Origin of the sequence: Actinoallomurus spadix, assembly GCF_024055725.1 — a bacterium.
GTDB lineage: Bacteria > Actinomycetota > Actinomycetes > Streptosporangiales > Streptosporangiaceae > Actinoallomurus > Actinoallomurus spadix.
Window position 1 is genome coordinate 230687 of the sequence record NZ_JAMXMX010000003.1, and the last position, 113259, is coordinate 343945.

108 protein-coding genes, 1 pseudogene and 2 riboswitches (2 of these 111 only partly in view) are annotated in these 113259 nt (G+C 73.0%); of the genes and pseudogenes, 29 read left to right on the forward strand and 80 right to left on the reverse strand.

Going from position 1 to position 113259, the window contains the following annotated elements:
- Positions 1–2262, reverse strand: the 5' portion of a protein-coding gene (dnaE, locus tag NE235_RS05225; RefSeq protein WP_252799782.1) for a DNA polymerase III subunit alpha. Its footprint begins 1263 nt before the window's first position; the window shows 2262 of its 3525 coding nt (coding positions 1–2262); the start codon lies at positions 2260–2262; its stop codon lies off the left edge, out of view.
- A gap of 386 nt (positions 2263–2648) precedes the next feature.
- On the opposite strand from dnaE, the gene NE235_RS05230 reads away from it, so the two are divergent.
- Positions 2649–4049 carry an amino acid permease gene (locus tag NE235_RS05230; RefSeq protein WP_252799783.1) on the forward strand — a complete coding sequence of 467 codons (1401 nt, stop codon included), beginning with the start codon at positions 2649–2651 and terminating at the stop codon, positions 4047–4049.
- A gap of 41 nt (positions 4050–4090) precedes the next feature.
- Here NE235_RS05230 and NE235_RS05235 read toward each other — a convergent pair whose 3' ends face one another.
- The gene (locus tag NE235_RS05235) at positions 4091–4369 is read right to left on the reverse strand and encodes a chorismate mutase (protein WP_252799945.1); all 279 of its coding nucleotides are present in this window, start codon (positions 4367–4369) and stop codon (positions 4091–4093) included.
- Positions 4370–4751: 382 nt separating this feature from the next.
- Here NE235_RS05235 and NE235_RS05240 point away from each other — a divergent pair, with 382 nt between their 5' ends.
- The 4 genes from NE235_RS05240 (at position 4752) to NE235_RS05255 (ending at position 7892) form a co-directional block, all read left to right on the forward strand.
- Positions 4752–5828, forward strand: coding sequence for a sigma-70 family RNA polymerase sigma factor (locus NE235_RS05240; protein ID WP_308206023.1), 1077 nt, complete (start codon positions 4752–4754; stop codon positions 5826–5828).
- Positions 5825–6643, forward strand: coding sequence for an AraC family transcriptional regulator (locus tag NE235_RS05245; protein WP_252799785.1), 819 nt, complete (start codon positions 5825–5827; stop codon positions 6641–6643). The genes NE235_RS05240 and NE235_RS05245 overlap by 4 nt, the downstream gene beginning before the upstream one ends.
- 224 nt (positions 6644–6867) lie before the next feature.
- Positions 6868–7584: an AzlC family ABC transporter permease gene (locus tag NE235_RS05250; RefSeq protein WP_252799786.1), complete on the forward strand. Its 717-nt coding sequence runs from the start codon at positions 6868–6870 to the stop codon at positions 7582–7584.
- On the forward strand, positions 7581–7892 hold the full coding sequence (locus NE235_RS05255; protein ID WP_252799787.1) for an AzlD domain-containing protein: 312 nt from the start codon (positions 7581–7583) through the stop codon (positions 7890–7892). Before NE235_RS05250 ends, NE235_RS05255 begins: the two co-directional genes overlap by 4 nt.
- Positions 7893–8129: 237 nt before the next feature.
- Here the strand turns inward: NE235_RS05255 and dhaL are convergent, their stop codons facing one another.
- Positions 8130–8741, reverse strand: coding sequence for a dihydroxyacetone kinase subunit DhaL (gene dhaL, locus NE235_RS05260; RefSeq protein ID WP_252799788.1), 612 nt, complete (start codon positions 8739–8741; stop codon positions 8130–8132).
- 17 nt (positions 8742–8758) lie between these two features.
- Positions 8759–9760: a dihydroxyacetone kinase subunit DhaK gene (locus NE235_RS05265; protein WP_252799789.1), complete on the reverse strand. Its 1002-nt coding sequence runs from the start codon at positions 9758–9760 to the stop codon at positions 8759–8761.
- 162 nt (positions 9761–9922) lie between these two features.
- Here NE235_RS05265 and NE235_RS38840 point away from each other — a divergent pair, with 162 nt between their 5' ends.
- Entirely contained in the window at positions 9923–10684 is a 762-nt protein-coding gene (locus NE235_RS38840) for an IclR family transcriptional regulator (RefSeq protein ID WP_425542345.1), read from the forward strand.
- 318 nt (positions 10685–11002) lie between these two features.
- On the forward strand, positions 11003–14503 hold the full coding sequence (locus NE235_RS05280) for a bifunctional glycosyltransferase/CDP-glycerol:glycerophosphate glycerophosphotransferase (RefSeq protein WP_252799790.1): 3501 nt from the start codon (positions 11003–11005) through the stop codon (positions 14501–14503).
- A gap of 51 nt (positions 14504–14554) precedes the next feature.
- Here NE235_RS05280 and NE235_RS05285 read toward each other — a convergent pair whose 3' ends face one another.
- The 3 genes from NE235_RS05285 to NE235_RS05295 are packed head-to-tail and all read right to left on the reverse strand — an operon-like array spanning position 14555 to position 16694.
- A complete protein-coding gene (locus NE235_RS05285) occupies positions 14555–15484 on the reverse strand; it encodes an RluA family pseudouridine synthase (RefSeq protein WP_252799791.1) in 930 nt (309 codons plus the stop codon).
- Positions 15484–16275, reverse strand: a complete 792-nt coding sequence (gene lspA, locus NE235_RS05290; RefSeq protein WP_252799792.1) for a signal peptidase II — start codon at positions 16273–16275, stop codon at positions 15484–15486. Before lspA ends, NE235_RS05285 begins: the two co-directional genes overlap by 1 nt.
- An 8-nt stretch (positions 16276–16283) precedes the next feature.
- Positions 16284–16694: a TraR/DksA family transcriptional regulator gene (locus NE235_RS05295; protein WP_252799947.1), complete on the reverse strand. Its 411-nt coding sequence runs from the start codon at positions 16692–16694 to the stop codon at positions 16284–16286.
- Between the two features lie 611 nt (positions 16695–17305).
- Between NE235_RS05295 and ileS the strand changes: the two genes are divergently transcribed.
- Together ileS and NE235_RS05305 are read left to right on the forward strand one after the other, a co-directional pair.
- A complete protein-coding gene (gene ileS / locus NE235_RS05300) occupies positions 17306–20497 on the forward strand; it encodes an isoleucine--tRNA ligase (protein WP_252799793.1) in 3192 nt (1063 codons plus the stop codon).
- Positions 20498–20917: 420 nt separating this feature from the next.
- The gene (locus tag NE235_RS05305; protein ID WP_308206024.1) at positions 20918–21673 is read left to right on the forward strand and encodes a DUF1707 SHOCT-like domain-containing protein; all 756 of its coding nucleotides are present in this window, start codon (positions 20918–20920) and stop codon (positions 21671–21673) included.
- A 376-nt stretch (positions 21674–22049) separates the two neighbouring features.
- On the opposite strand, the gene NE235_RS05310 is transcribed toward NE235_RS05305, so the two are convergent.
- The 18 genes from NE235_RS05310 to mraZ all read right to left on the reverse strand — a co-directional run bounded on the left by NE235_RS05310 (position 22050) and on the right by mraZ (position 43572).
- The gene (locus NE235_RS05310) at positions 22050–23897 is read right to left on the reverse strand and encodes a hypothetical protein (protein WP_252799794.1); all 1848 of its coding nucleotides are present in this window, start codon (positions 23895–23897) and stop codon (positions 22050–22052) included.
- A gap of 146 nt (positions 23898–24043) precedes the next feature.
- On the reverse strand, positions 24044–24985 hold the full coding sequence (locus NE235_RS05315; protein WP_252799795.1) for a DivIVA domain-containing protein: 942 nt from the start codon (positions 24983–24985) through the stop codon (positions 24044–24046).
- Between the two features lie 50 nt (positions 24986–25035).
- Positions 25036–25317, reverse strand: coding sequence for a YggT family protein (locus NE235_RS05320; protein WP_252783080.1), 282 nt, complete (start codon positions 25315–25317; stop codon positions 25036–25038).
- Positions 25318–25338: 21 nt separating this feature from the next.
- Positions 25339–25860 carry a cell division protein SepF gene (locus NE235_RS05325; protein WP_252799796.1) on the reverse strand — a complete coding sequence of 174 codons (522 nt, stop codon included), beginning with the start codon at positions 25858–25860 and terminating at the stop codon, positions 25339–25341.
- A gap of 101 nt (positions 25861–25961) precedes the next feature.
- Complete coding sequence (locus NE235_RS05330) at positions 25962–26660, reverse strand: YggS family pyridoxal phosphate-dependent enzyme (RefSeq protein WP_252799797.1); 699 nt, start codon at positions 26658–26660, stop codon at positions 25962–25964.
- A gap of 30 nt (positions 26661–26690) precedes the next feature.
- Positions 26691–28115, reverse strand: a complete 1425-nt coding sequence (ftsZ, locus tag NE235_RS05335; protein ID WP_252799798.1) for a cell division protein FtsZ — start codon at positions 28113–28115, stop codon at positions 26691–26693.
- 390 nt (positions 28116–28505) lie between these two features.
- Positions 28506–29270 (reverse strand): cell division protein FtsQ/DivIB, encoded by a 765-nt coding sequence (locus NE235_RS05340; RefSeq protein ID WP_252799948.1) that lies wholly within the window; start codon positions 29268–29270, stop codon positions 28506–28508.
- 73 nt (positions 29271–29343) lie between these two features.
- Positions 29344–30741: a UDP-N-acetylmuramate--L-alanine ligase gene (murC, locus tag NE235_RS05345; RefSeq protein WP_252799799.1), complete on the reverse strand. Its 1398-nt coding sequence runs from the start codon at positions 30739–30741 to the stop codon at positions 29344–29346.
- On the reverse strand, positions 30738–31829 hold the full coding sequence (gene murG, locus NE235_RS05350; protein WP_252799800.1) for an undecaprenyldiphospho-muramoylpentapeptide beta-N-acetylglucosaminyltransferase: 1092 nt from the start codon (positions 31827–31829) through the stop codon (positions 30738–30740). The genes murC and murG overlap by 4 nt, the downstream gene beginning before the upstream one ends.
- Before the next feature lie 49 nt (positions 31830–31878).
- Entirely contained in the window at positions 31879–33129 is a 1251-nt protein-coding gene (gene ftsW, locus NE235_RS05355) for a putative lipid II flippase FtsW (protein WP_252799949.1), read from the reverse strand.
- 48 nt (positions 33130–33177) lie between these two features.
- The gene (murD, locus tag NE235_RS05360; RefSeq protein ID WP_252799801.1) at positions 33178–34584 is read right to left on the reverse strand and encodes a UDP-N-acetylmuramoyl-L-alanine--D-glutamate ligase; all 1407 of its coding nucleotides are present in this window, start codon (positions 34582–34584) and stop codon (positions 33178–33180) included.
- Positions 34569–35627, reverse strand: coding sequence for a phospho-N-acetylmuramoyl-pentapeptide-transferase (gene mraY, locus NE235_RS05365; RefSeq protein WP_252799802.1), 1059 nt, complete (start codon positions 35625–35627; stop codon positions 34569–34571). Before mraY ends, murD begins: the two co-directional genes overlap by 16 nt.
- On the reverse strand, positions 35624–37021 hold the full coding sequence (locus tag NE235_RS05370) for a UDP-N-acetylmuramoyl-tripeptide--D-alanyl-D-alanine ligase (protein ID WP_252799803.1): 1398 nt from the start codon (positions 37019–37021) through the stop codon (positions 35624–35626). The genes mraY and NE235_RS05370 overlap by 4 nt, the downstream gene beginning before the upstream one ends.
- A 63-nt stretch (positions 37022–37084) precedes the next feature.
- Positions 37085–38617, reverse strand: coding sequence for a UDP-N-acetylmuramoyl-L-alanyl-D-glutamate--2,6-diaminopimelate ligase (locus tag NE235_RS05375; protein ID WP_252799950.1), 1533 nt, complete (start codon positions 38615–38617; stop codon positions 37085–37087).
- A gap of 47 nt (positions 38618–38664) precedes the next feature.
- Positions 38665–40428: a peptidoglycan D,D-transpeptidase FtsI family protein gene (locus NE235_RS05380; protein WP_454464574.1), complete on the reverse strand. Its 1764-nt coding sequence runs from the start codon at positions 40426–40428 to the stop codon at positions 38665–38667.
- Between the two features lie 251 nt (positions 40429–40679).
- Positions 40680–41756 (reverse strand): hypothetical protein, encoded by a 1077-nt coding sequence (locus tag NE235_RS05385; RefSeq protein WP_252799805.1) that lies wholly within the window; start codon positions 41754–41756, stop codon positions 40680–40682.
- Positions 41753–42820, reverse strand: coding sequence for a 16S rRNA (cytosine(1402)-N(4))-methyltransferase RsmH (gene rsmH / locus NE235_RS05390; protein ID WP_252799806.1), 1068 nt, complete (start codon positions 42818–42820; stop codon positions 41753–41755). Before rsmH ends, NE235_RS05385 begins: the two co-directional genes overlap by 4 nt.
- Positions 42821–43140: 320 nt before the next feature.
- Positions 43141–43572 (reverse strand): division/cell wall cluster transcriptional repressor MraZ, encoded by a 432-nt coding sequence (gene mraZ, locus NE235_RS05395; RefSeq protein ID WP_252799807.1) that lies wholly within the window; start codon positions 43570–43572, stop codon positions 43141–43143.
- A 472-nt stretch (positions 43573–44044) separates the two neighbouring features.
- On the opposite strand from mraZ, the gene NE235_RS05400 reads away from it, so the two are divergent.
- The 3 genes from NE235_RS05400 to NE235_RS05410 are packed head-to-tail and all read left to right on the forward strand — an operon-like array spanning position 44045 to position 48649.
- Positions 44045–45025, forward strand: a complete 981-nt coding sequence (locus tag NE235_RS05400; RefSeq protein ID WP_406567540.1) for an AAA family ATPase — start codon at positions 44045–44047, stop codon at positions 45023–45025.
- 1 nt (position 45026) lies between these two features.
- Positions 45027–46259, forward strand: coding sequence for a DUF58 domain-containing protein (locus NE235_RS05405; RefSeq protein ID WP_252799808.1), 1233 nt, complete (start codon positions 45027–45029; stop codon positions 46257–46259).
- The gene (locus NE235_RS05410) at positions 46256–48649 is read left to right on the forward strand and encodes a transglutaminase TgpA family protein (RefSeq protein ID WP_252799809.1); all 2394 of its coding nucleotides are present in this window, start codon (positions 46256–46258) and stop codon (positions 48647–48649) included. The genes NE235_RS05405 and NE235_RS05410 overlap by 4 nt, the downstream gene beginning before the upstream one ends.
- A 182-nt stretch (positions 48650–48831) precedes the next feature.
- Here NE235_RS05410 and NE235_RS05415 read toward each other — a convergent pair whose 3' ends face one another.
- The 16 genes from NE235_RS05415 to NE235_RS05490 all read right to left on the reverse strand — a co-directional run bounded on the left by NE235_RS05415 (position 48832) and on the right by NE235_RS05490 (position 62046).
- Positions 48832–49203, reverse strand: a complete 372-nt coding sequence (locus NE235_RS05415) for a DUF3040 domain-containing protein (protein ID WP_252799810.1) — start codon at positions 49201–49203, stop codon at positions 48832–48834.
- A 210-nt stretch (positions 49204–49413) separates the two neighbouring features.
- A complete protein-coding gene (locus NE235_RS05420; RefSeq protein WP_252799811.1) occupies positions 49414–50685 on the reverse strand; it encodes a DNA polymerase IV in 1272 nt (423 codons plus the stop codon).
- 7 nt (positions 50686–50692) lie between these two features.
- Positions 50693–51439 carry a methyltransferase domain-containing protein gene (locus NE235_RS05425; protein WP_252799812.1) on the reverse strand — a complete coding sequence of 249 codons (747 nt, stop codon included), beginning with the start codon at positions 51437–51439 and terminating at the stop codon, positions 50693–50695.
- A 76-nt stretch (positions 51440–51515) separates the two neighbouring features.
- Positions 51516–52079, reverse strand: coding sequence for a hemerythrin domain-containing protein (locus NE235_RS05430; RefSeq protein WP_252799813.1), 564 nt, complete (start codon positions 52077–52079; stop codon positions 51516–51518).
- A gap of 161 nt (positions 52080–52240) precedes the next feature.
- Entirely contained in the window at positions 52241–52657 is a 417-nt protein-coding gene (nusB, locus tag NE235_RS05435; protein WP_252799814.1) for a transcription antitermination factor NusB, read from the reverse strand.
- Between the two features lie 3 nt (positions 52658–52660).
- Positions 52661–53218, reverse strand: coding sequence for an elongation factor P (gene efp, locus NE235_RS05440; protein ID WP_252799815.1), 558 nt, complete (start codon positions 53216–53218; stop codon positions 52661–52663).
- Positions 53219–53254: 36 nt separating this feature from the next.
- Complete coding sequence (locus NE235_RS05445) at positions 53255–54322, reverse strand: M24 family metallopeptidase (protein WP_252799816.1); 1068 nt, start codon at positions 54320–54322, stop codon at positions 53255–53257.
- 24 nt (positions 54323–54346) lie between these two features.
- Positions 54347–55393, reverse strand: coding sequence for an LLM class F420-dependent oxidoreductase (locus NE235_RS05450; RefSeq protein WP_252799817.1), 1047 nt, complete (start codon positions 55391–55393; stop codon positions 54347–54349).
- Positions 55394–55482: 89 nt separating this feature from the next.
- On the reverse strand, positions 55483–55929 hold the full coding sequence (gene aroQ / locus NE235_RS05455) for a type II 3-dehydroquinate dehydratase (RefSeq protein ID WP_252799818.1): 447 nt from the start codon (positions 55927–55929) through the stop codon (positions 55483–55485).
- Between the two features lie 31 nt (positions 55930–55960).
- Positions 55961–57028 (reverse strand): 3-dehydroquinate synthase, encoded by a 1068-nt coding sequence (gene aroB, locus NE235_RS05460; RefSeq protein ID WP_252799819.1) that lies wholly within the window; start codon positions 57026–57028, stop codon positions 55961–55963.
- Positions 57025–57525, reverse strand: a complete 501-nt coding sequence (locus NE235_RS05465) for a shikimate kinase (RefSeq protein WP_252799820.1) — start codon at positions 57523–57525, stop codon at positions 57025–57027. The genes aroB and NE235_RS05465 overlap by 4 nt, the downstream gene beginning before the upstream one ends.
- Positions 57522–58700 (reverse strand): chorismate synthase, encoded by a 1179-nt coding sequence (gene aroC / locus NE235_RS05470; RefSeq protein ID WP_252799821.1) that lies wholly within the window; start codon positions 58698–58700, stop codon positions 57522–57524. Before aroC ends, NE235_RS05465 begins: the two co-directional genes overlap by 4 nt.
- Before the next feature lie 76 nt (positions 58701–58776).
- Entirely contained in the window at positions 58777–59442 is a 666-nt protein-coding gene (locus NE235_RS05475) for a hypothetical protein (RefSeq protein ID WP_252799822.1), read from the reverse strand.
- 139 nt (positions 59443–59581) lie between these two features.
- Positions 59582–60145: a prepilin peptidase gene (locus NE235_RS05480; protein ID WP_252799823.1), complete on the reverse strand. Its 564-nt coding sequence runs from the start codon at positions 60143–60145 to the stop codon at positions 59582–59584.
- A gap of 9 nt (positions 60146–60154) precedes the next feature.
- A complete protein-coding gene (locus NE235_RS05485; protein ID WP_252799824.1) occupies positions 60155–60841 on the reverse strand; it encodes an SseB family protein in 687 nt (228 codons plus the stop codon).
- A 35-nt stretch (positions 60842–60876) separates the two neighbouring features.
- Positions 60877–62046 carry a pyridoxal phosphate-dependent aminotransferase gene (locus tag NE235_RS05490; RefSeq protein WP_308206026.1) on the reverse strand — a complete coding sequence of 390 codons (1170 nt, stop codon included), beginning with the start codon at positions 62044–62046 and terminating at the stop codon, positions 60877–60879.
- Between the two features lie 77 nt (positions 62047–62123).
- Between NE235_RS05490 and NE235_RS05495 the strand changes: the two genes are divergently transcribed.
- Positions 62124–62915 (forward strand): carbon-nitrogen hydrolase family protein, encoded by a 792-nt coding sequence (locus NE235_RS05495; RefSeq protein ID WP_252799825.1) that lies wholly within the window; start codon positions 62124–62126, stop codon positions 62913–62915.
- Here the strand turns inward: NE235_RS05495 and NE235_RS05500 are convergent.
- Positions 62851–64224 (reverse strand): APC family permease, encoded by a 1374-nt coding sequence (locus NE235_RS05500; RefSeq protein WP_252799826.1) that lies wholly within the window; start codon positions 64222–64224, stop codon positions 62851–62853. The two genes, NE235_RS05495 and NE235_RS05500, sit on opposite strands and share 65 nt — an antisense overlap.
- Before the next feature lie 250 nt (positions 64225–64474).
- On the reverse strand, positions 64475–65104 hold the full coding sequence (locus NE235_RS05505) for a DsbA family oxidoreductase (protein WP_252799827.1): 630 nt from the start codon (positions 65102–65104) through the stop codon (positions 64475–64477).
- Between the two features lie 94 nt (positions 65105–65198).
- Between NE235_RS05505 and NE235_RS05510 the strand changes: the two genes are divergently transcribed.
- Positions 65199–65573, forward strand: coding sequence for an FKBP-type peptidyl-prolyl cis-trans isomerase (locus NE235_RS05510; protein ID WP_252799828.1), 375 nt, complete (start codon positions 65199–65201; stop codon positions 65571–65573).
- A 72-nt stretch (positions 65574–65645) separates the two neighbouring features.
- Here NE235_RS05510 and NE235_RS05515 read toward each other — a convergent pair whose 3' ends face one another.
- Positions 65646–66281, reverse strand: coding sequence for an NAD(P)-dependent oxidoreductase (locus NE235_RS05515; RefSeq protein ID WP_252799829.1), 636 nt, complete (start codon positions 66279–66281; stop codon positions 65646–65648).
- Positions 66282–66311: 30 nt separating this feature from the next.
- Here NE235_RS05515 and NE235_RS37180 point away from each other — a divergent pair, with 30 nt between their 5' ends.
- From NE235_RS37180 to NE235_RS05530, 4 genes are all read left to right on the forward strand, one after another.
- The gene (locus tag NE235_RS37180; protein WP_289848197.1) at positions 66312–66437 is read left to right on the forward strand and encodes a hypothetical protein; all 126 of its coding nucleotides are present in this window, start codon (positions 66312–66314) and stop codon (positions 66435–66437) included.
- 173 nt (positions 66438–66610) lie between these two features.
- Complete coding sequence (locus NE235_RS05520) at positions 66611–67441, forward strand: polysaccharide deacetylase family protein (RefSeq protein ID WP_252799830.1); 831 nt, start codon at positions 66611–66613, stop codon at positions 67439–67441.
- 97 nt (positions 67442–67538) lie between these two features.
- Positions 67539–68414 (forward strand): polysaccharide deacetylase family protein, encoded by an 876-nt coding sequence (locus NE235_RS05525; RefSeq protein ID WP_252799831.1) that lies wholly within the window; start codon positions 67539–67541, stop codon positions 68412–68414.
- A gap of 82 nt (positions 68415–68496) precedes the next feature.
- Positions 68497–69060 carry a PadR family transcriptional regulator gene (locus tag NE235_RS05530; RefSeq protein ID WP_252799832.1) on the forward strand — a complete coding sequence of 188 codons (564 nt, stop codon included), beginning with the start codon at positions 68497–68499 and terminating at the stop codon, positions 69058–69060.
- A 146-nt stretch (positions 69061–69206) separates the two neighbouring features.
- Here NE235_RS05530 and NE235_RS05535 read toward each other — a convergent pair whose 3' ends face one another.
- From NE235_RS05535 to NE235_RS05555, 5 genes are all read right to left on the reverse strand, one after another.
- Positions 69207–70061: an aldehyde dehydrogenase family protein gene (locus NE235_RS05535; RefSeq protein ID WP_252799833.1), complete on the reverse strand. Its 855-nt coding sequence runs from the start codon at positions 70059–70061 to the stop codon at positions 69207–69209.
- Positions 70058–71482, reverse strand: coding sequence for an aldehyde dehydrogenase family protein (locus NE235_RS05540; RefSeq protein WP_252799834.1), 1425 nt, complete (start codon positions 71480–71482; stop codon positions 70058–70060). The genes NE235_RS05535 and NE235_RS05540 overlap by 4 nt, the downstream gene beginning before the upstream one ends.
- Positions 71483–71486: 4 nt before the next feature.
- Entirely contained in the window at positions 71487–72422 is a 936-nt protein-coding gene (gene deoC / locus NE235_RS05545; protein WP_289848257.1) for a deoxyribose-phosphate aldolase, read from the reverse strand.
- Between the two features lie 139 nt (positions 72423–72561).
- Complete coding sequence (locus tag NE235_RS05550) at positions 72562–73152, reverse strand: DUF4126 domain-containing protein (RefSeq protein ID WP_252799836.1); 591 nt, start codon at positions 73150–73152, stop codon at positions 72562–72564.
- A gap of 64 nt (positions 73153–73216) precedes the next feature.
- Complete coding sequence (locus NE235_RS05555) at positions 73217–74095, reverse strand: bifunctional 5,10-methylenetetrahydrofolate dehydrogenase/5,10-methenyltetrahydrofolate cyclohydrolase (protein WP_252799837.1); 879 nt, start codon at positions 74093–74095, stop codon at positions 73217–73219.
- A gap of 22 nt (positions 74096–74117) precedes the next feature.
- A riboswitch (ZMP/ZTP riboswitch) is annotated at positions 74118–74202 on the reverse strand.
- A 187-nt stretch (positions 74203–74389) separates the two neighbouring features.
- On the opposite strand from NE235_RS05555, the gene NE235_RS05560 reads away from it, so the two are divergent.
- The gene (locus tag NE235_RS05560) at positions 74390–75130 is read left to right on the forward strand and encodes a TSUP family transporter (RefSeq protein WP_252799838.1); all 741 of its coding nucleotides are present in this window, start codon (positions 74390–74392) and stop codon (positions 75128–75130) included.
- Positions 75131–75146: 16 nt separating this feature from the next.
- On the opposite strand, the gene NE235_RS05565 is transcribed toward NE235_RS05560, so the two are convergent.
- Together NE235_RS05565 and NE235_RS05570 are read right to left on the reverse strand one after the other, a co-directional pair.
- Entirely contained in the window at positions 75147–76553 is a 1407-nt protein-coding gene (locus NE235_RS05565; protein WP_252799839.1) for a uracil-xanthine permease family protein, read from the reverse strand.
- Positions 76554–76649: 96 nt separating this feature from the next.
- Complete coding sequence (locus NE235_RS05570) at positions 76650–78398, reverse strand: PucR family transcriptional regulator (protein ID WP_252799840.1); 1749 nt, start codon at positions 78396–78398, stop codon at positions 76650–76652.
- Between the two features lie 225 nt (positions 78399–78623).
- Between NE235_RS05570 and NE235_RS05575 the strand changes: the two genes are divergently transcribed.
- From NE235_RS05575 to NE235_RS05585, 3 genes are all read left to right on the forward strand, one after another.
- Positions 78624–79532, forward strand: a complete 909-nt coding sequence (locus tag NE235_RS05575) for an oxamate carbamoyltransferase subunit AllH family protein (RefSeq protein WP_252799841.1) — start codon at positions 78624–78626, stop codon at positions 79530–79532.
- A gap of 66 nt (positions 79533–79598) precedes the next feature.
- Entirely contained in the window at positions 79599–80504 is a 906-nt protein-coding gene (locus NE235_RS05580; protein ID WP_252799842.1) for an aldose 1-epimerase family protein, read from the forward strand.
- A gap of 152 nt (positions 80505–80656) precedes the next feature.
- Positions 80657–81853, forward strand: coding sequence for a DUF6986 family protein (locus NE235_RS05585; RefSeq protein ID WP_252799843.1), 1197 nt, complete (start codon positions 80657–80659; stop codon positions 81851–81853).
- 16 nt (positions 81854–81869) lie between these two features.
- Here NE235_RS05585 and NE235_RS05590 read toward each other — a convergent pair whose 3' ends face one another.
- The 7 genes and pseudogenes from NE235_RS05590 to NE235_RS05620 form a co-directional block, all read right to left on the reverse strand.
- Positions 81870–82193, reverse strand: a complete 324-nt coding sequence (locus NE235_RS05590) for a hypothetical protein (protein ID WP_252799844.1) — start codon at positions 82191–82193, stop codon at positions 81870–81872.
- Between the two features lie 143 nt (positions 82194–82336).
- Positions 82337–82921 (reverse strand): nucleotidyltransferase family protein, encoded by a 585-nt coding sequence (locus NE235_RS05595; RefSeq protein ID WP_252799845.1) that lies wholly within the window; start codon positions 82919–82921, stop codon positions 82337–82339.
- Positions 82922–82949: 28 nt separating this feature from the next.
- Positions 82950–83090, reverse strand: a complete 141-nt coding sequence (locus NE235_RS05600) for a hypothetical protein (protein ID WP_252799846.1) — start codon at positions 83088–83090, stop codon at positions 82950–82952.
- A 130-nt stretch (positions 83091–83220) separates the two neighbouring features.
- Positions 83221–84318, reverse strand: coding sequence for an XdhC family protein (locus tag NE235_RS05605; protein ID WP_252799953.1), 1098 nt, complete (start codon positions 84316–84318; stop codon positions 83221–83223).
- Positions 84311–84910: pseudogene (locus NE235_RS38085) on the reverse strand (vWA domain-containing protein); the annotation flags it as partial. The pseudogene NE235_RS38085 and the gene NE235_RS05605, both read right to left, overlap by 8 nt.
- Positions 84911–85423: 513 nt before the next feature.
- On the reverse strand, positions 85424–86335 hold the full coding sequence (locus NE235_RS05615) for an AAA family ATPase (RefSeq protein ID WP_252799847.1): 912 nt from the start codon (positions 86333–86335) through the stop codon (positions 85424–85426).
- Between the two features lie 62 nt (positions 86336–86397).
- On the reverse strand, positions 86398–86745 hold the full coding sequence (locus NE235_RS05620; RefSeq protein WP_252799848.1) for a winged helix-turn-helix transcriptional regulator: 348 nt from the start codon (positions 86743–86745) through the stop codon (positions 86398–86400).
- Positions 86746–86810: 65 nt separating this feature from the next.
- Between NE235_RS05620 and NE235_RS05625 the strand changes: the two genes are divergently transcribed.
- Complete coding sequence (locus NE235_RS05625; RefSeq protein ID WP_252799849.1) at positions 86811–87437, forward strand: NADPH-dependent F420 reductase; 627 nt, start codon at positions 86811–86813, stop codon at positions 87435–87437.
- On the opposite strand, the gene NE235_RS05630 is transcribed toward NE235_RS05625, so the two are convergent.
- Positions 87434–88318 carry a LysR family transcriptional regulator gene (locus NE235_RS05630; protein ID WP_252799850.1) on the reverse strand — a complete coding sequence of 295 codons (885 nt, stop codon included), beginning with the start codon at positions 88316–88318 and terminating at the stop codon, positions 87434–87436. The genes NE235_RS05625 and NE235_RS05630 overlap by 4 nt on opposite strands.
- Positions 88319–88402: 84 nt before the next feature.
- Here NE235_RS05630 and NE235_RS05635 point away from each other — a divergent pair, with 84 nt between their 5' ends.
- Positions 88403–88957, forward strand: a complete 555-nt coding sequence (locus NE235_RS05635; RefSeq protein WP_252799851.1) for a NuoB/complex I 20 kDa subunit family protein — start codon at positions 88403–88405, stop codon at positions 88955–88957.
- 36 nt (positions 88958–88993) lie between these two features.
- On the opposite strand, the gene NE235_RS05640 is transcribed toward NE235_RS05635, so the two are convergent.
- Both NE235_RS05640 and NE235_RS05645 read right to left on the reverse strand, forming a co-directional pair.
- Positions 88994–90178: a hypothetical protein gene (locus tag NE235_RS05640; protein ID WP_252799852.1), complete on the reverse strand. Its 1185-nt coding sequence runs from the start codon at positions 90176–90178 to the stop codon at positions 88994–88996.
- Positions 90179–90482: 304 nt separating this feature from the next.
- A complete protein-coding gene (locus NE235_RS05645) occupies positions 90483–91505 on the reverse strand; it encodes an aldo/keto reductase (RefSeq protein ID WP_252799853.1) in 1023 nt (340 codons plus the stop codon).
- Positions 91506–91751: 246 nt separating this feature from the next.
- On the opposite strand from NE235_RS05645, the gene NE235_RS05650 reads away from it, so the two are divergent.
- On the forward strand, positions 91752–92594 hold the full coding sequence (locus tag NE235_RS05650; RefSeq protein ID WP_252799854.1) for a helix-turn-helix transcriptional regulator: 843 nt from the start codon (positions 91752–91754) through the stop codon (positions 92592–92594).
- A 107-nt stretch (positions 92595–92701) separates the two neighbouring features.
- Here the strand turns inward: NE235_RS05650 and NE235_RS05655 are convergent, their stop codons facing one another.
- The 3 genes from NE235_RS05655 to NE235_RS05665 all read right to left on the reverse strand — a co-directional run bounded on the left by NE235_RS05655 (position 92702) and on the right by NE235_RS05665 (position 94216).
- Entirely contained in the window at positions 92702–92866 is a 165-nt protein-coding gene (locus NE235_RS05655; RefSeq protein ID WP_252799855.1) for a DUF397 domain-containing protein, read from the reverse strand.
- On the reverse strand, positions 92854–93666 hold the full coding sequence (locus tag NE235_RS05660; protein WP_252799856.1) for a helix-turn-helix domain-containing protein: 813 nt from the start codon (positions 93664–93666) through the stop codon (positions 92854–92856). The genes NE235_RS05655 and NE235_RS05660 overlap by 13 nt, the downstream gene beginning before the upstream one ends.
- A gap of 91 nt (positions 93667–93757) precedes the next feature.
- The gene (locus NE235_RS05665) at positions 93758–94216 is read right to left on the reverse strand and encodes an Nramp family divalent metal transporter (RefSeq protein ID WP_252799857.1); all 459 of its coding nucleotides are present in this window, start codon (positions 94214–94216) and stop codon (positions 93758–93760) included.
- Here NE235_RS05665 and NE235_RS38845 point away from each other — a divergent pair.
- A complete protein-coding gene (locus NE235_RS38845) occupies positions 94215–94976 on the forward strand; it encodes an AfsR/SARP family transcriptional regulator (protein WP_252799858.1) in 762 nt (253 codons plus the stop codon). The two genes, NE235_RS05665 and NE235_RS38845, sit on opposite strands and share 2 nt — an antisense overlap.
- A 53-nt stretch (positions 94977–95029) precedes the next feature.
- Here NE235_RS38845 and NE235_RS05675 read toward each other — a convergent pair whose 3' ends face one another.
- Genes NE235_RS05675 through ribD form a run of 7 tightly spaced genes read right to left on the reverse strand, consistent with a single transcriptional unit; the run spans position 95030 to position 100524 of the window.
- Complete coding sequence (locus NE235_RS05675; protein WP_252799859.1) at positions 95030–95458, reverse strand: PH domain-containing protein; 429 nt, start codon at positions 95456–95458, stop codon at positions 95030–95032.
- A 17-nt stretch (positions 95459–95475) separates the two neighbouring features.
- Positions 95476–96351: an ATP phosphoribosyltransferase gene (hisG, locus tag NE235_RS05680; protein ID WP_252799860.1), complete on the reverse strand. Its 876-nt coding sequence runs from the start codon at positions 96349–96351 to the stop codon at positions 95476–95478.
- Positions 96352–96403: 52 nt separating this feature from the next.
- Positions 96404–96916 (reverse strand): 6,7-dimethyl-8-ribityllumazine synthase, encoded by a 513-nt coding sequence (gene ribH, locus NE235_RS05685; RefSeq protein WP_252799861.1) that lies wholly within the window; start codon positions 96914–96916, stop codon positions 96404–96406.
- A gap of 16 nt (positions 96917–96932) precedes the next feature.
- Positions 96933–98141, reverse strand: coding sequence for a bifunctional 3,4-dihydroxy-2-butanone-4-phosphate synthase/GTP cyclohydrolase II (locus NE235_RS05690; protein ID WP_252799862.1), 1209 nt, complete (start codon positions 98139–98141; stop codon positions 96933–96935).
- Entirely contained in the window at positions 98138–98785 is a 648-nt protein-coding gene (locus tag NE235_RS05695; RefSeq protein ID WP_252799863.1) for a nicotinamide mononucleotide transporter family protein, read from the reverse strand. The genes NE235_RS05690 and NE235_RS05695 overlap by 4 nt, the downstream gene beginning before the upstream one ends.
- Complete coding sequence (locus NE235_RS05700; protein ID WP_252799864.1) at positions 98782–99381, reverse strand: riboflavin synthase; 600 nt, start codon at positions 99379–99381, stop codon at positions 98782–98784. The genes NE235_RS05695 and NE235_RS05700 overlap by 4 nt, the downstream gene beginning before the upstream one ends.
- Positions 99382–100524, reverse strand: a complete 1143-nt coding sequence (gene ribD, locus NE235_RS05705; protein ID WP_252799865.1) for a bifunctional diaminohydroxyphosphoribosylaminopyrimidine deaminase/5-amino-6-(5-phosphoribosylamino)uracil reductase RibD — start codon at positions 100522–100524, stop codon at positions 99382–99384.
- Positions 100525–100593: 69 nt separating this feature from the next.
- A riboswitch (FMN riboswitch) is annotated at positions 100594–100724 on the reverse strand.
- Between the two features lie 187 nt (positions 100725–100911).
- Between ribD and NE235_RS05710 the strand changes: the two genes are divergently transcribed.
- Positions 100912–101937 carry an MBL fold metallo-hydrolase gene (locus NE235_RS05710; RefSeq protein ID WP_252799866.1) on the forward strand — a complete coding sequence of 342 codons (1026 nt, stop codon included), beginning with the start codon at positions 100912–100914 and terminating at the stop codon, positions 101935–101937.
- A gap of 55 nt (positions 101938–101992) precedes the next feature.
- Here the strand turns inward: NE235_RS05710 and rpe are convergent, their stop codons facing one another.
- Both rpe and NE235_RS05720 read right to left on the reverse strand, forming a co-directional pair.
- Positions 101993–102658: a ribulose-phosphate 3-epimerase gene (gene rpe, locus NE235_RS05715; protein WP_252782959.1), complete on the reverse strand. Its 666-nt coding sequence runs from the start codon at positions 102656–102658 to the stop codon at positions 101993–101995.
- A gap of 13 nt (positions 102659–102671) precedes the next feature.
- Positions 102672–103598, reverse strand: a complete 927-nt coding sequence (locus NE235_RS05720) for a LysR family transcriptional regulator (protein ID WP_252799867.1) — start codon at positions 103596–103598, stop codon at positions 102672–102674.
- A gap of 128 nt (positions 103599–103726) precedes the next feature.
- Here NE235_RS05720 and NE235_RS05725 point away from each other — a divergent pair, with 128 nt between their 5' ends.
- The gene (locus NE235_RS05725; RefSeq protein WP_252799868.1) at positions 103727–105010 is read left to right on the forward strand and encodes a pyridoxal phosphate-dependent aminotransferase; all 1284 of its coding nucleotides are present in this window, start codon (positions 103727–103729) and stop codon (positions 105008–105010) included.
- A gap of 448 nt (positions 105011–105458) precedes the next feature.
- Positions 105459–106067, forward strand: coding sequence for a hypothetical protein (locus NE235_RS05730; RefSeq protein WP_252799869.1), 609 nt, complete (start codon positions 105459–105461; stop codon positions 106065–106067).
- Between the two features lie 322 nt (positions 106068–106389).
- On the opposite strand, the gene NE235_RS05735 is transcribed toward NE235_RS05730, so the two are convergent.
- The 7 genes from NE235_RS05735 to NE235_RS05765 all read right to left on the reverse strand — a co-directional run.
- On the reverse strand, positions 106390–107775 hold the full coding sequence (locus tag NE235_RS05735) for an RsmB/NOP family class I SAM-dependent RNA methyltransferase (protein WP_252799870.1): 1386 nt from the start codon (positions 107773–107775) through the stop codon (positions 106390–106392).
- Positions 107775–108701: a methionyl-tRNA formyltransferase gene (gene fmt / locus NE235_RS05740; RefSeq protein ID WP_252799871.1), complete on the reverse strand. Its 927-nt coding sequence runs from the start codon at positions 108699–108701 to the stop codon at positions 107775–107777. The genes NE235_RS05735 and fmt overlap by 1 nt, the downstream gene beginning before the upstream one ends.
- Before the next feature lie 19 nt (positions 108702–108720).
- On the reverse strand, positions 108721–109266 hold the full coding sequence (gene def, locus NE235_RS05745) for a peptide deformylase (protein ID WP_252799872.1): 546 nt from the start codon (positions 109264–109266) through the stop codon (positions 108721–108723).
- A gap of 67 nt (positions 109267–109333) precedes the next feature.
- Positions 109334–111736 carry a primosomal protein N' family DNA-binding protein gene (locus NE235_RS05750; protein WP_406567542.1) on the reverse strand — a complete coding sequence of 801 codons (2403 nt, stop codon included), beginning with the start codon at positions 111734–111736 and terminating at the stop codon, positions 109334–109336.
- 55 nt (positions 111737–111791) lie between these two features.
- Positions 111792–112133, reverse strand: a complete 342-nt coding sequence (locus NE235_RS05755; protein WP_252799873.1) for an MmcQ/YjbR family DNA-binding protein — start codon at positions 112131–112133, stop codon at positions 111792–111794.
- 67 nt (positions 112134–112200) lie between these two features.
- Positions 112201–112398: a hypothetical protein gene (locus NE235_RS05760; RefSeq protein ID WP_252799874.1), complete on the reverse strand. Its 198-nt coding sequence runs from the start codon at positions 112396–112398 to the stop codon at positions 112201–112203.
- Between the two features lie 122 nt (positions 112399–112520).
- Positions 112521–113259, reverse strand: partial view of a cytochrome P450 family protein gene (locus NE235_RS05765; protein ID WP_252799875.1) — the 3' portion only. The gene runs 569 nt beyond the window's last position; only the last 739 of its 1308 coding nucleotides appear in the window; the start codon falls outside the window, past its right edge; the stop codon is at positions 112521–112523.

Consider the following 113259-nt stretch of genomic DNA (forward strand, 5'->3'; position numbering starts at 1 on the left):
CTTCTCCTGCATGCCGGACTCGAAGGTGGCGTACTGCTTGTCCAGCTCCGCCTTCTTCTTCTTGCCCATCGCGCGGCGGAGCAGGTCCGCCTGTCCGAGGCTGTACCCCGCGACCTTCTGCGCGATGGCCATGACCTGCTCCTGATAGACGATCAGGCCGTAGGTCGTGCTGAGGATCTCCTCGAGCGGCTCTTCCAGCTCCGGGTGGATCGGCGTGATCGGCTGCTGGCCGTTCTTGCGCAACGCGTAGTTGGTGTGGGAGTTCGCGCCCATGGGGCCGGGGCGGTACAGCGCGAGGGCCGCGGAGATGTCCTCGAAGTTGTCGGGGCGCATCAGCCGCAGCAGCGAGCGCATGCCGCCGCCGTCCAGCTGGAAGATGCCGAGCGTGTCGCCGCGCGCCAGCAGCTCGTACGCCTTCTTGTTGTCGAGCGGCAGCTTCAGCAGGTCCAGCTCGACGCCCTTGTTGGCCTTGATGGCCTTGACCGCGTCCTGCATGATCGTCAGGTTGCGCAGGCCCAGGAAGTCCATCTTCAGCAGGCCGAGCGTCTCGCAGGTCGGGTAGTCGAACTGCGTGATGATGACGCCGTCCGAGTCGCGGCGCATGATCGGGATGTGGTCGGTCAGCGGCTCCGCCGACATGATCACACCGGCGGCGTGCACGCCGGTCTGGCGGATCAGGCCCTCCAGGCCCTGCGCCAGATCCATGATCTGCTTGACGTCGGCTTCTTCCTCGTACAGCTTGCGCAGCTCGCCGGCCTCGCCGTACCTCGGGTGCTTCTCGTCGAAGATGCCCGACAGCGGGATGTCCTTGCCCATGACGGCGGGCGGGAACGCCTTGGAGATGCGGTCGCCGAGGGCGTACGGGTAGCCGAGGACGCGGCCCGCGTCCTTGATCGCGGCCTTCGCCTTGATGGTGCCGAAGGTGGCGATCATGGAGACCTTGTCGGCGCCCCACTTCTCGGTGACGTAGCGGATCGCGTCGGCGCGCCCACGCTCGTCGAAGTCGACGTCGATATCGGGCATGGACACGCGGTCGGGGTTGAGGAACCGCTCGAAGATCAGACCGTGCGGGAGCGGGTCGAGGTCGGTGATGCCCATCGCGTACGCGACGAGCGAGCCGGCGGCCGAGCCACGGCCCGGTCCGACCGCGATCCCGTTGTTCTTGGACCACATGATGAAGTCGGCGACGACGAGGAAGTAGGAGGGGAACCCCATCTGGCAGATGACGTCCATCTCGTACTCGGCCTGCTTGCGGTGCTCCTCGTCGATCCCCTCGGGGAAGCGCCGCTCCATGCCCCGCCAGACCTCTTTGCGGAACCACGACTCCTCGGTCTCACCCTCCGGCACCGGGAACCGCGGCATGAGGTTGCGGTACTCGAACATGCCGGTGGAGTCGACGCGCTCGGCGACGAGGAGGGTGTTGCGGCAGCCCTCGGCCCAGATATCGGACGTGTCGAGCGCCCGCATCTCGTCGGCGGTCTTGAGGTAGTAGCCGGACCCGTCGAACTTGAAGCGGCCCGGGTCGGACAGCTGCTTGCCGGTCTGGATGCACAGCAGCGCGTCGTGCGCGGACGCCTCGGACTCGCGCGTGTAGTGGGAGTCGTTGGTGACGACCGGCGGGATGCCCAGCCTCTTGCTGATCTCGATCAGGCCGTCGCGGACCCGGCGCTCGATGTCGAGACCGTGGTCCATCAGCTCCAGGAAGTAGTTCTCCTTGCCGAAGAGCTCCTGGTACCTGGCGGCGGCCTCCAGGGCCTTGTCGAAGTGGCCGAGGCGAAGCCGGGTCTGGACCTCCCCGGAGGGACAGCCGGTGGTGGCCATGAGGCCGGCCGAGTGCTCGGCCAGCAGCTCGAAGTCCATCCGGGCCCACTTGCGGACGAACCCCTCGGTGTAGGCCCGGCTGGTCAGCTTGAACAGGTTGTGCAGGCCCTCGGCGTTGCGCGCCCAGATCGTCTTGTGGGTGTAGTGGCCGCCACCGGAGACGTCGTCGCCCTTCTGGCTGGGCTCTCCCCAGCGCACCGGCTCCTTGTGGAACCGGGACGCCGGCGCGACGTACGCCTCGATGCCGACGATGGGGGTCACCCCGGCCGCGGTGGCCTGCTTGTAGAAGTCGTAGGCGCCGTGGGTGTTGCCGTGGTCGGTCATCGCGATGGCCGGCATCTTCTGCCGCTCGACCTCGGCGAACATCTCCTTGAGACGGGCCGCCCCGTCCAGCATGGAGTACTCGGTGTGCACATGCAGATGCACGAACGAGTCACTCATGCGGCTGCGCCTCCTTCAGGCATGCGACGCCACGCGTGCCCGGAGCACGCGCCGCGTCGGAAGTCGTCGTCTGGGGTGAGAGACCGGCCGGGGACCGGGTCCCCTGAGCCTAACGGTGCCACAGTGATCGCCGGGGCTCGACACTCCGGATGCCCGGTTTAAACCTGTTTTCGGTCGGCCATACCTCTCCTCCAGGCGAGGCGTCTCCGGTCGTGGCCGGCGGTCCGGACGGTGGCGCCCACCTCACCTACCAGGGTGTACCGCATCTCGGCCGGCGGATCGACCGTACGCGCGTCGCGGATCGATCACACTCCGCTGTCTTGTAAGGTCAGTGACCGTATAGCGGTTTTCGGGGGGAGCGAAAACCCGTCGAAATCGGAGGCTGCGTGTCCACAGCACTGGAACACCAGGGCACCGCGCCCGGCAACGAAGACGCCGGTTACGCCCAGTCCCTCGGCAACCGCCAGGTACGGATGATCGCCATCGGCGGGGCGATCGGCGTCGGGCTGTTCCTCGGAGCCGGCGGGAGGCTGGCGGCGGCCGGACCCGGCCTCGTCCTCTCGTACGCCGTCTGCGGCATCGCTGCGTTCTTCGTCATGCGGGCGCTCGGCGAGCTGGTCCTGCACCGGCCCAGCGCGGGCAGCTTCGTCACCTACGCCCGTGAGTTCATCGGCCCGTGGGCCGGCTTCGCCAGCGGCTGGCTGTACTGGCTGAACTGGGCGATGACCGGGGTGGCCGAGACCACCGCCGCCGGCATCTACGTGCACAAGTGGCTACCGCAGGTACCCCAGTGGGTCACGGCCCTGGTCGCCCTCGCCGTGCTCCTGGCCGTGAACCTCCTGTCGGTACGGCTCTTCGGCGAGCTGGAGTTCTGGTTCGCCGTGATCAAGGTGCTGGCCATCGTCGTCTTCCTCTTCGTGGGCCTGGGGCTGGTCCTCACCGGCGCCGGCATCGGCCACGACGGCCACGCGGGCGTCTCCAACCTCACCTCGCACGGCGGCTTCCTGCCGCACGGCGTGCCCATCGCCCTGATGAGCCTGCAGGCGGTCGTGTTCGCCTACTCGGGCATCGAGATGGTCGGCATCGCCGCCGGCGAGACCGAGAACCCTCGCAAGGTGCTGCCCGGCGCGATCGGCAGCGTCATCTGGCGGATCGGCATCTTCTACGTCGGCTCGGTCCTGCTGCTGACCATGATCCTGCCCTGGACGGTCTACAGCGCGGGCGAGAGCCCGTTCGTCACGGTGTTCTCCCGGCTCGGCGTCCCCGGCGCCGGCGACATCATGAACGCGGTCGTGCTCACCGCCGCCCTGTCGTCCTGCAACTCCGGCCTGTACTCCACCGGCCGCGTCATGCGGGCCCTGGCCGTCAAGGGCGAGGCGCCTGCCTTCGTGGGGCGGATGAGCGGGCGGCACGTGCCGTACGGCGGGATCCTGTTCACCTCGATCGTGCTGCTCCTCGGCGTGGTCCTGAACTACGTCGTGCCGAAGATGGCCTTCGACATCGCCACCTCGATCGCCTCCCTCGGCGTCGTCGCCGTGTGGGCGACCCTGATCTACTGCCAGCTCCGGCTCCGCGCCCGCGCGAACAGCGGCGAGATCGAGCGCCCGCCCTTCCGCATGCCGTGGGCGCCGGCGTCGAACTGGGTCACGCTCGGCTTCCTCGTCCTGGTCGTCGTCCTGATGGCCTTCGCGGACACCGCCAACAAGATCGCCTTCTGGTGCATCCCCGGCGTGGCCGTCGTGCTGTTCGCCGGCTGGCGCGTCATCCGCGACCGCCGAAACCCCTGACGACGCGAAGGCCGTCACCCGGGGTCCCGGCGCCCCGGCCGTCACGCCGAGGACAGGTCGTGCTCCTCGGAGGCCTCCAGGCCGGTCTCGATGACGGCCGTCATGATGCGGGCGAGCCGGTCGGCGCCCAGCCGCGGCGCGCGCGAGGCCATCGCCTCGACGATCTCGCGTTCGCGCCCGGGATCCCGGCCGGCGAAGCCGCCGACCGGCTTGAGCCGCTGCACGGTGGCCGCCAGTTCCGCACGGCGTTCCAGCAGCGTCGCCAGCGCCGCGTCGATCCGGTCGATCGCCGCCCGGGCACCGGGAATCGTCTCCGGCATGTCGTCGTCCGTCAGGGCCGCGAGAAGCGCCGCCTTGGCCTGCGGGTCCATCGGAATCTCCTTCCGGGGCGGGCCCGGAGCCGAGCCGCCCACGCGCGGTGGAAAAGCGAAAGGCAGAGCCCACGGGGCTCTGCCTTCGGCCGGCTCGGGGTCGTCGCTCAGGTCGCGTCGACCGGCTCACCCGGAGCCGGCTGCATAAACCCGAAATAACGACGATCCACGCGCCCAGGGTAGCCGTGGCGGCCGGAGGATCGCCACCCAGCGGAATCCTCGTCTCGGTCGATGAGACGAAGAGCCTTCCGGGAAAGGTCATCTCCGGGTGAACCGATGCCCTTCCCGCGGCCGGCGCCGTTCTGTCGCAGTGCGGGCGTATACAGGGACGGTGGTCCACGGTGCCCGCCACGGCGGTCGCCGGTCACCGGAGCGACGGACTCGAAGGGTCACCATGAGCACGGACAAGGCGGTCAAGGACGACTTCCTGCGGCAGGCGGCTCCCTACCGGCGCGAGCTGCTGGCGCACTGCTATCGGATGCTCGGTTCGGTGCACGACGCGGAGGACCAGGTCCAGGAGACCTACCTGCGCGCGTGGCGCTCCTATGACGGCTTCGAGGGCCGGTCCTCGCTGCGGACGTGGCTGCACCGGATCGCCACCCGGACCTGTCTCACCGCCCTGGAGAGCCGTGGCCGCCGGCCCCTGCCGACCGGTCTCGGCGAGCCGAGCGCCGACCCGTACGACGCGCTGGTCGAGGGGTCCGAGGTGCCCTGGCTGGAGCCGATCCCCGACGCGATGGCCGGCGCCGAGCACGCCGACCCCGCCGCGATCGTGACCTCGCGGGAGAGCATCCGGCTCGCGCTGATCGCCGCCCTGCAGCACCTGCCGCCGCGGCACCGCGCGGTGCTCATCCTCCGCGACGTGCTGAAGTGGCGGGCGGCCGAGGTGGCCGAGATCCTGGACACGACCACCACCGCGGTGAACAGCGTCCTGCAGCGCGCCCGCGCCCGGCTCGACGAGGTGACGCCGTCGCAGGCGGACCTGGCCGAGCCGACGTCGGCGGAGGAGCGCGCGCTGCTCGCCCGTTACGTCCGGGCGTTCGAGGAGTACGACGTCGCCGCCATCGTCGAGCTGCTCACCGCCGACGCCGTCTGGGAGATGCCGCCCTACACCGGCTGGTACCAAGGGGCGGAGAAGATCGGCCGGCTCATCGGCGCGCAGTGCCCCGCCGACGGCCCGGGCGCGATGCGGCTGGTGCCGGTCCGGGCGAACGGCCGGCCCGCCTTCGCCGTCTACCTGCGCGCCGCGGACGGCGCGCACCACGCCTTCGCGCTGCAGGTGCTCACGCCCACGCCCACCCGGGTCGCGCACGTCGCCATGTTCTTCGACCTGCGCCTCTTCACCACGTTCGGGCTGCCCGCCGTGCTGCCGGCCACGCCGGCACGGCCGATAGCATCGGTGCCATGAGCCCGGAGGTCGCGCACTACCGGCGGCACCCGGCCGAGCCGGGCGTCGACCTGCTGAGCGCCCGCTACGTCACCCACCGCTACACCAGGCACGCCCACGCCACCTACACCGTCGGGCTGATCGAGTCCGGGGTGGAGGAGTTCGAGCACGCCGGGTCGTTGCTACGGGCGGCCACCGGCCAGGTCGCGCTCCTCAACCCGGAGGTCGTCCACACCGGTCACGCGGGCGTCCCCGAGGGCTGGCGCTACCGCGTGCTCTACCCCTCCGTGGACGTCGTGGCGCAGGTCGCGGCCGAGCTGGGCGCCCCGCACGGCACGCCCTACTTCCCGCAGACGGTCGTGGACGACCCGGAGGCGGCGCGGCTGATCCGCGCCGTGCACCACAGCGCCGAGAGCGGCGACGCCCTGACCGCGTCCTCCACCCTGCACCGGGCGCTCGCCGGGCTCCTGGGCCGCCACGCCGTGCGGCCGCCCCGGTCCGTCCCGCCCGGCGCGCCGCCACGGGCGGTCCGCGCGGCCCGCGACATCCTGCACGAACACCTGTCCGACCCGCCGTCCCTGGACGACCTGGCCGCCATGGTCGGCACCGGCCGGTTCGCCCTGCTGCGCGCGTTCCGGGCCGCGTACGGGCTGCCGCCGCACGCCTACCTGACCAACCTGCGGGTCCAGCGCGCCCGCGCCCTCCTGGACGCCGGCGTCCGTCCCGCCGAGGTCGCGGCCGGCCTCGGGTTCACCGACCAGGCGCACCTCACGCGGCATTTCAAGCGGATCGTCGGAGTGCCGCCGGGCGCCTACCTGCTCGGCCGCCCCGCCTGACTCCGCGCCGCCCACCCGTCCGCCTCTCCGCCCGCCTGTCGCCTCTCCGCCCGGCCGCCCGCCTATCCGCCCGGCCGCCCGCCTGTCGCCTCTCGACCCGCCGCCCGGCCGTCCGCCTTGGCCGGGAGCGGGCCTGATCCGGCGCCGCCGGAAGCGGGAAGCCTCGGGCTGGAGCTGCAATTTCGTGCAAGACCGGGACGAGTCCGGCCGCCTAACCTGCGGGCATGGATTCGCAGAGACGCGCCGCCGTCCGCGACGGGCTGGGCGTCGGCCTGGCCGTCGGCCTGTCCGGGCTGGCGTTCGGCGCGGCGGCGGTCGCGGCCGGGCTCGGAGTCGCGCAGGCCTGCGCGCTGAGCATCGTGGCGTTCACGGGAGCGTCGCAGTTCGCGCTGGTCGGAGTGGTCGCCGGGGGCGGCAGCCTGATCGCCGGGGCCCTCGGGGCGATCCTGCTGGGCGGCCGCAACGCCCTGTACGGCCTGCGGCTCGCGCCGCTGCTCGGCGCGCGCGGGTGGCGCCGCCTGCCGACCGCTCACCTCGTCATCGACGAGACGACCGCGGTGGCCACGGCGCAGCCCGGCCCCCGATCGGCCCGGGCGGGGTTCTGGGCGACCGCGATCAGCCTCTACCTCACCTGGAACCTCGCCACCCTGTTCGGCGCGCTCGGCGCGGCCCGGCTGGGGAACCCGGAGACGTACGGCCTCGACGTCGTCGGCCCGGCGGCGTTCCTCGCCCTGCTGTGGCCCCGCCTCGCCTCCGGTGGCACCGAGCGGCTCGTGGCACTGCTCGCGATGGCCGTCGCGGTCGTGACGACTCCGCTGCTGCCTCCCGGCGTGCCGGTCATGGTGGCGGCCGTCGCCGCGCTGGCCGGGATCGCACGCCGCCGCACTCCCCCGGTACGCCGGGCCGGAGAGCTCTCCGGAGTCTCGATGGGAGAGTCATGACCGTCTGGGTCGCCGTGATCGCCACCGGGATCGGGTGCTACGCGCTCAAGCTCGCCGGGCTCGTCGCGCCCCAGCGCCTGCTGGACGATGACCGGGTGCGGCGGTTCACCGCGCTCGTGCCGGTCGCGCTGCTGACCGCGCTCGTCGCCGTGCAGACCCTCGCGCACGGGCGCGCCCTCGAACTGAACGGCCCCCGCCTGGCCGGTCTGGGCGCCACCGTCGTCGCGCTGCTCCTGCGAGCGCCGTTCCTGGTCGTGCTGGTGGTCGCGGCCGCCGTCGCCGCCGGTCTCCGCGTCCTCGGCGCGTAGGCCGCGGCGCGTAGGGCGCACGGCGCACGGAGCGCACGGCGCGACGCTCAAGGCGCTCGGCGCACGGAGCGCACGGCGCGACGCTCAAGGCGCTCGGCGCGGGACTCAGGGCGCTCGGGGTGCTCGGCACGGCGCACGGGGCGCACGGGCGCTCGGCACGGCGTACGGGGCGCTCGGCGCGGGGCTCAGGACGTTCGGTGCGCGTCCCGGCCGGCCCCCGCCGGCCGGGACGCCGGTTCACGTGGTCGCCGCGTCGAAGAACCAGGCGACGGTGAGTGCCCCGGGGTCGACGACGCCGCGGGCGTGCTCGCCGACGTAGCTGGCCCTGCCGCGCCGGGCGAGCAGGTCCTCTGTGGACGCGGCGCCCTCCTGGGCGGCGGCCGCCGCCGCGCGCAGGGCCGTCGTGGCGTCGGCGTCCCGTTCCGCCGCCTCGGCCAGCGCCCGGGCCGCGGGGACCATCGCGTCGACCATGGTCTTGTGCCCGACCTCGGCCTTGCCGAGCCGCTGCACGACCGCCGCGGCATTGGTCGCTGCCTCGCTCAGCGCCTTGGCCGTGATCTTCGCTCCGAGGGCCTTGGCGAACTCACGGAACCACATGCCGAACAGCGGGCCGCTGGTGCCGCCCGTGTTGAGGAAGGCGTTCGACACGGCGGTGAAGACCGCCTCCGGCGTGTCCGCGCCGGAGGCCTCGAGGCCCGCGGTGGCCCGGCGCACGGCGGAGGTGAGGTTCGTTCCGTAGTCGCCGTCCCCCGCCCGGCGGTCCAGCTCGGTGAGTTCGGCGCCGCGGCGCTCGACCTCGGCGATGAACCGCTCGATCCAGGCCCGCGCGTCGATGGTGGTGGTGTCCATGCCCGTGCTCCCGTCTCTCACCAGGTCAGCGCCGGGGTGCGGACCGGCGCGTCCCACAGCTCGACCAGTTCGTCGTCGGCGCGCAGCAGCGTGATCGAGCAGCCGCGCATGTCCAGTGAGGTCACATAGGAGCCGACGAGCGACCGGGCCACGTCGACGCCCAGGTCGTCCAGGATCGCGGTCAGTTCGCCGTGGACGGCGGCGAGTTCCAGGTCGTGCGTCGATCCGAGGCCGTTGACGATCGCGATCACGGAGTCGCCGTGCCCGAGCTCCAGGGCCTTGACGATCGGCCGGGTGAGCTCGCCGACGAGGTCGCGGACCGGGCCGTACGGCCGGCGCCCGACGCCCCGCTCGCCGTGGATGCCCACGCCGAACTCGATCTCGTCGTCGGCCAGCTCGAACGACGGCCGGTCCTGACCCGGCTGGGTGCAGGACGCCAGCGCGAGGGCCAGGGTCCGGGCCGAACGGGCCACGCGCCCGCCCAGCGCCACCAGGTCGTCCAGGGACGCTCCGCGTTCGGCGGCGGCACCGCAGATCTTCTCGACCGCGACGACCGCGGCCGTGCCCCGGCGTCCGGGGCCGCCCTCGTCCTGCCCGTCCGTGGCCAGGTCGTCGTCCACGAGCACGGTGCGGGTCTCGATGCCGTCGTCGGCGGCCAGTTCGGCGGCGATCTGGAAGTTCAGGACGTCACCGGTGTAGTTCTTGACGATCAGAAGCACGCCCTGACCGCGGTCGGCGGCCTCGATCGCCGCCTTGATCTGGTACGCGGTCGGGCTGGCGAAGACCGCGCCCGGCACCGCCGCGTCGAGCATGCCCGCTCCGACGAAGCCCACGTGCAGGGGTTCGTGGCCGGAGCCGCCGCCCGAGACGAGGGCGACCTTGTCCCCCTCGCGCCGGGCACGGATCACGAAGGCCGGGTCCTCATGGTGGCGGATCAGCGTGGGATGGGCGCGCGCGAACCCCCGCAGCGCCTCCGGCACGAGGTCGGCCGGATCGTTCACCAGCTGTCGTACGGGCATGACTCCTCCTTCACACATGAGGGCAGCCGGGAGACACCCGAAGTCTTCGACATCACCGCATAGCATTCGATAATGCCGAATGGCCCGAATCTAGGACGTCGGCCCGCTGTTGTAAAGTGCGGTCGGCAGGCGGGGCCTGGTGGCGACCGGAAGAGGGCGTGGATGATCCAGTCCGTCGATCGGGCGATCAGGGTCCTGGGCGTGCTGCAGGCCGAGCGCCACCTGAGCCTGTCCGAGATCGCCGCCCGGCTCGAGCTCGCGCCGTCCACCGTCCACGGCATCATCAAGACCCTGCAGGCGCACGGCCTGGTGCTCCAGGAGCAGGGGTCGGCGCGCTACCGGCTCGGTCCGGCGGTGCTCAAGCTCGGCAACGTCTACCTCGACACGCTCGAACTCCGCTCCCGGAGTCTCACCTGGGCCGGCGAGCTCGCGCGGACCACCGGTCACGCCGTCCGCGCCGGGGTGCTGCTGACGGACGAGGTCATGATCGTCCACCACGAGCCGCGGCCGGACGGATCCCGGCAGATGCCGGAGGTCGGCATCGTCATCCCCGCCCACGCCAGCGCGCTCGGCAAGGCCATCCTGGCCTACGCCCCCGATCGGGCCCGGTCGCTGGAGGCCGCCGGCCCGCTGCGCAGCATGACGCGGGACACGGTGACCGACCCGGTCGAGTTCCGCGCGGAGCTCGACCGGGTCCGCGCCGACGCCCTCGCCGAGGAGCGGGAGGAGGCCGTCATCGGCGAGTGCGGTCTGGCGGCGCCCATCTTCGACGGCTCCCGTACGGTCGTCGGCGCGATCGGCGTGGTCGTCCCGAAGCTCGAGTGGCCCGCGCCCGGCACGGCCGCCGGCACCGTACGGGAGGCGGCCCGCGCCATCTCCCGCGAGCTCGGCGCACCGGGCTGGCCCATGACGCCCTCGGAATGATCGCTCCCGGCCGCGGACCTCCTGGCCAAAGCATCATATGACCTCGGGTTATGATCTCGCTACGGCCGAATCCGCAGGTGATCGCGGTGGATGATCATTTCGGCGGCCGGATCGACCCGAGCGACCGACATACACGACGATTCATCCTTTACGCCAGGTAAAAGTTGATCTCCGTCATTCACGTCATGTCGCCCTTAGGTGACTACGTCGGTAAGATCGGTCCGCTTAGGTCAAACTCAGCGTGAATAACGAGATGCACCGCCGTCCCCGCTTACGGCACCGAGCATCGCCGGCCACCGAGTCAAGAGGTTCCTGCTGGTGTCACCCAAACTCAGCGTCGTCGTCCCTTTCTACAATGTCGAGCCGTACATCGAAGCGTGCCTGGAATCACTCGCCCGCCAGACGATGCGCGACCTCGAAGTCATCATGGTCGACGACGGGTCTCTGGATGACAGCACTGTGATCGCCAAGGCGTTCTCGGTGCGGGACCCTCGCTTCAAACTCGTCCAGCAGGAGAACCAGGGCCTCGGGCCCGCCCGCAACACCGGCACCGCCCACGCGACCGGTGAGTACATCGCCTTCGTCGACAGTGACGACATCGTCGCCCGCTCGGCGTACGAACTGCTCGTCGGGTCGCTCGACGAGACCGGCTCGGACCTGGCGGCCGGCAACGTCATGCGGTTCAACTCCGGCCGCGTCTGGCAGGGCTGGGCGCACGCCGAGCCGTTCCGCAAGACGAAGCAGAAGACCCACGTCACGTCCCAGACCAACCTCATGCAGGACCGGATGGTCTGGAACAAGGTCTTCCGGCGGTCCTTCTGGGACGCCAAGGACCTGCGCTTCCCCGGGATGCTCTACGAGGACTCCCCCGTGATGGTCCGTGCGCACGTCCTCGCGTCCTCGGTCGACGTGCTCAGCCCGCACGTGTACTACTGGCGGCAGCGTGACTCCGGCGAGCTGTCGATCACCCAGCGCAAGGCCGAGCTGGCCAACCTCGAGGACCGCATGCGTTCCGTGCAGCAGGTCCACGACTTCCTGCGCGAGCAGGCTCCGCAGCTGAAGGCCATCTACGACGGCTACGCCCTGGAGGTGGACCTGCGCGTCCTCGTCGAGGCGCTGCTGACCGCCCCGGAGGGCGACCAGAAGCGCATCCTCGAGCTCGGCCAGGAGTTCCTGCGGGACGTGGACCCGGCGATCCTCGACGATCTCAAGGTCTCGCACCGGCTGGGCTACCACCTCCTGGGCCGGGGAATGCTCCCGCAGCTCATCGAGGTCCTGAAGTTCGACCGGACCGAGAAGTGGCGGATGGAGGTCGTCCGCCGCGGCCGCCTGCGCCCCCACTACTACGCGAAGTACCCCTTCTTCGAGGACCCCTCCCTCAACCTGCCCGCGAACCTCTACGACATCGGCGAAGAGCTCGAGCTGCAGGCCGGCATCGACGACGTCACCCATCAGGACGGCCGGCTGCGCATCGAGGGGCACGCCTACATCCGGCACCTGCCGATGACGCAGGACAGCCGGCTCAGCGTCTGGCTGGAGCACACCAGGTCCAAGCGGAAGGTCGACCTCTCGGTCACGCGCGTACGGCGGCCCGACGTCACCGCCGACTCCGGGCAGGGCGCCGTCAGCTACGACGACTCCGGCTTCCGCGTCGACATCCCCCTCAACGACCTGCGGATCGACTCCTCCTGGAAGGCCGCCGACTGGCGCGTCCACGTCGCCGTCAAGACCGGGGGGCTCCGCCGTACCGGAACGATCACCAAGCAGGCCCCGGGCCGCGCCACCTGGACCCCCCTCATCGAGGTCGGTGACGGCGCCCGGGTCCAGGTGACCCACCCGAGCGCCGACCCCATCGTCATCCGCGTCAAACGGCCTGCCGTGATCGTCACCGGTCTGCGGCTCGACGGCGACACCGCCGAGCTCACCGGCTGGATCGACGGAACCCCGGAGACCTGCGAACTCCGGCTCACCCGCCGGCAGGGCGTCCGGGCCATCGACCTCCCCGCGCGGACCGAGCCGGCGGCCCCGGCCGGCGGCACCTCTTTCACCGCGCGGATACCGCTGGAGCAGCTCGCCGAGGACATCGACCTCGTCGACCGCGTCGTCAACGTCGCCCAGGTCGGCGAGGGCGTCCAGTGGGACCTCTCCCTGCTGGTGGACGGCAAGGCGCGCAAGCTCGCGATGAACGACGACGTCGAGGCGGTCCGGTACGCCTTCGGGGGCCGCGAGGTCACCGTCACCCGCACCCGGTACGGCAACCTGACCGCCGTCGAGCGCTCCACCCGCCCCGTCGTCGACCGGACCGAATGGCTCCCCGACGGCCGGCTCCGGCTGTCCGGAACCTCCGCCGAACGCCCCGCCGCGCTGATCCTGCGGCACCGGCGCGTCAGCCACGAGCACCGGTTCCCGCTGTCGTGGAACGGCGACCGCTTCACCGTCGAGTTCACCCCCGGCAAGATCGCCAAGCTGGCCGGTGAGCTGCCGCTCGCCAGCGGCAACTGGGCGTTCCTGGTCACCTCATCCACCGGCGACCTTCCCGTCGTCATCGACCGGCTCCGTCTCGCCGACCTCACCACGCCGCACGTCATCGGGAGCCACGAGTTCCGGCTCGCGTCGTACCAGACCGACGCCCTGCAGCTGAAGGTCCGCGCGGCGCTCGGCGACGACGAACGCGGGCGCTACGCGCAGCGGATCATCCAGGAGAGGGACTATCCGGCGTTCCGGCAGGAGCCGCTCCGGGACCTCGTCGTGTTCGACTGCTACGAGGGCGCCCAGTACTCCTGCAGCCCGCGGGCCGTCTACGAGGAACTCGAACGCCGCGGCGCCCCCTTCGAGTACGTCTGGGTGACCAAGGACGGGCAGTTCGAGGTGCCGGGCAGCGCCCGCAGCGTCCTGGTCGGCAGCCGCGAGCACTACCGCGCGCTCGCACAGGCGCGCTTCGTGTTCGGCAACTACGGCCAGTTCCCGTGGTTCGACAAGCGCGAGGGCCAGGTGTACGTCCAGACCTGGCACGGCACGCCGCTGAAGAAGCTGGCGTACGACCTCAAGGAGATGCCCTACCAGCGCACCGAGACCCTCGACTGGATGGAGCGCGAGGTCCCCCGCTGGGACGTACTGCTGTCCCCGAACCCCTTCACCACGCCGATCATGCGGCGTGCCTTCGGGTACGAAGGGGAGATCCTCGAGTCCGGGTACCCGCGCAACGACCTTCTCAAGAGCCCCCGCCGCGACGAGGTCGCCGCGTCGGTCCGCCGGCGCCTGAACATCCCCGAGGGGAAGACCGTCGTGCTGTACGCCCCGACGTGGCGCGACGATTACCACATCGCGGCCGGCAAGCGCGGATTCTCCCTGCAGCTCGACATCGAACGGGCCCGCGCCGCCCTCTCGGAGGACCACGTCCTGCTCGTCCGGACGCACTACCTGATCAGCGACCGGACGTGGTCCCAGATGGACGACTTCGTGATCGACGTGTCGTCCTACCCGGACATCACGGACCTGTACCTGGTGGCCGACGTCCTCATCACCGACTACTCCTCGGCGATGTTCGACTTCGCCGGCACCGGCAAGCCCATCCTCTACTTCACCTACGACCTGGAGCGGTACCGCGACCACGTCCGCGGGTTCTACTTCGACCTCGCGGCCGAGGCCCCCGGGCCGCTGCTGCAGACCTCCGACGAGGTGATCGAGGCCCTGTTCAACCTGCCCTCCGTGCACCAGCGGTACGCCGACGCCTACGACGCCTGGGTCCAGAAGTTCTGCCCGTGGGACGACGGCCACGCCGCCGCCCGCGTCATCGAGCACGTCATCGAGCGTTCCTGAACGCCGCCGGCCCGGCGCCCGCCCACCGCGCGCGCCGGGCCGGATCCCGCCTCAGGACTCCGCTCTGACCACGTCGAGGGCGTGCGCGAGGTCCGCCGGGTAGGGGCTCTCGAACTCCACCCAGTGGCCCTGTGCGGGGTGTTCGAAGCCGAGGCGGACCGCGTGCAGCCACTGGCGGGTGAGGCCGAGCCGGGCGGCGAGCGTCGGATCGGCGCCGTACAGGAAGTCTCCGGCGCACGGGTGGCGTACGGCGGACATGTGCACGCGGATCTGGTGGGTACGCCCGGTCTCGAGCTTGATGTCAAGCAGGCTCGCGGCCCGGAACGCCTCGATCGTGTCGTAGTGGGTGACCGAGGGACGGCCCCCCGCCACCACGGCGAACCGGCCGTCACCGGAGGGGTGCCGGTCGATCGGCGCGTCGATCGTGCCGCGCAGCGGATCGGGATGGCCCTGAACCAGCGCGTGGTACCGCTTGTCGACGGTCCGCTCCTTGAACGCGCGCTTCAGGCGGGAGTAGGCGACCTCGCTCTTGGCGACGACCATCGCCCCGGTGGTGTTGGCGTCGAGACGGTGGACGATGCCCTGGCGCTCGGCGGCGCCGCTGGTGGCCACCGTGTGCCCGGCGCCGAGGAGGCCGCCCAGCACGGTGGGCCCCGTCCAGCCGGTCGTGGGGTGGGCGGCGACGCCGATCGGCTTGCTGACCACGACGATGTCGGCGTCCTCGTACAGGATGGTCATGCCCGGGACCGGCTCGGGCTCGGGCATCGGCGCGGACGGCGGCGCGGGCAGCGTCACCTCGAGCCAGGTGCCGGCCTGCATTCGGTCGGACTTGGCGGCGGTCCGGCCGTCGACCAGGACGTCACCGGCCGCGATGACCTCGGCCGCGCGGGTACGTGACAGGCCGAACAACCGGGCGAGGGCGGCGTCGAGCCGCTCCCCCTCCAGACCGTCGGGCACGGGCAGGCTGCGGTGCTCGCCCATCAGTGCTTCGCATCCGGGACGGACGATCCCTCGCCGGCCGGACCGCCGCCGTCCGGCGTACCGCCGGCCTCAGGGGGCGGCCCGTCCTTGGGACGCGGACCGTCCTCGGCCGCCGGCCCGCCCGTGGCGGCCGGCCTCCCCCCGGGAGCGGGCTCAGCCGCGGAGGCGGGCCCGTCCTCGGTGGCCGTCCCGTCCTCGGTCGCCGTGCCGCCTCCGGCGCCGGATGCGGCCGGGGCGGCGGACTCGCTCCCGGGCCGGGCGGCGTCCTCCTTGCCGTCCCCGTCGCGGTAGACGGTGCCGTCCACCTGCAGTCCGCGGGAGGCCAGCACCACGGCCAGTGCCCCCCCGCAGACGATCGCCGAGTCGGCCAGGTTGAACACGGGCCAGTGCGGCAGCTCGATCCAGTCCACGACGTGGCCGCGCAGCGGCCCGGGTGACCGCAGCATCCGATCGGCGAGGTTGCCCAGCGCCCCGCCGAGCAGGAGGCCGAGGGTGATGGCCCAGGGCAGGCTGCGCAGCCGCCGGGCGTACCGCAGGATCGCCACGACCACCCCGGTGGCGATCACGGTGAAGACGTAGGTCATGCCGTTGCCGATGTTGAAGGCCGCGCCGCTGTTCCGGATCACCCGCAGGGTCAGCAGCCCGCCGAGCAGCTTGATCGGCGCGTGGTCCTGCAGGAGCGCCACGACGATGACCTTGCTGATCATGTCGATGGCGAGGGCGGCCGCCGCGACGGCGACGAGCACGCTGACGCGCCGCGGCGGCGCCGCGGCTTCTTCTTCTGGGTTCATGGCGTCGCTCAGCGACGCTCCTCGCGCTGTTTGCATCTCACACATAGGGTCGCACGCGGAAAAGCCTGCAAGCGCGCCTTGCCGATCGCCTGCCCGCAGGACTCGCACACACCATACGTGCCCTGGTCGATCCGGACGATCGCGCGTTCGTTCTGGGCGAGCAGGTCACGGGCGTTGTAGGTGAGCGCCATCGCCTGTTCCCGCTCGAACGTCTTCGCCCCCGCGTCCGCCTGATCGTCACCCGCGCCCTCGGCGGCATCATGGATACGCTCGGCGATCTGCGACTCGGCCGTCGCGATCTCGGCCGTCAACTCCCCCATCTCCGTCTGCAACCGATCGCGGACCTCGGACAGCTCGGTGCTGGTCCACAGGTCCTCCCCCTCGCGGACCGGAAGCCGTTCCGCGGTGGCCGTGGAGATCCTCTGGGCCTTGGCGGACCGGCGTCGCGTCCCGGTGCGCGGTGTAAGGGGCGCCTCGGCTGTGCGATTCTTATCTTCCGCACCAGTGGTACCGTCCATGTGGGCCCCCTCGCGCTGATCTTGTTTTCCGGCAGTGCGGGCAGCATAGGTCGCGGTTCGCCGGACGGCAAATGACCAGCGGTTGTCACACTCCGCATATCACCCATTACACCCTCGGAGCGTCGTTCGGCCCTGGCGTGTCATTACCCGCGCTTGACCTCGCCGGGTCGTCCGCAACCCCCTCCTGCCCGCCTCCGCTCCGTATTCGGGAAGAAGACACCCGCCTCCGTGCGTTATCGTCGCTATCGGCAAGGCGTTGATGGGGACACCTGCCGCCGTACGCAGTCATGAGCGACCCGGAGACGGTGCGAGTCCGGGGGCGAGCGCGGTGGTCTGATCACCCCTGAGCCGCCGGCAGAACGGCCCCACGGCCAAGTAGACCCGGCAGCCGACCGTAATGAGCGGGTCGTTCCCCCATCCCCGGAGCGGCCAAGGAGGGTGGTACCGCGGGGCTCGCCGCCTCGTCCCTCCGGTCCACGTGCTGATTTCGTGAACGCCGGAGGTGCACCCGAATGCCCGACGAGCCGCAGGTCACGCCCGAGAGCGGGCGCGGCAGGCTGCGTACCCTTCCCGCGCAGGTCGACCTTCCCGCCCTGGAGCGCGAGGTCCTTGCCCGGTGGCGGCAGGGCAAGGTCTTCCAGCGGTCCCTGGAACAGACCGAGACCGGCCCGCAGTGGGTCTTCTACGAAGGACCGCCGACCGCGAACGGCATGCCCGGCGTGCACCACGTCGAGGCACGCGTGTTCAAGGACCTGTTCCCGCGCTTCAAGACGATGAAGGGCTACAGCGTCCGCCGCAAGGCCGGCTGGGACTGCCACGGCCTGCCCGTCGAGGTGGCCGTGGAGAAAGAGCTCGGCATCTCCGGCAAGCGCGACATCGAGTCGTACGGCGTCGCGGAGTTCAACGCCCGCTGCCGCGAGTCCGTGCTACGCCACGTCGACGCCTTCGAGGCGATGACCGAGCGCATGGGCTACTGGGTCGACCTCGCCCAGGCGTACCGCACGATGGACCCCGAATACGTCGAGGCGGTCTGGTGGTCCCTCAAGACCGTCTTCGACAAGGGCCTGCTCGTCCGCGACCACCGCATCAGCCCGTACTGCCCGCGCTGTGGCACCCCGCTGTCCGACCACGAGCTGGGCCAGCCGGGCGGGTACGAAACGGTCACCGACCCGTCGGTCACGGTGCGGTTCCCGATCACCGAGGGGCCGCTCGAGGGCGCCGACCTCCTCATCTGGACCACGACCCCCTGGACGCTGGTGTCCAACACCGCCGTCGCCGTGCACCCGGACGTGACGTACGTCGTCGCCGCCCGGTCCGGCGAGCCGGGCCGTGTCGTGGTCGCCGAGCCGCTGTTCGCCCGCGTCCTCGGCGAGGGCTGGCACATCCTGTCCCGCCTCCAGGGCTCCGAGCTCGTCGGCACGCCGTACCGCCGCCCGTTCGACCTCGTCGAGATCCCGAACGCGCACCGGGTGCTGGGCGCCGAGTTCGTCACCACCGAGGACGGCACCGGCCTCGTGCACATGGCCCCCGCGTTCGGCGCCGACGACTTCGCGACCTGCCGGGCGGCCGGCATGCCCATCGTCAACCCCGTCAACCCGGACGGCCGGTTCGACCTGCCGGTGCCGCTCGTCGGCGGCACGTTCTTCAAGGACGCCGACGCGCGCCTCGTCGAGGACCTGCGCGAGCGCGGCCTGCTCTTCCGCGTCGAACGGTACGAGCACAGCTACCCGCACTGCTGGCGGTGCCACACGCCGCTGCTGTACTACGCGCTGCCCGCCTGGTACATCAAGACCACCGCGATCAAGGACCGGCTCCTCGCGGAGAACGAGCGCACCAACTGGTTCCCGGCCACGATCAAGGAGGGCCGGTACGGCGAGTGGCTGCGGAACAACGTCGACTGGTCCCTGTCGCGCAGCCGCTACTGGGGCACCCCGCTGCCGATCTGGCTGTGCGAGGACGACCACGCGGCCTGCGTCGGCTCCCTCAAGGAACTCGGTGAGCTCGCCGGGCAGGACCTCAGCGCGCTCGACCCGCACCGCCCGTACGTCGACGACGTCACCTTCGCCTGCCCCGAGTGCGGCAAGGAGGCCCGCCGCGTCCCGGACGTCATCGACGCCTGGTACGACTCCGGGTCCATGCCGTTCGCCCAGTGGGGCGCGCCGCACCGGCGCAAGGAGATCTTCGAGGCGTCCTACCCGGCGCAGTACATCTGCGAGGCCATCGACCAGACCCGCGGCTGGTTCTACTCGCTGATGGCCGTCGGCGCGCTCGTCTTCGACCGCTCGTCGTACGAGAACGTCGTCTGCCTCGGCCACATCCTCGCCGAGGACGGCCGGAAGATGAGCAAGCACCTCGGCAACGTCCTCGAGCCGATCCCGCTCATGGACAAGCACGGCGCCGACGCACTGCGCTGGTACATGGCCGCCGCCGGCCAGCCGTGGGCGGCCCGCCGGGTCGGGGACGCGGCACTCGAGGAGATCGTCCGCAAGATCCTCCTCACCTACTGGAACACCGCGTCGTTCTTCGCGCTGTACGCCAACGCCGCGGGCTGGACCCCGGACACGCCGGCCCCCGCGTACGCCGACCGGCCGCTGCTCGACCGGTGGGTGCTGGCCGAACTGCACCGTACGGTCCGCGAGGTGGACACCGCGCTGGAGGGCTTCGACACGGCCGCCGCCGGGCGTCGCCTCGCGGAGTTCATCGACGACCTGTCCAACTGGTACGTCCGCCGCTCCCGGCGCCGGTTCTGGGAGGGACCGGAGCAGGACGGCACCGGAGAGAACGCCGCGGCCTTCGCCACCCTCTACGAATGCCTGGAGACGCTGACGCGGCTCATGGCGCCGATCGCCCCGTTCGTCACCGACTACGTGTGGGACGTCCTGCGGCGTGACGGTGACGCGGACTCGGTGCACCTGGCCTCCTGGCCGGAGGTGGACGAGACGCTCCTCGACCCGGAGCTGTCCGCCCGGATGGCGCTCGTCCGGCGCCTCGTCGAGCTCGGCCGGTCCGCGCGGGCCGCCTCGGGCGTCCGCACCCGCCAGCCGCTCGGCCGCGCGCTCGTCGGCGCCGCGGGCTGGGCGTCGCTCCCCGACGAGCTGCGCGCCCAGATCGCCGACGAGCTCAACGTCCAGGGCTTCGACACGCTCGCCTCCATCGGCGGCGAACTCGTCGAGTACCAGGTCAAGCCGAACTTCCGCGAGCTGGGCAAGCGCTTCGCCAAGCAGACGCCGAAGGTCGCGGCGGCCGTCACCTCGGCCGACCCGGCCGGGCTCGTCCACGCCCTGCGCGACTCCGGCACGGCGACCGTCGACGCCGCCGAAGTCGGGAAGGTCGACCTGACGCCCGACGACGTCATCGTCACCGAACGGCCGCGCAGCGGCTGGGCGGTGGAGAGCGCCGCCGGGGAGACCGTCGCGCTGGACCTGACCGTCACACCGGAGCTCCGCCGCGCCGGTCTCGCCCGCGAGGTCATCCGGCTCGTCCAGGACGCCCGTAAGAACAGCGGCCTGGACATCTCCGACCGGATCGACCTGTGGTGGCGGACCAGCGACGCCGAGCTCGCCGACGCGCTGCGCGGGCACGGTGACGAAGTGGCCGGCGAGGTGCTCGCGGACACCTGGCAGGACGGCGAGCCCGACGCGGACCTGCCGGCCTTCCGGGACGAGGAACTGCGCCTGACCTTCTGGCTGCGCCGCTCCGCCTGACCGGACTCCCCGGCCTCCCCTGCGGGACCGCCTGCCCGTCTCCGCCACTCGGCGGGACGGCCGGCGGTCCCGCAGGCGTCCGCGCCACCGCCCCGTACCCGAGCCGACGCGTCCGCGGCCGCTCCCGACGGAGCCGAGCCGCGCCTGACAGGACCGAACGAACCCCGAGCCAGACGGAGCAAGCCGAGTTCAGGCCGGGCCACGCTGGACTGAGTCGAGCCGGCCGGATTGGACCGAGCGTCCCACGCCCAGTCGGCTCAGCGCCGTGGCCGTGGCCGAGGCCGGGGTCGGGGCCGGGGTCGGGGCCGGGGCCGGGACTGGAACGAACCCGGGCAGGGACGGAGCGGACCGGGTGGTCGGGGCAGGGCCGAAGGCGGGCCACGGCTGGTCACGGCCCGGTCGGTGCGGAATGATGCTCGCGTGGACCTTCCCGACAAGCCCGCGGCGGTTGACCCGGAGCTGATGCGCGCTTCCGACGCCGACCGTGACCGGATCGCCGACCAGCTGCGCGAGGCGCTCGCCGAAGGCCGGCTCACGGCGGAGGAGCACGCCGAACGCCTCGACACGGTGTACCAGGCCAAGACGTACGCCGAGCTCGCACCGGTCGTCGCGGATCTCCCGGGCGCCGGTGGTACGCCCGCGGCGCCGCGGATGGCGCGCGACGACCTGCCGGCCCCCTCGGCCGGCTCGCCGAACCTGGTGGCGATCCTGAGCGGCGCCGAGCGCAAGGGCCGCTGGCTGGTCGAGCCGCACACCAACGTCGTCACCGTGCTCGGCGGTGTAGAGCTCGATCTCCGCCAGGCCGTGCTGGCTCAGCGCGAGGTCACCATCAACATCACCGCAGTCCTCGGCGGTGTCTCGATCACCATTCCGCCGGGCGTGCGCGTGCTGAACTCCGTGACCTCCGTGATGGGTGGCTGCTCGCTGCCGTCCGATGACACGGTAGGTCCGGACGCGCCGGTGATCCGGCTGACGGGGATGACGTTGCTCGGCGGGATCGACGTCAAACGGCTGAGCGCGGATTCGACCACGGATACGGCGGCGGTGGCCGGCGGCCGCGATTTTCACGCGCGGCAGCGGAGCCTGCACCGCGAATTCCGGGACAAGCAGCGCGCGGTGCACCGAGAGTTCCGTGACCAGCAGCGGGAGCTGCGCCGGCAACGGCGCGCCCGCTGAACGGCCGCCCCAGGACTTCGCCGTCTCCAGCCGCCCCGCCCCGCGAACACTGTCGCGAACCGCGCGACGAGTCTCTGACCGGGCCGCCGCGGTGGTCACTTGGCCGTCGGCGTTGACGGGTCGATGACCGGTTCGCCATCTCTGGTACGTCAACGCCGACGCCAAGGCGGCTAAGGCCTGTCGGATGGGCGAGAAGGCGCGGAGCCCGGGCGGCACGACCATGTGGCCAGGTGCCTCAGGGGGCTTCCCGCAGCCGCGTCGTTGGCGTGGATGGGGTGGCGTCGGACGGGCGGCCGCCACCCACGGGGTCGTCGGTCCCCGCGAGAAGGGCCCGGCCGCCGGTGGCCGGGCCCCGTGACGCGCGGTACGGCGCGTGTCAGTCGTCGTCGGGCTGGCAGACCAGGCAGGGGGTGCAGCCGCGCTCCCGTGCCGCCTCGCGCGACAGGCTCTCCAGGTCGTCGGCGTCGTCGGCGATGTCCTCGATCAGCGCGCAGTCGGACCGGTGGTACCGCTTGGTCCCGCTCAGGATGCGCACCGTCGGGCCGCCGGCGGCCTCGACGCCGTCGGATTCGTCCGCGGACTCGGCCGTCGCCTTCTCCACGGCGTCGGCGGCCTCCGCCCTCTCCTCGACCTTCTCGGCCTTGTCGGTCTCCTCGTCCGTGGCGGCTTCCGGCGCCTGCTCCGCGGGCTCGGCGGGCGCCAACTCCGTGTGCTGGGCGGTCTGCGCCGGGGTGGAGTCGCCCGCAGGCTCCTCGCCGGTGGCCTCCTCGCCGGTGGCCTCCTCGCCGGTGGCCTCCTCGCCGGTGGCCTCCTCGGCGACGGTGGAGTCGTCGGCGGGCTCGTCGTGCTCATCGGACGCGGCGGCATCGGACTCGGACTCGTCCGCCTCCGGCGCGGACTCGGTCATCGCGCTGTCGTCCGTCTCCGTGGGCGGCGCCTCGGCGTCCGCCGGCTCTGCGTCAGGCGTGTCCGCGTCGGCCGGCGCGACGTCCGCCGGCTCGTCGTCCACCGGCTCGTCGTCCACCGGCTCCGCGTCTCGCGTCTCGGCGTCCGTGTGCTCGGTCTCGCGGGTGTCCGTGGTCTCGCGGTCCGCGGCCTCGGGCTCTGCGGTCTCCCCCTCGGGGGTTCCGGGCCGAGGCACCTCACGTGTCACCGCGACCACGTCCGCAGCCTCGTCGGCGCCGTCGTGAGCGTCGTCCCGGGGCTCCGACGCCTCGGACTCGTCCGTGGATCGGGCCACGCCGGGCTCGTCGTCGCGGTGGGCGGCGTCCGCCGAGCCGGTGGTGCGGGTCTCGGCCGTCGCCGAGCCGGCCGCGGTCTCTTCGGCCGTGCCCGCCGCGGTCGTGTCCTCGGGGGTGGTCTCCGCGCGGTCCAGGGGCTCGAACAGGGACCGGCTGCGCCGCCTCGAACGCTCGGCGGGCGGTTCCTCCGTGACGTCGGCGGTGGTGCGCTCCGCGTCGGACGGTGGGGTGGTCGCGGACTCCGCGTCGCGGACGTCCTCGTCCACGGACCGGGGCGCCTCGGTCTCGTCGGTGGTGGCCCGGGCGGCCGTGAGGCCGTCGCGCTCTTCGGCGGACGGCGGCTCGGAGGCGGGCAGTGCTCGGGTGACCGGGATGTCGGTCCGGGTGACGTCCACCGGCTCGGCGGGCGGGCTCTGCGGCCTGGTGTCGGCGGCCGTGGCGATGTCCGCCGACCGCTGCTCGGCGGTGTCGGTGAGGGCGGCACGCGCCGCGAGCGCGGTGTCGGGCAGGCAGGCGGTGCAGGGCGTGAAGCCCTCCTCCCGCGCCTCGACGAAGGTCAGCTCCTCCTTGTCGCGGCCCGCGAGCTGACGGCAGGTCTCAAGGTGGTAGCGCTTGCGGCCGGGGACGACGTAGACGGTGGTCTCGTCGGGGACGTCGGCCGGGGAGGCGGACGTCGCCGGAATGATCGCCGCGTCGTCTCCCGCGCCGACCCGCGCCTTGGCCTTGACCGGCCTGGCGGTCGTCGTCCGGCCGGCGGACGCCTTGGCGTTCGCCGGGGCCGTGGTGGTGCCGAAGAGCTCCTTGCGCCGGAGGAACACCCCGACGGCGAGGAAGAGAGCGGAGACGATGCTGACCCCGATCGAGACGTAGATCAGCTTCAACCCGTCAAGACCGAGAATCTCATGCCCGGTGTTGCCCGTGACAATGCCCGTCACAAGAAGAGCGATCGCCAGGACGACGAGCACGCCACTCAGGATGATCACACAGGTCTCCCTCTACCAACCGTCGTACCGGAGATGCGCAGCAACGCTAGCGCAACTTCGGCCGGTTCGGCCGCCTCCAACCCGCTACCACTTGGTTTCGGAAAAGACCGTCACCACGACGGTCGTCCGAAACCGGGTGCCTTAGCTCAGCGCCGGTCGTGCGGGTTGTCGGCGGTGTGGAAGCTCCCGGTGGCGCCGTGCTGAGCGTGCTGCGGCTCGGCCTGCGGCGGCTGCTGCGGGAAGGGGTTCGCACCGGTGTTGCCCGGGCCGACGCTCGGCTGGCCGTTGCGCTGCATCTCCGGGTGCGGCGGCGGAGGGGCGACGGCGGGCTGTGCCGGCTGGGGACCCGTGTTGCCCGGTCCACCGAACGGCCCGGCGTGGCTGCCGGCCTCCAGCTCGCGCAGCTGACCCTCGAGATAGGCCTTGAGGCGGCTGCGGTACTCGCGCTCGAAGAGGTTCAGGTCCTCGACCATGCGCTCGAGCTCCTCGCGCTGCTGGACGAGGGAGCCCATGGCCTGGCGGTGGCGCTCCTGCGCGTCCCGCTCGAGCGACTCGGCGCGGGCGCGGGCCTCGCTGACGATCTGCTCGGACTGCCGGCGGGCCTTCCCGAGGATCTCCTCGGCCTCACGCCGGGCACGCCCCAGCGTCTCGTCGGCCTCGCGGCGGGCGTCGGCGATCGCCTGGTCGGCGGTCTGCTGCGCCAGGGCGAGCACGCGGGCGGCCGTGTCCATGTTGTCCTCGCCGGGCGTGGCCATCGGCGGGGGCGGCGGGGGCGCCTGCGGGGCGGGAGGCATGCCGAGACCGCCCATCATCGGCTCCAGCTCCGGCTTCGGCTCCGGCGGTTTGGGCGGCTCGGGCAGATGCGCGATCTCCGGCTTGGGTTCGACGATCGGAGCGGCCATCGCCGGCACCTTGCCGCGGAGGCATTCGGCCAGCTTGGCGCGCAGCTCCTCGTTCTCCTGGATGAGCCGGTCGAGCTCGGCCTCGACCTCGTCGAGGAACGCGTCGACCTCCTCTTCGTCGTAGCCCGGCCGGAGCCGGGTTGTACTGAACTGCTTGTTCCGCACATCCGCGGGTGTCAGCGGCATCTGGTCTCCTTGGCGCGCTTGGAGTCTGTCCCCGAACGGACGGTACCCGATCAGAGCGGCTGGACAATGATGATCAAGAACCAGACCACGAAGAAGAGAACCGTGAAGCTCAGGTCGAGTGCAACGTTACCCAGCCGAACGGACGGTATGAAACGGCGTAGGAGCTTGAGAGGTGGGTCGGTGACGGTGTATGTGGCCTCCGCCAGCACCAGTACCACTCCTCTGGGCCTCCACGACCGGGCGAACGCCTGAAGCGTCTCGAAGACCATCCTGCCGATGAGGAAGAGCAGGAAGAGGTACAGCGGGATGCTCAGGTAATTTCCAAGGTTCACGAACACTCTCGCTTGTGGCTGTCAGCTCTGATTGAAGAACCCTCGTTCTGCCATACGGGCCTTGTCCTCGGCGGTCACCTCGACGTTGGCTGGGGACAACAGGAACACCTTGTTCGTAACACGCTCGATGCTTCCGTGCAGGCCGAATATGAGACCAGCAGCGAAGTCGACGAGACGCTTCGCGTCGCTGTCGACCATCTCGGTGAGGTTCATGATCACCGGGGTGCCCTCCCGGAAGTGCTCGCCGATCGTGCGGGCCTCGTTGTAGGTCCTGGGGTGAAGCGTAGTGATACGAGCGAGGTCGGACACGGCGGACTCCCCAACTGGGGGGCGCCGCTCGGGCCCGAACGGCTTCTGCTCCTCCACGGCGGGCGCCTGGACTCCGGTAGGCTGCGCGGCGGAATCGTCGGACCCGCCGCGCTCGCCCCGACGCCGCTCGACGGCCTCGTCGTCGTAGACGTCGTAGTCATCGTAATCGTCGTCGTAGCGGTCGTCCTCCACGAGGCCGAGGTAGACCGCCATCTTGCGCATCGCGCTGGCCATACGCCCCCTCCGTCGTCCGCCGACAGGAGATCCCTGCGGGAAGCTTCCGCTAGCTGATCGGTTACGTTTGAGCGCGGACGCCAAGGTCCACGCTGGGGACATTACCTGACGATTGCCCGTCGTCCTCCGAGCAACGCCGTACCGACTCGGACGTGTGTCGCACCACACGCGATCGCTTCTTCCAAATCGCCGCTCATCCCGGCAGAAATCATGCTTGCTCCCGGGTGAACGGCCCGTAGCGCGGCGGCGACCTCCGCCAGCCGGCCGAACGCCGCCGCCGGGTCGCCGCCCAGCGGCGCCACGGCCATGACGCCCCCGAGGGTGAGGCCGGGAGCGGAGGCGATCGCGTCGGCCAGCGCAGGCACGCCGCCAGGCCGGACGCCGCCCCGCCCCTCGGCGTCGTCGAGCGCCACCTGGACGAGACAGCGGAGCGACCGGTTCGTCCCCGTCGCCGCGCGGGACAGCGCCGTCACGAGGCGCTCGCGATCGACGGAGTGGACCACGTCGGAGTAGGAGGCCACCGAGCGGGCCTTGTTCGTCTGCAACTGCCCGACGAAGTGCCACGTGAGCGGCAGGTCACGGCACTCGGCGGCCTTGGCCGACGCCTCCTGGTCGCGGTTCTCCGCGACGTCGGTGACGCCCAGCCCGGCCAGCAGGCGCACGTCCGAGGCGGGGAAGGTCTTCGTCACCGCGATCAGGGTGACCTCGGCGGCGGAGCGGCCGACCGCGGCGCACGCCTTGGCGACACGTTCACGGACGGCCGCGAGGTTGGCGGCCAGGTGCTCTTCGCGGTCGGTCATCACTGGTCGCGCATCACTGGCTGGGCATCGTTACTTCAGGAAGTCCGGGACGTCCAGGTCGTCGTCCTCGTCGAAGACGACGGGGCGGCGGCGGACCGGGTCGGTGCCGAGGCGCGCCGCGGTCGGCTCGTTGGCCGGCCGCGGCACCTTAGGGCGGACCGCGGACTCGCCGGAGACCGGACGCGGCGGCGTGGGCCCGCCGTCGGCCGTGCTCTCCGCCGGCTTGTCGGCCACCGGCTCGGGCTTGGTGTCCGCCGGCTTGGGCGGCTCGGCCTTCGGCTGGTCCTGCTTCGCCTCGACCGGCTTGCCGTCCACCCCCGGCAGCGGGCCCGGCTCCCGGTGCGGGGCGGGTACGGGTGCGGGTACGGCGGAGACCCTCGGCGGCGCGGGTGGTGGCGCGGCGGGCGGGGTCACCGGGCGGGGCGGCGTCACGGGCGGGGTCGCCACGGCCGGCCGGCTCGGGGACAGGCGCTTCGGCTCCGCCTGGGGGGCCGGAGCGTGTTGCGGCCGGATCTCGTCGAAGCCCGCGGCGATCACCGTCACACGGACCTCGTCGCCCAGCGCGTCGTCGATGACGGCGCCGAAGATGATGTTCGCGTCGGGCGCGGCCGCGTTGGACACGAGCTGCGCCGCCTCGTTGATCTCGAAGAGGCCGAGATCGGACCCGCCGGAGATCGACAGCAGGACGCCGTGGGCGCCGTCGATGCTGGCCTCCAGCAGCGGGCTGGAGATCGCCATCTCGGCGGCGGCGACCGATCGGTCGTCCCCGCGTGCGGACCCGATGCCCATGAGCGCGGATCCGGCCCCGGACATCACCGACTTGACGTCGGCGAAGTCGAGGTTGATCAGACCCGGTGTGGTGATCAGGTCGGTGATGCCCTGAACACCGGAGAGGAGCACCTGGTCGGCCGCCTTGAAGGCGTCCAGGACGCTCACCTGGCGATCGGAGATCGACAGCAGCCGGTCGTTCGGGATGACGATGAGCGTGTCGACCTCGTCGCGGAGCGTCTCGATGCCGGCCTCGGCCTGCATGGCACGCCGCTTGCCCTCGAAGCTGAAGGGGCGGGTGACCACGCCGATCGTCAGTGCGCCCAGCGACCGGGCGATGTTGGCGACCACCGGAGCGCCTCCGGTGCCGGTGCCACCACCCTCTCCGGCGGTCACGAAGACCATGTCGGCCCCCTTGAGGACCTCCTCGATCTCCTCACGGTGGTCCTCGGCCGCCTTGCGCCCGACGTCGGGGTTGGCGCCCGCGCCGAGACCACGGGTGAGTTCACGGCCGACGTCGAGCTTGACGTCGGCGTCGCTCATCAGCAGCGCTTGGGCGTCCGTGTTGATCGCGATGAACTCGACACCCTTGAGCCCCTCTTCGATCATCCGGTTGACGGCGTTGACGCCGCCGCCGCCGATGCCGACGACCTTGATGACCGCCAGGTAATTCTGCGGTGCTGCCACGACGAGGGGCCCTTCCGCTCGCTCTATCGAACCGGCCGGCGTATCACCGCTCCGGTGTTTCTTACTGAATTCACTTACGTTGGCGGGCCGGAACCCTCACCCTCAAGTTGAGACTTAGAGTTATGTCAACCTAGGGCTGATACGGACAGTAGGGGCGCCCCACTGCAGGGTCAACTAACCCGGCCCTGAGCACACCGGCGTGTCGCGACACCCCAGTCGTCCCATTTGATCCGATCCGGTGCGCGCCGGTCCCACCGGCCGCGCAAGGACAAGTGTCCCGCGCCCGACGATCGTTCGCCACTTGCGGGCACCGGTGTGCGCGGCCTCCCCCTCCGGCCCGGACCGCCGCGACCGCGACGCCCCGGCCGGAACCACGACACGGCGTCGCGGCTACTTCGTGGTGACGACCTCCGGCGAGCTGACGTCGATCGTCTTGACCCCGCGCCGCGGCGACGCGGTCAGAAGACCGTGCAGCAGCCGGATCTTCTCCGGCCCGCGCTCCGCGGCGCCCCACACGATGGTGACGCCGTCCGCCAGCCGCAGGCTCACCGCCTCGGTCGACGGGACGTCCACGCCGGCCACCCGACGGCCGAGCCAGGAGGGCAGGCCGCGTACGACGGACAGCCCGGCCCGCAGCGCGGGATCGCTCTGCGTGGGATTCGCCACACTTAGGACCGGAAGCCCGCGTGGACGCGCGGCGGACGCGACGACGGTCACGCCGTACCGGTCGATCTGGAGGTACCGGTTGTCGTGCTGGGCGACGACGATCGGCGTGCGCTCCCGTACGACGATCCGGACCGTGGTCGGCCACCGGCGTTCGACGCGGGCGGTCTCCACGGCCTGCACCGACTCGACGCGGTCGCGTACGACGCCGGTGTCGAGTCTGGCCAGGGGCTCGCCCAGGCGGACCCGTGCCGCGGCGAGCACCTCGTCGCGGGAGACGAGCCGCTCGCCCGTCACGTCGATCCGCCGGACGACGAGCAGCCGCGACCCGAGCAGGACCCAGGTCGCCGTGCCGAGGACCCCCGCCACGAAGAGCCCGACGAACAGGACCTTCCACCGGTTGGGACGACGGCGGGCGGGCCGGGCCGGCGGGTCCGCGTCAGGAGCACCGGGATTCGTCTCCACGGTGCCCGGCACGCCCTCGCCATCCATCGTCACGCCTCCTCACGCGTTCCGCGGCACCCGCGCGACCGGGCGGGAGCGCCGCTCCGGACGGGCCGGCCGCTCAGGCGCCGAGCAGCCGGAGGATCTCCGGGCCGAGCCTGGTCACGTCGCCGGCGCCCATCGTGATGATGACGTCCCCGGGGACGGCCATGGCCGCGACACGCCCGGCGACCGCGCTTTCGTCGGGCTCGTACGTCACCCGTCCGTGCGGGACGGCCTTGGCGACCAGCTCCCCCGTCACGCCCGGGATCGGGTCCTCGCGCGCCGGGTAGACGTCGAGGACGACCGCCTCGTCCGCGAGCCCGAGCGCGGCGCCGAACTCGGTGGCGAAGAACCTGGTGCGGCTGAACAGGTGCGGCTGGAAGACCGCGACGATGCGGCCGCCGCCGAGCTCCTCGGCGTAGTCGCGGGTGGCCCGCAGGTCGGCGGCGAGCTCGGTCGGGTGGTGGGCGTAACTGTCGAACACCCTGACGCCGCCGATCTCGCCCTTCGGCTCCAGGCGCCGGCGCGCTCCGCCGAAGGCGGCCAGGCCCTCGGCGACGGCGCCGGCGTCGACGCCCAGCTCGACGGCAACGGCGTACGCGGCGGCGGCGTTCTGGGCGTTGTGGCGGCCGGGGACGGCCAGTGTGAGCTCCCGCCCCGCCACCGTGAACCGTGAGCCCAGCCCGCGCGGCGCGTAGCCCTCGACGCGGTAGTCGGCGCCGGGCGCCTCGCCGTACGTGCGGACGGTGAGCCCGCGCCGCGCGCCGGTCTCGCCCAGCTCAAGCGCCCCGGGGTCGTCGGCGCAGACGACGAGCAGGCCGCCCGGCTCGATCCGCCCGACGAAGTCGGCGAAGGTCTTCTTGACCTGCTCGAAGCCGCCGTAGTTGTCGAGGTGGTCGGCCTCGACGTTGGTGACGATCGCGGCGTGCGGCGTGAACATCAGGAACGACCCGTCGCTCTCGTCGGCCTCCGCGACGAACAGGTCGCCGGAGCCCTCACCGGCGTTCAGGCCGGTGGTGACGAGCTGGCCGCCGATGCAGTACGACGGGTCGGCGCCGGCGTGCTGCAGGGCGACGGTCAGCATCGAGGTGGTCGTGGTCTTGCCGTGCGTGCCGGCCACGGCAACGCTGCGGCGGCCCGCCATCAGCGACGCCAGCGCCGCCGCGCGGTGCAGGACGCGCAGCCCCCGCGCACGGGCGGCTGCCAGCTCCGGGTTGGTCTCGCGGATGGCGGTCGAGACGACGACCGTCGCGGCGTCGCCGACGTGCTCGGCGGCGTGCCCGACGTACGTCGCCGCGCCGGACTCGCGCAGCTCGCGCAGCAGGTCGGAGTCCTTGGCGTCGCTGCCGGAGACCGCGATGCCGCGGCCGAGCATGATGCGCGCGATCCCGGACATGCCCGCTCCGCCGACGCCGACGAAGTGCACCTTGCCCAGCCGGTCGGCGGGGACGATCTCGACGGGTTCGACGAGGCTCACGGGGTGGGTCCTTCCGCGACGACACGGGCGACGAGGCGGGCCAGGGCGATGTCGGCGTCGCGGCGGCCCATGCGCGCCGCGGCCTCGGACATCATCGCGACCCGCTCGGCGTCGCCGAGGATGGGCAGGACGTTCGCGCGGATCCAGTCGGCGGTCAGCTCACTGTCCTCGATGAGCAGGCCACCGCCGCCGCGGACGATCGGCTCGGCGTTCAGCCGCTGCTCGCCGTTGCCGATCGGGAGCGGGACGTACGCCGCGGGCAGCCCGACCGCGGTCAGCTCGGCGCAGGTGATGGCGCCGGCCCGGCACATGGCGAAGTCGGCGGCGGCGTACGCGAGATCCATCCGGTCGCAGTACGGCAGCATGATGTACGCCGGGTCGTCGGGGGTGAACTCCGGCTCGGCGAGGTTCTTCGGGCCGACGATGTGCAGGATCTGGATGCCGGCGGCGCGCAGCTGCGGGACGGCCTCGCCGACCGCCCGGTTGAGGGAGCGGGCGCCCTGGGAGCCGCCGAACACCAGCAGCGTCGGCAGGTCCGAGCGCAGGCCGAAGTGGGCCCGCGCCTTGTCGCCCATGCCGAGGCGGTTCAGGGTGGAGATCTCACGGCGCAGTGGGATGCCGATCACCTCGGCGTGCGGCAGCGGCGTGTCGGGCGCGGCCACCGCGACGTGGTCGGTGAAGCGCGCGCCGAGGCGGTTGGCCAGGCCCGGCCGCGGGTTCGCCTCGTGCACGACGATCGGGATCTTGCGGCGGCGCGCGGCGAGGTAACCGGGGGTCGCGACGTAACCGCCGAAACCGACCAGCACCTCGGCCTGGGTGCGGTCGAGGATGGCCGCGGCGGCGTTGATCGCGCCGGCGAGCCGGCCGGGCACGGTCAGCAGCCGGGGGGTGAGCGTCCGCGGCAGCGGGACCGGCGGGATCATCGCGAGCTCGTAGCCTCGCTGGGGCACGATGCGGGACTCCAGGCCCCGCTCGGTGCCAAGACAGGTCACCTGAACGCCGGGGTGCTCCCGGCGCAACGCGTCGGCGAGGGCCAGGGCGGGTTCGATATGTCCGGCTGTGCCGCCACCGGCCAGGACAACCCTCATGCTCGCGCTCCTGCTCTAATCGACTCGCTCCGTCACGGGTGCAACACCCTCAGCGCTTTGCCAGGCCCAGCCAGCTTAGAGCCATTACGGCCGGTCCCGGACCACGTGCGGCGAGGGCCTGCCGGGCGCCGGGCTCGCGCTTGGCGAACGACAGCAGCATGCCCAGCACGAACAAGGTCGGGATGAGGGCGGACCCACCGTACGACACCAGAGGCAGCGGAATGCCGGTAATGGGGAGTACGCCGATCACCGCGCCGATGTTGATGATGGCCTGGCCGATCAGCCAGGCGGTCGCGCCGGACGCGGCGAGCCGCATGAACGGGTCCTTGACCCGCCGGGCGATCCGCAGGCCGGCGTACGCGAGCACACCGAACAGGCCCAGGACGACGAGCGTGCCGATCAGGCCGAGCTCCTCGCCGATGATGGCGAAGATGAAGTCGGTCTCGGGGTGCGGCAGGTAGTTCCACTTCGCCCGGCCCTCGCCGAGCCCGGTGCCGAGCACGCCGCCCGAGGCGATGGCGTACAGCCCCTGGATGCCCTGGTAATTGGTGCTGAGCTGGTTGCCTGACTGGTCGAGGAACCCGGTCAGCCGCGCCAGGCGGTACGGCTCGACGAGGATGAGGATGGAGACCAGCACGCCCGTGAGGCCGGCCATGCCGACGAAGAGCCGGCCCGGTGCTCCCACGACCCACATGAGCGACAGGAAGATGATCAGCAGGACGATGGTCGTGCCGAGGTCGCTGCCGAGCATGATGAACATGACGAGGACGCCCGTGCCCGGCAGCAGCGGGATCAGCAGCTGCCGCCAGTCGGTGAGCTGGCGGAGCCTCTCCTTGCGGGCCAGCAGGTCGGCACCCCACAGGACGAGGGCCAGCTTGGCCGGCTCGGAGGGCTGCAGCTGGAACGGCCCGCCGAAGCTGATCCAGCGCTGCGCTCCGTTGGCGCTCTGCCCCAGGCCCGGGGTGAGCGCGACCGCGAGGGCCAGCGCGGACAGCAGCATCAGCGGGTAGGCCGCCGTGCGGAACGTCTTGGGCGGGAGCCGGGCGGCGATCCACATCAGCGGCAGGCCGATGCCGACCCACAGCGCCTGCTTCTCGAAAAGGGTGAACGCCGACCCGGTGTTCTGGTACTGGCGGACGCTGGAGGCCGACAGCACCATGACCATGCCGAGGGCCAGCAGCAGCAGCGAACTGCCCAGCACCAGGTAGTAGGAGGTGAGCGGGCGGTCGAGCAGGCCGGCGACCCCGGACGCCCACGCGCGCGGCCCCGACCGCGGCTCCTCCTCGTCGCCGTAGGCCACGCTCAACGGTCGGCTCCCCTCCTCATGCGGTCCCCGCGGCCGCGGGGCTCACTCGGCGAGCCGCCCCACGGCCGCCGCGAACGCCTCTCCTCGCGCCGGATACCCGGTGAACATGTCCATGCTGGCCCCCACCGGGGCCAGCAGCACGGTGTCGCCGGGCCGGGCCAGCCGGGCCGCCTCGGTCACGACGCGGTCCATGGCACCAGTGTCGGTGTCGGCGACGTCCACGACCGGGACATCCGGGGCGTGTCGCGCGAGCGCCTCGGCGATCCGGGCGCGGTCCGCGCCCATGAGGACGACACCACGCAGCCGGTCGGCGCACGACTGGACGAGCTCGTCCACCTCGGCGCCCTTGAGGAGCCCGCCGGCGATCCACACGATCGACCGGAAGGCCGCCAGGGACGCGGCCGCGGCGTGCGGGTTGGTGGCCTTGGAATCGTTGACGTAGTCGACGTCGGCGACCGTGGCGACGTGCTCGATCCGGTGCGGGTCGGGCCGGAACCGGCGCAGACCCTCCCGGACCGCCTCCGGCGGCACGCCGTACGCGCGGGCCAGCGCGGCGGCGGCGAGGGCGTTGGCGACGTTGTGCGGGGCGAACGGCCGGACGTCGGCCAGCTCGGCCAGTTCGGCCGCCTCGCGTACCGGGTCGCCGGTGAACGCCCGGTCGACGAGGAGCTCCTCGACGACGCCGAGCCGGCCGGGGCCGGGCACGCCGAGCGTGAAGCCGACGGAGCGCTCGGCGTTCGCCCCGAGGCGTACGGACCACTCGTCGTCGGCGTTGACCACGGCGAGGGTGCCGGGCGCGAAGACCTTGCCCTTGGCGGCGGCGTACTCCTCGAAGGAGCCGTGCCAGTCGATGTGGTCGGGCGCGACGTTGAGGACGGTCGCGGCGAGCGGCCGGATCGAGCTCGACCAGTGCAGCTGGAAGCTGGACAGCTCGACGGCCAGCACGTCGTACGGCTCCGGGGCCGCGCCCTCGCCGCCGGCGACCACCTCGACGATGGGCGTGCCGACGTTGCCGACCGCGATCGTCCGGTGCCCGGCCGCCTCGAGCATCCGCGCCAGCATCCGCACGACGGTGGTCTTGCCGTCGGTGCCGGTGATGGCGAGCCAGGGCGGCGCGTCGGGCCCGCGCAGCCGCCACGCGAGCTCGACCTCGCCGATGACCTCGACCCCGGCCGCGGCGGCGGTCCGCAGCAGCGGGGCGGTGGGGCGCCAGCCGGGCGAGGTGACGACCAGCTCCGTGCCCGGCGGCAGCGTGTCACCGTCGCCCAGGCGCACCGTGACGCCGGGCGCGGCGGCCTTGGCCGACAGCGACTCGTCGTCCCGCGCGTCGACGAGCGTCACCTCGGCGCCGCGCGCGGCCAGGACGCGGGCGGCGGCGCGGCCGGACAGGCCCGCGCCCGCCACGCACACCCGCAGGCCGTTCCAGGCGGTCATCAGTTCGGCATCCATTCGATGTAGAACAGCGACAGGCCCGCCGCCACGCACAGCAGGGAGATCAGCCAGAACCGCACCACGATCGTCGTCTCGGCCCAGCCGGACAGCTCGAAGTGGTGCTGCAGCGGCGCCATCTTGAACACCCGTTTCCGGGTCAGCTTGAACGACCCGACCTGGATGATCACCGACAGCGTGATGAGGACCGGCAGCCCGCCCAGGATGATGAACAGCAGCTCGGTGCGGGTCATCACGGCCAGGCCGACGATCACGCCACCGAGGCCCAGCGAGCCGGTGTCGCCCATGAAGATCCGGGCCGGCGGGGCGTTCCACCACAGGAAGCCGACGAGCGCGCCCAGCACGGCCGCCGCGACGACCGCCAGGTCCAGCGGGTCACGGACCGTGTAGCAGGTCGGCCCCAGCCCGACGTAGAAGCAGCTGTTGCGCAGCTGCCAGTTGCCGATCAGGACGTACGCCCCGAGGACCGTGCCGACCGCGCCGCCCGCGAGGCCGTCCAGGCCGTCGGTGAGGTTCACCGCGTTGGACGTGCCCGCGATCATCAGCAGCGCCCAGATCACGAAGAGGTACGGGCCGACCGGCGGACCGAAGTCGCGCAGGAACGACAGGTGCACCGTGGCCGGCCTGGCGCCGTAGGCGTTCGGGAAGCGCAGCGACAGCAGCGCGAAGATCACGCCGACGATGATGATGCCGATCATCTTGGCGCCGCTGCGCAGGCCCAGGCTGCGCTGCTTGAAGACCTTGATGTAGTCGTCGACGAACCCGACCATGCCCAGGCCGGTCATCAGGAACAGCACCAGCGCCCCGGACACCGTCGGCTGGGTCCCCGTCGCCACGTGGGCGACGAAGTAGCCGATCAGCGACCCGATGATGAACACGGTGCCGCCCATGGTCGGAGTTCCCCGCTTGCTGAGGTGCGCCTCGGGCCCCTCCTCGCGGATCATCTGGCCGTACCCGAGACGGCGGACCACGCGGATCCACACCGGCGTGCCGAGCAGCCCGATGATCAGAGAGAGGGCCGACGCGACCAGGATGGTCCTCACGCCTCGTGCCCCCCTTCGGGCATCTCCAGCACTGCCTGGGCGACCTTCTCCAGCCCGGCGACGCGCGAGCCCTTCACCAGCACGACGTCACCCGGCCGCAGTCTCTCGCCCAGCGCGGCCACCGCCGCGTCGGCATCCTCGACCCGCACGCCTTCTCCCGTCCATGACCCCACTTGTCCAGCACCCTTCAACACGGACGCGGCGGTCTCGCCGACGGCGATCAGGCCCGTCAGGCCGCCCCGCGCCGCGTGGGTACCGATCCTCTCGTGCTCACTCACCGTCGTCGCACCCAGCTCCGCCATTTCGCCGAGCACGGCGAAAGCCCGCCGGTCACGGGCCATGTGGACCAGCGTGTCGAGCGCGGAGCGTACCGACTCGGGGTTGGCGTTGTACGCGTCGTTGATGACGGTCACGCCGTCGGGCCGCTCGGTGACCTCCATCCGCCAGCGGCTGGCCGGCGTCGCCGCCGACAGCACCTCGGCGATGTCGGCGGCCGGCATGCCCAGCTCGTGCGCGACAGCGGCGGCGGCGAGCGCGTTGCCCACCGTGTGCGCGCCGTACAGCCGGAGCGCGACCGCGGCCGAGCCCCGGGGGGTGACCAGGGTGAAGCGCGGCCGGCCGGCGTCGTCGAGGGACTCGTCCACGGCGCGGACGTCCGCCTCCGGCACCCGGCCGAACAGCGTGATCCGCGCCGGGGTGCGCGCGGCCATCGCCCGTACGAGGGGGTCGTCGGCGTTGAGCACGGCCACCCCCCGCGGGGTCAGCGCCTCCACCATCTCGCCCTTGGCCTTCGCGACGACCTCGCGGCTGCCGAACTCCCCGATGTGCGCGCTGCCGACGTTCAGCACGACGCCGATGTCGGGGCGCGCGACGCGCGCGAGGTGGGCGATGTGCCCGAGCCCGCGGGCGCCCATCTCCAGCACGAGGTAGCGCGTGCCCTCGTCGGCGCGCAGCACGGTGAGCGGATGGCCGATCTCGTTGTTGAACGATCCGGGCGGCGCGACGGACGGCCCGAGCCGGCCGGTGAGCCGCGCGAGGAGGTCCTTGGTGGAGGTCTTGCCCGCCGACCCGGTGACGCCGATCACGGTGGTCTCGGGCAGCCGCTCCACGACCGCGCGGGCGAGCGCGCTGAGGGCGGTCTGGACGTCGTCGACGACGACCGCGGGCACGCCGACCGGCCGCTCGGCGAGCACGGCCGCCGCGCCGGCCTCCACCGCCTGGGCGGCGAAGTCGTGCCCGTCCGCGTGCTCCCCGCGGAACGCGACGAACAGCGCGCCGGGCGCGGCCTGACGTGAGTCGATGACCACGGGTCCGCTCACGACCGTCTCAGGGGACGCACCGTCCATCCTGCCCCGGGTGATCTCCGCGATCCTCGCGAGCGAGAGTGGGATCAAGTCTGCTCCTTGCCGGAAGTCCGAATGGTCGGTCGGTGCCGGCGCGCGCGGCGCCGCGCGCGCTCACCGGTCATCGCGTCGCTCCCGGCGCTCACGCAGGACGCGCCGCATGACCTCGCGGTCGTCGAAGGGGAGGACCGCACCGCCGACATACTGCCCCTGTTCATGACCTTTGCCGGCCACGACGACGACGTCGCCGCGCCGGGCCCGGCCGGCCGCGAGAGCGATCGCCGCGGCCCGGTCGGGCTCCACGATCACGTGCGCGCGCTCGCTCTCCGGCACGGTGAGTATCCCCTCGACCATAGCGGTGAGGACGGCCCACGGGTCCTCGGAGCGCGGGTTGTCGTTGGTGAACACCGCGATATCGGCCAGGCGCGCGGCGAGTTCCCCCATGACGGGGCGCTTCCCGGTGTCGCGGTCGCCGCCGCAGCCGAGCACGATGATCAGGCGCCCGTCGTCGGCCACGAGCGGCCGGAGGGTCCCCAGGACGGCCTCGACGGCCCCGGGCTTGTGCGCGTAGTCGACCAGCGCCGCGAACTCCTGGCCCTCGTCCACGCGCTCCAGCCGCCCCGGAACGCCGGGCAGGCCGGCGACGCCGCGCACCGCGGTCTGCAGGGAGATCCCCGACTCGACCAGCGCCACGATCGCGCCGAGCGCGTTGGCGACGTTGAACGGGCCGGGCAGCGGCAGCCGTACGTCGGCCTCCACCCCGCCGGGGCCGACCACCCGGAAGTCGCTGCCGTCGGGGCGCACGCGCACGTCCTCCGCCCGCCAGTCCGCGACCGCGTCACCGGACGCGGAGAAGGTCGTCATGGGGATGCCCGCGATCCCGACCAGCCGCCGGCCCCAGGAGTCGTCGACGTTGACGACGCCGATCCGGCTGTACTCCGGCGTGAACAGCCGCGCCTTGGCGGCGAAGTAGTCCTCCATCGTCGGATGATGGTCGAGATGGTCCTGCGAGAGGTTCGTGAACACGGCGACCTCGTAGAAGGCGCCGCCGACCCGGCCGAAGTCCAGGGCGTGGCTGGAGACCTCCATGGCCGCCGCCGTCACGCCGCGCTCGCGCATCAGCGCGAACAGGCCGTGCAGGTCGGTGGCCTCCGGGGTGGTCAGCGCGCTGGGCAGCACCTCCCCGGCGACCCGGATCTCGATCCCGCCGACCAGGCCCGTCTCGTGACCGGCGGCCCGCAGCCCCGCCTCCAGCAGGAAGGTGGTCGTCGACTTGCCGCTCGTGCCGGTGACGCCCAGCAGGGTCAGGTCGCGCACCGGGTCGCCGTACACCCAGGACGCCACCCGGCCGAGCACGGCACGCGGATCGTCCACGACGAGCACCGGCAGTCCCGACTTCTCCGCCCGGATCCGGCCCTCCCGGTCGGTGAGGATTCCGGTCGCACCGGCCTCGGCCGCCTGCGCCGCGAACACCGCGCCGTGGAACCGGCTGCCGGGCAGCGCGGCGTACAGGTCCCCTGGGAGGACCTTCCGGGAGTCGTGCGTCACACCGGTGACCATTCCCTGCGGCGGCTCGGCCCCCTCGCGCAGGCCGAGAAGGGAGACGAGCCCGGACAACGGGCGGGCGGGAACGGTCTTGGGTCGCATGAGATCGGGATCGGGTCTGTTGGACACGGCGGAGAGGGTACCGCCGGTCACCCCTGGTCTGGGGAGATACGGATCTTCTGGGACCGGCCCGAGCTCGGCGGGACGCGCCGGCTCTGCAGCGCGAAGCTCATCACGTCCTTGAAGACCGGGGCCGCCACCTCCCCACCGTAGTAGCCGTTCTGCGGCTTCTGCAGCACGGCCTCCACGACGAGTTGCGGATTCTCCGCGGGGGCGAAGCCGACGAACGTCGCGGTGTAGCCCCCGCCGTCGTAGCTCCCGGTCCGGGGGTTGACGCGCTGCGCGGTGCCGGTCTTGCCCGCGACGCGGTACCCGGGGATCTGCGCGGCGGGCGCGGTGCCCTCCTTCGTGGTCACCCCTTCGAGCATCTTGGTGATCTCGGCGGCGGTCGCGCTGCTGATCACCCGGTGCTGGGACGGCTTGGCGGCGGCCGTGAGGGTGCCGCGGTCGTCGGTGGTGCCGGCGATCAGGTTGGGGGTCACGCGGACCCCGTGGTTGGCGATCGTGGCGTAGACGCTGGCGACCTGCAGCGCGTTCACCGAGACGGACTGGCCGAACGCGAGGGAGTAGCGGTCGGTGCCCCACCACTGGTTCGGCGGCTTGAGCGAGCCGGCCGCCTCCCCCGGCAGGCCGACGCCGGTCTCCTGGCCGTACCCGAACGCCCGCAGGTACTGGTAGAGCTGGGCGTCGGACAGTTTGTCGGCCGCCATGATGGTACCGACGTTGCTCGACTTGGCGAGCACGCCCGCGAAGGTGAGGGGCTCGGTCGGATGCGTCTCGGAGTCGTGGAACGTCCGGTCGAACTTCGTGATGTGGTCGGGCACGTCGAACACGGTGTCCGGCGTGACGTGGCCGGCCTCCAGCGCCGCCGCCGCGGTGACCACCTTGCTGGTGCTGCCGGGTTCGAAGTCGTCCTGAACGACCCGGTTGCCCCAGTCGCTCTCGGGATACCTGCCGTAGCTCGCCGGGTCGAAGGTCGGCGCCGTCGCCATCGCCAGGATCTGACCCGACCGGGGATCCAGCACGATGACGCTGCCGCTCTGCGCCTTGGTCGCCTTGACCTGCTTGGCGATCGCGTCCTGCGCCTTCCACTGGATGTCCTGGTCGAGGGTCAGGCGCAGCCCCTTGCCCGGGATCGGCTTGAGCTGCTGGTCCTCCCCCATGGGGATCCGCTGGCCCTTCTCGCTGACCTCGACCTTCTGCCAGCCGCTGCGGCCCTTGAGCAGCTTGTTCATGCTGGACTCCAGGCCCGCGGCGCCGTCGCCGGCGGCGTTGACGAAACCCACGACGTTCGCGGCGAGGGAGCCGCCGGGGTAGATCCGGCGGTACTCCTGCTGAGTGCCGATACCGGTGAAGTCCATGCCGGTCACCAGACGGGCGCGGTCCGGCTCCACGTGGTGGATCAGCTCCCGGTAGTGATCCATCTTCGACCGGGGCGTGAGCTTCTTGAGCAGCGTGGCGGGGTCGAGCCCGAACATCGACGCGAGCGTCGTCGCGATCTTGTTGCGGATGTTCGTGTGGTTCTTCTGCTCGTACTGCTGGATCAACGAGGGGTCGGCGTAGATCACCCGCGCGTCGACGGTCATGGCGAGCGGCTGGCCCTGCGCGAACGTGATGGCGCCACGGACCGCGGGCAGCGGGATCCGATTGAGCCGCTGGCGGATCGCCGCCTCGGCGTACCCCTTGGACTCCAGGCCCTGGAGCTGGACGAGGCGCCCGGCGAACAGCGACAGCACGAACGCCACCAGCAGGAGACCGACGTTCAGCCGCTTGATCGGGTCACGCCGGACGATGCGGCGCCGCAGGAGCGCCCGCGGCCGTCGCGGCGGGCCCGGCGGGCGGCCGCCACGGGCGCGCCGGGGTGCGCGCTCGGCGCCGCCGCCCCGGACGCCCGGGCGCGCGGTGGCCGCCTGACCGCGGCCGGTCTGGCCGCGGGAGCTCTGCCCGCGGGCGCCCTGGCCACGCCCGGTCTGCCCGGGGCCGCTCGTGCGGCGCGGGCCTCCGGGCGGGGAGGGGGCGGCCGGCCCGCGGCCACGCCGGGAGGTCACCGCGTGCCGCCTCCCTGCCGGGGAGCGGCCGTCTTCGGGGCGGTCCCCTGTCCCGGAGCGGCCTTCCGCGTCTTCTGGGTGTTCTGGGTCTTCTGGGTGTTCTGCGTGTTCCCGGCGGGCCGGCGGTTCCGGGTGTTCGGGGTGCCCTGGTGCGGCGCCGGACCACCGGCCGGCGGCACGAGCGCGCCGGGCGCTCCGGTGACGGCCCCGGCCGCCGCGGCGGCGACGGCCTCGTCGGACACGCCCTGCGGCGGGGCGCCGACCTCGGTCACCCGCCCCGTGCGCGCGTCGATGAAGGCGGCACCCTGCGGGTCGACCATGCCGAGGCCACGGGCCTTCTGGTGCAGCACCGCCGGGTCCTGCTCCCGGGCGATGTCGGACTTCAGCGCCTGCTCGCGCTCGGCCAGCTGCCGGTTGTCGCGCTGCAGCTCGCTGAGCGTGAAGGCGTCCTGGGCGAGGACGGTGTTGAGCAGCAGCAGGCTGACGAGCGCGCCGCCGAGCAGCCCGACGACGAGCAGGACGAACGGCGCACGGGCGCGGGGCGGCGCGGACCGCCGGGGCCGCCGCGCGGCGGTCTCGGCCCGGGTCCCCGGCGTCCGGGTCGACGGCCTGCGCGTGGGCGCGGTACGCGTCCGCTCGGGCCGGGTCGCCGGTCCCCTGGTCGCCGTCCGCGCACCGGCGGTCCGTGCCGGAGCGCTCACCGGCGTGCCGGTGGCCCGGTCCGCGGCCCTCGCCGGCGTGCCGGTGGCCCGGTCCGGGGCGCTCGCCGCCCTGGTGCCGGTCTTCCCGCCTGTTCCGGCGCGCGTCCGCCCGCCGGCGGGCGCGGCCTTCGTCTTCGCCTTGGCCGCCTTGGCCTTCTTGACCGGTGGCTTGGCCGCATTGGTGGTCTTGGTGGTCTTCGCCGTCTTCGTGGTCTTGGCCGCTCCGGTGCGCTCGGTGGCCTCGGCCGGCCTGCGGCGCGGCGCCGCCTTCTCCTGCTTCCCGGCGTGCTTTCCGGCATCGCCCGCCCGGGTGGGCGCGTCCGCGCGCCGACGGCGACGCCGGGTCTCCGGCGGCGGGGTCGTGATGGTCATGCGATGCCTCCTGCTCCACTCCGCCCGCTCGGCGGCTGCTCACCGAGGGGCATCGCGCCGATGCCTCGCGGACGTCGCTCCTCCCGGATCCGCTCGGCGGCGCGCAGGCGTGCCGAGGCGGCCCGGGGGTTGGTCGTGGTCTCCTCGTCGGCCGGCTGCTCCGCCCCCCGGGTGAGAAGACGGAACCGGGGCTGTGCCTCCGGCAGCGGAACCGGCAGGTCGGGTGGGGTGGTGTCAGTGGTGCGCGCGGCCAGCGCGCGCTTGACGATCCGGTCCTCCAGCGAGTGGTAGGACAGGACCGCGATGCGGCCGCCGACGGCCAGGGCGTCGAGGGCGGCGGGCACCGCGCGCTCGAGCGCGGCCAGCTCGCCGTTCACCTCCATGCGCAGCGCCTGGAAGGTGCGCTTGCCCGGATGTCCTCCGGTCCGGCGCGAGGCGGCGGGGATGGCGCCGCGGACGACGTCGACGAGGCGGGACGTCGACGTGAGCGGGGCGCGCCCCCGCTCACGGACGATCGCCTCGGCGACGCGCCGCGCGAACCGCTCCTCGCCGTAGTCGCGCAGGATGCGCGTCAGGTCGGCGGTCGAATAGGTGTTGACCACCTCTTCGGCGGTGAGCCGCTGGGTGCGGTCCATCCGCATGTCGAGCGGTGCGTCGTAGGAGTAGGCGAAACCACGCTCGGCCTCGTCGAGCTGCGGGGAGGACACGCCCAGGTCGAAGAGGACGGCGTGCACCCGGGGCACGCCCAGGTCGGCCAGGACCCGCGGGATCTCGTCGTAGACGGCGTGCACGAGCGTGAACCGCCCGGTGTACGGCTCCAGGCGGCTCCGGGATCGCTCCAGCGCCGTCGTGTCACGGTCGAGGCCGATGAGCCGCGCCCGCGGGTGCGCGGCGAGGATCGCGGTGGCGTGCCCGGCGAGGCCCAGGGTGGCGTCGACGTAGATCGCGTCCTCATCGGAGGGTGCCGACAGTGCCGGGGCGAGCAGCGCCAGGATCCGGTCGAGCATGACCGGAACATGGCCCTGCGCGCGCGAACCCTCCTCGCGCTCGTCGTCGCCGTGCATGGAACCCCCTCGGAACGCCACTGCTCGCGGACAGCGCTGAGACCGCGCTCGCCGTCGCCCGTCACTCCTGAGAGATCTTTCAGGAACGAAAGAAGCGACCGGTGTGGCCGTCCACCCCGTGGAAGACGCCACCCCTCCTGCTCGGCGGCTCACCGCTCAATGGCTGACGCCGGCCCCCGTCGGGATTTCGTCCGGCCAGGTCCCCATCCGCTGCTCCGTGAGGAAGAGCTGTGCAACGGCCATCTGGCACCGGGGAAGGTGCGCCAGCTGGGAGCGGGTGGAGACCTCGCCGAACAAATCCGATCACCGGCGATGGTGCGTCAAAGAATCCCGGGCAGCACCTCCTCCGACAGGTCGGAGAACTGCTGCTCTTGGTCGGCCAGGTAGGTCTCCCACGCCGTGGCGTCCCAGATCTCCAAGCGCGTGTTGGCCCCGATGACGGCACAGTCGCGGGTCAGGCCCGCGTAGCTCCGGAGAGCCTGCGGAATGGTGATCCGGCCTTGCTTGTCGGGGACCTCGTCGGAGGCGCCGGCGAAGAAGACCCGGCTGTAGTCCCGCACTGCCTTGGCGGTGACCGGTGCGGTGCGAAGCGCCTCGGTGATGCGCTGGAACTCGGCCTCGGGGAAGACGTAGAGGCAGCGTTCCTGGCCCTTCGTGATCACCAATCCCCCTGACAGCTCCTCGCGGTACTTCGCCGGCAGGAACAGTCGTCCCTTGTCGTCCAGGCGCAGGGTGTGAGTGCCGAGGAACATCGGCCCCCACCTCCCGCTTCGCGGGGTCGATTGCCCTCCCCCACGGCGCCCCACTGTACTCCACTCTCCCCCACGGTCAACGACCAAAACACCGGTCACGCGGCATCTCGCCACGCGTCCGGGCAGGTCAGAAGAGGGCGCCCTCGGGGGGTGCCACAGACCCCGTCAGAGCCGCCCGGCGCGGCGGTCAAGACCGGCCGGCGACCCCCGGATAGGGTCCGGCGACGGCGGGTGGGGGAAAGTGGGGGGGACCCCCGAGGCCACGACCCGTCATCAGCCGGACACGGGTCGCGCCGGCGGGGGCGCGAGCGCGTCTCACGCCGTCCTCAAGAGATCGCCGCGGTCGTTCACCAGACATCGCCGCGGCAGGGCCCGACGACGTACTGTCAGTACGACATATCGGGTGGGAGCGCTCATCCACGGCGGTGCGGCGACGCGGCATCCGCCGCTCGGGTGGCCCGGGGAGGGGTAAGTGTCAGTGAGCACGCACGGGGACCTGGGCCGGGGACTGGACGGGCTGGCCCAGATCTCGAGCAAGATCCTCGGAGCCATCGAGTCCGTCATCGAGGGCAAGCCCGACGTCGTACGCCTCGCGCTGACCGTTCTCCTCGCCGAGGGCCACCTCCTCATCGAGGACGTCCCCGGCGTCGGGAAGACGATGCTGGCCAAGGCGCTCGCCAAGTCGATCGACTGCTCGGTGCGGCGGGTGCAGTTCACGCCGGACCTGCTGCCGAGCGACATCACCGGGGTCAGCGCCTACAACCAGGAACTCCGGGAGTTCGAGTTCAAGCCCGGTCCGGTCTTCGCGAACATCGTGGTCGGCGACGAGATCAACCGCGCGTCGCCGAAGACGCAGTCGGCCCTGCTGGAGTGCATGGAGGAACGCCAGGTCACCGTCGACGGCCGCACGTACCCCCTGGACGCGCCGTTCATGGTGATCGCCACTCAGAACCCGGTCGAGATGGAAGGGACCTATCCGCTCCCGGAGGCGCAGCGCGACCGGTTCACCGCCCGGATCGCGATGGGTTACCCGGAGCCGGCGGCGGAACTCGAGATGCTCGACGTGCACGGCGGACCGTCCCCGCTCGACCGGCTGCAGCCCGTCGCCCAGGACGGCGACGTACGGGAGATGATCGAGGTCGTGCGGGAGGTGCACGTCGCGCCCGCGCTGCGCGGGTACGCCATCGCGCTCGTCGCCGCGACGCGGAACCATCCCGAGCTGCGCCTGGGCGCCTCACCGCGGGCGACGCTCCAGCTCGTCCGGGCCGCCCGCGCCTACGCGGCCCTGGACGATCGGGAGTACGTCCTCCCCGACGACCTGCAGCGCCTCGCGGTGCCCGTGCTCGCGCACCGGCTGCTGCCGACCGCCGAGGCGCAGGTCCAGCGCCGTTCACCCGAGCAGGTCGTCGCCGAACTCGTCGAACGCGTCCCGGTCCCCGACCACCGGCGCTGACATGGGGGGGACGCTCAGCGCGCTGACGACGCGTGGCCGTTCGTTCGTCGCGGCCGGGGCCACCGCGATCGCGTGTTCGTTCGTCCTCGGCGAGCGGGACCTCCTTCGCGCCGGCCTGCTCATCCTGGCCCTGCCGCTGCTGTCCGTGCTGGTGGTCTCGCGGACCCGCTACCGGCTGACCTGTTCACGCCGGGCGAGCCCGACCCGCTTCGCCGCCGGCGGCGAGGCCCAGGTGAACGTCCTGCTGGAGAACGTCTCGCGGCTGCCGACCGGGATCCTCCTCATCGAGGACCAGGTGCCGTACACGCTGGGCGGGCGCGCGCGGTTCGTCATCGACCGGATCGAGCCGGGCGGCGGCCGGGAGATGGCCTACCGGGTACGGGCGGACGTCCGCGGCCGGTACGCCGTCGGGCCGCTGACCGTACGCCTGGCCGACCCCTTCGGCCTGGTGGAGCTGGTCCGGTCGTTCTCGGCGGCGGACGTCATCACCGTCACGCCCGCGATCGTTCCCCTCCCGGCGGGCCGGCCCACCGGCTCGTGGACGGGCGGCGGTGAGAGCCGGGCCCGGCTCGTCGCCGGCGCCGGGGATGACGACGTGACGCCCCGCGAGTACCGGCACGGCGACGACCTGCGGCGGGTGCACTGGCGGTCGACGGCGCGCCGCGGCGAGCTGATGGTGCGCCGCGAGGAACAGCAGTGGCAGACGAGCGGCACCCTGTTCCTCGACACGCGCCGGACGGCGCACTGGGGAGACGGGCCGGGCGCGTCGTTCGAGCAGGCCGTGTCCGCCGCGGCCTCGATCGGGCTGCGGCTCGGCCGGGAGGGGCTCGGCCTGCGGTACGTCACCGGCGAGGGCGTGGCGCTCGCCCCGTCCGCGGCGTTCGAGGGGGCGCTCCTCGACCTCCTCGCCGTGGCCCGCACGTCGCGGGGCCGGTCGCTGCGGCCGGGCCTGGCGGCGGTGCGGGAGACGGCGAACAAGGGCGACGGCCTGATCGTCGGAGTGTTCGGGCGGCTCACTCCGGAGGACGCCCGCGAGGTCGCCGGGGCCGGGCACGGGACCGCCGCCCGCGTCGCCGTGATCGTCGGGGAGGAGAGCGCGGACCCGGAGGCCGCCCGGATCCTGCGCACGGCGGGGTGGCGGGTCCTCCCCGTCGCCTCGGCCGCCGCGCTGCGGACGGCCTGGCCCGACGACGGCGGACCGCTCGGGCCGCAGCATCGGACGGAGGCGCGATGAGGATACGCCTGACGATCGTGGCCTGCGTGGCGACACTGCTCGCCTCGCTCGCGCTGTACCCGCTGTTCAGGACGGCGGGGTGGTTCGGCAGCGGCCTCGGCGCGGTACTCACCGTCGGCGGGGCGGGCGCGCTGACCCGGCGTTTCCGCCTGCCCGCCCTGGCCTGTCCGCTGATCGCCATCGTGGCGCTCGGCTTCTACCTCAACGTGCTGTTCGCGTCCGGCGACGCGCTGCTCGGCGTCGTCCCGACTCCCGGCTCGGTGTCGTACCTGGCGGAACTGGCCGGCGACGGTTGGCGGGACTCGTTCCGCTACGCCCCGCCCGTCCCGGTGCTGCCGGGAGTGGAGCTGCTGAGCACCGGCGGCATCGGGCTGATCGCGATCCTCGTCGACCTGCTCGCCGTCCGTCTGCGCCGTGCCGCGCCGGCCGGCCTGCCCCTGCTGGCGATGTACGCGCTCCCGGCGCGGTTCCGGGAGGAGAGCACCGGCTGGCTGGTCTTCCTGCCGGGCGCGACCGGATACCTCGCGCTCCTCGTCGCCGACTCCCGTGACCGCCTCTCCGGCTGGGGCCGTCCGGTCTTCACACGGTACTGGTCGGGCGAGGCGCCGATCCGCGACCGCCCCGACTCGAGTCCCCTGGCCGTGACGGGACGGCGGATCGGGCTGACCGCCGTCGTCCTGGCGATCGTGGTCCCCCTGGCGGTGCCCGACGTCGATCCGCGCTGGCTGCCCGACGCGGGCGGCGGCGGCGCGGGCGGGCTCACGACGGTGACCACCCCGGACCCGCTGGTCAGCCTGAAACGCCAGCTCGTACGGGCGGACGACGCCGTCGTCCTCACCTACCGGACGTCGGACGAGGCCACCCCGGAGTACCTGCGGATGTACTCGCTCGACCGGTTCGACGGCGACGGGTGGACGTACTCCGCGATCCACGGGGACAAGAACGCGCGCGTGGACGGCCGGGCCCTGCCCCCGGCACAGGGCCTGGGCCTGGACTCCTCACTCCTCCGCCCGGTGACCACCACCATCAGGGTCGACTCGCACGTGCGCGGCATGAACGTCCTGCCGGCCCCGTACCCGCCGACCAAGGTGTCGATCAAGGGCGACTGGCGGGTCGACGCCCCGACGCTGATGATCTTCTCCCCGCATGAGTCGGCGGGCGGCCGGGCCTACACGGTGTCGAGCGTCCGCCCCTCGCCGACGTACCAGCAGCTGGAGGCCACCACCCCGCTTCCCCCCGACGTCGCCGCGCGCTACCTCGCCGTGCCGGCCCCGCTGTCGGTGGGAAGGGACGTCATCGCCCTGGCCCACCGGCTGACCGCGACGGCGCCGACGCCGTACGACCGGGCCGTCAAGCTGCAGCAGTGGTTCACCAAGCCCGGCAACTTCACGTACAGCCTCGACGCGCCCTCCCCCCGCAACGTCGCGGCGCTGCGCGACTTCCTGTTCGGCAGCCGGACCGGATACTGCGAGCAGTTCGCGGCGTCGATGGCGCTGCTGGCCCGGCTCGTCGGCATTCCGGCGCGCGTCGCCATGGGCTACACCGCCGGTGAACGCCAGGCGGACGGCGGCTGGATCGTACGGACCAAGGACACGCACGCCTGGCCGGAGCTGTACTTCGCCGGCGTCGGCTGGCTGCGGTTCGAGCCGACCCCCGCGGGAGGCATCGGCCAGGGCAGCGCGACCGTACCGGACTACACCAGCCCGCTCCTGCTCCCCGGCGCGCCGGGCAGCGGGCCCACGGGCCGGCTGCCCTCGACCGGGCAGGCCCCGGGCGGCCGCTCGGCCACCGGCTCCGGGCCGGTCCCGCGCCACCGCGCCGACCCGCTCGACCGGGGCGGCCCGGCCGGACCGCTCACCACGCCGCACCACGGCGGCCTGCCGATCGGCCGGGTCCTGACGCTGCTGGTCCTCCTGCTCCTTTTGGTCTCGGCACCCGCGGCGCTGCACCGCTTCGCGCGGGTACGCCGCTGGGCGCGCGCGGCGACCGAGGCCGACGTGGCACACGCGGCCTGGGACGAACTGCGGATCGCCGCGGTGGACTTCGGGCTGCCGTGGCGGACCGGCGACAGCCCGCGGGCCGCGGCCCGGCGGCTCACCGGGGCGCTGCCGCCGGACGGGCCGGCCGCCGAGGCCCTGAACCGGCTCGTACGGGCCGAGGAGCTCGCGAGGTACGCGCCGGCGCCCGGCCCCGGCACGGGACTTCGCGAGGACGTACTCACCGTGCGGTCCGCGTTCGCCGCGGCGGCCGGCCGGCGCGGCCGCTGGCGGGCCCGGGTGCTGCCACGATCCTCGGCGGCGCTCCCGCGCGGCGTGGCCGGGCGGGCGCTCGACGCGTTGGACCGGCTCGACTCACTCGCCCTCCGCCGGCGACGCCGCTCCGCCGGCTGAGCGAGCGGCGGAGCCCCGGGCAGGTGTCCGCTCAGGACCGGCCCCGGGGAGGCCGTCCGCTCCGGCACGCCCGGCCGGAGCCGCCCGGAGAACGCGTCCGATCGGACGGCCCGGCGGGAGGCGGCCCGGGAAGCGCGTCACCGCCCGGCGGTGCCGGGCGGTGACGTGGGTCTCGGGGGAGGTCAAAGCTCTCCGTGGCGGCGGCGCCAGCGCTCCTCGATGCGCTCCATGAAGCCGCCCTTGGCTCTGGCCGCCTTCGGCCGCCTGCCCCGCCTGCGCGGCGCCGTATCGGCCACTCCGTTCATCCGCTTCCAGCTGGTCAGCCCCCACGCGCAGCAGGTGACCATGAGCAGGAACCCGGCCACGCTGATCACGACGCTGATCGGCATGGTGTTCACGATGACGCCTGCCAACACCACGAACAGGCCCAGCGCGGACCCGATCGCGGCCTTCCAGATCCTGCGCCTGTAATGCACCTGTGGATCGGTCGAGCGGACCGCCGAAGCGAACTTCGGATCCTCGGCGTACAGCGCGCGCTCGATCTGGTCGAGCATGCGCTGCTCGTGGTCAGAGAGCGGCACGGCGCCTCCCAAAGACAGCCCCGCGAGGGGGAATCCCACGCCGGACGGGGACTTGGCTATCGGTGATATGCCCAGAATACGAGCCCTGACGACCGGGGGAAAGAAAACGTTCGCCTGTGGGCAGGAGGATCGTCAAGTCAGCACTCCTGATCACTCGGCGTCGTCACTGCTCTCACACCCGTCTCATCGGTCGACATCGGTCTCCCGACCGTGGCGAGGGTCACTCTCACGGTCCGCGCGGACCAGGGCGGCGGGGCGTACGGCGCCCGCGCCGAACCGGCGGGCGGCCAGGTCCATGGCCGCCTCCGCCTGGCGCCAGCCGGTCTCCGGCTCGCCCAGGGCCAGCTGCCGCGGCGTCGTCCCGGCGGCCACGAGGTTCTCGACGCGCACGCCCACCAGCCGCAGGGGGACGCCCTCCAGCCCCGACGCCTCGTACAGCGCGCAGGCGGTCGCGTACACCTCACGGGCGACGTCGGTCGGCTCCCGCAGCGTGCGGGCGCGGGTCACGGTGGTGAAGTCCGATCGGCGGAGCTTGACCGCCACGGTGCGGCCCGCCTGGCCGCTGCCGCGCAGCCGTGCGCCCACCCGGTCGGACAGCCGCAGCAGTTCACGCCGGATCGCCTCCGGGTCGGCGATGTCCCGGTCGAACGTCTCCTCCGCGCCGATGCTCTTGTCCGGCACGCTCGCCGTCACCGACCGCGGATCCCGGCCCCAGGACAGGTCGTGCAGGTGCCGGCCCACCGCGTCGCCGACCTCGCGCCGCAGCGTGTCGACCGGCGTCCGCGCGAGGTCGCCGACCGTACGGAGACCCAGGCGCCGCAGGGACTCCTCGGTGCGCTCCCCCACGCCCCACAGGGCCGCGACCGGCAGCGGGTGCAGGAAGTCGACCACCTCGTCCGCGGGAACGACGAGCAGGCCGTCCGGTTTACACCTGGTCGACGCGAGCTTGGCCACGAACTTGGTGCTCGCCACCCCGACCGAGCAGGTGATGCCTTGCCGCGCGACGACCTGCTCCCGGATCATCCGGCCGATTTCGGCGGGCCGGCCCAGCCGGCGCCGCGCCCCCGCCACGTCGAGGAACGCCTCGTCGAGCGCGAGCGGCTCCACCAGCGGCGTGACGGACCGGAAGATCTCCATGACGCCCGCCGACACGGCGGCGTACCTGTCATGGCGGGGCGGCAGCACGGCCGCCTGCGGGCAGAGCCGCCGGGCCCGGCTCATCGGCATCGCCGAGTGCACCCCGAAGGCCCGGGCCTCGTACGAGGCGGCGGCCACCACACCGCGCGGCCCGGCCCCGCCGACGACGACCGGGCGGCCGCGCAGCTCCGGGCGCTCCAGCAGCTCAACGCTCACGAAGAAGGCGTCCATGTCGACGTGCAGGACCGTGCAGCCGGTGTCGTCACCCGGCGGACCGGGCGGCGGCCCCGGCCGGTGCAACTGCTGCTTCCTGCTCATCGGTCGCCTAGCGCCGGTAGGCCAGGGCGTGGAGCTGGGTGGCGACGTCCTTCAGGACGGGGTGCATGGCGACGGCGCGCTCGAGGGCGACGAGCTCGTCCGCGGCCCCGCGCTCACCGTCGATGATGCCGCTGGGTACGAGGTCGGCGAACACGCGGACCCCGTGCACCGGCCCCGACCGCAGGCCCGCCGCCTCGATCAGCTCGGCCAGCATCCCCGAGGTGAACCGGCGCGGCACCGGGTCGCGGTCGCCCCAGCGGCCCTGCGCGCTCGACAGCACCCGCCGGGCGTCCTCGAAGTGCCCGGCGAGCGCCCGGTGGAGCACCGCGGCGACCTGGTTGGCGGCCAGCACGCTGACCGCTCCGCCGGGCCGTACGGTGCGGGCGATCGCGGCCAGCGCGCCGGCCGGGTCGTCGACGTACTCCAGCACGCTGTGGCAGATGACGAGGTCGGCGCTGTCCGGCCCCACGACGTCCAGCAGGCCGTCGGCGTCGCCCTGCGCGGCCCGGACCGCGACTCCGGCCTCGGCCGCGCGGCGCTCGAGGCCGGCGAGAGCGTCCGGGCTGGCGTCGACGACCGTGACGTGGTGCCCGAGCTCGGCCAGCGGCACGGCGAACCCGCCGGTGCCGCCGCCCGCGTCGACGACGTCGAGCCGGTCACGCCCCGACTCCTTCGCGGTCTCGTCGAGGACCTCGCGCAGGATCTCCCACACGACGGCGGTGCGCGTCGACCGCGAGCGCGGACGATCGGTCACGGCTGCCCCCTCCCGGCTCGGTGCTTCCCTCACCCTAGAGGGTTCCGCTGGCTGGGCGTCCCCGGGAGGCGCGCGGTCAGAGGCGGTAGGCGTCGGCGCGCAGGTACGTGCGGACCCGTTCGGCCAGGGTCGTGGGCGAGGAACAGACCCTGTTCCGCAGGGAGCAGTCCGGTTCCGCGAGGTACCGGCGGAGCGCCGCCTTCTCCTTCGCCCGCAACGCGGCCCGGCCGAGGGCGACGCGTTCGTCCTCGTCGAGGTGCTCGGTCAGCGCCGGGTAGAGTTCCTCCTCCTCGGCCCGCGTGTGCGGCGCGGTCGTCGCCTTCAGCCGCGACAGGCGGGAGGCGAACTCCTCGCTGGTCAGATCGGGTTCGTCCAGGCTGTTCAGGACCTGCCATATCTCCCGATGCCCGGCGACGTCCTCATCGACGAGCGCCGGTCCGTGAGGGAGACGGGCCCGGACCACCGGGAAGACGTAGGTCTCCTCGGCGACCTCGTGCCGGACCACCTCGGCGATCAGCAACTCGACCAGCGAGTGCCGCAACCGGGGGAACTCGATCGTGTAACCCAGTTCGAAGTGGAGCTGCTGCAGGTCTCGGTGGTCCTGTATCAAAACGCTGACGAGGTCGTCGGGTGGGTGCATGATCGGCTCGCTTCGGAGCTCTGCGCTCTCACCGCGGCCCCTGCCCCGCCCCTGGCGCGCGAAACGCGTCCGTGCCGAGGATCCTCTGGCGCGGCACGCCGGTGCTCACGCGCCGTCGAACCGGCCGGCGCCTTCCCGGTACCGGCCGGCCCGTGTGGCGTCTAGAGCGCCAGGGAGGGTTTCAGCTCCAGCAGCCGCGACAGCAGGCCGTTGACGAACCGGGGCGACTCGTCGGTGGACAGGTCGGTGGCCAGGGCGACCGCCTCGCTGACGGCGACGCCGTCGGGAACGTCCTCGCTCCACAGCAGTTCGAACGCGCCGAGCCGCAGGATGTTGCGGTCGACGATGGGCATCCGGTCGAGGGTCCAGCCGACGGCGTACGTCGCGATCAGCTCGTCGATGCGCTCGCGGCGGGTGGCCACGCCCTCGACGAGCCGATCGACGAAGTCCTGCTCGGCGAGCCGGTGCTCCGCCTGCCGGGTGCGCCGGTCGAGGACCTCGACCGGCGGCTCACCGCGGACCTCGGCCTCGTAGAGGATTTCGAGGGCGCGTCTGCGCGCCTTGCTCCGTGCGGCCACGGATCAGGCACGACCCAGGTAGTCGCCCGAGCGGGTGTCGACCTTGATCTTCTCGCCGGTAGTGATGAACAGCGGGACCTGGATCGTCGCGCCCGTCTCGACCGTCGCGGGCTTGGTGCCGCCGGTGGAGCGGTCGCCCTGCAGGCCGGGCTCGGTCTCGGTCACCTCGAGCACCACGGCGGCGGGCAGCTCGATGTAGAGCGGGGTGCCCTCGTTGAAGGCGATCACGGCGTTCTGCTCCGGGAGGAGGTAGTCCGCCGCCTCGCCGACCGTCGCCGCCGGGATGTGCGGCTGGTCGTAGGTCTCGGTGTCCATGAAGACGAAGTCCTCGCCCTCGCGGTAGAGGTACTGCATCTCCCGCTTGTCGACGTTCGCCACGTCGACCTTGGTGCCGGCGTTGAAGGTCTTGTCGACGACCTTGCCGGACAGGACGTTCTTGAGCTTGGTGCGGACGAACGCGCCGCCCTTGCCAGGCTTGACGTGCTGGAACTCCAGGACGGTCCACAGCTGGCCGTCGAGGTTCAGCGTCATGCCGTTCTTGAGGTCGTTCGTCGTCGCCACTGTGTGTCGTTCTCCCGCTTCGGCGGTCTGCCGCGTCTAGATGACGAGCAGGTCCTTTGTCGTCTTGGTGAGCAGCTCCGGACCGTCCGCACGGACGACGAGCGTGTCCTCGATGCGGACCCCGCCGCGACCGGCGACGTAGACGCCGGGCTCGACGGTGATGGGAACTCGATCCATCAGTTTACCGGTCTTGTCATACCCCATGAGCGGTGCCTCGTGGATCTCCAGGCCGACGCCGTGCCCGAGGCCGTGCGGGAAGTCCTCGCCGTGCCCGGCCTCCTGGATCACTCCGCGGGAGGCGGCGTCGACCTCCTTGGTCACCGCCTCCGGGCGCGCCGCCGTGAGGCCCGCCGCCTGGGCCGCGGCGACGAGTTCGTAGATCTCGCGTTCCCACGCGCCGGCCTCACCGACCGCGACGGTCCGGGTCATGTCGGCGTGGTAGCCGTCCCGCAGGGCGCCGAAGTCCATGGTGACCAGGTCGCCGCGCTCGATCGCGCGCCCGGACGGGACGTGGTGCGGGATCGCACCGTTGGGGCCGCTCGCCACGATGGTGGCGAACGCCGGCCGGTCCGCGCCGAGGTCGACCATCGCCCGGTCCAGGGCGATGGCGATCTCGCGTTCGGTGACGCCGGGCCGGAGCGCGGGCAGCACCGCGTCGAAGGCCCGGTCGGTGATGGCGCAGGCCTCCGCGAGGAGGACGATCTCCTCCTCGTCCTTGACCATGCGCAGTTCCTCCACGGCACGGCCGAGGGGGACGAGCTCCGGCGCGTCCGGCTCCGCGGCGAGCGCGTCGCGGGCCTCGACGGTGACGTCGTGCGCCTCGAACGCCAGCCGGCCCCGTGCCCGCCCGGCCAGGACGCCCGCGGCGGCCCGGTCGATCACGCACTCCAGGTCCGGGCACACGCGCGCGGCCGTGCCGGCGTACCGGCCGTCGGTCGCCAGCACGGCGCTCCCGTCGGCGCGCACGAGCAGCGCGGCGTTGGAACTGGCCAGCCCGGTCAGGTAGCGCACGTTGACCAGGCGGGTGATGAGGGCCGCCTCGGCGCCGCGGGCGGCGACGAGCGTGGCCAGCCGCGCACGGCGGGCCTCGTGGATCTCCGGCATGCCCCGCACTCTACGCGTGCGGTCTCAGACGGACGCGGCCAGCTCCCGTACCTGCTCGATCAGCTTGACGCGGGACTCGTGGTCGGCGGCCATGGGCGCGACGTTGAGCGTCGTGACGCCGGACTCCTTCAGCGCCGCCAGCCGGTCGCGGACGAAGCCCTCCGAGCCGATCAGGGAGGTCTTCTGCAGCAGTTCGTACGGCACCTTGGCCGCGGCCTCGTCCTTCTTCCCGGCGAGGTAGAGGTCCTGGATCTCCTCGGCCTCCTTCTCGTACCCGTAGCGGCGGGCGAGGTCGTTGTAGAAGTTGCGGCCCTTGGCGCCCATGCCGCCGATGTACAGCGCGGCCATCGGCCGGCCGAGGTCGAGCAGGCCCTCGACGTCGTCGCCGATCGCCAGGAACGCCTGCGCGACGATGTCCAGCTCACCGAGCGAGGGGTCGCGTTTGGCCTTGCCACGGGCGAGCGCGTCGCCCCAGACGTCACCGGCCTTCTCCGGAACGTAGAAGATCGGCTCCCAGCCCTCGGCCAGTTCGGCGGTCATCTCGACGTTCTTCGGTCCGAGAGACGCGATGAAGATCGGGATGCGCTCGCGGACCGGGTGGTTGATCAGCTTGAGCGGCTTGCCGAGGCCGGTGCCCTCCTCGGCGGGCAGCGGCAGCTTGTAGTACCTGCCGTCGTAGACGAGGCGTTCGCGGCGCCACACCATGCGGCAGATCTCGATGATCTCCCTGGTCCGCCCGATCGGCGCGGTGTACGGGACGCCGTGCCAGCCCTCGATGACCTGCGGGCCGGACGCGCCGAGGCCGAGCACGAACCGCCCGCCGGAGACGTAGTCGAGGCCGGCCGCCGTCATCGCGGTGAGCGTCGGGGTCCGCGAGTAGAGCTGGAGGATGCCCGAGGCGATCTGCAGCCGCTCGGTCCGCGCCGCGATGAAGCCCATCTGGCTGACCGCGTCGAAGCTGTACGCCTCCGGCACGAACACGATGTCGAGGCCGGCCTTCTCATAGTCCGCCAGCTCGTCGACGGTCTCCCTGAAACCGCCCGCGTAGTTGAGGGACATCCCGATGCGCATGTCGCCGCTCCTGATCCTGACCTGAACCGCCGAGTAACCGAATGACGTTCAGTCTTACCGTACCCGGGGCGGTCCCGGCATCCCCGGTGTCAGTTCCCGCTCTCCGCGAGGAGCTCGGCGATCGCCTGCAGCGCCAGCACGTACGACAGGAACCCGAAACCGGCGATCGTGCCCGTCGCCACCCCCGCGACGACCGAGTTGTGCCGGAACTCCTCCCGGGCCGCCGGGTTGGACAGGTGCACCTCGATCAGGGGGGCGGTGCGCTGCGCGATGGCGTCGCGCACGGCGTACGAGTAGTGCGTGAACGCCGCCGGGTTCAGCACGACCGGGATCCTGCCGTCGGCGGCCTCGTGCAGCCACGAGAGCAGCTCGGCCTCGTCGTCGGTCTGGCGCACCTCCGCGTGCAGGCCCAGCCGCCGCGCGGTGTCCCGGCACAGCGCGGTGAGGGCCTCGAAGTCCGCCGCGCCGTACACGTCGGGTTCGCGGCTGCCCAGCCTGCCGAGGTTCGGCCCGTTCAGGACGAAGACCTCACTCATCGACCGCCCGCCTCCGTCCGTCGCCCGGCGCTCACCGGGTCACCCGCTCGTACGCCCGCACGAGCAGGTCCTCGTCCGGGTCCTCCAGCCGGCCCGGGTCGCCGACGCCGTCGAGGACGACGAAACGCAGCCGCGCCCCGCGCGCCTTCTTGTCGATGCGCATGGCGTCGCGCAGCGACGGCCACACGTCGGGTGAGTACGCGGTCGGCAGGCCGACGGCGGTGAGGATCTTCCGGTGCCGGTCGGCGTCCGCGTCACCGAGGCGGCCGGCCAGGCGCGCCAGCTCGGCGGCGTACACCATGCCGATCGCGACCGCGTCGCCGTGGCGGAAGCGGTACTCCTCGACCTTCTCGATCGCGTGGCCGAGCGTGTGCCCGTAGTTGAGGATCTCCCGCAGGCCGCTCTCCTTGAGGTCCTCCGAGACGACGCGCGCCTTCACGGCGACGGCCCGTTCGATGAGCTCCAGGGTGTGCGGCCCGTCCGGCCGGCCCGCGGCCTCCGGGTCGTCCTCGACCAGCTCCAGGATCCTCGGGTCGGCGATGAACCCGGCCTTGATCACCTCGGCCAGCCCGGCGACGTAGTCGGCGCGCGGCATCGTGACGAGCGTCGTCAGGTCGCAGAGGACACCGGCGGGCGGATGGAAGGCACCGACGAGGTTCTTGCCCTCGGGGATGTCGATCGCGGTCTTGCCGCCGACCGCGGCGTCCACCATGGCCAGCAGCGTCGTGGGCAGCAGCACGACCTTGACGCCCCGCAGCCAGGTCGCGGCGGCGAATCCGGCCAGGTCGGTCGTCGCGCCGCCGCCGACGCCGACGACCACGTCGGTACGGGTCATGCCGAGCCGGGCGAAGTCGGACCAGAGCCGGGCGAGCACGGTCACGTCCTTGCCTGCCTCGCCGTCGGGCACGGGCAGGGCGTGGACGTCGTAGCCGGCCTCGGCGAGCGCCCCGCACACCGGCCGGGCGATCTCCGGCAGGCCCTCGGCGTGCACCACCGCGACCGTCCTGGCCTCTCCGACCAGCGACGGAAGCCGCCCGAGCACCCCGGTGCCGATGACGACCTGGTACGGCGCGTCGCCTCCGACGTGCACCTCGGTCACGCGAGCCCCTTCACGATCTCCTCGGCGATGTCGGCGGGCTCCCGGCCGTCCGTGGCGACCGTCAGCACGGCGAGGCGCTCGTAGATGGGCCGGCGCTCCTCCATCAGCTTGCGGAACCGGCTGCGCGGGTTCAGGACGAGCAGTGGCCGCGCCGAGGCCAGCCCGACCCGCTTGACCGCGTCCGACAGCCCGACCTCGAGGTAGACGACCCGGTGCCCGGCGAGGTCCTCCTGGGTGCCCGGGTCGAGGATGGCGCCGCCGCCGAGGGCGATCACGCCCTCGTGGGTCTCGAGGGCCTCGCGCACGGCCGCGCGCTCCAGCGCCCGGAAGTGCTCCTCGCCGTCGTCGACGAAGATCTCCCCGATCGGCTTGCCGGCCGTGACCTCGACGTCGTGGTCGGTGTCACGGAACGGGACGCCGAGGCGCTCGGCGACGATCTGGCCCACGGTGGTCTTCCCGGAGCCGGGCGGACCGATGACGACGACCTTGGAGTTCACTTGATCACCAGCGTTGAGAGGTAGCCCTGCAGATTACGCGCCGTCTCCTCGACGGAGTCGCCGCCGAACTTCTCGACCACGGCTTCGGCCAGCACCAGCGCCACCATCGCCTCGGCGACGACCCCGGCCGCGGGGACCGCGGTCACGTCACTGCGCTGGTTGATCGCCTTGGCCGGCTCCCCGGTCGTCACGTCCACCGTGTCCAGCGCGCGCGGCACGGTCGAGATCGGCTTCATCGCGGCCCGGACCCGGACCGGATCGCCGGTCGTCATGCCGCCCTCGATGCCGCCGGCGCGCGCGGTCCGCCGCCGGATGCCCTCGGGGGTGTTCTCGATCTCGTCGTGCGCCCGCGAACCGGGGCGGCGTGCGGTGGTGAACCCGTCGCCGACCTCCACGCCCTTGATCGCCTGGATGCCCATCAGGGCCCCGGCCAGGCGGGCGTCGAGCCTCCGGTCCCAGTGCACGTGGCTGCCCAGGCCGGGCGGCAGGCCGTAGGCGATGACCTCCACCACGCCGCCGAGCGTGTCACCGGCCTTGCGGAGCTCGTCGATGTGGGCGACCATCGCGGCGCTCGTCTCCGGATCGGCGCAGCGCACCGGGTCCGCGTCGATCCGCTCCAGGTCGTCGGGGCCGGGAAGCACGCCGTCCGGCGCGGCGATCTCGCCGAGCGCCACGACGTGGCTGACGATCCGGGTGCCCGCGACCTGCGCCAGGAACGCCTTGGCCACCTCGCCGATCGCGACGCGCGCGGCGGTCTCGCGGGCGCTGGCCCGCTCCAGGATCGGCCGGGCGTCGTCGAAGCCGTACTTCTGCATGCCCGCAAGGTCGGCGTGGCCGGGCCGGGGCCGGGACAGCGGGGCGTTGCGCGCCTGGGCGGCCAGCTCGTCCGCGTCCACCGGATCGGCCGCCATGACCGTCTCCCACTTCGGCCACTCACTGTTGGCGACCTCGATCGCCACCGGGCCGCCCTGCGTGCGGCCGTGCCGGATCCCGCCGACGACCGTCACCTTGTCCTGCTCGAACTTCATGCGGGCGCCCCGCCCGTGTCCGAGCCGGCGGCGGCGCAGCGCCTCGGCGATGTCGGCCGAGGTCACCTGGACCCCGGCGGGCAGCCCTTCCATGATCGCGACGAGGGCCGGGCCATGAGACTCCCCCGCGGTCAACCAGCGCAGCATGAGGTGAATCCTTCCATCCCCACGGAAGGCTACGCGCAACTGTCCGCAGCCTGAGACGACCCCACCCCGCGACGGGTCAGGGGAAGCGGTGGAAGGGGAAGCGGCGGCGGGGGAAGAAGAAGCGGCGGCCGCGGACGCGGGGCAGCCCGACACGCGGCGGCCGGACGGCCCGGTCGACGCAGATGACCCGGCGGCCGCGCCAGTCCACGCCCTCGAAGTACGGGTCGAAGTGGCAGCCCATGGAGAGTTCGGGCCAGCCGATCCATCCGGTGAACTCCAGGTTGGGGCTCTCCCGGAACGGCCGGCCCCGGCGGAACCGGTTCCTGAACGAGTCGTTCGCGTTCTGCCCGTCGCCGTTCGTTCCGTTGTCCTCCGGCGCGATGACGACCGTCTCTCCACCGGCGGCCGTGCCCGCCGGGCTCGGGGACGGCGTCTCCGCCGGGGCGGCGGACGGGGACGGCGACGCGATGTTGACGTTGTCACCCCCGCCGGCCGTGGCCGCCGGGCTGGGCGACGCGGACGGCGACGCGGACGGCGACGCGATGATGACGGTCTCTCCGCCGCCGGCCGTCGCCGGGCCTGCGGCCGGGGACGGTGAGGTACGCGGCCCGGCTCCCCGCCGCGCCGGTCCGGCCGCGGATGCGGGGTACGCGGCGGCCGGCGCCGTCTCCCACGACGTCATGGCCGGAAGCAGCCCGGCCGAGCCGGCGGTCAGCACGGCGATCCACCTGCGAGCAGTCAATTGTCGCCCCTCATCCGATCGATCCCGTTAAGACGGGTTCAGCGCGCCGCCTTCGCCCGGGCAAGGCCGCCCGGTCGGGATACCCGCCCAGGGTCAAGGGGCGTTCCACGCGAGGGCAAAGAGGCGGTCCGGCGTGGTCTCAGGGGTGCGCGAGCACCGCCACCAGCACTCCGGCCAGCATGAACGGCCCGTATGGGATCTGGGTCTTGAGCGTCGCCCGACGGCTCGCCAGGAGCGCGAGCGACCACACCGCCGCGACGACGTACCCGGCGCCCACCCCGAGGACCCAGCCCGCGAGGCCGAGCCAGCCCAGGTACAGCCCGAGCACGCCCGCCAGCTTCACATCGCCCAGGCCGATCTGGTTCGGCGCGATGAGCCACTGCAGGGCGTACAGCGCGAACAGCGCCGCCATGCCGAGCAGCGCGTGCGTGAACCGCGTGCCGCCGCGGTCGGTGAAGAGGGCAGCGAGGCCGAGCAGCAGCAGGCCGGCGGCGTACGACGGGAGCGTCACCGGGTCGGGCAGCCGCTTGAGCGCGACGTCGATGAACGCCAGCGCGACGCCGGCCACGGCGAGGTACCCGAACGCCGGGAGGTCGGGCGCCGGGCCGACCCGCCACGCGACGAGCGCGAGGACGAGCACGGCGACCGTGGTGACGGCGAGCCGCCGCCGGAGCACCGGCTCGGCCCAGTCGGGGGTGGTCACCCGGGCAGATTAACCGCGGACGACGCCGATCTCGACGCCTCCGGACACGTGCCCGCGGAGGCGTTCGGCGAGGCGGTCCGCGGCGGTCCGTACCTGCTCCGCGCCGGCGCCGTCGGCCAGCCGGAGGCGCACGGCGAGTTCGGCCCGCTCCCCGGGCTCCACGCGCACGCCGGTGATGCCCGGCAGGCCGTCGACCGCCCCGTGCACGGCCATCAGGACGTCGGGGTCCTCGTGCGGCGCGGTGATCGCGCCGCCGTTCGCGAGCACGTGCAGCCGGGCGCCTTCGATGGCGTACGGGACGGGGCCCGCGACGTCGACGACGAGCGCGTCGGCGGACTCGTCGACGGCGGCCTGGCACGCCTGCCGGGCGTGCACCGCGACGGGCCGGGCGTCCGGGCGCCAGCGGGCGAGGCTCTCGGTGGAGGTGAAGGCCAGGACCGCGCGCCGGCCGTCCTGCCCGACGAGGGTGGGGAGCGCCATCTCGCTCTCCTTCTCCCGCCGCAGGCCGTCGACGGTCTCGTCCTCGGTCAGCACGGCGACGACCGGGACGAGCAGGCGGGTATCGGCGAGCGCCGCGAGCACGGCCCGCTCCCCCGCGCGGCCCTCGGCGTAGTCGCTGAGCGCCCGCTCGACCTCGGCGGGCGTGCGCCCGTCGTCGTCGGGGAACTGTGGCTGCGGGATGCGGTGTCCGGACACGACAGCCCAGCGTATCCGAGCCCCGCGACCGGCCGTCAGAGACGGCGCAGCCGCTCGACGGCCTCGTCGATCACCTCGTCGCGCTTGCAGAAGGCGAACCGGACGTACGGGTCGCCGGCGTCGGAGTCGTAGAACACCTGCGTCGGGATGGCGACGATGCCGGCGCGCTCGTGCAGGGCGGTGACGAACTCCCGCCCGTCGCCGAACCCGAGCGGGCGCACGTCGGCCTGGACGAAGTAGGTGCCCTGCGGCCGGAACGTCGTGAGCCCGGCGGCGGTGAGCCCGTCGCTGAGCCGGTCGCGCTTGGCGCGCAGCGACACGCGCAGGTCCTCGGCCCACTCGCGTTCCTCGCGCAGCGCGTACGCGACCGCGCGCTGGTAGGGGGCACTGGCGGTGAACGTGAGGAACTGCTTGACCGTCTGCACCGCGCGTACGAACCGCGGCGGGGCGGTGATCCAGCCGACCTTCCAGCCGGTGACCGAGAAGGTCTTGCCGGCCGAGGAGATCGCGACCGTGCGCTCGCGCATGCCGGGCAGGGTCGCGAGCGGCACGTGCGCGGCCGGGCCGTCGTAGGTCAGGTACTCGTAGACCTCGTCGGTGACGGCGATGAGGTCGTGTTCACGGCAGACGTCCGCGATGATCTCCAGCTCCTCGCGGGTGAACACCGTGCCGGTCGGGTTGTGCGGGGAGTTCAGGAGCAGCACCCGGGTGCGCGGCGTCACGGCGGCGCGCAGCTCGCCGGCGTCGAACGTGAACCGCCCGCCGTCGGGCCGCAGCGTGACCGGCCGGCGCACGCCGCCGGCCAGCGCGATGATCGCCGCGTACGAGTCGTAGTAAGGCTCGAAGACGACGACCTCCTCCCCGGTCTCGACGAGGGCGAGGATGACTGCGGCGATCGCCTCGGTGGCGCCGACGGTGACGAGGACCTCGCCGTCGGGGTCGTACGTCAGGCCGTAGCGGTCCGCGCGCTGCGCGGCGACGGCCTCCCGCAGCTCCGGCAGGCCGGGGCCGGGCGGGTACTGGTTCGCGCCGCCCATGATGGCCTCGGCCGCGGTCTCCAGCAGCTTGGCCGGGCCGTCGGTGTCCGGGAAGCCCTGGCCCAGATTGATCGCGCCGGTGCGGATCGCCAGCGCCGTCATCTCCGCGAACACGGTGGTGCCGAAGCCCTGCATGCGGGCGACGAGCGGGTCGTTCTCAAGGGTCACCGGATCAGCGTAAGTGAACGAGGCTCCGGCGCCGGAGATCGGTACGGTGGTGGAAGGACGAGATGAGGAGGCCCGTCATGCGGATCGCCCTGTGCCAGATCCCGGTCGGCGACGACCCCAAGGAGAACCTGGAGCATGTCCTGGAGGCGCTCGCCGTCGCCTCGGAGGCCGACCTGGCGATCTTCCCGGAGGCGGTGCAGGTGCGGTTCGGCCGCGCCATGGCCGCGGCGGCCGAGCCCCTCGACGGTCCCTGGGTGAGCACGCTGGCCGAGGCGGCGCGCAGGCACCGTACGGCCGTGATCGCGGGGGTGTTCGAGCCGGCGCCCGACGGACGGGTGTACAACACCGCGGTCGCGATCGACACCGACGGCCGCCGGGCGGGCGCCTACCGCAAGATCCATCTGTTCGACGCGTTCGGATTCCGCGAGTCGGAGCTGATCGCGCCCGGGGACACACCCGTGGTGGTCGAGCTCGCCGGGGCGCGGATCGGCCTGATCACCTGCTACGACCTGCGCTTCCCCGAGCTGGCCAGGGCGCTCGTCGACCGCGGCGCCGACCTGCTGACCGTGATCGCCTCCTGGGCGCAGGGCAACTTCAAGGAGGAGCACTGGGTCACGCTCGTCCGCGCCCGCGCCATCGAGAACACCGTCTGGACGGCCGCCGTCGACAAGGCCCCGGACCCGCCGCAGGCGCCGGGCGGCGCGATCGGGGTGGGACGCAGCCTGCTCGTGGACCCGATGGGCACGGTGCAGACCGACCTGGGGCCGTTCCCGGGCGTGCGCGTGGTGGAGATCGACGACGTGGTCACCGAACACGTGCGGAAGACCCTCCCCGCGCTGGAACACCGCCGCCCCGACCTGTTCGGCTGACCCGGTACCGCAGGGCGACCAGGACGAGCCCGATCAGGAGCCAGGCGCCGCCGACGATCTTCGCCATCGTGGTCGCCGACACGATGATCCAGATCGAGACGGCGGCGCCCGCGGCCGGCACGAGCAGGTGCGGCAGCCACGCCCGGCTCCGCCGGCGTACGACGAAGTATCCGGCGACCGACGCGTGCAGCAGGGTGAAGGCGACGAGGGCGCCGATGTTCACGATCGACACGAGCACGTCGAGGCCGTTGGACAGCCAGGCCGCCCAGATCGACACGACGGCCGCCACGCCCGCCGTCGTGAGGAGCGCCGCCCGCGGCACCCGGGTGCGGGAGTCGACGGTCGCGAGCGCCTTGGGCAGGCCGTGGTCGCGGGCCATCCCGTACATCAGCCGGGACGCGGCCGCGACCGCGGACATCGCGGAGAACGCCGGGCCGACGCCCTTCACGACGACGAACGCCAGGTGGAGCCAGGACCCGAAGGCGGTGTCGGTCATCGTGTAGAACGCCGTGCCCTGCTCGGCGGGCGCGGCCGCGAGGTGGCGGGGGCTCATGGGCATGAGCAGCCCCGCCAGGTACGTCTGGACGACGAACAGCAGGCCGGCGAGGGCCAGGCAGAACAGGACCGCGCGGCCGACCTGGCGCTCGTCGCCGGTGTTCTCCTCGGCGAAGGAGGCGATCCCGTCGAAGCCGAGGAAGGACAGCACGGCGACGGAGACGGCCCCCATGACGGCGGGCGCGGTCATCCCGCCGGCGCCGCCGAACGGCGACGTCCACGGCCGGGCCGGGCCGTGCGCGATCAGTACGGCGATCGCGGCGACCACGAAGACCGCCAGCAGCACGATCTCGATCACCAGCACGACGAACCCGACCCGCGCGGCGAGGCGGACGCCGGCCAGGTTGAACGCCGTGGTCAAGGCGAACGCGACCGCGGTGAAGACCCAGGCGGGCACCGAGGGCACCTGCGAGTGCAGGGCGATCCCGCAGAACAGGTACGCCACCGCGGGGATCAGGAGGTAGTCCAGCATCGCCATCCAGCCGGCCAGCAGCCCCGCCGGCCGGCCGAGCCCCGCGCTGGCGTAGGCGAACACCGAACCGGCGTTCGGGATCCGGCGCGACATCTGCGCGTACGACAGGGCGGTGAAGCCCATCGCGACCGTCGCGACCAGGTAGACGAGGGCGACCGCCCCGGAGCTCTTGGCGTCGAGGACGCCGAAGACGCCCACCGGCGCGAGCGGGCCGATGAACAGCAGCCCGTAGACGATGAGGTCGCGCAGCGACAGGCTGCGGCGAAGTGCCTGCGGCTCCAAAAGGGATCTCCCGGGGGGATTCGGATGTACCCGTATGTCGGAATGTATCCGCCCGCGATTCGGGACCCCAAAGCGTTTTACCAGGTCAGATGGTTTCCATGACCTGGGACCGGCTCACTCGCCCCGCTTGCCCCAGCGGACCCGCCTGTGCCCGCCCGCGGGCCTGGGCGCGGGCCCGGCGGACCGGGCACGGATCAGACGCGGGCCGGGCGCGGGCCTGGGCGCGGGGCAGGCGCGGGGCGGGCGCGGATCAGGAGGCCTTGGCGGCGACCTCCGCGAGGGCGCTGCCGAAGAACTCCCGTGACTGCGCCCCGGACACCGCCCAGGTGCCCTCGAAGACGAAGAACGGGACGCCGGTGACACCGATCGCCCGCGCCGTCTCCAGCTGCGCGGTGACCGCCGCGTCGCCCTCCCCCGCCGCGAGGCGCTCCGCCACACCCGCCAGACCGGCCTCGGCGGCGAGCTCGGCGAGCGCCCCGTGGTCGTTCAGGTCCCGGCCCTCGGCGTGGTGGGCACGGAAGAGCCGGCCCACGACGGCGTCCTGGACACCCGCCTCACCGGCCAGCGCGATCACGCGGTGCGCGTCCCGGGTGTTGGCGCTCAGCGCCTTCTCCGGCGCGTACGGCAGGCCCTCGGCCGCCATCAGCTCCCGCATCCGCGCGTGCGCCTCGGCGACGCGGTCGGCGCCGCCGAACTTCCCGGCGAGGGCGTCGTCCATCAGCCCGCCGCCGGAGGCGCCGGGATCGAGCTGGTACGGCCGCCAGGTGACGTTCACCTCGCCGCCGAAGTCGCGGACGGCGGCCTCGAACCGCGCCCGTCCCAGGTAACACCAGGGGCATACGACATCCGAGAAGATCTCAACATTCACAACGGTTGGCAACCGGCCCGGCGGTACGCGCATTCCACCGGCCGCACGGCCGTCTCAGGTGGATACGCTGGGGAACTCGATATCACCGACAATGAGAGACATCCCCATGGCGCTTGAGCGACCCGAGATCGACTTCCCCGAGGGCGAGCCGCCCGCCGACCTGCAGATCACCGACATCACGGTCGGCGACGGCGCCGAGGCGACCCCCGGGTCGACCGTCTCGGTGCACTACGTCGGCGTGGCGCACTCGACCGGCGAGGAGTTCGACGCCTCCTGGAACCGCGGTGAGCCCTTCAGCTTCCCGCTCGGGGCGGGCCGCGTCATCCAGGGCTGGGACCAGGGCGTCGCCGGCATGCGCGTCGGCGGGCGCCGCAAGCTCGTCATCCCGCCGCACCTGGGCTACGGCAACCGCGGCGCGGGCCGCGCGATCAAGCCGGGCGAGACGCTGATCTTCGTCGTCGACCTCCTGGGCGTCCGCTGACCGGACCCCGAAGGCCCGCGCGACGGCCCCGTCACCGGAGTTCCGGGGACGGGGCCGTCGCCCGTCCGAGGGTCAATGCGCGATCCAGACGTGCCGCCGCACCGTCGAGCCGTCGGGGACCATCGCGAGGATGCCGGTGGCGAGGTCGGCGCGGGAGATCGACACGCCGCCGCGGATGCTGCGGTCGGCCGCGGTGTGGTACCTCCCGGTGCCCTCCTTGTCGGTGAGCCGCGGCGGCCGGACGATCGTCCAGTCGAGGTCGCTGCCGCGGACCTCCTCCTCCGCCCGCCTCATGTCGGCGAAGCCGTTGCGCAGGATCCGCTGCAGGATCGGTTTGGCGACGTAGCGCGTCAGCGGCCCGTCACCGGGGTCCGTGACCATGCCCGCCGCGCTGACCATGAGGAACCGGCGGACGCCGGTCTCGCTCATCGCCGCGATGGCGCTGCGGGCACCGTCCCGGCAGACGGTCGTCGGGCCGGTGCCGCGGTGGCCGAGCGCGGAGACGACGGCGTCGGCCGCGGCGACCGCGGGCGTGACGGCGGCCGGATCCATCACGTCGGCGGTGACGACGTCCAGGCGCTCGTGGGCGGGGACGTCGAGCCGTGCCGGGTCGCGCACCACGGCGGTCACCTCGTGACCGCGCTCCAGCGCCTGCCGGACCAGCTGCGTGCCGGTCCCCCCGGTCGCCCCGAGGATCGTGAGTCTCATGAGCCGTCCGCCCTTCGTAGTCCGCGAGCCATGGTCAGTACCTTCCAGCAGGCGTTCGTCCGGCACTTCGCCGAGGGGCCCGATGCCACGCCGGTGCCGGACGCGACGGTGACCGCCCTGAGCGCCACGCTGCTGCGCGCCCTCGGCATGGGCTGAGACCCACCACACCCTGGTCCGGGGGCCCGAACCCGCCCTGAGACCGGGGCCGCACCGCCCGCACGATCCCACCGCCGCCCGAAGTGACGGTGGATTGCCCGAACCTGGCCGCCACTTCCGCGCATCAACCCCTATGCGGATACTTAAGATCCACTGAGGGGAAGCTGGGATGAATGCGTGAAATGCGGTTGATCGCGTCGTGCGTGCTCGCGGCGGCACTCGGAGTCGCCTCCGGCGTGTGGCCCGACATCCGGGGACGGGCGGAGAGCTCTCCCGCGCGGACCGCGGGCCCGCCCGCGATGGCGCAGGTCATGGCCCCACCGCGCTGGCCCGCGCCGAAGCCCGGCACCTGGCAGGTCGCGTACCAGCGGCGCGGAGACGGCCTGCCACCGGTGGTCGACCGGATCCAGACCAACGACAAGGTCGTCTTCATCACCATCGACGACGGCTGGGAGCACGACACCCGCTTCGTCGACGTGGTCCGGAGGCAACGGGTACCGATCATGGTCTTCCTCACCGACCAGGCGGCACGCACCGGCTACGAGTACTTCTGGGCGCTGCAGCACGCCGGCGCGCCGATCGAGGACCACACCATGGACCACGCCGCGCCGTACAACGACATGCGGCGGCTGTCCTCGGCGGCGCAGCACCGGCAGATCTGCGACTCGGCCGACATCGACGCCCGGCAGTACGGGCGGCGGCCGCAGATCTTCCGGCCGCCCGGCGGATCGTACGACCAGGTCACCCGGACGGCGGCCCGCGACTGCGGGATGAAGTCGGTCGTCATCTGGTCCGTGGAGTTCTACAACGGCCTGTCCGGGAAGCTGGCCCGCATGGACGGGGGCTCGGACCTGCGGCCCGGCGACATCATCCTGATGCACTTCCGCCCCGGTCTCGCCGGCGACTTCGAGCGCCTGCTCACCTGGATCCGGCAGGCGGGACTACACCCCGCGGCGCTACAGAACTACCTCCCCCGCTCCCTGGGCGGAGAGGCGGCGGGGTGAGCCATCCCACGTCCACGCCCTCGGGCGAACAGGTTGATCCCCCCTCGAAACGGGACAGCCTGATGACCGTCGTACCGCCATTGCGAAGGGACATCCGATGCCACAGCTGCGTGCTCTGACCGCGGCCGCCCTCGCGGTGCTCACCGCCGGCGGCCTGACGGCCTGCGGCCACGCCTCCCACGCCAGGACGGCCGCGCCCGTCGCCTCACGGGGCGCGGACGGCGGCCGGCCGAGCCAGACCCCCGGTAACGGGCCGCCGTCCTCGCCCAGTCCGCTGACCCCACCCCCCTCGCCCCCCTCGCCTCCCGCGTCGGCGACGCCGAGCGGTTCGCCGACGGGGTCGCCCACCACGACGACGCCCTCAGGGTTCCCCCGATCGCGGAATGGGCTGCCCCCGGTCATCAGCCGTATCCCGGTCCAGGACAAGATCGTCTTCATCACCATCGACGACGGCTGGGAGAAGGACGCCGACTTCGTGCGGCTGATCCGCGACGAGCGGATCCCGGTGACGCTGTTCCTGGCGAACATGGCGGTGAAGAAGGACTACGGGTACTTCCGCGAGCTCCAGCAGGCGGGCGCGCTGATCGAGGATCACACGATGACGCACCCGTACCTGCCCCGGCTGTCGTACAAGCGGCAGAAGCAGGAGATCTGCGACTCGGCCGCCATCTACGCCACGCAGTACGGCACGCGCCCGACGCTGTTCCGCGCGCCGTACGGTGCGACCGACCACGACACGCTGCGGGCCGCGCGGGACTGCGGGATGAAGGCGATCTTCTTCTGGCGCGAGGTGGTCAGCAACGGGAAGATCGCCTACCAGGTGCCCGGCAAACTACACCGGGGCGACATCCTGCTCGTGCACTTCAACCCGCACATGACCCCCGACTTCAAGCGGATGCTCCGCACGATCAAGAAGCAGGGCTTCACGCCCGCCGCGTTCCGCGACCATCTCCCCCCGCAATTTTTCGAGTAGTGCGATGGGCCGGGGTATGGGGGAGAGACGACGAGACGGTCTCGCGGACGATGGCGGCCAGGAGGCGCGGGTGGAGTTGAGCATGTCGGCCTACGTGGTGCTCGGCCTGATCGCCCGGCATGGCCCCATGACCCCGTACGAGCTGAAGGCGCGGGTGGAGGAGAGCGTCGGGTTCTTCTGGCCGATCCCGCACGCGCAGCTCTACCGGGACCCGCCCCGGCTCGCGGAGCTGGGTCTCCTCCGGGAGGAGGCCGAGGAGGGCGGCCGGCGGCGGCGCTTCTTCCACCTCACCCCCGAGGGCGAACGGGCGCTGGACGCGTGGCTGGCCGCGCCCGAGGCGCCCCCGGCCGACAACCGCGACCCCGCGCAGCTCAGGCTGGCGTTCGCCGACCTCGGCGAGCCTGAGGACCTCGTGCGCCTCGCCCGCAGCCAGGCCGAACAGCACCGGGAGAAGGTGGAGCGGTACCGCCGGCGCCGCGCGGCGCTGGACCCGGACGGGCCCGGCCGGGCCCGCGACCACACGCTCTCCCTCGGCATCCTCCATGAGCAGGCGCACGCCGCCTTCTGGGAGACCATCGCCGCCGCGGGCGACGAGGACGACGACATCCCGGACCTGTCCCCCCGCGACCGCTGGCGCGACAACTGAGCCTGGCGCGTCGAGCCCGGCGCGTCGAGCCCGGCGACCCGCGCGAACGGGCCACCGCGAATGCCGCCGCGCCGCGCGACCCAGGCCGCGCCGCGCGAACGGGGCGCCCCTTCGGACGGGGCCGCCCCTGCGGGCGGTCGGGTCGCTCAGATGCCGACCGGGTGCCAGACGGTCTTCGTCTCCAAGAACGCGGTCATCCGCGCGGTGCCGGGGTCGGCGGCCCAGTCGTCGGCGACGGGACGGCGCACCCGCTTGAGGTTGTCCGCCGCCGCGCGCTCGCAGTCGGCGGCCAGGTCACCGGGCGCGCCGGTCAGGTCGATCGCGTTCACGTCCTGGTGCGAGGCGAGCCAGGGGGCCAGCTCGGCGCGGTGGCCCGTGAGCAGGTTGATCACGCCGCCGGGCACGTCGGAGGTCGCGAGGACCTCGGCCAGGGTGATCGCCGGGAGCGGCGCGGACTCGGCGGCGACGACGACCGCCGTGTTGCCGGTGACGACGACCGGGGCGAGCACCGAGACCAGCCCGAGCAGCGGCGAGTCCGGGGCGATGACGCCGACGACGCCGGTGGGCTCGGGCGTGGAGAAGTTGAAGAACGGCCCGGAGACGGCATTGGCCGACCCCGTCACCTGGGCGATCTTGTCGGCCCACCCGGCGTACCAGACCCACCGGTCGATCGCCCCGTCCACCTCCGCGGTGGCCGCCGCCTTGCCCAGGCCGGAGCCGCGCAGTTCCTCGACGAACTGGCCGCGCCGGCCCTCCAGCATCTCCGCGACGCGATAGAGGATCTGGCCGCGGTTGTACCCGGTCCGCGCCGCCCAGCCGGCCTGGGCCTTGCGCGCGGCCACGACCGCGTCCCGGACGTCCTTGCGCGAGGCGCGCGCGGCGTTGGCCAGGAACCTGCCCTTGGCGTCGTTCACGATGACGGTCCTGCCGGACTCCGACCGGGGGAACGCGCCCCCGATGAACAGCTTGTAGGTCTTGCGAACACTCAACCGCTCGCTCACCGCAGGTACGCCTCCAGTCCGTGCCGTCCGCCCTCACGCCCGAAACCGGACTCCTTGTACCCGCCGAAGGGCGAGGCGGGGTCGAACTTGTTGAAGGTGTTCGCCCAGACGACCCCGGCCCGGAGCCGCTCGGCCATCCAGAGGATCCGCGACCCCTTGTCGGTCCAGATGCCCGCCGACAGGCCGTACGGGGTGTTGTTGGCCTTCTCGACCGCCTCGGCCGGTGTCCGGAACGTCAGCACCGACAGGACGGGGCCGAAGATCTCCTCGCGGGCGATCCGGTGCGAGGCCGCGACGCCGGTGAACACGGTCGGCGCGAACCAGAATCCGCGTTCGGGCAGCTCGCAGGGCGGGGACCAGCGGGTCGCCCCCTCCGCCTCGCCGCTGTCGGACAGCTCGCGGATCTTCGCGAGCTGGGCGGCCGAGTTGATGGCGCCGACGTCGGTGTTCTTGTCCAGGGGATCGCCGACCCGCAGGGTGGCCATCCGCGCCTTCAGCCGGTCGAGCAGCTCCTCGGCGACCGACTCCTGCGCGAGCAGCCGCGAACCGGCGCAGCACACGTGCCCCTGGTTGAAGAAGATCCCGTTGACGATGCCCTCGACGGCCTGGTCGAGGGGCGCGTCGTCGAAGACGATGTTCGCGGCCTTGCCACCGAGCTCCAGCGTGAGCCGCTTGTCCGTGCCGGCGACGGAGCGGGCGATCAGCCGGCCGACCTCGGTCGAGCCGGTGAAGGCGACCTTGTCGATCCCGGGGTGCTCGACCAGCGCGCGGCCCGTCTCCCCCGCGCCGGTGAGGATGTTCACGACGCCGGGCGGCAGCTCCGCCTGCGCGCAGATCTCGGCGAACGCCAGCGCGGTCAGCGGCGTCGTCTCGGCCGGTTTGAGGACGACCGTGTTGCCGCAGGCCAGCGCCGGAGCGATCTTCCACGCCAGCATCAGCAGCGGGAAGTTCCAGGGGATGACCTGCCCGGCGACGCCCAGCGGCCGCGGGGCCGGGCCGAACCCGGCGTAGGGCAGCTTGTCGGCCCAGCCGGCGTAGTAGAAGAAGTGCGCGGCGACCAGCGGCAGGTCGACGTCCCGGGACTCGCGGATCGGCTTGCCGTTGTCGAGGGACTCCAGGACCGCCAGCTCGCGTGACCGCTCCTGGATCAGCCGCGCGATCCGGAAGAGGTACTTCGCGCGCTCGGCGCCCGGCATCGGGCCCCAGACCGTGTCGTACGCGCGGCGGGCCGCAGCGACGGCGCGGTCGACGTCGTCGGCGCCGGCCTCGGCGACCTCGGCGAGGGTCTCCTCGGTGGCCGGGTCGATCGTCTTGAAGGAGTTCTTCGCCTCGACGAACTCCCCGTCGACGAACAGGCCGTACGACGGCTTGAGGTCGACGATGTCCCGTGACTCCGGCGCGGGGGCGTACTCGAAACTCATCCGCTCAGTCCATCGTGAAGTAGTCGGGACCGCCGTACACGCCGGTCGTGAGCTTGCGGCGCTGCATCAGCAGGTCGTTGAGGAGGCTGGAGGCGCCGAGCCGGAACCACTCGGGCGTCAGCCAGTCCGGCCCGGCCGTCTCGTTGACGAGCACGAGGTACTTGATCGCGTCCTTGGTCGTGCGGATGCCGCCCGCCGGTTTGACGCCCACCTGGCGGCCGGTCGCCGCGCGGAAGTCGCGGACGGCCTCCAGCATGACCAGGGTGACCGGCAGCGTGGCGGCCGGGCTCACCTTGCCCGTGCTCGTCTTGATGAAGTCGGCTCCGGCGAGCATCGCCAGCCACGACGCCCGGCGTACGTTGTCGTAGGTGACCAGCTCGCCGGTCTCCAGGATGACCTTCAGGTGGACGTCGCCGCACTCGGCCTTGACCGCGACGATCTCGTCGAACACCTTCTGGTGGTCGCCCGCGAGGAACGCGCCGCGGTCGATCACCATGTCGATCTCGGAGGCGCCGTCGTCGATCGCCCGGCGGGTGTCGGCGAGTTTGGCGTCGAGGGGCGCCCGCCCCGAGGGGAACGCCGTCGCGACGCTCGCGACGCCGATGCCCGTGCCGTCCAGGGCTCGGACCGCCTCGCCGACGAGGTCGGAGTAGACGCAGACCGCCGCGACCTTCGGCACGCTCGCGTCGGCCGGGTCCGGGTGCGCCGCCTTGGCGCACAGTGCCCGCACCTTGCCGGGGGTGTCCGCGCCCTCGAGCGTCGTCAGGTCGACCATCGAGATCGCCAGGTCGATGGCGTACGCCTTCGCCGACTTCTTGATCGAGCGGGTCGCCAGCCGGGCGGCCCGCTCCTCCGCTCCCACCTGGTCCACCGGTGGCAGACCGCGCAGGAGGCCGCGGAGCTCGGCCGGTGCGGCGGCCGCGTCCGCGAAGGTCGACAGGTCAGGCACGTCTCCCCCTGTGTTCGAGTGTCCGACCGAGGATAACGCCGGACGCCGCGGACCCGTACGGCGCGCTCGCGCGGCCGGATGGCGCCCGGCCGGGGGTGCCGCGCGGCCGGTCCACCGTCCAGAGCACGGCTCAGCGGGCGTTCTCGGGCCTGCGCCGCCGGCGGCGTATCCTCCGTGTCAGCCGCCACCCGATCAGGACGAACACGATCAGGAACAGGATCACGAGCACCGGGACGAGGACCGCGACGAGGCTCATCACCAGTGACATCGTGTCCTCCGCCGCGCTCACGAAGGGCGTTCCGACGCCGGCCGTGCCGACGTTGACGACGGGACGCACGCCGGCCTTGGTGACGTGCACGCACAGCGCGACGACGATGCCCAGGGTCCAGCCCACCCAGGGGTGATCGGTCATCCAGCCGGAGTGGTCGATCTTCGCGGCCGCGTCCGAGGCCGCGAAGACGGCGCCGCCGGCCGCGGGCCGTACGAATGTCTGGATCGCGTCGTTGACATGGTCGACGATGGCGACCTTGTCCAGCACGACCTCCGCGGCGAGCAGGACCGCCACGGCGGTGAGCGCCCATCCGTTGCCCATCCACGCGAACTGGTGCGGGAGCGCGATCACGTCGGTGAAGCGGGCGAGCAGGCCGACCACCAGGATCGGGATATAAGCGTTCAGACCGGCCGATGCGGACAGGCCGAGCCCGGTCAACGTCGCGAACATGCCAGGTAAGACGTGTTCGAGGCGGAGGAAGGTTCCTCCGGGCTCACCGCGCCGTTCCGCGCGCTCATCCCACTCCCGCGCCGGGGTCCAGGCCGAGCTGCCGGGCCGCCGCGTCCACGGTCTGCTCGAGGAGGACGGCGATCGTCATGGGGCCGACGCCACCAGGGACGGGCGTGATGAGGCTCGCGCGGGTCCGGGCGGTCTCGAAGTCCACGTCGCCGACGTTGCCGGGGTTGTACCCGGCGTCGATCACGACGGCTCCGGGCTTGACGTCCTCGCCGCGGATGAACCGCGGCCGGCCGACGGCGGCGACCAGGATGTCGGCCTGCCGCACGATCGACGCCAGATCGGCCGTGCGCGAGTGGCAGTACGTGACCGTGGCGTCCCCGGCCAGCAGCATCATCCCGACCGGCCTGCCGAGGATGGCGCTGCGGCCGACCACGACGGCGTGCCGGCCCGTGAGCTCGACGTCGTACTCCGCCAGCAGCCGCATGATGCCGCCGGGGGTGCAGGACGCGAAGCCCGGCAGCCCGAAGCTCTTCGCGGCGAACGAGTGCAGGGTGAGCCCGTCGACGTCCTTGTGCGGCGCGATGGCCTCGAACGCGGCGCGCTCGTCGATGTGCGGCCCGGCCGGATGCTGGAGCAGGATGCCGTGCACCCCGGGGTCCCGCGACAGGGCGGTGACCGCGTCGACCAGCTCCGCCGTGGTGGTCGTGGCCGGCAGTCCGACGTGCCGGGAGGCGATGCCGGCCTTCTCGCAGCGGGCGCGCTTCATCCGGACGTACGTCACGGACGCGGGGTCGTCGCCGACCAGCACGGTGGCCAGGCACGGCGGCGTGCCGGTCTCCCGGCTGATCCACGCGGCCCTGGCGGCGCTGCGCTCGACGATGCGGCGGGCCGGGCCGGTGCCGTCCATGAGACGGGCGGTGGAGGTCTGGGTCACGGCTGCTCCTGAACGGTCGAAATGACTCGGCCCAGGCGCACGACCCAACATGTGTGCGGGCCGCTCCCCGGTGGTGCTCCACCTCAGCGCCAGTCACGGCCCCAGCCGTACCGTACCGCTTTCCGAGATCGGGGACGTCCGTCGCCGGCCGGCCACGGCAGGTTTCGGTGGAACGTTCCCGCCTGGCGGAAAAGAGTTCGGCGCGGCGCCTCCCGCTCAGTACGGTGTGCCGGTGATCAGTGAGGCGACCTGGTTCGAGAAACGTCTCGGCCACCGCGCGGGCGAGGACGCCACGTGAGCGGCGGATGGCCAGCGGAGCTGATCCTGGGCGGGATCATCCTGGCGGGCGCGTCCGTGCAGCGGCTCGCGGGCATCGGGTTCGCGCTGGTCGCGGCGCCCGCGCTCGTGCTACTGCTCGGCCCCGCGCAGGGGGTCCTGCTGTCGAACGCGGCGTCCGGCGCGATCAGCCTGATCGGCCTGGCAGACGGATGGCGGCGGGTGCGGCTGCGGGCGATGGTGCCGCTGGTCGCCGCCGCCGCCTGCACCGTGCCCGCCGGCGCGTGGGTGGCCGCCCGGCTGCCGCAGAGCGTGCTGCTCGCCGGTATGGGCGCACTGGTGACCGCGGCGGTGCTGCTCGTGGCGTACGGTGCCCGGCTGCCCGCCCTGCGCGGGTCTCCCGGGGCCCTGGCGGCCGGCGCCGCGAGCGGCTTCATGAACTCCTCGGCCGGTGTCGGCGGCCCCGCGATGTCGCTGTACGCGGTGAACGCCGACTGGCCGGTGCGGGAGTTCGTGCCGAGCGCGCAGTTCTACGGCGTCGCCGTCAACGCCCTGTCCCTCCTGGTCAAGGGCGCGCCCCGGCTCACCGGCCCCGCCTGGCTGCTGGCCACGGCCGGGATCGCGGGCGGCGCCGTCGTGGGGAAGGTCCTCGCGGACCGGATACCGGAGGTCAAGGCGCGCCGGCTCGTGCTGTTCCTCGCTCTGGCCGGCGGCCTCACCACGTTGGCCAAGGGCCTGTGGGAACTCGCCCCTCGCTGATCGCCGGCGGTCGCCCTCATCGTGCGTCTCCGCCGAGGTCGGGGCGGCGCTCGGGCGCGTCGGGGACGACGTCGCGCTCACCCGGGGCGATGACGCCCGCGCCGGTGTCGCGCGGGGTGCGCTGGACGGCGTTCAGGACGTGGTAGCCCAGCAGCACGGCGACGGTGCCGAGAGCGATGCCCTGCAGCGGGAAGTCCCCGGTGATCTTCAGCGTGACGTCGCCGATGGCCAGGATGAGGCCGGCCGCCACGGGGACGAGGTTGACCGGATCGCCGAAGTCGACGCGGTTCTCGATCCAGATCTTGGCGCCGAGCAGGCCGATCATGCCGTAGAGCACGACGGTGATGCCGCCGAGGACGCCGCCGGGGGTCGCGGCCACCAGCGCGCCGAACTTCGGGCACAGGCCGACGAGGATCGCGACGATGGCGGCGACGTAGTAGGCGGCGGTCGAGTAGATCCGCGTGGCGGCCATGACGCCGATGTTCTCGGCGTACGTCGTGGTCGGGGCGCCGCCGACCGCGGTGGCCAGGACGGTCGTGGCGCCGTCGGCGGCGATGGCCCGGCCGAGGTACGGGTCGAGGTCCGCGCCGGTCATCGCGGCGACGGCCTTGACGTGGCCGGTGTTCTCCGCGATCAGCGCGATCACCGGGGGCAGCGCCACGAGGATGGCCGAGGTCTTGAAGTCCGGTGCGTGCAGGTGCGGCAGACCGAACCAGTCCGCGCCCTTCACGCCGCTCAGGTTCACGCGGAAGTGGGAGGTGACCGTGCCGGTGCCGTCGGGGGCGGTGATCCGGCCGGCCGTCCTGTCGAGGATCCACGACAGCAGGAAGCCGAAGACCAGGCCGATGAGGACCGCGATCCGCGACCAGAAGCCGCGCAGGACCACGGCGCACAGGACGACGACGGCCAGGGTGGCGAGCGCGACCCACTGGTCCTGCGGCCAGTAGACGTCGGCGACGACCGGCGCGAGGTTGAAGCCGATCAGCATGACGACCGCGCCGGTGACCACGGGCGGGAAGATCCGGTGAATGACGCGGGCGCCCAGGACGTGGATGACCACGCCGACGACGGCGAGGACCGCGCCGGCGACGAGGATCGCGCCGGTCACCTGGGCGGTGCCGCCGCCGGCCGCGCGGATGGACGCGACGGCGCCGACGAAGGACGCGCTGCTCCCGAGGTAACTGGGCACCTTCCCGGCGGAGACGAGCAGGAAGATGATGGTCGCGATCCCGGACATCAGGATCGCGAGGTTCGGGTCGAGCCCCATCACGACCGGGAACACGAACGTCGCGCCGAACATCGCGACGACGTGCTGGGCGCCGATGCCGGCGGTGCGGCCCCAGGACAGGCGCTCGTCCGGCCCGACGACCTCGCCGGGCGCGGGGGTGCGCCCGTCGCCGTGCAGTTTCCAGCCGATCGCCATCTGTCCTCCCGGGGGGGTCACCGCGGGCCCGGCGCACCGGCCCGCCCGCGCTGTGGAGCCGAATGCCCGCCCGCCCGCGAGCGGGCGGTCAGGGCCTCAGATCCCGCGCATGCGCAGGACGTGCAGCGCGAGCGTCAGGTTGAGGCGCAGATGGGCGTCGTCGGTGAACGGTCCCAGCAGGCGCTCCAGCTTACCGATGCGGTAACGGAGCGTGTTGTAGTGGAAGTGCAGGCGGCGGGCGGTCTCGGCGACGTTGAGGTTCGTCTCCAGCAGCACCTGCAGGGTGCGCCGCAGGTCGACGGCCTCGGAGTCCTGGTCGCCGGCGAGCTCACCGAGGGTCTCCTGGACGAAGGAGTGCAGCTCGGCGGTGTCCTCGACCAGGCTGAGCAGCCGGAAGACGCCGAGTTCGTCGAAGTGCACGACGGCCCCGTCGCCGTTCATCTGACGCCCGACGCGCACCGCCCGGACCGCCTGGTCGTACGCGGACGGCAGGTCGCCGGGCTGCTGCGCCACGCGGCTCACGCCGGTGGAGAAGGTCCGGTCCTGGTCGGCGAAGACGGCGGCGGCGTCCTTGGCCAGGGCCGGCGCGTCGCACGCGTCGGCGGCGACGACCGCGACGACCCCGCCCGAGAAGCCGGCCACCGCGCCCTTGCGGTCCCGGCGCCGGACCGCCGAGGTCCACGCGGTCACCAGGCGGTCCTGGAGCACGCGTTCCTCGGTGCCGCCGCGCGCCGGTCCCTGGTCGGGTTCGGCGACGACCACGGTGGCGGGACGGCCGAGGTCCCAGCCGAAGCTCGCGCTGTGCGCGATCACGCGCTCGTCCGCTCCGGACCGGCCGGTGAGGACGTCGCGCAGGAAGTAGGCGCGGTACTTGCTCTCGACCGCCGACACGGCGTGCTGCCTGGTGATGACGAGGGCGACGACGGTGGCGACGCGTTCGAGGACGCCGGTGTCGGCCGCCGAGACGCCGAGCACCGCCATCCGCCCGTAGGTGAACCCGCCCGCGACGACGGGCACCACGAGGTGCCCGTCCGGCGCGGTTCCCGGGCCGTCGCCGGTGTCCGGGCCGTCGAGTCCGGGCGCGGGCTCGCGCGGCGCGGCGCCGGCGGGCCAGGAGGCGGGGACGCCGGCCGGTGGAACGTGATCGAGGACGCCCGGTGCCGGCGCCTCCTCCTCGGCGGCCGGCGGGAGTCCCGCGAGCGCGCCCCGAAGCCGGGTCAGGAGCGCCTCGTCGCCGGAGGCCGCGAGTTGCCGGCCGTCGCCGTCGAGGACGGTGACGGCGGCGCCCAGGAGCGTGGCGACCTCGTCCGTCACCTCTTGCAGGCCGCCGCCGCACAGGACGATCTGCACGAGGGCGCGGTGCACCTCCTCGCCGCGGGCCAGCGCGGCGGCCCGCCGGTCGAGGATCCGGGCGAGGACCTGGTTGAGGATGTCGTCGAACCCGGCGTCCTCGGGCAGCCGGATCAGGGGGAGGCCGAGCCGGTCGGCCTGTTCGAGCATCTCGTCCGGCAGGCGTTCGAGGTAGCGGCCGGGTTTGACGGCGAGGGCCGTCAGGTTGCAGGCGTTCAGGTCGGCGACGAGGCGGCCGAGGGTACCGGAGGTATGGCGCAGCGGATAGCCGGTGGTCAGCAGGAGTTCGTTCGGCTTGACCCAGCCGAAGACGTCGGGGACCTCCATGACGTTGAGGCGCTCCACGACGCGGTCGAGGCCGCCCGCCCCGGCGACGAGCCGGGCGCCCGCCAGAGTCGGCAGGCCCAGAACCTCTTCAACGGACAGTCCGTACGCCGGGATACCGGAGCCGGCGGGACGCAGAGCCGGAGGACGAGATCCGCACGAAGACGACATAGCCGCCCAATCTCCCGAAGTTGACCCCCGAGTAACCATCACACGATGACGAGAAATACGAACGCTGGCAACCATTCTTGTCAGGATTCTCCATACGGCCATGGCCCGGACGGGTTTACGTTCACGACCGTGACCGCCCCCGGCCGGGGCCGCGACCGGGCCTGAGCGCCCCCGTCCGGCGGGCCGGACGGGGCGATCCGACCCATCGCGCCGCGGGAGGTCCGGATGACGGCGTCCACCACCGCGGGGCGGCGACGCGGCCCGCGCACCGCCCCGGCCCTGAGCCTGCCGGGCGCCGCCAGCCTCGGCGTCCGCGCCGTCCTCGGCGGCCCCCGGCGCGCCGCCCGGGTCGTCGCCGTGTTCCCCGCGACGGCCTACCTGCGGGTCGACGGCCCCGCCGAGCCGACCGTCGTCGCACTCGTCACCACGGACGCCGTACGCCCGCCGAACGCCGTGGTCCTGGCCGCGCCCGCCCGGCAGGAGCCGTTCCGCGGCGTCCGCGAGGGCGACGTGGCGTTCGCCGGTGACGGCGGCGTGGAGCTCGCCGGCCGGCTCGGGGTGCGGATCCGGCGCTGGTGGGATCCGACCCCGGTGCTCGGCCCCCTCTCACTCGCCCGGCTCGCCCACGGGACCCGCGCGCTCGGCGACCTCACCGGACCCTGGGGGCTGAGCGGGCACCCCGTCCCGGAGGTCCTCGCCGACAGCTGCGCGGCCGGCGACCTCGCCCACGCCGTCGACGCGGCGGAACGGATCGTCGGCCTCGGGCCGGGCCTCACCCCCAGCGGTGACGACGCGCTCGCCGGTCTGCTGCTCGCGCTGCGCCTGCTCGGCGGCGCGGTCCCCGGCGGGGGCCGGGCCGTCCGGCTCGCCGACTGGATCGGCGCCGCCGTCACCGCGTACGCGTGCGAGCGCACGACCGCCCTGGCGGCGACCCTGCTGCAGTGCGCCGCGCGGGGGCAGGCGAGCGTGGAGGCCGCGGCCGTCCTGCGCGGCATCGCCGGCCAGGAGCCCCTCGGGCCCGCCGCGCGCCGTCTCGTCGAGGTCGGGCACACCTCCGGCAGTGACGTCGCCTGGGGTCTGCTGACCGGCTGCCACGCCGCCCTCGCGCTGAGCCGCCCGCAGCGCGGCGGGTGAACCGCCGCTCCCGGTGAGCCCCGACCCGCGAAAATCAGTCGAAAACCCACCGGCCACAATCGACCCATGACACTTTCCGGGAACCAGTACGAGATCGCCGCCGGTCCGTACACCGCCGTCGTCACCGAGCAGGGCGGTTCGCTGCGGGCGCTGTCCAGGGACGGCCGGCCCCTCGTCCTCTCGCACGACGCGGACGTGCAGCCGCCGGCCGCGTCGGGACAGCTGCTGGCACCGTGGCCGAACCGCATCGACCGGGGACGCTATGAGTTCGGCGGCGAGGCGTACCAGTTGCCGGTCAACGAGCGCGCGCTCGACAACGCCATCCACGGCCTCGTACGCGAGGGCTCGTGGGCGGTGGCCGAGCACGAACCGCACCGGGTGCGCCTCACGTACCGCCTGCTCGGGCACTCCGGCTACCCGTTCCGCCTGGACCTGACCGTGGACTACTCCCTCGACGCCGAGGACGGCCTGACCGTGCGCCTGTCGGCGCGCAACGCCGGCTCGCGGCCCGCGCCGTACGGGCACGGCGCGCACCCCTACCTCACCCTGGGCCGCCCGCTGGACGAGTGCACCCTGACGGTCCCCGCCGACCGGTACCTGGAGGTCGACGACCGCGCCGTTCCCGAACCCGCGGCACGGGACGTCGCCGGAACCGCGTACGACCTGCGGGAGGGGCGGCTCCTCGGTGACCTGAGGATCGATCATCCCTTCACGGGCCTGCGCCGGGACGCGGACGGGCGCGCGTGGGTGCGCCTGGAGGACGGCGCCCGCTCGGTCGCGCTCTGGGCCGACGAGGCACACCCCTGGCTGGAGATCTTCACCGCCGACACGGCACCGGGCGCCATGCGCCGCGCGGGCGTGGGCGCCGAGCCGATGACCTGCCCGCCGAACGCCTTCGTCACCGGAACCGACCTGATCACCCTCGAACCGGGCGCCGAGTTCGGCGGCTCCTGGGGCATCGTCGGCGGCTGACCGCGCGATCGCCGCGAACCGACCGGCGCGAACGGCGATCAAAATCCCCGAAGGCGTTCCACCGGCCCGGTGCCCGCCCGCCGGCGCTCGCCGCCGCCGGGCGGGCCGGATCGGTAGCGTGTGCACGACGCGGTGTCCTTGGAGAGGAACTCATGAAGCTGACCCTGTCCTCCGTCGACGACCTGAGCGCCCGGGTCGAGGAGGCGCGCGCGGAGTACGAACGCCGGCACCCGGGCCGGCCGGACGAGCGCCGCCCGGTGCACACCCTGTACGTCCCGGCCGACCGGTTCACCGCGACCACCCCCGCCGACCTGGGTAAGGAGGCGCTGCGGCTGCTCGAGACGCACGTCACGGACGCCGCCGCGGCGGCGAGCGCGTTCGGTATCGACACGACCCTGGCCGAGACCGTGCACGAGCGGGTCGCCGCGAAGCTGGCCCGCGAACCGGTGGAGGACCTGCGCATCGACTTCGAGGACGGGTACGGCGTCCGCGACGACGCGGAGGAGGACGGGCACGTCGCCGCCGCCGTCGAGGCGGTCGCCCAGGCGTACGAGACGCGCTCCCTCCCCTACTACTGGGGGCTGCGGGTCAAGTCGTTCGCGGACGGCGGGCACCGCCGGGCGATGCGCACCCTCGACGGCTTCCTCACCGGGCTGGCCGAGCGTCTCGGCCGGCTGCCGGGCGGCTTCCTCGTGACCTTCCCCAAGATCGTAACGCCCGACCACGTGCGGATCTTCGTCGACTTCCTCTCGCGCTTCGAAGCGGAGATCGGCCTGCCGGAGGGGCTGCTCCGCATGGAGGTCCAGATCGAGACCCCGCAGTCGGTCGCCCATCTCCCGGAGGTCGTGGCCGCCGCCGGGAACCGGCTCGTCGCGGCCCAGTTCGGCGTGTACGACTACACGGCCGCGTGCGGGCTGCCGCCGTCGGAGCAGCGGCTCGACCACCCGGCCTGCGACCACGCGCGCCACGTCCTGCAGGTGACCCTCGCCGGCACCGGCGTCCGGCTGGTCGACGGAGCGACGAAGATCGCCCCGTCGAGCGACAAGACCAAGGACGTGTACAAGGCGTGGCGGCTGCACTCCGGCCTCGTGCGCTACTCCCTGATGAACGGCTTCCCGCAGAGCTGCGACCTGCACGTCGCGCAGTTGCCGAGCCGCTACGCCGCGGTGTACGCCTCCCTGCTGAACGGCCTCGACGACGCCGTCGACCGCCTGCGCGCCGACCGCGCCGGGCAGGCCGACGGCGCCTTCGGCGATCCAGGGACCGCCGCGGCGCTGACCGCCCGGCTGCGGCACGCGGCCGACTGCGGCGCCGTCGACCGCGACGACATCCGCGACCTGATCGGCTGACCGGGGGTGGGCCGCCCTACCGGTCCACCACCGCACCCGGGCGGGGCAGCGGCACGCCGTCGTCGACGAGCAGGTCGTCGCCGCGGTCGTCGGCGCCCATCAGCTGCCGCAGGTCCTCGATCGCCATGGTCTGCTCGCGCATCTTGGCCATGATGTCGCGGAGCGTGTGGACGACGACGAGCGTGGCCTCCGCCTGGGCGAGAGTGGCGTGGACCTGGGCCGCCGCCGTGTCCGGGGGCGTGCGGGCCAGGGCGTTCTCGGCCTTGAGCAGGTGGGAGGCGGCGCTGTCGTTGTGCGTCACCCAGTGGTAGCCGGGTTCCTCCGGCCAGGCGGACGTCATGGCGGGTTGCTCACCTCTCCAGCCGGAGCCCCCGACCCGGCGATCATGTCGGACCGTGCACGCCCCCGCGCCTCAGTGAGACGCTCGAGCCCCGTCCCCGGTTGACAGCACGCACCGTCTCGATCCGGTCCCCCGGGCCCGCCTCACGGCCGGTCGAGGCGCCGGAGGTCCTCGGGGGTGTCGATGTCGTCGGCGGCGGCGACGTCTTCGCAGGGCACCGTGACGACGAGTTCGGGATGGGCCCGCAGGAAGGCACGCGCGCCAACGTCTCCGGAGGCGCCGGCCGCCGCCTCCGCGAAGTGCTCGCGGGCGATGAGGACCGGGTTCCTGGGCCGGCCCGCGTAGGTGGCGACCGCGACCCGCGCCCCGGCGTCGTACGCCGCGCGGAGCCGGCGCACCGCCTCCGCGGTCACCTGCGGCTGGTCCACCAGGGCGATGACGACGGCCGGGCAGTCGTCCGCCAGCGCCGACAGTCCCAGGCGCAGCGACGAGGCCATGCCGGTGCGCCAGTCCGGGTTGTGGACGACCACCGCGCCCGCCACGTCGATCACGGCGGCGCCGGTGACGACGACGATCGGAGTGCAGCCCGCCTCGTGGAGCATGTGAACCCCACGGTCGGCGAGCCGGACCCCGCCGATCTCGACGAGCGCCTTCGGCGTGCCGAGCCGGCGCCCTTCTCCGGCCGCCAGCAGCAGCCCCGCCGGCGCGCCCGCGTGCCTGATCCCCATTGCGGGAGCGTATCCGCCCGCGTGCCCGTCAGCGGTGGGCGGCGACGGGCGGGAGCACGCCGTGGGCCACGTGGTGGGGAGCCGCCGCCGTCCCCCCGGCCACCGCCGCGCCGATGAGCGCGGCCACGACGAGCCGGCGTACGAGGGGCTTCCGGGCGTTTCGCGCCATGGTGGTTCCGGCCTTCTTCCGTGTTCGTCGGGACTCTTACGAGTCTGGGCCCCGGCGCGCGTCCGCGCAGTGGGGCCAGGCCGACTCTCGCACGGTGGGGACAACCCCCCTCTGGATCCCTTCGTCCCGGTCAGTCCCCGTGGATCCGGCCCGCCGTCTCGCCGAGGGGACGTCCGGTGCCGCCCCAGCGCAGCGCGATGAGCTCGGCCGCGACCGATACCGCCGTCTCCTCCGGGGTACGGGCGCCGATGTCCAGGCCGATGGGCGAGCGCAGCCGCGCGATCTCCTCCTCGGTCACACCGGCCTCGCGCAGCCGCTTCAGCCGGTCGTCGTGGGTGCGCCGGGAGCCCATCGCGCCGACGTAGCCCGCCGGGGTGCGCAGCGCCACCTCCAGCAGCGGCACGTCGAACTTCGGATCGTGGGTGAGCACGCAGATCGCGGTGCGCTCGTCCACCTCCGTCTCGGCCAGGTACCGGTGCGGCCACTTCACCACCACCTCGTCCGCGTCGGGGAACCGCTTGGCGGTGGCGAAGACCGGCCGGGCGTCGCAGACGGTCACGTGGTAGCCGAGGAACCTGCCGACGCGGACGACCGCCGCCGCGAAGTCGATCGCGCCGAACACCAGCATCCGCGGCGGCGGCGCGAACGAGTGCACGAAGACGGAGAGTTCGTCGCCGCGCCGCTCACCGTCCGGCCCGTAGCGGCGGACTCCGGTACGGCCCTGGGCGAGCATGCCGCGGGCGTCGTCGTCCACGGCGGCGTCCAGCCGTTCGAGTCCGAGCGAGCCCGCCACGCGGCCGGGCCAGACGACCCGCCGCGCGCCGAGCTCCCGGGGACCCCCGACGACCGTGACGACCGCGACCGGCTCGTGGCGTTCGACGGACGCCGCGACGTCCGCGAACTCCGGGTACGCCGCCGGGCCGACCGGCTCGACCAGCACGTCGAGGATCCCGCCGCAGGTGAGGCCGACGGCGAACGCGTCGTCGTCGCTGACGCCGTACCGCCGCACCACCGGCCGCCCCGTCGCCATGACCTCCCGCGCCAGCTCGTACACCGCGCCCTCGACGCAGCCGCCGGACACGCTGCCCACGGCCTCGCCCGCCGCCGAGACCGCCATGGCGGCGCCCGGCGGCCGGGGCGCGCTGCGGAACGTGTCGACGACGGTGGCCAGGCCGAACGTCTCCCCCGCCGCGTACCAGGTGCGGATCTCGCCGAGGACGTCACGCATCACCGATCACTCCCGCCAGTTCCTCGAGCGCGGCCAGGCTGTGGCCGGCCACGAACGCATCGACGTGCGGCAGGGCCGCCGCCATCCCGGCCGTGAGCGGTTCGTACCCGGGCCTGGCCTTGTGCGGGTTGGCCCACACGACCCGGTGGGCGAGCCGCCGCAGCCGCGCCATCTGCGCCCCGAGGAGGGTCGCGTCGCCGCGTTCCCAGCCGTCCGAGGCGACCACGACCACCGCGCCGCGCGCCATCCCCCGCTGCCCGAACCGGTCGAGGAACTCCTTCAGCTCCTCGCCCAGCCTCGTGCCGCCGCTCCAGTCGGGGATCGCGGACGACACCGCCGCCATCGCCGCGTCGGGTTCCCGGTGCCGCAGTTCACGGGTGACCCGGGTCAGCCGCGTGCCGACCGTGAAGACCTCGGTGCTGCGCGGGGCGCAGCGGAGGGCGGCGTGCGCGAACCGCAGGAGCACGTCGGCGTACGGGCTCATGGAGCCGCTGACGTCGATGAGGAGCACCACGCGGCGGGGGCGGGTCCGGTGCGCGCGGTAGTGCGGCCGGGAGATCTCCCCGCCGCGCCGGAGGATCGAGCGGACCGTACGGGCGGGGTCGAGCCGTCCGCGGCGGGCCGGGGCGAACCGCCGGGACCGGCGGCGCGCCGAGACGTTGCCGAGGAAGGGCGACGAGCCGCCGCACCTCGTCGCGCTCGGCCGCGCTGAGCCGGGCGACGTCGCGCCGGCGCAGGACCTCGGCCGCGCTGGCGGCCGTGGCGCCCGGGTCGCCGCTCCCCTCCGCCCCGCCCGCCCCGCCCGCCCGGCTCCGGGCGGCGGGCCGGGCGACCGGCGCGGGCCGCCGGGGCACGCGGCGGGCCGAGGCGGACTCGCCGGAGAAGTACGCGGCGAAGCACCGGTCGTACCGCGGCAGGTCCGCGGGGCCGGCGCACAGCGTGAGCCGGCCGGCCCAGTACACGTCGCGCGGGTTCCGCACGTCGAGGCGGTCGAGCGCCCCGATCATCGCCTGGAGCCGTTCGGGGTCGGCGTTCACTCCGGCGGCGCGCAGCGTACGGGCGAAGCCGGTCAGCGTCTCGACGAGGTCACGCGGCACGCCCATGGTCAGGACCCGTCGAGCAGCACGTCCAGGCCCTTGGCGACGCGCTCGGTGTCCTCCCGGTACTTCAGCACGGCGCCCAGCGTGACGGCCGCGGTGTCGGGATCGAGGTCCCGGGCGCCGAGCGCGACCAGGGCCTCGGTCCAGTCGAGGCTCTCGGCGATCCCGGGCGTCTTCAGCAGGTCGAGGCCCCGGAGCCGGGCCGCCGCGCCGGCGACCTGGCGGACGAGCCGCTCGGACGCCTCCGGCAGCCGCCGCCGGATGATCGCGACCTCGCGGTCGAACGCCGGATGCTCCAGCCAGTGGTAGAGGCAGCGGCGCTTCAGGGCGTCGTGCACCTCGCGCGTGCGGTTGGAGGTGACGATGACGACGGGCGGGCGCTCGGCCCGTACGGTGCCCAGCTCGGGGATGGAGATCGTGAAGTCGCTCAGCACCTCGAGCAGGAACGCCTCGAACTCGTCGTCGGCGCGGTCGATCTCGTCGACCAGGAGGACGCTCGGGCGTTCGGGCGTGGACGTCTCCAGCGCCCGCAGTAGCGGCCGGGCGACGAGGAACCGCCGGTCGTACAGCTCCGACTCCAGCCGCTGCACGTCGGTCACGCCGGCGGCCTCGGCGGCGCGCAGGTGCAGCAGCTGACGGGGGAAGTCCCAGTCGTAGAGCGCCTGGGCGGCGTCCAGTCCCTCGTAGCACTGGAGCCGGATGAGCGGGACGTCGAGCACGGCGGCGAGGGTCTTGGCGAGCTCGGTCTTGCCGACCCCGGCCTCGCCCTCCAGGAACAGCGGGCGGCTCATGCGCAGGCTCAGAAAGCAGGCCGTGGCGAGTCCCTCGTCGGCCAGGTAGGCGTGCCGGTTCAGGGCCTCGCTCAGAGCCGCCGGCGAAGCGAAGTCGGATGCCGGAGACGCGGTGGAATGCGGCACGCACTAAGGCTACTTCGCCGATCGGATCCCGGCCCGGATCCGATTCAGCCGTCTCGCCACCGTCAGCCGGCCGCGCGCTCCTGCGCCGCCACCACCGCGTCGGCGTGCTCCTCGGTCCAGCGGCCGAACGCCTCGATCGGCTCGAGCAGGCCGCGGCCGGGCGCCGTCAGCTCGTACTCGACCCGGGGCGGCGCCTCGGCGTACGCACGCCGGATCACCAGCCCGTCGTCCACCAGCCGGCGCAGCGTCTCGGTGAGCACCTTGCCGCTGATGCCGCCGATCACCTCACGCAGCTCGACCGGCCGTCTCGGCCCGTCGCGCAGCGCGTAGATGACCACGGCGTTCCAGGTGTTCGCCAGCAGGTCGAACGCCAGCCGCGCCTGGCAGTCGGCGAGGAGATCCCGGTCCATGTCAGGTGCCTACCGTATCGTCCGGGCACCGTTCGGTGCCTGTCGGAAGTCCTAGCGTCGCACTCATGAAGATCGGGATCCTCGGAGCGGGGAACATGGCCGGCGCGCTCGGCGCCCAGTGGGCGCGCGCGGGACACGAGGTGTTCGTCGGCGCGCGCGATCGGGACCGGGCGGCGAAGCGCGCCGCGGAGTTCGGACCCGGCGCCCGCGCGGGCGGACTGGGCGAGGCCGCGGCCTTCGGCGACGCGACACTGCTCGCCGTGGCGTACGAAGGGCTGACGGACGTCCTCGGGCAGGTCGGGGACTCCCTGAGCGGGCGGACGGTGATCGACTGCGTGAACGGCATCGTGCATCCAGGCGTCACCCTCGCCACCGGAGCCGGCCCGTCCGTCGCCCGGCGGGTCGCCGACGCGACCGGCGCGCACGTGGTCAAGGGGTTCAACCTGTGCCCCGACGCGATGTGGCGGATGACGCCGCCCGCGGTCGACGGCCGCCGGCTGACCGTGCCCCTCTGCGGCGACGACGCCGGCGCCCTGGCGACGGTACGGACCCTGATCACCGACCTCGGCTGCGTTCCGGCCGACGCCGGCGGCCTCGACCGCGCCGGAGTCCTGGAGGCCACCGCGGCCTACGTGATCGGCCTGCACCTCGCCGGCGTCGACCCCCGCTCCGCCCTCCCCCCGGTGGACTAGGACGCTCCGGTCACCCGCGCGAACTCGCCGATCATCGGGTTGCGGGCTCCGGCGGGCCAGACCGGGGCGCAGATCATCGGTGGCAGGCCGGTCACCGGGACGGTGACGACGTGGGGGTGGTCCGGGCGTACGGCGGCGATCGTCAGGTGGAGCACGTCTCCGCCGGCGACGAGGACGATCGCCTCCTCCAGCGACGCGGACGTGTGCCGGGGCACCCGCCGGAGCGGGACCCCGCCGGGGGTGGCCGGCGGTATCCACGAGTCGGCGAGCTGCTCCGGCGCGCTGCTCGGATACAGGATGTCGTAGCCGGCGAGTTCCTCGGCGTCCACGGCGGCGCGCCGGGCCAGTGGATGCCCGGCCGCGACCAGCACCGCCCGCTCCTCGCGCCACCACGCCGGGCCGACGTCGAATCCCATCGCCTGGATCAGCGCGTGATCGACGGCCAGCCAGCCGACGAAGACGTCCACCGGCCAGTCGCCGCCCCAGCGCATCGGGTCGGTGTTGGGATGCGCGGACCGCACCACGGCGCAGTGCGGACGGGTCCGCTCGAACGCCCGGATCGGCCCGTCGACGGCCTCGCCGGGCAGGCTGGTCGCGATGCCGACGCGGAGCACCTCGGCGCCCGCGTCGCGCCGTGCCTCCCCCAGCGCCCGTTCCATCCGCTCGTACGCGGGCCGGAGCTCGGCGCGCAGGCGTTCGCCCAGCGGCGTCAGCCGGACCCGCCTGCTGGTCCGCTCGAACAGCGGACCGCCGACCCGGCGCTCCAGCGCGCGCACCGCCTGGCTCACGCGCGGCGTGGACACGCCCAGCCGCGCCGCCGCACGGCCGAAGTGCAGCTCACGGGCGACCTCCAGGAACGCTTCGATCTCCCGCATCTCCATGCGCTCATTGTGACGTCCGGCTTAACGATCGTGGCGCGATCCGTCATTGATCACGCTTCCCAGCGCGGCCAGCCTGGAAGGGCTATGGGACTCGAAGAACAGATACCCGCCGGCTTCCTGCTCACGACCGTCGAGGCGGTGGCGGGCACGGCCCGCAGGTCGTCGATGTGGCCGATGACGTTCGGGCTCGCGTGCTGCGGCATGGAGCTGATGGCGGTCGGCGACCCGCGTCACGACTTCTCGCGGTTCGGCATGGAGCGCCCGTCGGGCTCGCCCCGGCAGGCGGACCTCATGGTCGTGGCCGGGCGGGTCAGCCAGAAGATGGCGCCGGTGCTGCGGCGGCTGTACGACCAGATGGCCGCGCCCAAATGGGTGATCGCGATGGGCGTGTGCGCCTCGTCGGGCGGCATGTTCAACAACTACGCCGTCGTGCAGGGCGTCGACCACATCGTGCCGGTCGACATCTACCTGCCCGGCTGCCCGCCCCGCCCGGAGATGCTGCTCGACGCCATCGTCAAGCTGCACGACAAGATCGGCGACACGAAGCTCGGCGCGCACCGGCGCGCCGAGATCGTGGCCGAGGAACGCGCCCGCCTGACGCAACTCCCCCTGATCGACGCGTGCCCCACGCCCGGGTGAGACGGCCTGGGCGGGGCGCCAGGCCGTCTCCGGAAATCACGGGGTGAGCGTCACGGTGCCGTCCGCGGTGCCGTCGCCGAGGGACGCCGTGATGGTGACGTCGGACGGCGAGTCGACCGGCACCGTGGTGGCCGTGAAGCTCGCCGACGTCGAGCCGGCGGGGATGGTCACCGTGGTGGGGACGTCCACGATCCCCCAGCTCTGCTGCAGCGCCACGACGGTGTCGTCGTCGGACGGGCCGGCCAGGTTGACGGTGCCCTGGAAGCTCTGCCCGCCCTGGACCGTGGCCGGCATGCCGGTGATCGAGGTGAGCCGCGGCTGAACCGTCACCGGGATCGTGGTGGTGACGCCGTCGGCGGTCGCCTGGATCTCCGTGTGCGTGGTCCGGGTGACGTCGGAGGCGTGAATCCGGAACTGATCACTCATGGAGCCCGGCGTGATGTAGAGGTAGTCCTGGTCCAGCTGGATCGTGGAGTCCCCGTCGGCCACCTTCAGGTCGACGCGCAGGCCGTCGTCCGGCGCCGGATTGCTTAGCAGGACGGTGTACGACCGGTCGCCGTCGAGACCGTAGACGCCGCCTCCCGGAGGGATGATCTTCATGCTGCTGCTGCCGTCGAAGGGCGGGAGCAGGACCTTCGACGCGGTGAGCGTGCGCGTGCCGAGAGTCACCGAGATGTGGACGGTGGTCGTCCGGGCGACCGGACGGACCGTTGCGCGGAACTCACCGCCGTACGAACCCACCTGGGTGAAGGCCACGGTGGCCGGCACGGTGACGGCGGGGTCGTCCGAGGCGACCTCGACGGTCAGGCCACCGGCGGGCACCGGACCGGTGAAGGTCAGGAAGGCGCTCACGTCGTTCGGCCGGGTGGACTCGGGAATCTGGAAGAGCTTCAGGCCCGGGGAGACGGTGATCGCGCTGCTCAGCGTTCGCCCCGCGTATCCCGCGGTGACGTGGGCGACGTACTGCGCCGCCCGGTCCGTGCTCGCGGTGATCGGGACGTCGACGCTGTCCCGTCCCCGCGCCACCGTGACCTGGGCCGGAACGGTCAGTTTCGCGTCGTCGGAGGTCAGCGACACCTGAATGTCGGAGTCCGGAGCGCAGCTCAGGCGGAGCGTGCCGGTCACCTCGTCGCCGGCGTAGATCCGGCCGGGTGCCGAGAATCCCGTCAGCTGGGGGTCGGCGCAGGCGCCCGAGGCCATCGCGGCTCGCGTCGGAACCACTGCCAGGGTCGCCAGCGTCAGGAGAACGAGGGAAATGCATCGCCTCATACAGCGACCTCACGCTTTTCACTGATTATCATCACGAATTAACACATTAAGTCGTATCCCACCACTTATCACGCCGCACTATTTCGGGTCTCGTCGAAACCCGCCGCTGAACTCGTGACATGAAAGTCCGGAACGACCGAATGTGGACAGCGAGCGCGCGCAGAGGCTCCGGCGCCGCGCCCCCGTCATCGGCGCCGAGGATGTTCGTCGCCGGGACGACGCGCATCCTCGGCGCCGACCGCCGACCGGCCGTCCGTCAGGCGGCGGCGCGTTCGCCGGCGGGCCGGCGGCGGAGGCGTGCCTGCTGGACGGCCGGCGGCACGTACGCCTGGTCGAGCACGCCGACGTCGGTGCCCGGTGGCACGATCTCGTCGATCCGGTCGAGGACGTCGTCGGTGAGCGTCACGTCGAGGCCGGCGAGGAGGTCGTCGAGGTGGCTCATCGTGCGCGGCCCGACGATCGCGCTGGTCACGTCGGGGTGAGCGATCGCGAACGCCATGGCGAGGTGGGCCGGCGGCAGTCCCGCCTCCCCGGCGAGTGCGACGAACCGCTCGACGGTCTCGAGACGGCGTTCGTCGCTGACGTGCTTGACGAAGGCGGCGCGGCGGAGTTCGTTCCGCTCACCCTTGCGGACGCGCCCCGTGAGCAGCCCCTGGCCGAGTGGACCCCACACCAGCACCCCCATCCCATGGCGCTGGGCGACCGGCAGGACCTCGCGTTCGATGCCGCGGTTGAGCAGCGAGTACGGCGGCTGCTCCGTGCGGAACCGCGCCAGACCGCGCCGTTCGGCGACCCACTGGGCCTCGACGATGTCGGACGCCGGCATGCCGGACGTCCCGATCGCCCGGACCTTCCCGCTGCGGATCAGGTCGGAGAGCGCGGAGAGCGTCTCCTCGATGTCCGTGGCGGGGTCCGGCCGGTGGATCTGGTAGAGGTCGATGTGGTCGGTCTGGAGGCGGCGCAGCGAATCCTCGACCGCGGTCACGATCCACCGCCGCGAGGCGCCCTGGCGATTGGGGTCGTCACCCATCGGGCGGCCCACCTTGGTCGCGAGGACGACGTCGTCCCGTCGCCCCTTGAGCGCCTTTCCGACGATCTCTTCGGAGTCGCCGTAGGCGTCGGCGGTGTCGATGAAGTTGATCCCCGCGTCCAGCGCCTTGTGGATCATGCGGGCGGAGTCGCCGGGATCGGGATTGCCGACGGACGTCGCGAACATCAATGCGCCCAGCGCATAGGGACTGACCTTGATACCGGTCCGGCCGAGCGTGCGGTACTGCATGCGGAAGTTGCCTCTTTCTGCAGGGAGGGTCTGAACGAGCTGCGGCGCCGGCGGACGTGCATCGGGCGGCCGCCGCAAATGCCACGCGGCGGTTCTTCGGTGCTCGTCTCGTCGCACCGCGGGGTGCCGCCGGTCCGCCGAGCCGGTTCCCAGCGTGCGACGGTACGGGCGCCGGCGGAAGAGACGTCCTTATCCGGGGACGGGCCGTCCCTGGCTCCGGCCGGCGCCCCAGGGCAGAGTGGAGGCGTGGACAGAAGCGAACTCGCCGACTTCCTGCGCCACTGCCGCGCCCGGCTCATCCCCGCCGACGTGGGGCTGTCGCCGGGCGCGCGGCGCCGCACCCCGGGGCTGCGCCGCGAGGAGGTGGCGCAGCTGGCCGGCATGTCCACCGACCACTACACCCGAATGGAGCAGGCCAGGGGCTCACACCCGTCCCGCCAGATGCTCGCCGCCGTCGCCCGCGCGCTGCGGCTGACCGGCGACGAACGCGACCACCTGTTCCATCTGGCCGGGGAGGAGCCCCCACACGACCGGCCGGCCACCGAGCACGTCCGCCCCGGCCTGCTCCTCGTCCTCGACCGGCTGACCGACGCTCCCGCCCGGGTGGTGAGCGACCGCGGCGACGTCCTCGCGCAGAACGCGATGGCCAGGGCGCTCCACGGCGACGCCTCCGGCCCCCCTGAGACGGAGCACAACGTCGTCTGGCGCTACTTCACCGATCCCGCCGCGCGCGAGCTCTTCCCCGCCGAGGACCGTGACCACGCCGCCCGCACCGCGGTGGCGGATCTGCGCGCCACACTGGCCCGCCGCCCGGACGACGCGCGGCTGGCGGCGCTCGTACGCCGGCTCCGCGCCCGCAGCGAGGAATTCTCGGCCCTGTGGGACGCCCACCACGTCGCCGTACGCCGCAGCGACGTCAAACGCTTCCTGCACCCGGTCGTCGGCCCGCTGGAGCTGGAGTGCGAGGTGCTGCTGAGCCCGGAGCACGACCAGCGGCTGGTCGTCTACACCGCCCGCCCGGGCACCGAGTCCCACGAGCGACTGGAACTCCTCCGCGTGATCGGCCTCCAGAACCTGACCCCAGGCTGACCCGCTCGCCTCGTATAGCAGTCGTTTGAAGCGGTCAAGGCCATGAGCGCCGAGGATGTTCGTCGCTGGAACAACGAACATCCTCGGCACTCACAGCCGCCCCGCTCTCAGACGAGTGGCTCTTCACCCGCCCGCTCGACCACGGCGACCTCGACACAGTCACCACCGTTCGAGCCACTTCTCGTGGCCTTCCGCCACGTCACGGCCAGCTCCACGCACTTGCCACCATTGGCTGTGCTGATTGAGGACTTCCGCCACGTCAGGTCGTCCATTGCTCCGACTTCCTCCGGATCAGCTCGATCGACTGCTGCCTGGGAAGGGCGTCCGCCCGGAACACCTCGAACATGCGTCGCAGTGCCGCGACGTCATGTGGACGCCCGATCACCTCTCCGTTGAGTTGATTGTCAACGTAGGCCAGTTCAGCCCCATCGTCGAGGGTCGCGATCACGAACGGACCGAGGAAACCGGCGCACGCCTCGGCACTCGCCGGGACGATCTGAACGATGACGTTGTCCCGTTCGGCCATGGTCGCCAGATGCAGAAGCTGATCCGCCATGACCTTGGCACCGCCGACGTTCTGGCCGAGCACGCTCTCGGCAATGACAGCGACGAGTACGGGTGGCGAGTCCTCCCGACTGAGGATCTTCTGGCGGTCGAGCCGTGCGCTGACCATGTCCTCCAAGTCGGCGAAGTCATGCCGACCGGCCCGTATCACCGCGCGAGCGTAGTCCTCGTTCTGTAGCAGGCCCGGGACCACGGTCGATTGGAACGAGAGCAGCGATGTGGCCCTACGTTCGGCCGTAAGCCACTTGTCGAGCCACTCGGGTGGGATCTCGCCGGCGACGAGTTCGTCGATGATGCGGATCAAGATGTCGCTCGCGCCGAGGAGTGGGATGAGGCGTTCGAGGTGTTCCGGTCTCGGGAGCATCCGGTGGGTCTCCCACGCGGCGACCAGGGACTCCGAGACGTACAGGGCCTTCCCGACCGCCGCCCGGGTCAGCCCCTTGGCCTCGCGAGCGCGGCGAAGCTCTCTGGCGACGAAGACCCGCGCCGTCATCCGGTTTCCGCTCATCGACCCGTGCCCTTTCGCCCGGTAACAGTGGAGCGCTCCTCAGAGTACGCATGCGAACACTCTCCGTGTACGTGAAATTCCGGAAGTCGGATCAGCCGGTCAGGGTCTGGGCGAGGAGGAAGACGTTGAGGCCGCTGATCAGGGCGGCGACGGCCGCGCCCACGGCGATCGTGGCGCGGCCGTTGACCAGGTCGCCCATCAGGGTCCGGCGGCTGGTCAGGACGACGAGCGGGATCAGGGCGAACGGGATGCCGAAGGACAGCGCGACCTGGCTCAGGATCAGGGCGTGGGTGGGCTCGACGCCGGTCGCGAGGATCAGGAAGGCCGGTGCCATGGTGGCCAGGCGGCGGGCGAGGATGGGCACGCGCCGGCGCAGGAACCCGGCCATGATGACCTGGCCGGCGTACGTCCCGACGCTGGAAGAGGCCAGTCCGGAGGCCAGCAGGGCGATCGCGAAGGCGAGCGCCGCGCCGGGTCCGATGAGGTGGCCGAGGCCGCCGTGGAACGCCCGCAAACCCTCTGACCTGCGGCTCGGCTCTGGAGCTGACATGACGGCGACGACCCCTCCTCCCGGCGCGGAGAAGTTCTCGGTGCACCTGCTCGGCTGCTTCGAGCTGCGCCGGGATCAGGTGCCGCTTCCGGTCACCCCCTCCGCCCAGCGGCTGCTGGCCTACCTCGCCACCCGGACGGGCATGGTCGCCCGGCCCGCGACCGCGGCCACGCTGTGGCCCGACTTCCCGGACCGCCGGGCCACCGCCAACCTGCGCTCGGCCCTGTGGCGCCTGCGCCAGGAACACGCCGGCGGGCCGGTCCACTGCACGCCGTACGGCATCGAGCTGCGTCCGGACGTCCTCGTGGACGTCGAGCTGATCCGGGCGCGGAGCGCCGAGCTTCCCGCGGCCGGTGACGACGCCTGCGGGCTCGATCCGTCGGTGCTGAGCCAGGACGTCCTGCCGGACTGGCCCGACGAGTGGCTGCTGCCGACGCGGGAGTGGTTCCGGCAGGTCCGCCTGCACGCCCTGGACGCGCTGTGCGCCCGGCACCGCAGGTGCGGCCGTTACGACGCGGCGCTGGACGCGGGCATGCGCGCGGTCGCCTGTGAACCGCTGCCGGGAGAGCGCCCACCGCGCCGTCGCCCTGGTTCACCTGGACGAGGGCAACCCCGCCGAGGCGCTGCGGCAGTACGAGGTCTACCGGCGGCTGCTGCACGCCGAGCTCGGCCTGCCGCCGTCGCAGCGCTTCCGCGGCCTGATCGCGCCGCTTCTCGGCCGGCCCCTCGACGCCGTCACGTCAGGGTGACGCCCGGGTGAGAACGACGTCTCCGTACGGTCGTGACGCGCCGGTGACGGCCCGCCCTGCGGACTCAGTGGTCCCTGGCCTCGCCGCGTTCGTGGATCAGGGCGGCCAGCTCGGCGAGCGCGCGGTTGGCGCGCTCGCCGTCGGAGGCCTGGATGCCCATGACCGGGACGGTCGAGCCGTCGGCGAGGTCGAGCGTGGGCCAGGGCGCGCCCTCGGACATCGTCACGCCGAGCAGCTCCGCCCACTCGAACTCATGCGTACGCAGCCCGTTGACGACCGTGACACCCTCGTCGTCGGCGGTGATCCGGCTGCGGGCGAGGATGTGCAGGACCCCGGCGACGGCCAGCCCGATCGCCACCAGCCCGATCCGGTCGCCGACGGCCCAGGGCGCGGGCATGACCACGGCGAGGAGGATCATCCCGAGGACGACCACCGCCGCCAGGACGTACGGGACGATCCTGGCCCGCCGGGGTCGCCACGTCGCCGTGGTCATGAGACGGCCGCCTTAGCTCAGTCGACGATCTTGCTGATCGGGATCTCGAGGATGTCGCGGGCGCCCGCACCCTTCAGGGCCGGGATCAGCGTGTTGACGCCGTGCTTGGCGACGACGCTCTCCACCGCGTGCATCTCGCCGCCGGCGAGGGGCGTGACCGTGGGCGACGACATCGACGGGATGATGTCCAGGACGCTCTGCAGCGCGCCGTTCTCGACGTTCAGCTTGAGCAGGACGTTGCCGCGCGCCCGGATCGCGCCCTGCAGCAGCAGCGCGATGTCCTCCATGGCCGCCCGCTTCTCGGCGTCCTCGTACGCCTCGCGGTTGGCGACCAGCTCGGTGTAGCTGGTCAGGAGGGTGTCGAGGATGCGCAGGCCGTTCTTGCGCAGCGACGACCCGGTCTCGGTGAGGTCGACGATCGCGTCGACGATGTCGGGGACCTTCGCCTCGGTCGCGCCGTACGACGGGACGACCCGCGCCTTGACGCCGTGCTGGGCGAGGAACCGCTCGGTGAGCGCGGGGAACTCCGTGGAGATCCGCACGCCCTCGGGCAGGTCGGAGACGGTCTGCCAGGGCGCGTCGTTCGGCACGGCCATGATGACGCGCACCGGGTTGGACGTGGCCTTGGAGTACTTCAGCTCACCGAGGGAGACGACGTCGGCGTCGGTCTCGGTGATCCAGTCGCGCCCGGTGATGCCGAGGTCGAACAGGCCCTGTTCGAGGTAGGTCGGGATCTCCTGCGGGCGCAGGACGCGGACCCGGTCGATCCGCGGGTCGTCGATCGAGGCGCGGTAGTCGCGGTCGGAGGCCCGGCGGACGGTGAGGTCGGCGGCGTCGAACAGGTCGAACGTCGCCTTCTCCAGGGAGCCCTTGGGCAGCACGAGTGACAGCACGGTTCAGCAGACCTTTCGTTCGGAAGTGGGGTGGGTTTCGCGGCGTCGACGCTCAGGAGCCCAGATGCTCCGCGTCGTGCCGCGCGTGACCGTGGTGCCGAAGACCTCGCAGGGTCAGTGCCGTATCGAGTGCGGCCACGGTCGCCTCCATCCCTTTGTCCTCGTGGCTGTCGTCCAGCCCGCAGCGGTCCAATGCCTGGTCGAGCGTCTCACATGTTAGTACCCCGTTGCCCACCGGGGTGCCCTCATCCAGGGCGACCCTGGTCAGACCGGCGGTGACGGAGTCGCAGACGTAGTCGAAGTGCGGGGTCTCCCCGCGGATCACCGCGCCGAGGCAGACGACCGCGTCGTTGTCCCGGGCGAGCTGCTGGGCGACGACCGGGATCTCCAGCGCGCCCGCGACCCGTACGACGACCGGCTCGGCGACCCGGCACTCCTTGGCCGTGGCGACGGCCCGCTCCAGCAGCCGGTCGGTGATCCGCGCATGCCACCGGGTGCAGACGATCCCCAGCCGCAGCCCCGAGGCGTCGACGTACGTCTCCCCCGGCCGTCCGATTCCGCTCACTGGTGACGCACCTCGCTCATGACAGTTCTCCGATCTCGTGGCCCAGCCGGTCGCGTTTGGCGGTGAGGTAGCGCCGGTTGTGCTCGGTGACGAGGACGGGCAGCGGGACGCGCCCGCGCACCTCGACGCCGAAGCGCTCCAGCCCCGCGACCTTGGCCGGATTGTTGGTCAGCACCTGGACGGACCGTACGCCCAGGTCGAGCAGCATCTGCGCGGCGTTGCCGTACTCGCGGGCGTCGACCGGCAGGCCGAGCTCAAGGTTGGCGTCGACGGTGTCGGAACCGTCGTCCTGACGCTGGTACGCCCGCAGCTTGGCGAGCAGCCCGATGCCCCGGCCCTCGTGCCCGCGCAGGTACAGCACGACGCCCCGGCCCTCGGCGGCGATCGCGGCCATCGCGGCGTCGAGCTGGGTGCCGCAGTCGCAGCGCTCCGAGCCCAGGACGTCGCCGGTGAGGCATTCGGAGTGGGCCCGTACCAGGACGTCCTCGCCGTCGCCCAGGTCGCCGTAGACGAGGGCGACGTGCTCGCCGTCGTCCAGGTGGCTGGCGTACCCGATCGCGCGCCACGTGCCGTGCCGGTTCGGGATGCGGGTCTCGGCGGCCCGCTCGACCATCCGCTCGGTGCGCTTGCGGTACTCCACGAGCTGCTCGATCGAGATCAGCTTGAGGTCGTGCTCCTTGGCGAAGATCTCCAGCTGCGGCAGCCGCGCCATCGTGCCGTCGTCGTTGACGACCTCGGCCAGCACCCCGGCCGGGGTGAGCCCGGCCAGCCGGGCCAGGTCGACGGCGGCCTCGGTGTGCCCGCGCCGGCGCAGCACCCCGCCCTGGCGGTAGCGCAGCGGGAAGATGTGCCCGGGGCGGACCAGCTCGTGCGGCTCGGTCGCCGAGTCGGCGAGCGTACGGATCGTGTGGGCGCGGTCGGCCGCGGAGATGCCGGTGTCGACGCCGTCGCGGGCGTCGACGCTCACGGTGTACGCCGTGCGCATGCGCTCGTGGTTGTGCGCGGTCATCAGCGGGATCTGCAGCCGGTCCAGGTCCCTGCCCTCCATGGGCACGCAGATCACGCCGCTGCTGTACCGGATCGTGAAGGCGACCAGTTCCGGCGTCGCCTTCGACGCGGCGAAGATGATGTCGCCCTCGTTCTCCCGGTCGGCGTCGTCGACGACGAGCACGGCCTTGCCGGCCGCGATGTCCGCGATCGCCTCTTCGACGCTGTCGAGACTCATGCCGCCACCACCTCGGGTTCGGTGTTCCGCCGCTGCCGGCGGTACTGCTTCAGCCAGTCGCGCAGACCGGCCATGACAAGGACGAAGAAGATGCCGTACGCGGCGCCGGAGACGTACAGCCCGGACTTGACGGCCAGGGGGACGCCCACGAGGTCGACGAGCACCCAGATGACCCAGAAGTCGACGAGCGCCCGGCTCTGCGCGAACGTCGCGACCGCGCTGCCGACGAAGATGTACGCGTTGGCCAGCGGGGACCAGGAGATCTGCAGCCAGGGGATGTTCGCGAAGAGCAGGGCGACGGCGGCGGTGCCCACGGCGAGTGTCGCGACGAGCGCCAGGCGTTCGCGTCCGGTGGCGGGGCGCACCGGCAGCTCCCGGCTCTCCCGCAGGCCGCGCAGCCACCGGGCCCAGCCGTACGAGACGAGCACGATGAACAGCACCTGCTTCAGGGCGTTGCCCGGCGCGTGCGCGCTGATCGAGGCGACCAGCAGCAGGACCGCGCCGGCGAGCTGCACCGGCCAGGTCCAGATCGTGCGCCGCATCGCGAGCCAGACCGTGCCCAGGGACAGGATGTTGCCCGCCAGGTCGGTCCACAGGACCTTCTCGCCGAGGACGGTGATCCCCGCCTGCGTCCAGGAGCTCACGTGAGGGATCCCGCCGTGACGAGCCGCTCGACGTACTTGGCGACGACGTCGACCTCGAGGTTCACCGGGTCGCCGGGGCCCTTGCGGCCGAGGGTGGTCAGTTCCAGCGTCGTGGGGATCAGCGCGATGGTGAAGGCGTCGTCGCGCGCCTCGACGACGGTCAGGCTGACGCCGTCGACCGTGATCGAGCCCTTCTCGGCGACGTAGCGGGCGAGCCGCCGCGGGAGTTCGACGGTCACGACCTCCCAGCGGTCGCCCGGCTCGCGGGAGACGACGCGGCCGACGCCGTCGACGTGGCCCTGGACGATGTGCCCGCCGAGGCGGTCGGCGGGCCGGACCGGACGTTCGAGGTTGACCGGCGACCCCGGCTCCAGCGCGGCGAGGCTGGAGCGGTCCAGGGTCTCCTTCATGACGTCGACGGTGAAGGTGTCGCCCTTGAGGTCGGTCACGGTGAGGCAGACCCCGTTGACGGCGATGGACGCGCCGTGCGCGGCGTCGGAGACGACGAGCGGGCCGCGCACGGTGAGCCGGGCGGAGTCCCCCGCCGGTTCGAGCGCGATCACCTCGCCCAGTTCCTCGACGATTCCGGTGAACATTCAGCTCTCCCTTCGGGCCGCTGCCGGCCGGGTGGGGGTTTCGACGGCCGGTCTGACGGCGGTGACCCGCAGGTCGTCGCCGATCCGCGTGACGTCGTCGATCTGGAGGTGGTGGGCCTCGGCGAGCGTGGCGACGCCGGCGTCGCCGAGGGCGGCCCGGCCCCCGCCGCGGAGGCGGGGGGCGAGGGAGGCGACGACCCGGTCGACCAGGCCGGCGGCGAGGAACGAGCCGGCCAGGGTCGGGCCGCCTTCGAGGAGGACCGCGACGATCTGCCGGTCGTGCAGTTCGGCGAGCAGGGCGGTCAGGTCGAGGCCTCGGTCGCCGTACGGCAGGCGCACGACGGCGGCGCGGCCTTCCAGCGCCGTGGTGTCGGCGTCCTCGGCCACGGCGATGAGGGTGGGGGCCTCGTCGTCCAGGACCCGGCTCGTCACCGGCGTACGCGCGCGGGTGTCGGCGATGACGCGCAGCGGCCTGCGGGGGGTGCGCCGGTGGTCGTGCCGGTGCACGCCCCGGACGGTGAGCCGGGGATCGTCGGCGAGCACGGTGCCGGAGCCGGCGATGATCGCGTCGCAGCGGGCGCGGAGTTCGTGGACGTCGTGCCGGGCCTCGGGGCCGGTGATCCACCGGCTGCTGCCGTCGGCGGCGGCGGACCGGCCGTCCAGCGTCGCGGCGTACTTCCAGGTCACGTGCGGCCGGCCCAGGCGGGTGCGGGTGAGCCATTCGGCGTTGACCCGCTCGGCCTCGGCGGCGAGCAGCCCCGCCTCCACCTCGACGCCCGCCTCGGCGAGCCGGCGGGCGCCGCCGCCCGCGATGGGATCGGGGTCGGCGACCGCGTAGACGACGCGCCGGACGCCGGCCTCGATGATGGCCTCGGTGCACGGGCCGGTACGCCCCTGGTGGTCGCAGGGTTCGAGCGTGACGAGGAGAGTGCCGCCCTCGGCGCGGCCGGCGGCCTCGCGCAGCGCGACGACCTCGGCGTGCGGCCCGCCGGCGTAGGCGTGGTACCCCTCGCCCGCGACCTGTCCGGCGGCGTCGAGGACGACGCAGCCGACGACGGGATTGGGGCTGGTCTCACCACGGGCGCGGGCGGCGAGCGCCAGCGCCCGGCGCATCGCCCGCTCCTGCGCGGGATGAACGGTCACCCGGGCCTCCCTCATCAGGCTCCGGGTGCGCGGCAGGGCCGCAGAGGCCATGCCCGATCACGGGCACGACCGCGTGCTGCCTCCCATCCGGACTTTGACCGTCGGTCCCGGAATTTCACCGGGTCAACCGGCCGATGGTTTCGGCCGGGTCGCGGACTGTAACCGCCGGTTCGGAATTTCACCGACCCCGGAGCACGCTTTCACTGACTAGCAACCAGTGTGCCATGCCGGGCATTCCACGCCACATGTGAGCATGCACACGCCTTGATTCTGTCAACCAATCGCTTGCTTGGCAAGCATGACGGGGTCGAGGCGATGACCTTCCCCACCTCTCTGGTTCCATATAGGTCGAATGTCGTTCTGGTGGCGGAGATGAAGGCGGGGCCGATGACGCAGCGAACGGAGTGGATGGAGCCTGGAGCGTTCCAGGTCGCGCCCGGTGTGCACCGGATCCCCCTGCCGCTTCCCCACGACGGCCTGCGCGCCGTCAACGTCTACGCGATCACCGGCGCGGACGGCCTGGTGCTGATCGACGGCGGCTGGGCGCTGGAGGAGTCCCGGCGGCGGCTGGAGACCGCGCTGAAGGACCTCGGGTACGGCCTCGGCGACATCACCCGGTTCCTCGTCACCCACGTCCACCGCGACCACTACACCCAGGCGGTCGCCGTCCGCCGGGAGTTCGGCACCCGGGTCAGCCTCGGCCTCGGCGAGCGGCACACCCTCGAGCTGCTGACCCGGCCGTCCCGCCCCGAGGACTCCCCCCAGCTCGCCCGGCTCCTCGCCTGCGGCGCGGGGCCCCTCGTCGCGCGCCTCAGGGCCGCCTGGAAGGAGGGCGGCCAGGACCGGCTCGGCTGGGAGATGCCCGACGACTGGATCGACGGCCGTACCCCCGCGCCGCTCGGCGACCGCGAACTCCTCGCCGTCCCCACCCCCGGCCACACGCGCGGGCACCTCGTCTTCGCCGACCTCGGCGCCGGACTGATGTTCGCCGGGGACCACGTCCTGCCGCACATCACGCCGTCCATCGGCTTCGAGAGCGCGCCGGACACGTCACCGCTCGGGGCGTACCTAGACTCCCTGCGGCTCGTCCGGGAGATGCCCGACCTGCGGCTCCTGCCCGCGCACGGGCCGGTCACCGACAGCGTCCACGCCCGCGTCGACGCCCTCCTGGAGCACCACGCCGAGCGCCTCGACGCCGGCGCCGCCGCGGTCACCGCGGGGGCGGGCACCGCGTACGAGACGGCCCGCGCGCTCACCTGGACCCGGCGGGGCCGCGCCTTCGACGACCTCGACCTGTTCAACCAGATGCTGGCCACCACCGAGACCCAGGCGCACCTGGAGGTGCTCGTCACGCAGGGCCGCCTGCGCAGCCGCGCGGACGGCGACGGCGTCGTGATCTACGAGACGGCGTGAGCCGGGCGGCGAACGCCGGGCAGGACGCGTACGCCGGTCAGGACGCGAGCACGGGTCAGGAGGCGTACGCGCCGCTCGCGCGCTCGCGCAGGGAGCGGACGGCCTCGGCGGGGTCGTCGGCGGAGTAGACCGCCGAACCCGCCACGAAGACGTCCGCGCCCGCCTCGGCGCAGCGCTCGATCGTCTCGGCGTTGACCCCGCCGTCGACCTGCAGCCAGACGTCCAGGTCCCGGCCCTTGATGAGGTCGCGGGCCCGCCGCACCTTCGGCAGGACGACGTCGAGGAACGACTGGCCGCCGAACCCCGGCTCGACCGTCATGACGAGCAGCATGTCGATCTCGGCGAGCAGGTCGGCGTACGACTCGACGGCCGTGCCCGGGTTGAGCGCCAGCCCCGCACGGGCGCCCGCCGAGCGGATCGCCCGCAGCGTACGGATCGGCGCGCTCGCGGCCTCGGCGTGGATGGTCACGCTGCCCGCGCCCGCCTCGGCGTAGCCGGGCGCCCACCGGTCCGGGTCCTCGATCATGAGGTGGCAGTCCAGCGGCAGCGGGGTGACCTTGAGCAGCGACTCGACCACCGGCAGCCCGAGCGTGAGGTTGGGCACGAAGTGGTTGTCCATCACGTCGACGTGGATCCAGTCGGCGTTGGACACCGCCGTCACCTCGTCGGCGAGGCGGGAGAAGTCGGCGGACAGGATGCTGGGAGCGATTTGCACGGCCATGATGCCGACAAGTCTAGAGACGGCCGTCCCCGGGCGGGCGGGCGGCGTCGAGGTCGGCCGCCGCGCGTCTCAGCGCCTCGACGGTGACCGCGATGGACGGGCGGCGGACGCTCGCGGTCCGCACGACCGCGTAGACGTAGCGGGTCATCGAACGCGGCAGGCGGCGCACCGCGATCCCCGGCACGCCCACGGCGAGGGCGAGGCTCGGGACGGCGGCGACGCCGACGCCCCGGGCGACGAGCCCGAGGATCGTGCCGAGCCCCTCGAACTCCCACGGCACCGACGGCGCCCCGCCAACGTCGGACAGGAGCCGGTCGAACGCCTCCCGCGACGGCTCGCCGGGCGGCGCCGCCATCCACGGCTCGTCCCGGAGGCGCCGCAGGTCGAGCCGCACGTCCGGATCGGCCGCCCAGTGGTCCGCGGGCACGACCAGCACGACCGGGTCGTGCATGAGGAGCGTGAACCGCAGGCTGCCGCCTCCGCGCGTCGGCAGGCGGCCCGTCCAGTCGTCGATCAGCGCGACGTCGACCTCACCGGAGCGCACCTGCGGCAGCCCGTCGCCGGAGCTCTGGCGGAGCTGGAACGTCAGGCCCGAGTGCCGGCGCAGGCTGTGCGCCAGCGCCGGCGCGAACGCCACCGCCGCCGTCGGGAACGCCGTGAGGACCACGTGCCCGGAGGGCTCCGGCTCGGCCATGTCGGCCTCGGCGAACTCGATCATCCGCAGGATGCGCTCGGCGTGCCGGACGAGCCGCCGGCCGGCGTCGGTCAGCTCGGCGCTGCGCGCGGTGCGGTCCAGGAGGGTCGCGCCGGCCTCCCGCTCCAGCACGGCGAGTTGCTGGGACACCGCCGACGCCGTGTAGCCGAGGGCCTTCGCGGTGGCCGCGATGCTGCCACGCTCGGCGAACTCACGCAGCAGGCGGAGGCGCCGGACATCGAGCATAAGCGCATCTTATGCAGACCAGCGGAAAGCCTCGCTTGTGCTGATGCCCGGGAACACTGAACGATGAGAGGGCACGGCGCCGCGCACGACCACTTTTTCGCCCGGAAACTCCCTTGGAGTCATTCGATATGTCAGTCGCCATCTCCGCGACTCTCGCCGCCAACGAAGCGCTCGAACGCCGTCGACGAGCCGGTCTGCCCGTCCTGCCCCTCGCCTTCGGGGAGGCCGGGCTGAACGTCCACCCGGACCTGGAGCGCCGGCTCGGCGCGGCGGCCGGCCGCGGCGCCTACGGTCCGGTCGCGGGCAGCGTCACCCTGCGGGAGGCCGCGGCGGGTTACTGGCGCCGCCGTGGGCTGCCAGCCGACCCCGACCTGGTCGTGGCCGGCCCCGGCAGCAAGCCCCTCCTCTACGCCCTCCTGCTCGCGATCGGCGGAAGCGTCGTCGTCCCCCGGCCCAGCTGGGTCAGCTACGCCGCCCAGACCCGCCTGATGGGCGCCGAGCCGGTCTACGTCCCGATCCGCCCCGGCGAGGGCGGGGTTCCCGACCCCGGCGCCCTGGCGGGTGCCGTGGCCCGGGCCAGGGCCGCCGGTCACGTCGTCCGCAGCGTCGTCGTCACGCTCCCCGACAACCCGACCGGCACGCTCGCGCCGGCTGGCACCGTCCGCCGGCTCTGCGAGGTCGCCCGCGAACTCGACCTGGTCATCATCGCCGACGAGATCTACCGCGACCTCGTCTTCGACCAGCACGACGACTTCCCCACACCCGCGCGGTTCGCGCCGGAGCGCACGGTGACCACCACGGCCCTGAGCAAGAGCCTCGCGCTCGGAGGCTGGCGGATCGGCGTGGCACGGCTGCCCGAGGAACTGCACGGCCTGCGGGACCGGCTCGCCGGGGTCGCCAGCGAGATCTGGTCGAGCGCGTCCGGCCCCGTCCAGGAGGCGGCGGCCTACGCCTTCGGCGAGCCGCCGGAGATCACCGACCGGATCGCCGCGAGCCGCCGTCTGCACGCGGCCGTGGCGACCGCGATGGCGGAGCGGTTCGCCTCCGCCGGGGCGCGCGTGGCGGCTCCTCAGGGCGGCTTCTACTGCTACCCGGAGTTCGCCGGACCGGTCCGCGACCACCTGCGCGAGCGATTCGGGATCCGGACCTCCGCCGGCCTGGCGGACCTCCTCCTCGATGAGCATGGCGTCGGCGTGCTGCCCGGCAGCGCGTTCGGCGACCCGCCGGAAGCGCTGCGCCTCCGAGTGGCAACCAGCCTGCTGTACGGCGACCGGCCCGAGCAGCGCGACGCCGCCCTCGGCGAGCCCGACCCGATCGCCCTGCCCTGGATCGCCGGTGCCCTCGACCGCGCCACCGAGGTGCTCACGCGGCTGACCTCCGAGGTCCGCGCGGCGGTCCCGGCCTCCGCCTGACCCCGCCGCCGGAACGGCCGGATGCGACGGCCAGGGGTCCGGCCGGATCCGGGGCGCCGTCGCGCGGTCATCCGAACCGGGTCGGCACCGCCCGCCCGGTGGCGGGATCTGAACCGGAAATGGCCGTGCGGCCACCTTCAACGTACGGCCTCATGACTCTAAGATCTTTCTGGCGGATTCACCATATGCGTGACCGGCACTGACCGTTACCGTCAACCGAGTACCGCGGATGCGCGGCTCGACTACCACGGCCTTGCCGGACGTCCCCAGGACACCGCCCGTGGTCGTCCTCGAGCACTCGCGCCGCGATCGGAAGCGAAGGAGAACGAACTTGTCCGCTGAACACCCCGGTACGGCCGCCGATCCGGTGCCGGACGCCGGCTCTCTCACGGGAGGGAACCAGCCGCCCGGCGGAGATCCGGGCACTGAGCCCTCGCCGGCTCGGCCGATGGCGAAGCGACCGGTCCTGGCGGCCGCGGTGGCCGGCAGTGTGGCCCTGTTGGCCGGTGCGGTCCTGTTGACCGGGACGACATCACATCGCGACACGACTAGCTGGACCGCGTCGACGTTCGGCGGCGGGCAGTCGCCGACGAGCGTCGAACTCGTATCCTCTTCATCGTCCGACGACCTTAAGTACAAGATGGCCCCCGGGCTACTGATGGCCCCGCCGGAGGAACCGGACGGATCCGGGCCGGACGCCCTCGTGGTAATGGCCCCGCACTACTTCTCCTACGACAGGCGCGAGTATCCGGGCGCAGTGAAGACGAAGCACCTCGCCCTCTCCATGGACCAGGCGGGCGTTCTCTCGCTCGTCGGCGACCGCGGCCCGTGGTGGAGTCCTAACCTGCTGTGGAGTACTGATCCGGGCGCTCGCGGGAGCCAGGCCGTATTCCAGACCGACGGCAACCTGGTGGTCTACGACCGCGACGGCACGCCGGTCTGGGCGTCCGGAACGGACGGTAACCCCGGGGCGAGACTGGTCCTCCAGGCCGACAACAACCTGGTGATCTACGCCGCTGACGGCCGGCCGCTCTGGGCGGCCGGCACCAACGTGTAACCACCGAGTTCCCACCTCTTCTGATTTCGGCTCCCCGGCCGGATCAGTCCCCCCGCTCCGCCCCGCATCCGAACGTCGGTTCTTCCGGAAACGACCGTCGAGCGCATGTCGACCAGCGGAGCGGGAGGCCCGGCCGGGGAATGGGGCCGGGAACCAGGCCGCCAAGCCGGATCCGACCTGCCATCGGCAAGGGAACGCACCCTCTTTTGCCGCCTCCACGGGGTGCACATCGCCCATGTCCGTCTGCCCGTCCGGCACGGCGAGCCTGTCACATCAGGTCGGCTCGCCCTCCTGCGTCCCCGCGCCCCGCGCCCCCGCGCGGTCAGGCGCGGCGGCGCAGGAGGGCGAGGAACATCGCGTCCGTGCCGTGCCGGTGCGGCCAGAACTGGGCGTACGGGCCGTCGCCCAGGTCCGGCACCTCCTTCAGGTACGCGGGCGCGTCCAGCCGCTCCACGTCCTCGCGGCCGCGCAGGACGTCCTCGACGACGACCCTGGTCTCGGCCAGGTGCGGCGAGCAGGTGACGTACGCGACGACGCCGCCGGGCCGTACGGACTCCAGCGCCGAGGTGAGCAGCCGCCGCTGCAGCGGGCCGAGCTCGGCGACCGTCTGCGGGCCGCGCCGCCAGCGTGCCTCCGGGCGGCGGCGCAGCGCGCCCAGCCCGGTGCACGGCGCGTCGACGAGCGCCCGGTCGAACGAACCGGGCCGCCAGGCGGGCCGGGTGCCGTCCACGACGGCCACCCCGGCCGCCGCGTCGACGCTGCCGGCGACGAGCCGGGCCCGGTGCGGCTGGACGTCGCAGGCGAGCAGGTGCGCGCCGCGCTCCCCCGCCAGCCCCGACAGCAGGCCCGCCTTCCCGCCCGGCCCCGCGCACAGGTCGAGCCAGCGGCGGTCGGGCCCCTCGATCGTGACGCGGGCGAGGGCGAGGGCGACGAGCTGGCTGGCCTCGTCCTGGACCGCGGCGCGCCCCTCGGCGACCGCGGGAACCGAGCCGGGGTCCCCTTCGGCGAGGTAGGCGGCGTACGGGGAGTACGCGGCGGGCTCACCGTCGAGTTCGGCGACGGTCGCCCGGCCCGGGCGGGCCACGAGGGTGACGCGGGGGCGTTCGTTGTCGGCGGCCAGCAGCGCCTCGATCTGCGCCGGTCCGGCCGCGTCGCGCAGCGCGTTGACGATCCAGCGCGGGTGGCTGTGCACGACCGCCAGCCGTCCGGTCTCGTCCCCGGGCGCCACGATGTCCAGCCACGCGTCGAGGTCACGGGCGGCGACCTTACGGAGCACCGCGTTGGCGAACTTCGCCTGGCCGGGGCCGGCCGCCGACCGCGCCAGGTCCACGGTCGTGCCGACGGCGGCGTGCGCGGGGATGCGGGTGCGCAGCAGCTGATGCGTGCCGAGCCGCAGCACGTTGAGCAACGGCCGGTCGATCTTGGTGACGGGCCGGTCGCTGCACGCGTCGAGGACCGCGTCGTACGTGCCGCGCCCGCGCAGCGTGCCATAGGTCAGCTCGGTCGCCAGCGCGGCGTCCCGGCCGGTCAGGCCGCGCTCGCGCAGCAGCGACGGCAGCAGCAGGTTGGCGTAGGCGTCGCGCTCGTCGACCGCCTGCAGGACGTCGAACGCGGTCCGGCGGACGGGATCGCGCGGACGGCGCCGCTGCGGTGGACGGTTCGGCCGGCCGGCGTGGCCGGGTGTGCGGCGGGGCTGCCGGGGAGGCATCAGGTCAGTTCGTCCTCATCGGTCGGGTGGACGCCGCGTGCCCAGGCGGCGGCGTCCATGCGCTGTTTGCCCTGCGCCTGGACCTGCCCGAGCAGCACCGGATGGGTGCCCGTCCCGGCGAGGACCTCGCGCTTGGTGACCCGCAGCCGGCCGGGCGCGAGCGGCTCCGCGTCGGGGGCGGGCCGGACCGGCCCGAGCTTGAGCCGCTCGCCGCGGAAGGTCGTCCAGGCGCCCGGCGCGGGCGTGCAGGCGCGCACGAGCCGGTCGACGTGCAGGGCGGGCTTGGACCAGTCGACCCGGGCGTCGTCCGGGGTGAGCTTGGCGGCGTACGAGACGCCGTCGACCGGCTGCGGGCGCGGTTCCAGCGCGCCGTCCTCGATGCCGTCCATCGTGGCGACGAGCAGGTGCGCGCCGGTCCGCGCCAGCCGGCCCAGCAGATCGCCGCTGGTGTCCTCGGGCAGGATCGGCTCGGTCACCACGCCGTACACGGGCCCGGTGTCGAGGTCCTCCTCGATCTGGAACGTCGCCGCGCCCGTGATGTCGTCGCCGTGCAGCACGGCGTGCTGCACGGGCGCCGCGCCGCGCCAGGCGGGCAGCAGCGAGAAGTGCAGGTTGACCCAGCCGTGCCGCGGGATGTCCAGGGCCGTGCGCGGGATCAGCGCGCCATACGCCACGACCGGGCAGCAGTCCGGCGCGATCTCCCGCAGCCGGTCGAGGAACTCCGGGTCCTTGACCTTCGCGGGCTTCAGGATCTCGACGCCCGCCTCGGCCGCGCGCTCCGCGACCGGGCTCGGCGTGAGCCGCCGTCCGCGCCCGGCGGGCGCGTCCGGGCGGGTGATCACCGCGACGACCTCGTGCCGGGACTCCAGCAGCGCCTCCAGGGCGGGCACCGCGGTCTCCGGCGTTCCGGCGAATACCAGGCGCACTAGCGGTCTCCGTCCGCGCTCACAGGGCCTTGCCGAACGTACGGTGCGGGGAGTCCTTGACGATCGGCTTCGGCTCGCCGAACCACTCGGCCTCGCGGATCGCCTTCATCGCGGCCTTGCGCTGCTCCGTGTCGAGCCGGTCGATGAAGATGATGCCGTCGAGGTGGTCGGTCTCGTGCTGGACGCACCGGGCCAGCAGCTCGGTGCCCTCTACCACGATCGGCTCGCCGTACATGTTGAAGCCCTTGGCGACCACGCCGTAGGCGCGCTTGGTCGGGAAGGTGAGGCCGGGCAGCGACAGGCACCCCTCGTCGCCGTCCTGCTGCTCCTCCGACAGGTCGAGGGTGGGGTTCACGACGTGGCCGAGCTGATCGTCGACGTAATAGGTGAACACCCGCAGGCCGACGCCGAGCTGCGGCGCGGCCAGCCCGACGCCGGGCGCGTCGAGCATGGTGTCGGAGAGGTCCTTGACCAGCGTCCGGAGCTCCTTGTCGAAGTCCTTGACCGGCTCCGCCGGGGTCCGCAGGACCGGGTCACCGAAGAGGCGGATGGGCTTGACTGCCACGTACGGCTCCGTTCGACGTTCTGGGGCTGGAGGATCCAGTCTACGGAGGCCGCGGCACCGGAAGCGCTCAGATCAGCTCCAGCGGGTCGATCCGCACCCGGACGGCCTCGGTGGCCTTGCGCGCGCTACGAGCGGCCTGGGCCGCCTTGAGGCACCGGGCCAGCACCGCGCCGCGGGCGCGGTCCACCCGGACGAGGGCGCGTTCCTGGCCGTCGCCGACCTCGACCGGCCCCAGTACCTCGGCCTCCGGCGGCAGGCCCGCCGCCTCGACCAGGTCCCGTACGGCCTGCGGCGTGCCGGTCAGGGACGCCATGCGGACGGCGGGCGGGAAGCCGAGCTCCCGGCGTTCGTCCAGCTCCCGCTCGGCGAACGTCGCGGAATCCCAGCGGAGCAGCGCCTGCACCGGGGCCAGGGCGCCGTCGGCGAGCACGACGACGGAACCGCCGGGGCGTACGAGGGCGGCGGCGTTCGTCCACCGGCGCAGCGTCTCCTCACCGGCCCGCAGGTCGGCGCGGCCGAGCAGCACCCACCCGTCGAGCAGGAGCGCCGCCGCGTACCCCTCCTCCGGCACCGGCTCCGCGCCGGGGGTCGCGACGACCAGCGCGGGTTCGGCTCCCACGGCGGCGAGCACGCCGTCCCGCCCCGACGTGCGGATCGGCACGCCGGGGAACGCGCGGCCCAGCTCCTCCGCGGTGCGCCGGGCACCTACCACGACGGCCCGCACGTGCCCGCTCCCGCACTCCGGGCAGCGCCAGGCCCCGGCGATGCGGCCGCACCACCGGCAGTACGGCGCGGCGTGCCCCGAGGTCAGGGCGAGCGGCCCCTCGCACTCCGGGCAGCGCGCCGGCCCCCGGCAGCGGGCGCACGCCAGGGCCGGGACGTAGCCGCGGCGCGGCACCTGGACGAGCACCGGGCCCGTCTCCAGCCCCTGCCGCGCCGTCCGGAACGCCAGGTGCGGCAGCCGCGCCGTCCGCGCGGCCTCGTCGCGGGCGAGCTCGGCGTCGTCCCCGGCGGGCCGGACGACCGGCATCGACCGCCGCAGCCGGTCCCGGTCCGGGACCAGCGGATGCGCCCAGCCCGTCTCCACGAGCTGCGTGGCGTCGGTGGTGCGCGTGAACCCGCCGATCAGCGCGCCCGCCCCGGCCCGGTGGGCGCGCAGCGCGAGCACCTCACGGGCGTGCGGGTACGGGGCGTGCGGCTCGGCGTGGACGTCGTCGCCGTCGTCCCAGAGCACGACGAGGCCGAGGTCGCGCACCGGGGCGAACATCGCGGCGCGCGTTCCGACGACCGCCGCCGCCTCGCCGCGCAGGACGGCGAGCCAGCGGCGGTAGCGCTCGGCCGGGCCGAGCTCGGCGGTGAGCGCGACGTGACGGCCCGGCCCCAGAACGGTGCCGAGGGCGGCGTCCACCCGCGCGACGTCGCGGCCGTCGGCGACCACGATCAGCGCGCCGCGCCCGCCGTCCAGGGTGGCGCGCGCGGCGCGGGCGACGGCGCCGGTCCAGTCCGTGCCGGGGAGCGCGGTCCACACCGCGCGCGGCGCGCGGCCCTCTTTCAGCGCGGCGAGGAACGACGGCCCCGCCCGGTACGCGTCCCACGTCCCGAGCCCGCCGCCACCGGCCGCACCGGCGTTCCCGGCGTCCGGAACGGCGACCCCGGCGGCGGAGCCCATGCCTCCAGAGGCCGGGACAGCGCTCCCGGCGCCCGGCGGGGCACCTTCCCCGGCGCCCGCGCCGGCGCCCGCGACGGCCGGAACGACCGGGTCGGCGTCCGGGGCGGGGACCACGCCGGCCGGCCCCGCGTCCTCCGCGACCGGAACGGTGGTCCCGGGAACCGCGCCGGCGCTGTCAGGGGACGCGCCGATGATTTCAGGAGCCCCGGCGGCAGCCTCTGCGTCCGGGCGGACGGTCACCGCGCCGAGGTTTGTACCGGGGTCATCCGGGCCGGTGGCCGTGGCCACCGGAGCCGGCGTCTCCACGGCAGGGGCGGCGGGTCTTCGCTCCGCCTCGACGCGGGCGTGCCGGGGCGGGACGGCCAGGCGCAGGACGTCGGACAGATTGCCCGCGTAGCGGTCGGCCACCTCGCGGGCGAGTGCGGCGATCTCCGGCGTCAGCACCGGTTCGGGAGAGATGACGCGCTCGAGGAAGGACAGCCGCCCGTCGTGGTCGGTGTCCTCGGCGCGCTCGAGCAGGAACCCGTCGACCAGCTGACCGGCGAACCGCACGCGTACCCGGCAGCCGGGCACGGCCTTCTCGTCCAGGTCGGCCGGGACCAGGTAGTCGAACGGCCTATCCAGGTGCGGCAGGGGAACGTCCACGGCCACGCGGGCGACCTTGAGCGTCTCCGCGGGCCGCCGCGCGCCCTTGCGCGTCTTCGCGGGGCTCTTGCGCTCGGACGGCCGGGCGGCCGCCGTCAGGCCGTCCATGCCGGGGATCTGGGGAGTGGTCCCGGTCCCCACGCCGTCGTTCGCCACTCCCCCGTCCTACCAGACGCCGGACGCGCCGGGCGCCGGGCGCGGCCGGGCGCGGTCAGGCGCCCGGAACCGACGCGGCGACCTTCTTGGGCACGACCATGCGCCAGGCGTCGACGACGAGCTCACGCATCTCCTGCTCGTCGAGCATGGCCAGTCGCACCTCGACCCAGTTGAAGCGCTGGTCGGAGAGGCGGGGCAGGCGGAACTTCTCCGGCTCTCCGGCGACGAGCGCGGCGCGTTCCTCCTTCGGGAACGCGAAGCCCATCCACTCCTCGTCGGCGGAGATCGCGACGTAAACGATCCTTCCGACACGGAACTTCACGCGGTCTCTGATGAGATGTTCCTCGGTGCGCGGCAGCGCCGACGCGACGCGTCGTACGTCCTCGACCGTGGCCATTCCCGCCCCGCCCCTCCCCACCCACCACCATGCCGGTCGGCCCGCACGGGGGGCCTTCGCCGGCGCTCTAACAGTCCGACGCGGCGCAGGTCAGTTCGACGTCCTGCGCGGCGTCCTCCACGCGGTCACGGCCCGGCGGTCCCTCCGGGACGTGGTGCCGTTCGAGCCGTGCGGCGACGGCCAGTGCCCGCAGGGAGTGGGTCCTGACGAGGCTCTGCCGGGGACCGGCCGACCGGGACCGGCGTTCGGGGATGCTGCTGTTCACCGTTGACCTCCAGGGTGGGGAACATCACAGCGACCACAAAGGGGTCACATGTGTCTCTAATACCCCACAGCACAAGATCATTCGGAAATATTCCGATAAGTGAATAAATCACCGATCGTCGATCAGGCCGCGGTGAACGTCACGGGCAGGTGGTGCGGGCCGCGCAGGCCGCCCGCCTGGCGCGAGAGCTCCGCGTACGGCACGGCGAGAGCCAGGTCATCGAGCCGGCGCAGCGCCGTGCCGATGGCGATCCGCCCCTCCAACCGGGCCAGGGGAGCGCCGAGACAGTAGTGGGCGCCGTGGCCGAAGGCCAGATGGGCGCCTGCGGGGCGTGTCACGTCGAGGCGGTCCGCGTCGGGGAACTCCCCCGGGTCGCGGTCGGCGATCGCCGTGGCGACGATGACCGTCGCACCCCGGGGTACGCGCACTCCCCCGATCTCCAGGTCCTCCGCCGCGACGCGCAGGACGCCCGGGTCGACCGGCCCGTCCCAGCGCAGGAACTCCTCGACCGCCCCCGGCAGCAGACCCGGATCGTCGCGGAGGAGCTTGAGCTGATCGGGGTGGGCGAGCAGCGCCGCGATCCCGTTGCCGATCAGGTTGACCGTCGTCACGTAGCCGGCGACCAGCAGCAGGAAGGCCATCGCGACCAGTTCGCCCTCGTCGAGCCGCTGCTCCTGGTCCGTGGCGGTGATCAGCGCGCCGAGCAGGTCGTCGTCGGGATCGGTCCGCTTGGCCGCCAGAAGCCCTTCCAGGTACGCCCACATTCGCCGCCACGCCCGGTCCATCGCCGCGAGGTCGGGCCGGTCGGGATGCTGGGTGAGCATGACGTTCGTCCACTCCTGGAAGCCGTCCCGGTCCGCC

Excerpts from the sequence above, each read along its gene's own strand:
- NE235_RS05235 (WP_252799945.1), bottom strand. The coding sequence starts at position 4,369 with ATGCCGGAGACGATTCCCGGTGCCCGGGCGGCGATCGACCGGATCGAC.
- NE235_RS05245 (WP_252799785.1), top strand. The coding sequence starts at position 5,825 with ATGAGCCCGGAGGTCGCGCACTACCGGCGGCACCCGGCCGAGCCGGGC.
- NE235_RS05250 (WP_252799786.1), top strand. The coding sequence starts at position 6,868 with ATGGATTCGCAGAGACGCGCCGCCGTCCGCGACGGGCTGGGCGTCGGC.
- NE235_RS05255 (WP_252799787.1), top strand. The coding sequence starts at position 7,581 with ATGACCGTCTGGGTCGCCGTGATCGCCACCGGGATCGGGTGCTACGCG.
- dhaL (WP_252799788.1), bottom strand. The coding sequence starts at position 8,741 with ATGGACACCACCACCATCGACGCGCGGGCCTGGATCGAGCGGTTCATC.
- NE235_RS05265 (WP_252799789.1), bottom strand. The coding sequence starts at position 9,760 with ATGCCCGTACGACAGCTGGTGAACGATCCGGCCGACCTCGTGCCGGAG.
- NE235_RS38840 (WP_425542345.1), top strand. The coding sequence starts at position 9,923 with ATGATCCAGTCCGTCGATCGGGCGATCAGGGTCCTGGGCGTGCTGCAG.
- NE235_RS05285 (WP_252799791.1), bottom strand. The coding sequence starts at position 15,484 with ATGGGCGAGCACCGCAGCCTGCCCGTGCCCGACGGTCTGGAGGGGGAG.
- lspA (WP_252799792.1), bottom strand. The coding sequence starts at position 16,275 with ATGAACCCAGAAGAAGAAGCCGCGGCGCCGCCGCGGCGCGTCAGCGTG.
- ileS (WP_252799793.1), top strand. The coding sequence starts at position 17,306 with ATGCCCGACGAGCCGCAGGTCACGCCCGAGAGCGGGCGCGGCAGGCTG.
- NE235_RS05315 (WP_252799795.1), bottom strand. The coding sequence starts at position 24,985 with ATGCCGCTGACACCCGCGGATGTGCGGAACAAGCAGTTCAGTACAACC.
- NE235_RS05325 (WP_252799796.1), bottom strand. The coding sequence starts at position 25,860 with ATGGCCAGCGCGATGCGCAAGATGGCGGTCTACCTCGGCCTCGTGGAG.
- NE235_RS05330 (WP_252799797.1), bottom strand. The coding sequence starts at position 26,660 with ATGACCGACCGCGAAGAGCACCTGGCCGCCAACCTCGCGGCCGTCCGT.
- NE235_RS05340 (WP_252799948.1), bottom strand. The coding sequence starts at position 29,270 with ATGGATGGCGAGGGCGTGCCGGGCACCGTGGAGACGAATCCCGGTGCT.
- murG (WP_252799800.1), bottom strand. The coding sequence starts at position 31,829 with ATGAGGGTTGTCCTGGCCGGTGGCGGCACAGCCGGACATATCGAACCC.
- murD (WP_252799801.1), bottom strand. The coding sequence starts at position 34,584 with ATGGATGCCGAACTGATGACCGCCTGGAACGGCCTGCGGGTGTGCGTG.
- NE235_RS05375 (WP_252799950.1), bottom strand. The coding sequence starts at position 38,617 with ATGCGACCCAAGACCGTTCCCGCCCGCCCGTTGTCCGGGCTCGTCTCC.
- NE235_RS05385 (WP_252799805.1), bottom strand. The coding sequence starts at position 41,756 with ATGACCATCACGACCCCGCCGCCGGAGACCCGGCGTCGCCGTCGGCGC.
- rsmH (WP_252799806.1), bottom strand. The coding sequence starts at position 42,820 with ATGCACGGCGACGACGAGCGCGAGGAGGGTTCGCGCGCGCAGGGCCAT.
- mraZ (WP_252799807.1), bottom strand. The coding sequence starts at position 43,572 with ATGTTCCTCGGCACTCACACCCTGCGCCTGGACGACAAGGGACGACTG.
- NE235_RS05405 (WP_252799808.1), top strand. The coding sequence starts at position 45,027 with ATGGGGGGGACGCTCAGCGCGCTGACGACGCGTGGCCGTTCGTTCGTC.
- NE235_RS05410 (WP_252799809.1), top strand. The coding sequence starts at position 46,256 with ATGAGGATACGCCTGACGATCGTGGCCTGCGTGGCGACACTGCTCGCC.
- NE235_RS05415 (WP_252799810.1), bottom strand. The coding sequence starts at position 49,203 with ATGCTCGACCAGATCGAGCGCGCGCTGTACGCCGAGGATCCGAAGTTC.
- NE235_RS05420 (WP_252799811.1), bottom strand. The coding sequence starts at position 50,685 with ATGAGCAGGAAGCAGCAGTTGCACCGGCCGGGGCCGCCGCCCGGTCCG.
- NE235_RS05430 (WP_252799813.1), bottom strand. The coding sequence starts at position 52,079 with ATGCACCCACCCGACGACCTCGTCAGCGTTTTGATACAGGACCACCGA.
- NE235_RS05445 (WP_252799816.1), bottom strand. The coding sequence starts at position 54,322 with ATGCCGGAGATCCACGAGGCCCGCCGTGCGCGGCTGGCCACGCTCGTC.
- NE235_RS05450 (WP_252799817.1), bottom strand. The coding sequence starts at position 55,393 with ATGCGCATCGGGATGTCCCTCAACTACGCGGGCGGTTTCAGGGAGACC.
- aroQ (WP_252799818.1), bottom strand. The coding sequence starts at position 55,929 with ATGAGTGAGGTCTTCGTCCTGAACGGGCCGAACCTCGGCAGGCTGGGC.
- aroC (WP_252799821.1), bottom strand. The coding sequence starts at position 58,700 with ATGCTGCGCTGGTTGACCGCGGGGGAGTCTCATGGCCCGGCCCTCGTC.
- NE235_RS05495 (WP_252799825.1), top strand. The coding sequence starts at position 62,124 with ATGCGGATCGCCCTGTGCCAGATCCCGGTCGGCGACGACCCCAAGGAG.
- NE235_RS05510 (WP_252799828.1), top strand. The coding sequence starts at position 65,199 with ATGGCGCTTGAGCGACCCGAGATCGACTTCCCCGAGGGCGAGCCGCCC.
- NE235_RS05515 (WP_252799829.1), bottom strand. The coding sequence starts at position 66,281 with ATGAGACTCACGATCCTCGGGGCGACCGGGGGGACCGGCACGCAGCTG.
- NE235_RS37180 (WP_289848197.1), top strand. The coding sequence starts at position 66,312 with ATGGTCAGTACCTTCCAGCAGGCGTTCGTCCGGCACTTCGCCGAGGGG.
- NE235_RS05520 (WP_252799830.1), top strand. The coding sequence starts at position 66,611 with ATGCGTGAAATGCGGTTGATCGCGTCGTGCGTGCTCGCGGCGGCACTC.
- NE235_RS05525 (WP_252799831.1), top strand. The coding sequence starts at position 67,539 with ATGCCACAGCTGCGTGCTCTGACCGCGGCCGCCCTCGCGGTGCTCACC.
- NE235_RS05530 (WP_252799832.1), top strand. The coding sequence starts at position 68,497 with ATGTCGGCCTACGTGGTGCTCGGCCTGATCGCCCGGCATGGCCCCATG.
- NE235_RS05540 (WP_252799834.1), bottom strand. The coding sequence starts at position 71,482 with ATGAGTTTCGAGTACGCCCCCGCGCCGGAGTCACGGGACATCGTCGAC.
- NE235_RS05550 (WP_252799836.1), bottom strand. The coding sequence starts at position 73,152 with ATGTTCGCGACGTTGACCGGGCTCGGCCTGTCCGCATCGGCCGGTCTG.
- NE235_RS05565 (WP_252799839.1), bottom strand. The coding sequence starts at position 76,553 with ATGGCGATCGGCTGGAAACTGCACGGCGACGGGCGCACCCCCGCGCCC.
- NE235_RS05570 (WP_252799840.1), bottom strand. The coding sequence starts at position 78,398 with ATGTCGTCTTCGTGCGGATCTCGTCCTCCGGCTCTGCGTCCCGCCGGC.
- NE235_RS05575 (WP_252799841.1), top strand. The coding sequence starts at position 78,624 with ATGACGGCGTCCACCACCGCGGGGCGGCGACGCGGCCCGCGCACCGCC.
- NE235_RS05580 (WP_252799842.1), top strand. The coding sequence starts at position 79,599 with ATGACACTTTCCGGGAACCAGTACGAGATCGCCGCCGGTCCGTACACC.
- NE235_RS05585 (WP_252799843.1), top strand. The coding sequence starts at position 80,657 with ATGAAGCTGACCCTGTCCTCCGTCGACGACCTGAGCGCCCGGGTCGAG.
- NE235_RS05590 (WP_252799844.1), bottom strand. The coding sequence starts at position 82,193 with ATGACGTCCGCCTGGCCGGAGGAACCCGGCTACCACTGGGTGACGCAC.
- NE235_RS05595 (WP_252799845.1), bottom strand. The coding sequence starts at position 82,921 with ATGGGGATCAGGCACGCGGGCGCGCCGGCGGGGCTGCTGCTGGCGGCC.
- NE235_RS05600 (WP_252799846.1), bottom strand. The coding sequence starts at position 83,090 with ATGGCGCGAAACGCCCGGAAGCCCCTCGTACGCCGGCTCGTCGTGGCC.
- NE235_RS05605 (WP_252799953.1), bottom strand. The coding sequence starts at position 84,318 with ATGCGTGACGTCCTCGGCGAGATCCGCACCTGGTACGCGGCGGGGGAG.
- NE235_RS05620 (WP_252799848.1), bottom strand. The coding sequence starts at position 86,745 with ATGGACCGGGATCTCCTCGCCGACTGCCAGGCGCGGCTGGCGTTCGAC.
- NE235_RS05625 (WP_252799849.1), top strand. The coding sequence starts at position 86,811 with ATGAAGATCGGGATCCTCGGAGCGGGGAACATGGCCGGCGCGCTCGGC.
- NE235_RS05630 (WP_252799850.1), bottom strand. The coding sequence starts at position 88,318 with ATGGAGATGCGGGAGATCGAAGCGTTCCTGGAGGTCGCCCGTGAGCTG.
- NE235_RS05635 (WP_252799851.1), top strand. The coding sequence starts at position 88,403 with ATGGGACTCGAAGAACAGATACCCGCCGGCTTCCTGCTCACGACCGTC.
- NE235_RS05645 (WP_252799853.1), bottom strand. The coding sequence starts at position 91,505 with ATGCAGTACCGCACGCTCGGCCGGACCGGTATCAAGGTCAGTCCCTAT.
- NE235_RS05655 (WP_252799855.1), bottom strand. The coding sequence starts at position 92,866 with ATGGACGACCTGACGTGGCGGAAGTCCTCAATCAGCACAGCCAATGGT.
- NE235_RS05660 (WP_252799856.1), bottom strand. The coding sequence starts at position 93,666 with ATGAGCGGAAACCGGATGACGGCGCGGGTCTTCGTCGCCAGAGAGCTT.
- NE235_RS38845 (WP_252799858.1), top strand. The coding sequence starts at position 94,215 with ATGACGGCGACGACCCCTCCTCCCGGCGCGGAGAAGTTCTCGGTGCAC.
- NE235_RS05665 (WP_252799857.1), bottom strand. The coding sequence starts at position 94,216 with ATGTCAGCTCCAGAGCCGAGCCGCAGGTCAGAGGGTTTGCGGGCGTTC.
- NE235_RS05675 (WP_252799859.1), bottom strand. The coding sequence starts at position 95,458 with ATGACCACGGCGACGTGGCGACCCCGGCGGGCCAGGATCGTCCCGTAC.
- NE235_RS05690 (WP_252799862.1), bottom strand. The coding sequence starts at position 98,141 with ATGAGTCTCGACAGCGTCGAAGAGGCGATCGCGGACATCGCGGCCGGC.
- NE235_RS05700 (WP_252799864.1), bottom strand. The coding sequence starts at position 99,381 with ATGTTCACCGGAATCGTCGAGGAACTGGGCGAGGTGATCGCGCTCGAA.
- NE235_RS05710 (WP_252799866.1), top strand. The coding sequence starts at position 100,912 with ATGACGCAGCGAACGGAGTGGATGGAGCCTGGAGCGTTCCAGGTCGCG.
- rpe (WP_252782959.1), bottom strand. The coding sequence starts at position 102,658 with ATGGCCGTGCAAATCGCTCCCAGCATCCTGTCCGCCGACTTCTCCCGC.
- NE235_RS05720 (WP_252799867.1), bottom strand. The coding sequence starts at position 103,598 with ATGCTCGATGTCCGGCGCCTCCGCCTGCTGCGTGAGTTCGCCGAGCGT.
- NE235_RS05725 (WP_252799868.1), top strand. The coding sequence starts at position 103,727 with ATGTCAGTCGCCATCTCCGCGACTCTCGCCGCCAACGAAGCGCTCGAA.
- NE235_RS05730 (WP_252799869.1), top strand. The coding sequence starts at position 105,459 with ATGGCGAAGCGACCGGTCCTGGCGGCCGCGGTGGCCGGCAGTGTGGCC.
- NE235_RS05735 (WP_252799870.1), bottom strand. The coding sequence starts at position 107,775 with ATGCCTCCCCGGCAGCCCCGCCGCACACCCGGCCACGCCGGCCGGCCG.
- NE235_RS05755 (WP_252799873.1), bottom strand. The coding sequence starts at position 112,133 with ATGGCCACGGTCGAGGACGTACGACGCGTCGCGTCGGCGCTGCCGCGC.